This window comes from Paenibacillus sp. P2(2022), from assembly GCF_029522175.1.
GTDB classification, from domain to species: Bacteria; Bacillota; Bacilli; order Paenibacillales; family Paenibacillaceae; genus Paenibacillus; species Paenibacillus polymyxa.
Map to the genome: position 1 here is coordinate 173,015 of NZ_JAKWFI010000005.1, position 115,343 is coordinate 288,357.

The window sequence follows — 115,343 nt, forward strand, 5'->3', positions numbered from 1 at the left end:
GAGTAGTGTAACAATCGAGGGTAGGGAGTGAACACATGAGTAGGGAAAAAGCAATGATTCACATGTTGGACGCAGCCTCCAAGATGCAGCGGAATGTGTCTATGATCCTGGAGGCCAAGGCGGTCGAAGCAGAAAAAATGCGTAATTGGACGCTGAATCATCTGGCGCCTCACGCATTTGACACCGATGAAGAGCAGCTGGGGCGGCCTTTGGAAATTCACGAGCAGATGGTGGAAATGCTGGAGGGATTAACCCGGCTTCAGACTGGACTATGCAGCAATCTCAAAGCATTGCTTGACCAGGATGAGCAGCAGGGTGGCGGAATGGAAGGGATGATGGGAGGCATGGGCTCGGGGGATATGAACTAATGAGCATGAGGCGTGAACGTGAGATTAAGCTGGATATGATGGAGTCTATTGCTGCCAGCCAGCACGCCGTTGCCCGGATGCTGACCAGTCTTGCGGACTTGACGCCCCATGCGGATATGTCGGCTCCCCGTCTGGAAGAGACCATCCGTATACTCAGCAACTATCAGGGAGAAATCACGAAAATGTTGGCAGGTATTCCTTTAAGAAGACAGGTATATGGGAAACCGACGAAGCCGTGGCTCCATGTGCCTGTTCAAAAAAATGAAACCCAGACGAGAAAGCAAAGGAGGAATGAAAATGAGTACAAGGTGGGAACGCACTACTCGAGACAAAGCGCGCAAAAGACGTAAAGATGCCCGGCGTTCTAGCATTCGCAGGTTAAAACGGAGAAGAAGACGTCTGCTTGCTCTTAGACGCCGTAAAAGGGGGCTTCATTCAGTACGTAGAAGACGTTCTCTTCTGCGGCGGCGGAAAAAACCTCAAGCTAATCCAGCCGCAGCTCCTTCTGCGGAGAACCCACAGCCCGTTCCTGTTGTATTGGAGCATGACCCGCAGGCATTCCAGCAGGGATATGATGCTGCTTACAATGAGGGTTTCAATTCAGGCTTTGCCAAAGGTTATGAAGATGGCCACCAGGTCGCTTACAAGGCACAGTAAACTATGAAAATCATCTATTACGGTTAACCCCCCGAAGCCTAGCAGCTTCGGGGTTATTTGCGTTTCGGTAGTTGGACGGGCAAACGCCAATTTTGTCCGGGCAGTGGCAGTCGTCCATGATGCGTTTGACCCCTGTGCATATAGTTTAGGAGTGACAGAAGTTTATCCTACAACAGGACAGGGTGAAGGATGTGAATGATCAACGAAGCGGAAATGAACGCGAAGCACACCGATGCGGCTATCGGGAAGGGCGCAGAATGGGCGGTTGCACGGCTGCTCTGTCACAGGTCGTGGCAATACAACCTGCTGTTCGCCAGTTGAAAGTGTTGTATATTCCGCAAGGTTTCGCAGCTATAGACACAGGTGTGCAAGAAGCATTGAGCCAAATATGCAGCTCGTGCGCCATCGGTACTCCTGCCACGATGCTGGCTGACGCTGAGGCTCACCGTCCAGACCTCTTATTGGTCATGAACGGGCTGCATGTTTTTCCAGCGGATCATCTGGAACAGGTACAACAAATACGAGCCATGGGCATTCGGACGGCCATATGGTTTGTAGATGATCCCTACTTTACGGAGGATACGGCGTTGATCTGTCAATCCTACGATGTCGTTTTTACGCATGAAATTTCTTGTCTGCCGTTTTATCGGGATCAAGGAGTAACGAGGGTCCACTATATGCCGCTTGCTGTGTCAGCCCGTATCTTTTATCCACGTCGGGTAGAGCGTGAGCATCAGCATGATATTTGCTTCATTGGGAATGCCTTCTGGAACCGTGTGAAGCTGTTTGACTACCTTGCTCCCTTCTTGGCGGATAAAAGAGTGCTGATCGTAGGTGGGCACTGGGATCGGCTAACCCGGCGGGATGTGCTGGAACGCTTTATCCGTCCGGGTTTTATGGAACCGGAAGAGACCGCTCAATACTATAACGGCTCTAAAATTGTTATCAATATGCACCGCCCGACAGACCCCGGACTGGATAATCGGAATACACACCAGTTGTCAGCGGAGTCCATCAATCCTCGGACATACGAAATTTCTGCTTGCGGAACGCTTCAAATGACGGATGTGCGGAAGGATCTGAGCCGTTATTACCAACCAGGCTATGACATTGAGACCTTCTCGGGAGCAGAGGAACTGAAAGTGAAGCTGGACTACTATCTCAAGCATGACTGGGAACGCGAACGCATAGCCTGGCGCGCACTGCACACAACCATGCAAAAGCATAGGTACTCGAATCGTATGGAAGAATTGCTGGACAAGGCGATGGCCTAAAGTAAACACCATAAACAGTGAGGAGTGAAAGTGATGACGATATCTACGACAGGACCGTATGACCCAGCTGTTCACCAGACGGCGGCGGCCTCCTGGGAGAAGGGGAGAGCTGCGGGAATCCATGACGGATACGACGAGGGATACCTGCGCGGACGTGCTAACGCGATTATGTCGCGAACCAAAGCAACGTTCCCTTCTCGACAGATCCATGTACTGTATGTCGTCTCGGGCAAAGGCCTTCCGTATTCTCCGCTGGATGAGGCGGTCATTACCACGTTGCAGAGCATGACGGCTCAGGTTACCGTAACAGACCCGCGCCAGCCGGTAGGAGATATTGCCGCTCAGCTTCGTCCAAATCTGATGCTGGCACTGGATGGGATGGATCTACCGTTAGAACAGGTGGCTGCAGTACGCCAGTTGGGCATTCCCACTGCCATCTGGCTGACGGACGATCCCTATTACACCGATACGACGACCAAAATTGTGACGAATTATGATTATGTGTTCACCTTAGAAATGAACTGTATAGAACTGTATCGTCAGTTGGGTTGCACGTCTGTGCACTATTTGCCCTTTGGAGCATTTTTGACTCACTATTTCCCACTCAGCTCGCCTGCTTCAGTCCGGCGTGAGATTGGATTTACAGGCTCAGCCTATTGGAATCGCATCTATTTCTTCAATCCGATTATGCCGCAGCTCATGGCTCGTAACATTAAAATCAACGGAATCTGGTGGGATCGTCTCCCGGATTATCAGTCGTATGGTGACAAAATTGAGCTGGGACGCTGGATGTCTCCGGCTGAGACAAATGATACGTATAACGGCAGCAAAATCGTAATTAATCTTCATCGTTCCCACCAGGATGATTCAGTGAACAACAACTCACTGAAAATTCCGGGGGTTTCGCCAAATCCTCGCACGTTTGAAATTTCCGCCAGTGGCACGTTGCAACTGACGGATACAAGAGACGATCTGGCTCGTTTTTACAAGCCAGGCGAAGAGATTGAAACTTACAGTTCTCAGCAGGAACTGCTGGAGAAGGTTGAGTTTTATTTAACGCATGAAAAGGAGCGCCGTGAGATTGCTCTGCGTGCGCTGGAACGAACCCTGCGGGAGCACACGTATGGTCACCGGATTGACCAACTGCTATCGGTCATATTCCCATAAGGCCATTCACACACGTCCGATGGTTGTTATTTTTAAAGGAGGTGAACTCCGATCAAGCCGAAAATGATGCTATTCAGCCATGTCAGCAACGTTCGCAGTATTACAGGGGCGGAAAAGCTGCTGCTGCAATTTTGCCTAGACGTTCGTACGTATTTCGATTGCATTCTGGTAACGCCTGGTGAAGGGCGGCTAACCTCAATGGCCCGCAAGCGTGGGATCACTGTCCAGATTCAGAATCTATTCATGCTGCATGGCATGTATACTCCGTACGAGGGATTGGCGCAGGATGCGGAGAATTTGCGAAATCATGTGGCGTACGCGCCGTTGCTCCAGATGCTTGGGCAAGCTCGGCCTGATGTGGTGCTGGTCAATACCTGTGTGAACGTCATGCCAGCTATGGCTGCCCAAGAGCTTAATATTCCGGTGATCTGGAAAATAACTGAGGTCATTAATCAAAATGCGCATACGCCAGTTTCTGTCTCCATTATTGAGCGTTATAGCCAATGGGTCATCGGCATTTCGCAAGCGGTTATGCGTCCTTTGTATGGCGGGGGATTGACACGTCAGCATACGGTGTTGTCTCCATGTCGGGATATGGAAATGCCGTCTCCCAAAGAGCATGTGCTGGAACGGAAGAGGAAACGTGAAAAGCTGGGACTGCGGGATTTTCATATCTGCATTGGTTATATTTCATCCTTTATCTACGAAGCCAAAGGGCTGTTGCCTTTTGTCCAAATGGCTCTAAAGCTGTGTGAAACCAATTCGCAGTGTCGTTTCTGGATCATCGGCAGCTCAGTGGACTCCGAGTATTACGTAAAATGTGTCTCTTTGATTCGCCAGTCCCGTTATAGCCGCCGCTTCCAGTTCAGTTCATTTGAGGAGTCCGTCTCCACAGCCTATAGCGCAATGGATATTGTTGTGATCCCTAGCATGGTGGAGGAAGGCTTTGGTATGACGGCCCTGGAGGGTCTGGTTTACGGCAAGCCTGTAGTAGCCTTTGCTCAGGGCGGGCTTGTGGAATTGATGGAGGCGACTGGAAATACAGATTTTTTGGTAGAGCCGGGAAACAGCGACATCCTGGCGCAAAAAGTAGGCTACCTGCTCGATCATCCCGAGGAAATGGAACGAATTGGTGTGCGCAACAACAGTGCGGCTACGCGTGTGTACGGACCCGATTCCTACCGAAGCAGTCTGCATGTCATGGTCAGTCAATGGGTATGTCATCATCCGCATTGGTTCCCATTGATTCAGCAGCCGGGTGGACCGGTATGGACGAGGGAAAGCGAAGGACTGCGTCAGGTCACTGCTATACCTGAGGCTTATGCCCACACTGTTCGAGAATTTCCCGAATCGGTGGTTAATCAACTGCCGGTGCTGGGCCTGCCGCCAATTGAATATGCAGCTATTCAGGGCTTGCCACAACCAGCTCCCCCTTTGCCTGAGGCATCATCTGAGTTGCCTCGCCGCAAGCGTAGTATTCGGGCAAGATGGCCAAAGGGACGCAAGCATACCAGACTGCGGAATCGAAGGTACAAGAGAAGCGCTGAAAGAAGCCGTCTCAAGAAAATTCACGGGTCCCCGTTATATCGAAGATCCAAGTCCAAACAGAAGCTCAAGCGGAAACTCAAACTCCTGTCACGGCGATCCAAAGCGCACAAGCAGAAGCGAGTCATACTCAAGGCCAGACAGCATTCCAAACAACGGTCCGGGTGAATATACACCGGACCGTTGAGATGAACGTTAAGCCGGAGCACAGCCAGTCTGCTGGATGGCTATTATTCATTGAACTCCACAGTTCTATGAAACAACGACAGCAAAGGTGGGTTCCAAAACCATGAAAATATTGACCGTGCTCGGCACAAGACCGGAGATTATACGGCTCAGCCTGATTATTCCGAAGCTGGACCATTATGCAGATGAACATGTGCTTGTGCATACGGGCCAAAATTATACGGAAAGCCTGAGCGGACAATTCTTCCGCGAGCTGGGTTTGCGCGCCCCGGATTATGTGCTTCAGGAGAAAGCGGGAACGCTGGGCAAACAACTGTCTGCCATGTACTCGCAGATGGAGGACATTTTAAACAAGGAACGCCCGGATCATGTACTTTTGCTAGGTGATACGAACAGCGCCTTATGTGCCCTGCTTGCGGAACGTATGGGTTACCCCGTTGTGCATATGGAGGCAGGGAACCGCTGCTATGATCTGGATGTGCCAGAGGAGAAGAATCGGCGCGTCATTGATGCGATTTCTACCATTAATATGCCTTATACAGAGCAAAGCAAGCAGCATCTACTACGCGAAGGCTTTCCAAGCCAACGAATTATACTGACTGGAAATCCGATCTATGAAGTAATGCAACACTATGAGAAAGAGGTATCCGGCAGCGAAATTCTGAAAAAGTTAGGACTGTCGCCCGGAGAATATTTCCTGGTCACTGCCCACAGAGCTGAAAATGTCGACCATCCGCCGCATTTGCTGGCTATTTTGGATGGTCTTAACCGAGTAGCCCGGCAGTTCGGGCAGCGTGTCATTTGCAGTATTCATCCCCGCACGGCCGCCCGGATCGCAAGCCACCCGCCGATCCAGCTTGATCCGCTGGTAGAATTCCACGAGCCGTTCGGTTTTTTTGACTTCGTTCTGCTGGAGCGACATGCCCGCTGCGCTTTGACGGACAGCGGTACCGTACAGGAAGAATGCTGTGTCATGGGGGTGCCGACGGTCACGATGCGTCGCACGACCGAAAGGCCGGAAACGGTAGATTGCGGTAGCAATATCGTGTCCGGTCTTGATGGCGAGGTTATAGCAAATGCGGTAGCCTTAATGACCGGGATAGCTCATAAGTGGCAATGTCCCGCAGGCTATCTGGCGGAAGATGTGTCGGATAAGGTAGTAAAATTTCTGCTTGGAGGGAAACGGCATGTTTGAAAACAAACGTATCTTGGTTACCGGCGGTACCGGCTCCTGGGGGCATGAGCTGGTTGCCCAGTTATTGCCGCGTAACCCCAAAGAAGTCATTATCTTTTCACGCGGAGAATCGAGTCAGGTTGCAATGAACAGGCAGTTTGAGGATGAACGACTCAGCTTCTGTATTGGGGATATTCGGGATAAGGATGCGCTGACTACCGCTTGCCAAGGAGTAGACTATGTATTCCACTTGGCGGCTCTCAAGCACGTACCTGTCTGTGAGGATCAGCCCTATGAGGCGCTCAAAACGAATGTCGTAGGCACCCAAAATGTAATCGAGGCCGCTGTCGCCAATCAGGTAAAGAAGGTCATATATATATCGACTGACAAGGCGGCCAACCCTTCCAATTTTTATGGTATGACGAAGGCGATTGGAGAAAAACTGATTGTTTACGCCAATTTGCTGAATAGTGATACACGTTTTGTGACGGTACGCGGCGGTAATGTTTTGGGTACAAACGGAAGCGTGGTGCATTTGTTCCAAAGCCAGATTCGCCAAAAGGGCAAGGTTTTCATCACAGATATGAACATGACCCGCTTCTTCCTGACCTTGCGTGATGCCATCAGTCTACTGTTCAAAGCTTCCGTAGAAAGCGTGGGCGGCGAAATTTTTATCATGACCATGCCAACCTGCCGTATTGTGGATTTGGCTGAGGTGCTCATTGAGGATTCAGGCGTGGAAAATGTAGAAATCATAGAAAAGGGCGTCCGTCCCGGTGAGAAAATACACGAGATTTTGATGAGCGACTTTGAAAGCCTGACAACGGTAGTATATGACGAGCAATATTTGGTCATTCTCCCGACACTGAATATTCCTCAATTAAAGGACCGTTATAATCAGTGCCCTCCGGTATCGTTCAGCAGCTTTAGTTCGGAATTCAATTTGATGTCAAAAGAGGAGATTCGAAGCATTCTCCAAAGCGGGGGGTTCATCAAATGAAGCTGCTTATTTTGGGCGGGAACGGCATGGCAGGCCATGTTCTGGTTAAGTATTTTCAAAACCAGAGCGGGTATAACGTGTTCTATACCACCCGTGATTTCGCAAATAAGGGCGGTCTCCTGCTGGATGTAAAGGACAGCTTTATGGTGGAGCAGCTGGTACGGAGTGTACAGCCAGACGTAATTATTAACGCGGTTGGCGTACTCAATCAATATGCCGGGAAAGATCAGATTGCGGCATACCAAATCAATGGATTGCTGCCGCATCTTCTCCGGCAGACGGCGGACAGTATCGGTGCCCGATTGATTCATATCAGCACGGATTGCGTATTCGAAGGAAAGCGGGTTCCTGGCTTATATGAGGAGACAGATCAACCTGATGGGACAAGTGCCTATGCTTTGACAAAAATACTCGGAGAAGTAAAGGCACCACGGCATCTGACCATCCGTACCTCTATTATCGGACCGGAGATTCGGTCAGGCGGGATTGGCTTGCTGCACTGGTTCTTGCAACAGAGCGGAGACGTTGACGGATACCGCCGGGTCTTTTGGAACGGAGTCACAACGCTGGAATTAGCAAAAGCGATACAAGTGTTGATGAATGAGCCGTTGGACGGACTCATTCATCTGGTTCACCCTGAACCGATCAGCAAGCATGATTTGCTGCTTCTGTTCAAAGATATCTGGAAGAGAGAGGATATTCGGATCGTGCCGAAGGATGAGCCGGTGCAGGACCGGACGCTTCGTTCTACCCGGGCCGATCTGCTCTACGATGTTCCTCACTACAGCATCATGCTGAAGGAGCTGCTGGAATGGACAGAAGCACAGCGGAACAACGTCGGCCAGTCATAGCCATTACCGGAGCGGCGGGCTATACCGGGATGCATGCCTGCCGCTATTTTGCAAAACTTGGCTGGGAGGTGGCAGCGCTGACTCGCACTGCCGCTTCTGCTACAAAATTGACCTCACAGACTGAAAATGATGGGGATTTCAGCCTGGAAGCGGGCACACGTGGCTGTATTACACCTTATGTGTGCGACTTACTCGACAAGAAACGTCTGGGCGAAGTGATTCGACACATTGCTCCGGATTATGTGCTTCACCTGGGTGGCAAAAATTCCGTACCTGAATCTTGGCAGAGTCCATTGCTATATATGGAATCCAATGTACTGTCCACCCTGTATCTGCTCGATGTACTGCGACCTTTCCCCCAAGCCAGAATTGTTGTTGCGGGTTCTCGGCTAAAGACGGCTTTACAGGCACCATACCATCCAACGCATCCATACAGCCTTAGCAAAAGCATTCAAGAGGCAATCGCGCTCTCGTGGGGCGCGCTGTTCGAGCAATCTGTCATGTTGGCAGAGCCTTGCAACCTGATTGGCCCGGGTCCATCCACCGGCTTTTGTGCATTACTCGCGGGGTATATCGTTCGGACAGAACGCATGAAAGAGCAATTCGTAACGGAGGCAGCCCCGTTTCGCGTGTCTTCCCGACATGCGCAGCGTGATTTTCTCGACGTTCGTGATGCAGTTCGCGCCTATGGCGTGCTATTGGAAAAGGGAGTGCCAGGCCGAATTTACTCGGTCTGCACAGGCCGCATTGTGGAACTGGGAGATATCGTGGAACGTATGGTTGCGCTGGCGAAAATATCTATTCCCATACAATGGGGAGATATAGCCGAGCCAGCGGCAACGGAGGCATATCGGGCGCAGGAGCTGGAGGAGATGGGCTGGAAGCCGACCATACAGCTGGGGCAATCGCTGGAGGATATGATTCAATACCGCCGAGCTGGAAAGGAAGGAACGATATGAGACCAAAAGTAACGATCGTCATTCCCTTTTATAACTGTGCATATGTGGATCAGGCTTTGCAAAGCGCATTGGAACAAACCTATGGGCCGCTTGAGATTATTGTCGTCGATGACGGGTCCACCACACATGTTAATATGCTTCAGCCCTATCTTCCCTATATACATTATTTGGGCAAGTCTAACGGTGGAACAGCCAGCGCTTTGAATCATGGTATCCGGCATGCCAGCGGTGAATATATTGCGTGGCTCAGCTCCGACGATACCTACCATAGGGACAAAATTAATAACCAGGTTTCTTTTATGATCGAACAGGGTGCATACATCTCTCATACTAATTTCAATTTCATCAATCAACACAGCCAAGTCACAGCCTATCAAGCAGCTGCTGTATTTCCGTCCCTGACGGAGTTTTACCGTTTTTTCCAGCAGGGGAATCCGGTCAATGGATGTACGGTGATGTTCAAAAAGGAGCTGTTTGCACATATCGGTTTGTTCGATGAACTGCTGCCGTACACCCATGATCTGGATATGTGGTACCGAGTAATGCTGGCAGGATATCCATTTCCTTTTCTGAACGAGTCCTTGGTTAACTACCGCTGGCATGATGAAATGGGAACCAAAAAATATTGGCCTGCTGTGGAACAGGAGTACAACATCACCCAAGCACGTTATCGAGATCGCTTCAGTCAGATGTTGGGCGGTTTATCCTCATGAAGCGAAAGTTTGTCAGGGGGGATTGATATGGTAGATACGGGGATTGTTATGCCGCTGTACAAACAGGATATTGGTTATCTGCAAGCTGCGATCTCATCCGTACTAGCCCAGAATTACAGGGCATTTCGCTTCATCATTGTGATTGACGGGGCGCCGGAAATGATAGAGCCGGCGCTTCATGCAGCAATGGGAGATCCGCGCGTTCAGTTGGTTACACTCCCTCAGAACCAAGGAGTATCCCATGCCCTTAACCGGGGATTCGATGAGTTGTTTAAAGATCCAGCGATCAAGTATGTGACCTGGGTATCCAGTGACAATGTGTATCATTCATCCTTTATCGAACGATTGCGGTGCGAGCTAGAGCAGGGACCCGATTCGCTCGGACTTGTGTTCTCCACCTTCCGTCAGATTGACGCTGCGGGTAATTCGTTGTATGACGAGCAGCATCAACAAGCATTAATTCGCTACCAAAGTCAGCCACATCATGAATTGTTGAACGCCAGCATTGTCGGGGTGTCATTTATGTACAAAAGCCAATATGCTCGTCTGATCGACGGCTATCGGCTGCAACCTGTAGAGGATTATGATTACTGGCTGCGGCTGACCGAGACATGCAGCATGAAATTCATTCCGGAGATCCTGATGGATTATCGGGTGGATTCTGCTTTTAGTGTATCGGCCAGCTTGCGCAGCCAAAAAGAACATCGACGCTGGCGGCATGCATTTCAAATTGCCAAGTATGAGGCTCGGGCCCGCCGGGGAGTCCCACTTGAAATGACCATTTTAATGCCTATTACGGATATGGCTCAAGCTGAGCCGTTGCTCGATAATCTGCTGGAGCAGCATTACAGTAATTGCGTGGTGCGGTTGCTTGATCTTACGCCGGAACAGAGCGCTGCTTCCTTTCTGACGATGATGCTTGACCCTCGGCTAATCGTAACGCCGAGACCGCATTATTCTGTTAAGGAGGCATTGGTTCAGGCGATTGGTGAAACGACAACTCGCTTTGTTGTATGCTTCGGTATCAAACCTTATATTGCTGTGACGGATTTGTTGTATCTTACGGATTTGCTGCGACCTTTGCAGGATACACATGCCTTTTCCTACTATACAGATGACCATTCGACCATTGGCAGCGGCCGAGGGGTTCAGTCCGTACCGCCGGAATGGAATTACGTGTATTATACCCACAGATTGCATCAGACACTGGAGCAGGGTGATGCTTTTAGCTAACAGGAGACAAAGCTGGGATCGTGGTCAACTCAGATTGAAGGACACGATGCTCCTGTACAACATTACCAAACTGATCCAATCCAAAGTTGGAAAGCACAACATTGGCTGGTGCAGCGGAGACTACGTTGTATTGTACCTCATAGGCAAGAACCCCTTGTATAAAGAAAGTACGACGCGCAATCGAGTTTGCAGGCAAATTAACCGATGTCACGTACAGTGGTGTCTTGGTATCCGGTACGAGTGAGAAAAAAATCTGGATGGTCACGGTTGCCGCGTTCACTGTGTCCTCATTGACCAAATTTACAACAACATTGGAGCAGGCAGTACCGAAATCCCTTGTGTTGGTCATATATCCAGTTGTAAAAGCCAATAGAATCATCCTCTCAAAACAGTATGATGGAATCCCTCAATAGGGATGCTTCTATACTATGAATCTATGGAGAGGAAAGCTTGTATGGTTGTCTGTAGGCTACACCGAAAAAAGTACATTTTGATAGAAACACTTCAGGCATATCTATATATAATGAAGGGAATGCTCGCGATGCCTTTGAATTTTCAAGTGACACCCAGCGGCCTGCCCAAATTTGAACCTAGTGTTGCTGTTAATTTACTGAATCCGAATATTGTTGTGGCTGTAGCTGTTGACTTTAGCAGCGGGCCCCCTTTAATTGGGCTGTATCGCTCACTGGATGCCGGGGCGAACTGGACCGATACTTTACTGCCACTTCCACCAGGATATACAGGAGCAGAGGCAGGAATGGTGGCCTATCTGTTCCCCAATATTTTTATCGTATCCGCACACGTGTTTCCGGGAAATGAGAACGGGGCTGTCGTGATCTATCGTTCTACGGATGATGGAGCCACTTTTGGCTCTCCCGTGGTCATTAACCCAGGCTATGGAGATTACATTAATAATGACTGGACCAATATTACGACAGATAACGCAGGGGCAAGTCCGTATCTAGGGCATGTCTACGTTACGTATAACCGCCAATACAACGTAGAGTTTAATGCTCGGTCTGCGGCCTTCTACCAGCGTTCTACGGATGGAGGATTGACCTGGGATCGACCGTTGTTGCTTTCCAATATCCAGTCCTCCACGGAGCGACCCGAGCCCGCGGTCGACAAATATGGCAGTGTATATGTCAGCTGGATTCGTACGGGGCCGCAAACCCCGGCTTTCTTTATCCGGCGGTCTTTTGATGGAGGGGCCACCTTTAGCGGTGATATTCTTGTGTCCAACATAACGCTGGTACCTAGTCCGTTGCCCGTCCCTGGATATGATTTTCGTGTATTGAATTCTCCCTGCTTGGCAGCAGACTGCTCGGGGGTACCTTCTACAACAAATACGCTATATGCCGTGTGGCAGGATTTTGGTCAGGGCTACAGCAATGTTTTGTTGTCCAAATCCAGTGATTTTGGCGGTACCTGGAGCGCCCCAGTCATTGTGACGGACAGCCCGCCCGGCTCACAAAATTTTTTTCCTGCGATTTCAGTGTCGCCTAAGACGGGACTGGTCGTTGTCGTGTACTATACCAATCGCTTGGACGGCTTTAATCTGGATGTGTTCGCCGCTCAATCATCGGATGGGGGCAATACCTTTACGAACAGTCGTCTCACAACGACTTCCTTTAACCCGAATGTGGGTGGAGGCGAATCAGAACTGATCGGCGACTATATTGATGTGGCTATTTCCCCGCCCAATAACTACATTGCCGTCTGGACGGATACGCGCACAGGCAGTTTGACGATTTTTGCCGGTGTACCGGGAGGTGAAGCCTGATGCCGAACGTACAGCTTACACCTAACGGAAGGCTGGCACAGGAGCCGAGTGTGGCTTTCAATCTGCTCGACGGTACCATAGTGGCTGCTGCCATTGATTTTACGACCGGACCGCCGTTGACAGCAGTATACCGTTCAGATAACGGCGGTGTCTCCTTCACACAGCAAATTCTACCGCTGCCAGCCGGCTATGTAGGGGCGGAATCCCATAGCGTCAGCTACGGTTTTCCCAACTTGTTCGTCATAGCTTGTCACGTATTTACCGCAGACGGCTTGAGCGGTACCATCGCTACCTATGTGTCCAGAGACAATGGGAATACATTTGATCCACCCGTGATTGCCCAACGAGGGTATGGGACGTTTGTCAATAATGTGGAAGTCAGCGTGAAATTCGATACTTCACAGGTCAGCTCCTATACCGGTAACATCTATTTATGTTATACGCATCAGTATAACCCCGACTTTTTCGGCGGCTCAGTCATGTTTTTTCAACGCTCGCAGGATGGAATCACATGGGATACACCTGTGATGCTCACTCCTGGTTCCAATCAGATCACGCGCGGAGAAATCACTGTGAGCATTACAGGGGTGATTTATGTCGGGTACATTGTGACGAATCCGGTTAACCAATATCAGGTCATTGTGTCCTTCAATGGGGGGACTTCGTTCAGTTCCTCGCTGCCAGTGTCCTCTGTCGTCCCGGTTCCAAGTCCGCTGCCTGTGGTCGGTTTTGGCTTTAATGTATTGCCGACGGCCAACATTGCCATAGATCGTTCCACCAGCCCGAATCAGGGGACGCTTTATGCGGTTTGGCAGGATAATCGGGCAGGGTATGCGGATGTGCTGCTTGCCCGGTCCGTGGATGGTGGATTAAGCTGGACTGCGCCGCAATCGGTGACAGGAGCCAGTGCAGGAGCACAGCATTTTTTCCCGGCCATTGATGTTTCGCCCGTGACCGGTGTGATTAAGATTGTGTACTACACCAATCAAATCACAGCCTCTTTATTAGATGTATTTGTTGCAGAATCATCTGACGGAGGGAATACATTTACGAACCTCAGAATAACAGACAGTTCCTTTAATCCTAACGGGATTAGTCCCGTTCCAGTGGTCACGATCGGCAATTTTATTGATGTAACGATCGTGCCGAATAACGGTTTTTTTGCGGTCTGGACAGACGCATTATCGGGTTTCCAGCAAATTTACGGAAGCAACGGAATGTAGCTTAACGTACGAGACAGAGGAGGTGGGGCTGTTTTGAAAATTTTGTTGGCTACGTACTGGCCGATTCCTCATTTGGGTGGTGTGTGGCCCTTTATGCTGCAAATTAAACGAAGACTTGAGCTACTGGGTCACACGGTAGACTTGATGGGGAACGGACCGGATACCCCTAAATACCATATTGTTTTTGAAGATAAGGAGTTGCTGAAGGATCAATTGCTGCCCTTGCTGCATACGAAGCTGAATGAATCGGCTGCCCCTGTATTACATTTGGATTCATGGGTGCAGACGGTGGAAAAGGATCGATACTGTATGGAACTGGCGGCAGCCTATTTCGGGGTTGAGCAGTATGATGTGATTCATACGCAAGATGTCATAGCCACTCGTGCTCTAAGTCGGGTCAAACGCAAAGACAGTGCGTTGGTAGCAAATATTCATGGCTCGCTGGCTCGTGAAGTCATGATGGCTTTGGAGCGGGATCATGAAGAGGGTTACCGCGAGACGCTGATGTGGAAATATTATTGGGCGCTGGAGCATTATGGCGCTATTTCCGCTGATATTACGATTACGTCTACAGAATGGATGAAGCAGACACTTGTGCGTGAGTTCGAAGTGCCTGAGCAGCAGATTGCCACTTTCCAATATGGCTTAGACACCGAACACTTCTGGGAAGTCCATGCCAGGGGAACAGACATGACACGACCTGAGGGGAAAAAAGTTATCATTTGTCCTTCTCGGCTGGTCTATATCAAAGGGCTACATTATTTAATGAGCGCTCTTGGCCTGTTGAAAGCAAGCCGTACGGATTGGGTTTGCTGGATTGTTGGGGAGGGAGATAAGAGGGAAGAGCTTCAGGCACAGGCGAAGGAGCTGGGGCTGGAAGAAGACGTGGTATTTCTCGGACATCGTGAAGATGTACCTGCCCTTTTACAACTGGCGGACCTTTTTGTACATCCGAGCATACAGGATAATCAGCCGTTTTCGGTCATGGAGGCACAGATTATGGGGCTTCCGGCAGTGGTATCGGATGCGGGTGGACTGCCGGAAATGGTGAAGCATGAACACACTGGACTGGTTTCCCCGGTTGGCGATGTGGAGGCACTTGCAGCTCATTTGCAGCATTTACTCGCTCAGGATGAAGTACGGATAGCTATGGGGAATCGTGCCAAGGCATGGGGAACCGCGCACTGGTCGCTGGATGTTATGATTGAACGGCTCGTCAATATTTATGGGCAAGCGCTTAATCAAGTGCGTTGATTCGATAGTTAGGAGGGAGAGCATGACTTTTCCTATCGTTGGAGACTTGTACAACCGTATTTTTGAAATCCAGCAGTCACATCCAGATCAGATGGTCGATTACGCAATCTGGAACCGAATTAACACCTCGTTGCCAGAGGATTATAAGCTGCCGGATGCTGACATTTTGGAACGGCTGAAACAATCCGCGCCATGAGCATACAGACCATATAAAAAGGCAGGTCGGGCTTACATTCCCACCTGCCTTTAGTTTATTTCAGCTCATTGTTCATCCGGGTTTTCATCTATTTGAACTACATAAACCGAGCCTCGGATCATAAGCGGTCCCGTAACAACAGCGCGGCGGTCAGCTGATTGTACGGTTAAACAGTATACATGAGGCTCTGCTTTTATTCCCGTTTCCTCATAGCTTAACTCGGCAAATCCCTCCTGATAACAGGAGTCCTGCAGCCAATCCAGCACGGGTCCCTGCTCATCGTTGCGGCGCAATCGAATATCCAGCTCCCCAATATCCCAGTTGAGCAGCGGATTCTCCCATGCCAAAGAGACTTCGATAACAATACGTCCTTCAGCTTCACTCGCAGGAATGATCAATGTAGAGAGCACGATCTCCTGTTCGGTAACCTGAAAAGGCAGTGCATATGTGCCTGCTTCAGCTTTGTTTTGAACTGTATATTTCAACAACATACAATTTTCCTCCTCTGCCTGTTCATTAAGGTGTCACGGTAAAATGACTGGCTGTCCGCTTAGCGACTACGTTCCCGTTCTCCACAAATTCCGCCAAGATAAACAGCGTTTCTGGATTGTAAATATTTGTGACCACTCGCAGATAAAATGGATTTTGGGCTGCCTCCATATCTTTGATTTCCAGTACAGAGCCAGCTTCGGGAGAAGGGCCCAGTCGAAGAAGTTGCCGCCTGAAAACGCCACTGTCATTCCCCATTTCCAGCAGTACATCGACGGATCTCTTTTCACGATTGAAAAAAGTTACATGGCAGCTTTGTATATGGGCGCTGTGGTAAGCGAGATGATGATCGACAGTTAAAAGAAACACAGACATATCATGATGCCTCCTTGAATTCCGTTAGGTTACCAGCCTTATATGATATGAAAAATGACCGCGAGTGGACTGGATAGTTGTACGCCTCTTTGACAAAAAGCGCGCCAGTGTCCAACCCTTTTTGCCATGCTGTGCATGTAATGTAGAGTGGAACAATCTGCGGCCTGAAGTCCCTTTTCGACTACAGAAAAAGCAAAGAGTAGATCGGGGGGAAGGGTCGCTTTAACAAAGGAGGCACGGCTATGAGACTCGCACAGCTGGCAGGGGAATATGACGCGGTCTTCAGTCTAGGGCAAAACTGTACACCTGCCATTCAATTGGAAAAGAACCGTTTGCGGCCGTTTGCCGGGGTGCTGGACTGGATGATGTCTGACACGCTCTCTGATGTGAACCGCTTGCTTGAGAATCGGTTTGCAGGTTTTATGGATTTGCCTAATTTAAGTGTCGTTGGTACGAGCCAACTGAATTATATGGTCAGAGATATTGCTTATAATGTGATCTCGGTACACGATTTTCCGCAGGAACGCAACACGTCCGCAGATCTGGTGACCTATCCCGAGTTCAGGGAAAAGATAGACCGTCGTATCGAACGTTTTTTTGCAAAAACACAGATGGCCAAGCGCAACTTGTTCGTCCGTATGCTGGGCACCTATGAAGAAGTAGAGGAACTGGAGCGGATCTTGTCGGGGATCGTAGCGAATGAATTTCGGTTGTTAGTGGTGAATTGTTCCGGTGTAACGGAGTTGACGGAGGTGGATTGGCAGCTTCCTCATGTATGCGCAGTGGAAATGCCTTTTGCCGATGTATGGAATTACAAGAGTGATCCACACTGGCGCACCCTTTTTGAGGGAATGTCCTTGTCGAAAAGGGGAGGTCGTCGTGCTTGAACGGTTGCAAGGGGAATATGACGCAGTGTTTAGCCTGGGAGGGCATTGCTTACCTTCGATTCAGCTGGATAAAAACGGACTGCGTCCGTATGCAGGTCCGCTGGATTGGATGATTTCTGGCAATTTGTCACAGATCAGTCGTTTACTGAATGAGCGATTTGCCCGTTTTATGGATGTTGAAAGCCTGCGTGTCACAGGGCATGATTACGGAGGTCATAACTTCCTGGTTGAGGATGCGTCCTATGAGGTTACAGCAGCACACCATTTTCCGGTTAGCCAGAATACATCAGAGCAGCTGGCGTCTTATCCTACATTCAAAACGACACTTGATCGCCGCATCGCACGTTTACTGGAGAAATTCGCATTGGCTTCCCGTCTGCTGCTGGTTCGTGTCGGTGGCAGCCGGGAGCAGGCGGTAGAACTGCATGATGTGTTGTCACAGAGAATTACCCATGATTTTCGCTTGTTATACGTGGATTATACAGGGACTGAAGGTGTGACGGAGCTGAATTGGGGACTGGAACGATTGGTTTCAGTAGCGCTGCCACCCGAGGATATATGGAACGGTCAGGATGAAATGTGGCGTTATATGCTGGACAACGTCAGACTTCATGTCTGAGGTGCGGAGACTATAGGAACACGTATAGATTGTCTTCCACCTGTGCTTGCGCCTGCGCCAAGCTGTAGAGCATCGCATAACATGATGCGAAGGGAAGATAGATGCTTCGGTTTAAAAGGAGGGTGCGCTAGTGAAGGCTTTGGTCACCGGAGGAGCCGGATTTATTGGTTCTCAGCTGGTACGTGCGCTTGCTGACTCGGGCGTCAGAGTGCTTGTGCTGGATAATCTGACGACCGGGAATGCTGCAAATGTAGACCCGCGCGCGGTCATGCATATTGCAGATATTCGCAGCCCTGAAGCCAGGACGCTGCTGATTCGGGAAAGCCCGGATATTGTGTTTCACTTGGCTGCACAGGCTGATGTGCAGCAATCCATCCATCACCCCGATGAGGATGCGGATGTGAATGTGCTGGGGACGATTCATTTGTTGCAGGCCTGTCGTGATGCGGGTGTGTCGAAAATCATATTTGCCTCCACATCCGGCGTATATGGAGAGCTGCAAAAGCAATGTATTCAGGAAGACGATCCCGTGGAGCCTATTTCAGGCTACGGACTGTCCAAGCTGACCGCAGAATCGTATATTCGGCTTTTTTATCGGTTGTACGGTTTGAACTACACGATTTTGCGTTACGGAAATGTGTATGGTCCCGGTCAGGCAGCGAAGGGAGAGGGCGGTGTCGTCGCTATTTTTATAGAGCGGCTGAAAAAAGGAAGCCCCTTGCTCATTCACGGCGACGGAACGCAAACCCGTGACTTTGTGTACGTCAAGGATATAGTTCGAGCCAATATGGCGGCTATACATGCAGCGGACCAACGCACGGTGCATGTAAGTACGGGACGAACGACGTCCATCAATCGGCTGGCCTATGATTTACTAAAGCTGCACGGTTCGTCTGTGCGCCCTGTGTATTCACCGGCGCGGGTGGGAGATATTCACCACAGCTGTCTGAGTAACGCAGTCGCCAGACATTGGCTTCGTTGGGAACCGCTATACGGTATCTCTGCCGGTCTAAAGGAAACGTACGTGAGCAGTATGGGCACAGGCAAAGAAGGCGTATAGGGCTAACGAGCGCGCGAATCAACCAAGAGACTGAGAAAACCTCTCAGCCTCTTTTTGGTTTGGACGAATTTATATGTTTTCGCCAGCCAGCTTGTCCATTTAACTACTTATACTCTTCATCCAGATCAGCAACAAATGAGCGCTCCTTGATAACAGCTTGATACCAGTAGCCCGATTTCTTCAAATGCCGACTTCGATCATTTTCCAGATTAATTTCCACCAGTCCATAACGATTTTTAAAAGCATTCATAGGAGAAACGTTGTCTGTGAAGGCCCACAGCATATAACCTGTACAGTTGGAGCCTGCGTCTACAGCTTGTAACGTGTAGTATAAATGCTCAGTTATAAAGTCAATCCGATAGTCGTCCTGAATGATGTGTTCCTCATTTTTGAAAGCAGCTTCATTCTCAATGCCCATGCCATTTTCCGCGACAAACCACTCGATATTGTTATATTCGTTCTTGATACGTATGCCCATATCGTAAATGATCTTGGGATAAATTTCCCAGCCCCGTGACTTGTTCATTCTTTTACCCGGAAGATCGAAATGCTCATAGTAGTAAGAGGGGTGAAAAGGATTGTTTTCGTTCCACGCTTTACTCTGCGCTTTGACCCGGTGAGGATAATAGAGATTGATCCCAACGTAGTCCACGGTATTTTCCTTAATCAAGGCTAGCTCTTCCGTTGTAGCCTCAAACGCAATATCATGCTTGCTCATGAGCTCGAACAATTCTTGCGGGTATTCGCCTTTAATAAGCGGGTCCAGAAATACCCGATTGTAAAATAAATCATACACATGTGCTGCGTACTGGTCATGAGGGGCGCTGGATCGGGCATAGGTAACTTCGGGATTCAAAATAGCACCTATTTTAGCCCCGTTCTGACTATAATTTTTGGCTTTGAAAAGCTGTACGCACTTTGCGGTAGCCAGCGTTTTGTTGTAGTTCCATTGCATCCACTTCCGTGTGTTTTGTTCATAGGGATAGCGAAGGGCATCCAGATAGACGCGAGTCTGTACAACAATGGGCTCATTAAACGTAAACCAGTGCTTGACCCGATCCCCGTACCGTTCAAACACCTTTTCCGCATATTTCACAAACAACTCTACCACATGCTTGGAAGACCAGCCTTCATATTTGTCGAGCAAATAAGCGGGCACCTCATAGTGTTCCAGACAAATCATCGGCTCGACTCCGCTTGCAATTAATTCGTCAATGACTTTGCCGATATAATCCGCATAGGTTTCATCCACCACCACATTCTCATAATCCGTTAAGAAGCGGGCCCAATTAATAGAGGTGCGATAATGAGTCAGTCCAATCTGCTTCATCAGCGCAATATCCTCGGTATAACGATTATAAAAATCGGTTGCACCCGCGGGTCCATATCCATTGTGCCAGACATAGCGGTCATTTTTGTACCATACGTCCAGATACGAGTCCTGACCTTCCTGTTTACCGCTCCAGCCCTCTGTCTGCCAGGCGGAAGCCGCTGCCCCCATCATGAAATTCGGTGGAATTTGTATTGTGTGTTTAGCCATGATATGTTTCTCCTTTTCATTCTATAGATTTCCCATAGCGATCCTCTGCGGGTGTATCTCTACATTAGCGCATTATTCAGTCGTTCGCTTGTTGGCAATTTCGAGGAACGAAAAATAGATGAGATGATGAGTTTATGAAATTAGTAGAGCTTGCTCAAACAAATCCAACGTAGAGGCTATGAACGCAATTTTTCAATATTTCGATCCAGAGTTCATCATACAAAAAATAAAGAGCCCTTGGCGATAAGCTGCTTCTGGTTACGCTACTGGAGGCAGCTTATTAATCTTTTGCTGGGGTTGATGTTGGAATATACTCCTCAACTCTTCTCACATCCTGTCTATAATTTCAAATTATATAGGGTAACCCAAATATTTATACAATAACTATTCTAGCTATAGGGGATATTCAAATTCAGCGAGGAATTTTCTTGATCTAGAATAAGTGTAGGGGATCATCGGGCAAAGTACATGAATTGGAAAAAAATATATATTCTCACCTTTTACACGATTTGGTTGTAATTCGCAGCCTTAAATCACCTACATAAGTGAGAGGGAATTGAAGACTAACATTAAAGAATGTGGAGCCATTTAGATGTTAGCGACTCTATCAAATCTACTCTCAACTAAACTAAATGGAGGCGTTTAACAATGGGTTATCACATTATTGCTAATTTTCCATCTAATCGAGATTACAAAGGAACACTGAAAGTTTATAACGATAGTGGTAGTTTGGTATTTGGACCTGTAGAAGCTTTAGGCCGTGGATCAAATGATCCGAAGAATGGTAACGACCATACGAACTGGAGACTTAAATATGCAGACATTCCTACGGGGGTTGCGAAAACAATTGTTTATGCGAAAGGTGACTCTGACTATTCTTATGGTCCTTATAAGCGTGTGTGGCTGAATCAAGCAGTAAGTGGGAACTTCCTGACTGCTACAAATAATGGCCGCGACGAAATTATGATTCATGGCGGAGACCCTGCTACAAGCACATCTCTGACTTGGTATCCTCTGCGTCCAACATACGGTTGCATCCGACTTTCTAACAGTGACCAAAGAGCACTAATTCAAGTGCTTGAGCAAAACGGAAGTTCCGGCAAAATCACAATAAACTAGAACAAAAAATTCAAAGGGCGGGATTTACTCCGCCCTATTTGGTATTAATTTGTACTGTATTTATCAAGTTTGAACCATTTTTGAAATTCGTTCTGGCTAATTTTTTTAACAGGTTTCACCTTTTTGCTGTCCATTGAGTATCTGTACAACTTCTTTTGGTCAGATGGATACTCACTTATATAGTCTAAACTTTTTCCATCTTTATGCCATAAAATCAGACTTGTGCTAATGTAATCCGTTTCCCTAGGAAGATATATAAAGGCATCCTTCTTGGTATTATAAATGGCTATGGAGCTGCTTGATGTATCACCATATGAAAAGGCAATTTGATCTTCTTTAGGTGACCAGTTATAAGCAGCAATGGATTCTACATTTTTTTTGCCTTTAGCTTTTAAAAGATCATTTACAATGGTAGATTTTCCGGTTTTAAGATTGATCAGTAATAACGTATCTCCTGCACTGCGCCGTGCCTGGATAGCCAACCATGTATTAGAAGGAGATAATACTGCGCTCGATATATTACGCAGTTTATCATTATATCCATCTGTTTTAATGGTGTAATTCTGTTCTCCTGTTTTGATCGTTATAGATGTAATAACACTCTTCTCAGAGCTTGGTGCATTTTCTAGCTCCATTTTTTTGGCCACTAACGAAACGTTTTTCTCCTTCCAAATCACCTGATTTGGGGTCTCGCTCTTTTTAAATTTGGTTACAGACTGGTAAACAGATGGATTTATAGTATTAACTGAACTTTGAACATGCGTATTAGGGCGTAAAGTGCTATTAGCATTGGCAATAGAAAAGCCACTTACACTTCCCACAAGCACTATACTAGACAGGAAAGCAGTAGCGTATTTTAGTCTTGGATTTTTCATTTTAATTGCTCCTTTGTAAAAAAATATTGGGCTTCAGGACTTGATCCAAGGTTTTCCTAAAATTAAATCTATATACATAGACGTGGAAATCGTGAATTTGTTTCTTGTTTATTGAAAAAAATTACATAACAATTGGAAAATATTAAGGAGCGAGTGATACTTTCGCCCGCTCTAGCAGGCCAGCCCAAGTCAAACATTCTGTTATAAGGTTGGATGTTATTGAGGTGAAGGCAACATGCAATTTTTCCCTTCGATTTTCTATACTTAACCTATAATCTTGACATTCCTGCAGATTCAGAGATATTATAGATACAATAAGTCTGTGAATGAGGTGTAGTTATGAAATTTACCAAAGCAACCAATTATGCACTGCACACCATGCTCATGCTCGTTGAGGATTCGTCGGTGAAGCCCGTAGGTGTCCAGCAATTGGCCGAATCCCAAAATGTCTCACCCACGTATCTTTCAAAAATTTTGACGAGGCTTGTGAAGGCGGGGATGATCGAATCGGTCTCTGGAGCCAATGGGGGCTATCGCTTATCCCGCAATAAAGACGATATTACCTTTTTGGATATTATCCATGCGATTGAAGGGACGAATTCTTTGTTTGAATGTGATTTTGTCCATGGATCAGAATGTCTGATTCAAGCTGTAATGAGGGAAGCGGAGGAAAAAATGGAGGGCCATCTTAAAAATACGAAATTGGTCGATTTAGCCCAAAAGCAAGCGCAAGTATAAAGGGGAGCGGCTATAAATAGAGAGAAGGTGATCGCCAGTTATGTGAAGTGTTTTTTTGTTTTAATTATAGATATAAAGAGTCTTTAATATCTTTGTAAAAGGAGCTGGATGTTATGCTGTACGATTGCGCTATTATTGGGGGGGGACCTGCTGGATTGAATGCAGCCCTTGTACTGGGCAGGGCAAGAAGAAGTGTGGCTTTGATCGATAATAACCGGCCCAGAAATGCGGTTACGCATGCGTCGCACGGTTTCATTACGAGAGATGGCGTAACGCCGGCCGAGTTCCGCCGCGTAGCTTATGAGGAAGTACTGCGGTATCCATATGTGCATCATCTGCAAACCGAGGTTATTTCAGTTACGAAAAATGAATCCGGATTCGAAGTATTTGATTCTTCAGGCCTTCGTGTTCAAGCGCGAAAATTGATACTGGCGATGGGTGTAAAGGAGATATTCCCTGAGATCGAAGGTTTTTACACGTTCTACGGAAGAAGTTTGTTTAATTGCCCTTATTGCGATGGCTGGGAGTTACGGGATCAACCGCTTGTCCTCGTCTCTGAGTCGCCAGCTATATATCACACAGCCAAACTGCTCCTGAACTGGAGTAAGGATTTGCTTGTCTGCACGAACGGTCAGGCATTCTTGTCGGACGAGCAAAAAGAACGACTTCAATCTAAAGGAGTCGCGGTAATGGAGCAGCCTGTTGCCGCGTTCATTGGTCACCATGGACAGCTGGAGTATGTGTCCTTTACGGACGGTACTCAAGTCCCAAGGGCCGGCGGCTTTGTGACCCCCCAATTTGTGCAAAGTGCACCGTTTGGAGAACGTTTGGGCTGTGAAAGGACCGAGTCGGGCGGGATTCAAACAGATGGAGCGGGGAGAACCTCCATTCCTGGTGTATATGCTGCGGGTGATTCTTCATACTTCATGCCTTCTCAGTTGATTTTTGCTGCGGCCGACGGTAGCCGAACCGCTGCGAGTGTAAACCTGGATTTGACAGAGGAAGACTTTAACGAATGACGAGAAATTGAAGCTCTCATGATAGTTAAAGATAATGAGGAGAAGTGAGAATGAATCGTATTGCCATTTATTTATTAGCTTTAGGCGCTTTTGTATTAGGAACCGCAGAATTTATCGTTTCCGGTATCTTGGAAATGATTTCTCATGATTTGGATGTATCTATTTCATTGGCTGGACAATTAGTTACCATATATGCCTTATCGTATGCTTTTGGTGCACTTGTGCTGGTCATGCTAACTGCAAAGCTTGAAAGGAAAAGAGTGTTATTGTATTCCATGCTTTTCTTTATTTTAGGGACGGTCATTGCTTTCTTCAGCTTTAACTTTACGCTGCTCATGCTTTCCCGTATTGTACAGGCTATGAGTGGTGGATTGTATTTTGTGGTTGCTACCCATTACGCTGCTCAACTGGCTGAACCTGAAAAACGTGGTAGCGCCATCGCAACAGTCATTACAGGATTTACAATATCTTTAGTGCTGGGAGTTCCCCTTGGAACCTTAATTGCTGCAAATATAGATTGGCGTTATATCTATATTATTATTGCTGTCATTGCTCTGATCATTCTGGCACTACTCAATCGGTTTATTCCAAAATTACAGGGGAATGAACCGGTATCTTGGATACACCATGGTCTTTGCCTATATTGCTCCGCTTTTAAGCACCATAGCAGACTTTTCTATAAAAGAGATTAGTACAGCTCTTTTTGTACTAGGAGTGTTTGCTTTTATAGGGTCACGTATAGGCGGATATGCAGTGGATAAGTGGGGACCTGTCCGGACGATTTCCATTAGTTTAATAGTTCACGCAGCGGCTTTATTCGTATTAACAGTAACAGCAACTTCTACGATCGGTGTTCTTCTGACGATTATGTTGTGGGGGATGGCTGCTTGGACAACAACTCCTGCAAATCAATATTACTTAATTTCTTTAAAGCCACAATCTTCAGAAATGGTTCTAAGCTTCAATACTGCGCTAATGAATATCGGTATGACCTTAGGTGCAGGATTAGGGGGAGTCATAATTGAGTATACATCCATACAGAATTTGGGCTGGATTAGTGGGTTAGTCGTATTCATAGCACTTGTTGTTGCATCTTTTTCGTTTACATTGAGCAAAAAACAAGACGCTTAGATTCATTCGCTATAAAATCACAATTCAGAAGTATAAAAGCTGAAAGGCCGCCTATATGGCGGCCTTTTTCTATTCACTTGATTATAATTCTGCGTCTATACAAGACCTTCTTTCAATAACCTCTGTATTTACAAGAACCTGAGTATGGTGCTCCTGATTGTGATTAAGCCTTTCCATCAGCAAGTTTACAGCCGTTCGGGCCAAAATATCCTTTTTCACATGAATGGTTGTGAGTTCCGGGCTAATGACCTTAGCTTCATGAATATTATCAAACCCCATGACGGAAATTTGTTCAGGCACTCGAATGTTCATTTCCTGAAACGTTTTAATAGCACTGATCGCCATATAATCATTCTCACAAAATAGGGCCGAAGGCAGCTCATTCAGTTTATGAATAGCTGTTTTAAATGCGTCCTGTGACATGACAAGCATCGGGTGCATATCAAATGTAAGCCCATGATCTATGGCAAGATTGTGCTCCTCTAAAGCAGCCATGAACCCCTCTTTTCGTTTTGTAAAGTTAAGAATTCTGGTACTGGATTGTACGTATCCTATATTTCTGTGTCCGGACTGGATTAAATATTGGCCTGCCTGGTACCCCCCAAGATAGTTATTAATCGATACAAAACTGGCATCAACGTGTTCAAAGCAGGTATCCAAAATAACGATATTGGAATGAATGGATTGTAAGGAATGAATAGTCTCGGATGTTAAATTGGTGCCCAGCAGAAGTATACCTGAAGAAGGCTGGTCCTTCTCCAGAGCAGACAATTCTTCTTCAAGGCTATGGCTATCAAATGACGAGAAAATCAAAGTATTACCATGTTCTCTCACCTGATGGGTAATATGATGGATCAATTCATTGAAAAATGGAAGTGATTCATATTGCTCGGTCACGATGCCTGTATTTTTGCATGCAACAAAACGAATGACATGGTGATTCTTCGTAAATTCCTTATTTGACTTCATGGTACGTGGTCTATATCCATGCTCGTGGGCAATTCTTAATATATGCTCTTTGGTTTCTTCGCTAACACCGGGTTTGTTATTAAATGCTAAAGAGACGGCTGATTTTGAAACACCGGCAAGCTTCGCAATATCATCTATTTTCAACGTGGAACCTCCCATTGGACTAAACTATATAAATTATATCATGATTATATAATAAAGTTTAGTTTATAAATTAAACTAAACAAACAACAGATAAAATGAGTTGACCTTTTCGGATACATAGTGTTAATATTCAATTGTGAACGCTTTATTTAGTTTATTTTATTCAATATCGTATAAAATTATACATTAGTTTAGTTTTGTTTATGAGTGAAAGGGTGATTTGTTTGAGCTTAAGCATGGCTGAAAATCAAAGAAGTTTTGTGAAAAAGGGCAAGCCTTTCTTTTACTTGGCAGATACCGTCTGGAGCGTATTTACCAACGCCACTATTGAAGAGTGGAGCGATTACCTGGACTATCGAAAAATGCAGGGTTTCAACGTTTTACAGATCAATATGCTCCGACAATGGGATGCCAGCGAATCAGACCTGAATCTACAGCCATTTGCATTACTGGAAAATGGAGATTTTGACTACCATACCTTAAACGAAGCTTATTTTGAGCGGGCGGAAGTCATGATCCAGATGGCTGTCGAGCGCGGCTTTATTCCAGCACTGGTTCTGTTGTGGTGTAACTATGTACCGGATACATGGGCTGAAATGTTCCAGAAAGGCAATAAAATGCCGCTGGATTGCGTTGAAAGCTATGTAACTTATGTTGTAAACCGCTATTCTCGATTCGAGCCTGTTTATTTGATCAGCGGAGACACTGATTTTCCTACAGAACGTGCTAATGCGTACTATTTGAAGGCGCTGGAAACGGTACAACAATTAAGCCCGGCAAGCTTGACTACGCTGCATATCCAAGGGAGATTGAGGGAAATTCCTGAAGCTTTTGAGCAACACAAGGGTCTTGGATTTTATATGTATCAATCAGGACATAATTCGGAGTTTCAGCATGTCGCCCATGAGATTGCCCAGCATTTTTATCACAAGCCGGAGATACGTCCCGTCATCAATGGAGAACCTTGCTATGAACAGATCAGTTACAGCCGCAATGTGTATGGAAGATACACTGCACTAGATGCCAGAAAAGCAGCATGGCACAGTCTTCTGGCAGGCGGGGGAGCGGGAATTACCTATGGAGCGCATGGCATTTGGAGTTGGCATAAAAAAGGCAAGAAGTTCGGAATTGTAGAAGGAGAGGGCTTTGATAGTCCCTATGATTGGAGAACAGCACTGCGTTTTGAGGGCGCATGGGATTATTCCTTTATCAAATATTTGTTTGAAATGTACAACCTGATTGGCATAAAGCCGTTGGATATTGTTTTAAACAAGACAGAGGAGATCAGAGCTGCGGGGAACGAGAATACCCTCGTCTTGTATATCCCGGTTAACACGAAAGTGCGGCTAAATATCAACGTGCAGGACTACAAGTTTACAACCATTGATTTAGCGGAGAGACGATTTGCCCAAACGGAGGTGGATGTCCAGGCTGATCAATCCGTCATTGATATGCATGGTTTTGAAAGCGATGTTGTGATCATCGGAACGAAATAAAACCAGAGAAGAACAGGAGTAAGCTAGCAGGTGGAGTGGAGAAATAGAAAACGCATCCAGGAGTGATCATGATGGATTACCAAAAGACAGCTAGAGAAGTGCTTAGATCGGTGGGGGGAAACGAAAATGTGTATAGTGTCATTCACTGTGTCACTCGTTTGAGATTCAAATTGAAGGATAACCAATTGCCAGATAAAGAAAAAATTAAACAGATTGACGGTGTCATTACCGTCGTGGAAAGTGGCGGCCAATTCCAGGTGGTCATCGGGAATGAGGTTCCCAAAGTATACGAGGCTCTTTTGGATACGATGGGAGTAAAGCACGGAGACCAGACAGTTGAAGACGATCAAAAGAATGAAAAAGCGAGCCTGTTCAGCCGATTTGTCGATGTGATCTCAGGCGTGTTCATGCCCGTTGTGGGTGTGCTCGCTGCTGTGGGGATTCTAAAAGGACTGCTGGCCTTATGCACATCTCTGGGGTGGATGACTGATCAGATGGGCACATACAAAATTTTATATGCAACAGCAGACGCTATGTTTTATTTCTTTCCGGTTATTCTAGGGTTTTCAGCAGGTAAAAAATTCGGAGGAAACCCGTATCTATCTGCTGTTTTGGGGGCCGCCTTGGTGTATCCGACCATTACTTCGGCTTTTACGGATAAAACGGCGCTGTCCTTTTTGACCATACCTGTCGTTCTGATTAATTATACTTCTTCTGTTATACCCATCATTATTGGGGCGTTCTTGGCAGCTAAGGTTGAAAAATTTATTAGTAAGTATGCACCTGCATCCATTAAAATGTTCATTGTGCCTTTTCTGACCTTGGTCATTATATCACCGATTGTTTTTCTGGTTGTCGGGCCGATAGCAACTATAATCAGTGATGGATTAGCCAAAGGCTCCATGTGGATTTACCAGTTAAGTCCGGCTATAGCTGGTCTCGTTCTGGCTGGGTTCTGGCAAGGGATTATTATCTTTGGCTTGCATTGGGCGTTCATTCCGATTCTCCTGAATAATGTAGTTACGAACGGGTTTGATCCGATTAACGGTATGCTGTTCTGTACTACGTTTGCGCAAACAGGTGCGGCTTTTGCCATTGCTTTGAAATCACGCGATCCTAAATTAAAACCTATTGCGACTTCTGCTACCATCGCGGGTTTGATGGGGGTTACTGAACCAGCTATTTACGGGGTTACGCTACCCACCAAAAAACCGTTTATTTTAGCCTCGATCGCTGGGGGTGTAGGAGGAGCTGCAGCGGGCTTACTCGGCTCAACAGCATATGGATTTGCCTCAGGCGGGATTTTTGGTATCCCTTTATTCATTAATCCAAAGGGGATAGATGCAGGCTTCATTGGCTTTATTATCTCTTTGGTTGTCGCTTTTGTAGTCGGATTTATTCTGACCTATCTTTTCGGCTATAAGAATGCTAAACCCGCACCTGAAATTAAGGTTGCAGTTGAAAACAAAGCGGAAGAAAAAACGGTATTTAGTCCTTTAAACGGTGAATTGATTCGTTTGGCCGCAGTGAAAGATGAGGCTTTCTCCAGTGGTGCGATGGGTCAGGGAGCCGCGATTATCCCCCAAGAAGGGGGAGCTTACGCACCGTTTAACGGAACTGTTGTTACCGTTTTCAAAACAAAACATGCGATTGGACTGATCTCTGAGGATGGAGTTGAACTGCTCATTCACATTGGAATTAATACGGTCAGCTTGAAAGGAAAACATTTCACTTCTTTTGTGTCTGAAGGAGATACGATTCAAAAAGGGGACAAGCTGGTTGAATTTGATCCAAAAGCTATAGTGGATGAAGGATATGATCTCACCACCTCTGTTATAGTAACCAATACTGCGGTGTACACAGATATCTTAGCTGAAAACTCGAAGGATATTCATGCAGGAGAACGTTTATTGAAGATCAGATAGTTCCCTAATATTCAGTAATGCACAGCAAACGCATCAAGCTGACGATGGCCCGTGTGTAAAAATAGGGTTGTCGTCAGCTTTTTTGGATCATGAAACAGACTTTTGCGGCATGTACTACAATAGCAGGTTACCGTACACCCAACGAGCTCATCATCTGCCGGAAGGAGCGCACATATTTATCTGGCGCCAACAGGTTAACGATCCGTGTACGCCCCTTCTGGCGGATAGATTCGCGATGAGGGACGTTGTTCATAAGGTCTAGTCCTTGCAGTACCGCCTGTAAAATGTCTCCCTGCTGATAAAACTTGCCGGTTTCGTTATGGTCAATGAATGCTCGTACTCCGTCTGAATCAGAGCTTAAGACCGGGCAACGACAGGCCATGGCCTCAGCTACCGCGTAACCGAATCCCTCCACCAGTGAAGTCGAGAGCAGATACCCACCCGAGTCGCCAATCATGGAATAATACAAAGGCATTTTCGCATGAGGCACGCTTTTAAAACGCTCAATGATCGTGGACATGCCAAGCTGAGCAAGCATGTTCTCGAATTGTATTTTATCCTCCGTCTGCGACAAGGTGTCATCATAGAACATCCAAATCCGAAGATCGGCACGATTTTGCAGCATCCAGTAAGATATGTCTATAAAATGCCGCCAATTCTTATTGGGCTCAAGCCGCCCAACCCATGCAATGACCGGATTAACCGGGGGAGTGTTAGGTACATAATTAAATACGCTAGTATCCAATACGTTTGGGAATACATAACGATCAAGCCATGGACACATGCTGGAAAATAGCTGCACGAGGTGAGTTGTATCGGGGAGGAGCACCGCGTCAGCATAATTTTGAAGATACGGAGATGCATCTGCAACAACCCAAGCAGCTTCTTCGTGAGTGCCAAAGCCTTGTGATTCATAGATTAATATCCCTTGATAGCCCAACATTCGCAGTCTAGGGAGCATAGGATAGTCCGAAGAGACGATAATTGCATCGTAGCGATGAGTCTCCACCAGTTTTCGAATTTCTTCTTCAGAGGAAGTCATGAACACCGGAATATCGCCTTGCAGGTTTTGCATCCCTGTACCCTGCTGATAATAGAGAAGATGACATTCAATCCCGTCCTGAATGAGCGCTTTACAGCGTTGGCGGTTCAAGGTTTCCACGCCACCGCTGGGTATATAAAAAGTAAATAGAACTTTGATCTCAATAACCTCCTTTGCCAACCACAAGTTCTTATACCAAGTTATTCAACCTACAGGACGGGGTGTGGGTTTCTATGGAAGCCTGGATTGAATTAGCGCATAATTATGGCGAAGGCGAGAATCTTCCGGAGAGCGTTCTGTTGCTTCTTTCGCAAATTCACAGGCTTTGTGTATTAGGCCCAACTCATAGCAAGCGAGGGCTCCAAGATCATACAAAGTAGCATCCCAGCAAAAATCCTCTTGCATATACGTATCTGGTCGTGTCGAAATGCGCAGCGCTTCTTCGACCATATGATAGACGGCGGGCCAGTTCCGTGTATGATAGGCAAGTTGAGCCATTTCCGTGTAAGGTTCACGTAAATAGGGCGCTTCCGCAATAGCACGGTATAACCAACGTGCAGCCTCATGCCATTGTTCAGTTGCCTTATATGCTCTAGCGATAAAACGCATCGAAGCGCTGCGTTCATCGGCCCAGCGCGCCTGTGGCATGGCAAGATGTTGTTGCAGTGTAGTGATGCATTCGTCCCAACGGGCATGATACATATATTCTCGCCCCAAGTAATGCATATTGCGATCATCTTCGGGAAATTCACGTACAGACTGCTCTAGCAGTGGAAGGTATTGGCTGCGTGACTTGTGCGGATCGGGATCATGATACAAGCGGAGCTGGCACGATCGGATGCTGTGTTCTTCGCCTTCCCCGATATATTCAAGCACTTCATGAACCGGGCGTACCCAGTGGTAGCCATGACGAGTGTGTATTTTTTCTTTCCAGAACCATGTATAAGCGGTATTCCTTCCAGGCTGTCCATGTGTAAAGGCATACAGCATTCGAGTCGTTCCATCCTTCCAGTTGCCTTCCAGGCGCGACCGCCATCCCTCCTCCCAGACTTCATCCAGATCTGTACAGACACAAATATCTACATCATCAGGGACCAGCCGCAGGGACTCATTGCGAGCCTTGTCAAAACGCCAAGGGACTACCTGAATAGGATGTACCTCTGCACCCGCCTCGCGCAGTAGAGCAACGGTGTCGTCTGTAGAACCGGTGTCGGCTACAATGACAACATCAGCTTCCCGCATGGAGTTCATCCAGCGCTTGGCGAATCGGGCTTCATTTTTGCTGATGGCATAGACCGCTATCTTGTACCGTTTCTGTGGTTGCATTGGTTTGCTCCTCCTTTGATTGACTTAAAGAATGATGGCTGGCTATGGGAGGCATCTCTATTGGGAAGGGTTCAGGATTGAGCTGAAATATTGTCGATTATGCTGGACATGCGGGTCATTGGGAACGTACGTGGCTGCTTGCTCATTGTGCCAGTTCGCACGTGTATAGTCTTTTAGCCGAAAATGGCAAATGCATAGCTGGATATGAGGAAACCATGTTTGGTATGCGTCTTGTACCGGGCCTAGCGTGTTAGGAGGATTCAGAGTGGTAGCCATGTCGTACCAGTAAACGGCTTTGGGAATCTCATTTTTATGCAAAAAATAATGACCCATCCGACAACAAAGCTCCGCTCTAGGCGTATCGAAGGTCAGGCTACGGAGAGCCGCGGTAATACTTTCCTCCAGCTTGCCGAGTTGTTGCAGACAGTCAGCCATTTTGCCACATGCACTAATTGCGTCCTCTACCCAGCCTTGTTCGGTGTTTAGAAAGTCTCGGTAAGCCTGCACGGCCTGCTCATATCTTCCATTGTCTCTAAGCTCGTTAGCGTAATAGTAGCGGTCGCGGGGAGAGAAGTCATGGCCTTGGGCGAGCTGCTTCTCATAAATTCGCAGATTTCGGCCCGGGGTATGGGTATGTGTTCTGGTGTGAGTTATGGCAATATCCGCATGTAGAATATTTCCGTCTACGGCGAGATACTCATGCACGGCTCCATGCCAACGGAATCCGGCCGACCGTCTGACCAAGCGATTCCGACGAAAATGCAGGGTGACATTGCCATGATCATCGAAGGCATAATGATACTTCATGGACACTGCATCTACGGTTGATATAGCTGAGGAATCAAGAGTATGCTTTAGCTCAAGCAGCTTGATAGCATCCTGCTCCTTCAAAATGTCATCGGCATCCAGCCAGAGAATGTACTCCTGCGTAGCTTGCTCAAATGAATAGTTACGTGCAAGGGCAAAATGATCTACCCATTCAAACGGAAAAATCCGATCTGTAAAGCTGCGACATATGTCAATGGTCCGATCCTGTGAACCTGTGTCCACGATGTTGATTTCATCTACAATATGATGGACCGATTCAAGGCAAGGACCAATGGTATGTTGGTCATTTTTGACGATCATGCACAGGCTGATACTGATCAATTGAGTATCACTCCTTTGGGAACCATTTAAGGATTCAGGTCAAACCTAAAATTGGAATTAATAGAGACCTGATTATAGAAGCCCTGCCGCAATTGCGGCAGGGCAAGGATGGCAAAGCCATAACTTGCTAAGAGGCTTTGGCGGTAGGATATGATACGTCGTTTAAGTCCATGATGTGGTAATAATAGAAGATTAGAGTCCGGTCGGCCCAGTGGGTCCAGTAGGACCAGTTGGCCCCGTAGGTCCGATAGGTCCTGTAGGTCCAGTCGGTCCAATTGGACCGGTAAAGCCAAGACCAAATGGCCCGGTCGGTCCAGTTGGTCCAATCGGTCCCGTGTCGCCCGTAGGTCCGACAGGTCCAGTGTCGCCAATAGGCCCGATAGGTCCGATAGGTCCGGCAGGCCCCGTAGCACCAACGTCGCCCGTGGCACCCGTAGGTCCGGCAGGTCCGGTAGCGCCAACGTCGCCTGTGGCACCCGTAGGTCCGGCAGGCCCCGTAGCGCCTGTGTCGCCTGTGGCACCTGTAGGTCCGGCAGGCCCCGTAGCGCCAATGTCGCCCGTAGCACCTGTAGGTCCGGCAGGCCCCGTAGCGCCAATGTCGCCCGTGGCACCCGTAGGTCCGGCAGGCCCCGTAGCGCCAATGTCGCCCGTGGCACCCGTAGGTCCGGCAGGCCCCGTAGCGCCAACGTCGCCCGTAGCACCTGTAGGTCCAGCAGGTCCCGTAGCGCCAACGTCGCCCGTAGCACCTGTAGGTCCGGCAGGCCCCGTAGCGCCAACGTCGCCTGTGGCACCCGTAGGTCCGGCAGGTCCGGTAGCGCCAACGTCGCCCGTAGCACCCGTAGGTCCGGCAGGTCCAGTAGCGCCAACGTCGCCCGTAGCACCTGTAGGTCCGGTAGCGCCCGCAGGCCCCGTAGCACCTGCATCGCCGCTAGCGCCTGTAGCACCAGTTGGCCCCGCAGGTCCGGTTGGTCCCACAGCTCCAGTTGCACTTGCTTTAACAAGGGCAACGGAATCAATGGCTACATTAGCGGTGTTAGCTAAGGCATTTTTGCTAATAACCAAAAAGGCAAAGGCTGCGTTAGCTGGAACAGGAGCTGTTACTTCATACAGGGTTTGCCATGTCCCATTAACAGCATCAGGTAATGTGCCTGCGCTCAGATAGGTAGTTAGCCCAGTACCGAGGAAACTAAAGGTTGCGTCATAGTAGTACAGAAAAATGTTGATTTGAGGATTAATCAAGTTTCCTATTTTTGCAGCTGACAGGCTCAACGTATAACTTTCGCCTGGTGTGGCAAAAACGACCTGGGAAAGAGATGCATCTACCGCGCCTCCTGCTAGGATCGCACTATAAAAGTTTGTCTTTTTTACGGATAAGTTAGTGACGGTTACATTTGCGGCGTTCCAAAAAAGGGTAGATCCGGTCTCGAAGTCGCCGTTATTAACAAGATTGGTAAATAATACGGTCATCGCTTTTTATACACTCCCTTCACACGTTGTAATGATAGTAGATGCGAATCCACGCCGTGGCGAACCGTACAAGTTGACGAGGGCAGGTGTGTATTTCCATGTTCACATTTTAGACACATTATTTTAAGCTTCTATTTAAGTGACGTTAAGCTGAAGCTATATGTGGGGGATTATCATTAGAATTTAAAAGTGTAGCATGAAGTGCGAGGAGACCGCTTCGCGAAGGCTTTGAGCTTCCGAGCGCTGGCGCTTTTCCGGCTCCAAATTCTCCGCTCGCTGCTACCTGCTACTCATGCAACATTTTGGGGTAGGGGAGTAGCAGGGAGAAGATCACGAACAAAGAAAGGGTGAAACATGTGCTCAAAGTACAACAGGTGAGCAAGTGGTATGAGGGCAACCGGGGCGTACATAAATTGGATTTTGAAATGCAGCGCGGTGAAATTGTTGGTTTCCTGGGGCCAAATGGTGCGGGTAAAACGACGACAATGCGTATGATTACAGGGTATCTTCAGCCAAACGAGGGAGTAATTACGATCGACGGTATCCCGATTCAGGATAAAGGCAGACAGGCTCGTTCCAAAATTGGTTATCTGCCGGAGACGCCTCCTTTGTATGGGGATATGTCTGTAAGATCCTACTTAAAGTTTGTAGCTAGTATTCGGGACGTGCCTGCGAGAGAGCAGAAGCTGCGTATTTCGGAGATGATTTCCCGACTGGGACTGAATGGACGTGAAAAACAATTGGTCCGCAGCTTGTCCAAAGGGTACAAACAGCGCTTAGGACTGGCAGGTGCGATTATTCATAACCCGGATTTACTGGTGCTGGATGAACCGACCTCGGGTTTGGACCCCAATCAGATTTTGGAGATTCGTCAGCTCATTCAGGAGATTGGTGAAAATCATACGGTATTGCTCAGCACGCATATTTTGCCTGAGGTGGATGCTTTGTGCAATCGGGTTCTGATCATCCACGAAGGCAAACTGGTCATGGACGGGCGTCCTGACGCGCTCGGCGGTTCGATGGAAGACGGATTCAAGGTGAAGGTGGAGGTCAAAGGCAAGCGTGAGCAGGTAATGGATGTCCTACGAGCTTGGGGAAAAGTACAAGTTGAATCTTTGGCGCCTACTCTGCCTTCAGCGAATACGAAGCTGACTGTCACAGAGCAGGATTTGACTGGATTGTTGCTTACAGGAGCTTCTGATGAGGATTTTCGCGAAGAACTGTTTTTTGTGCTGTCGGATGCGAAGCTTCCGATTTTGGAAATGAAAAAAGAAAACATAAGCTTGGAAAACATCTTCCAGCAGTTAACGACCCGCGAGACGGAAGAAGGTGGGGGCAGCGATCCAGCGGTTCATGTTCTACATACCTCTAAGAATGAAGCAACGGTCAACACGGTGGATCATGGAGAAGCCTTGGCCAGCGATAACAAGGTCGATGAAGACAAGGATACAGGAGGTAAACAGTCATGAGGCGTTTGTTCGCAGTTTGTCAAAAGGAGCTGCAAGCCTATCTATGGACCCCAACGACGTATTTTGCGCTTGCGGTGTACATGTTGCTGACGGGGTTACTATTTTACACGAACTTTGTGATGTATCAGCCTAGTATTTTGGACTATCGGCTGGTACTCGGTGACACATTGTCCATGCTGGTGTTTGTTGTCCCCCTACTCACGATGCGGCTGGTTGCAGAGGAATTCAGGCAAGGTACAGATGAGCTCCTGCTTACCTCACCTGTGAGTGTAACGGAAATCATGATAGGTAAATTTTTGGCATCGCTAGGCATGTTGCTCATACTGGTGCTGTGCAGTCTGGCGTATCCGGTCGTGATGTCCTTTTATGGGTCGCTGGATTGGACGCTCGTATTTACATCCGTGATCGGCCTGTTTATGCTTGGCGCAGCCATGATGGCGATCGGCTTATTCGCATCGACGCTTTCACAGCATCAGATGATGTCCGCGGTCGTCAGTTTTATTCTCTTGCTCGTGTTCTGGATGCTGGATTCGTTTGGTGGACAAACGGGCGCATCTGCGGCGCTGCAGCAGTGGCTGGAACCTTTTTCACTAACCGCACGGTTTGACAGTTTCACCAAAGGATTGCTGAATGGAGCCGATGTGATGTACTACGTGACGGTGGCGGCGCTCTTTTTGCTATTTAGTATCCAAGTGGTTGAACGGAAACGGTGGAGGTAATGAATATGAAAAAATGGCTGGGTCATACCAATAGTATGGTACTATCGATTGCTGCTGTAGGTATTTTTATTTTATTGACGTTATTTCTGCGTTCGCTGGGAGGCTTTCAATTGGATCTGACGGCAGGCAAGCAGTATACGCTGTCTGATCAGACGTTAACGACCATTCAGGGTGTGAAGGAAAACGTACGATTGATTGCCTTTACTGTCTCCACTTCGCAGAATCAGAAGCTGAACCGGGATGTTACGGATATGCTGAATGAGTATGCCAAGCGTAACAACAAGCTTAAGGTCGAGCAATATGATTTGAATCAGGAACCGATACTGGCCAAGCAATATGGGATTACTGCAGCATCCATCGTGTTGGTGCAGGGAGAGAAGAAGCGGGTTATAGATATTGGAAGCCTATTTACACAGGCTCAGGGGAGTAGTGAAGGAGCATACCAATTTACCGGGGAAGAAAAGCTGACTAGTGGACTGCTGGCATTATCGTCTACCCGCCAAGGGAAAGTGGTTTTTCTGACAGGGCATGAGGAAATTCCTTTGTCCCAAATGACCGAATTAAGCAGCTCGCTGGCGCAAGATAATGTGAAAGCAGAGGAAGTTCAGCTCAATCAAGCGGGTAGTGTGCCCAAAGATGCGTCTGTATTGGCTATTGTCGGACCCGAACGGGATATTAGCGTGACGGAACTGAAGAGTATTCGTACGTATCTGAATGACGGTGGAAAGCTTTTTATGGCGTTAGGATTTCACCCGAACATGGGGTCTAGCTGGGAAAACCTTGACGCATTAGCGGCTGATTATGGTGTGAAAGATACTCATGCTATCGTGGTGGATCAGGAACAGACGAATACGCTTGGTCCTCTGTGGACGGTTCCCACCTTTGGCAGTCATGCGATCACCGATAAATTGGCGGCCTCTAATCTGTATCCTGTTCTTTCGCTATCTATTGCTTTGCAGGCAGGAGAACAGAAGGATTGGAAGACGACGCTATTGCTAAAATCTTCTGCAGCTAGCTATGGTGAAACGAATATTCAGGGACTGCTGAACAACGAAACGCAGAAGGATGACAAGGACCCACAGGGGCCGCTTGATCTCGGTTACGCGGTAGAAGGAAAAGACGGCAAGCCCAAAGCGGTTATTCTCGGAACGTCAGCCCTCCTAAGCGACACGGAGATTAGCACAGGAGGGAATCGAGACTTTGTGCTGAATAGTCTGAATTATGTACAGGAACACTCTGATGGACTCACTATTCGTCCTCGTCAGGAGCAGGATTTTAAGGTAGCTTATTTGACTGCTGCACAAGCGAAAACGGTATTAGCCATATCTGTCGTCGGATTGCCGCTGCTGCTTGCGGTTGTCGGAATCTTATTATGGTGGAGGCGAAGAAGTGCATGAGAAAATGGATACCCACAGTGCTGCTGTTAGTCGTATTGGGAGCGGGTATAATCTATGCCAAGAGCCAAAACTTCTTTCGTGAACAAGCTCCGGCCGCTCGCCAGCTCGTTCAGCTTACGCAAGGAGATATTACGTCTTTTGCGATCACTGGAAAGGACGGCAAGTCGGTGGAACTTGATCAACATGATGGCAAATGGAGCATGAGTAAGCCGCGATCTTACCCGTTAAATCAATATACATTAGACAATTGGCTAGCCGCGATTCAAAATGTAAAGTTGGGTGATGTCGTGGAATCATCTCCCAAAGACGTAGCCAAATATGGAATCAGCGCTACCCATGACCAGGTTGAGATTAAGACCAAGAATGGTGACGTTCGCACCTTTGCCTTCGGTGATACGCTGCCTTCCGGAGACGCTGTTTATGTACTATCAGACCAAAAAGAGATAGCTTCCGTACCTATAGATACACTTTCGGGTTTGCTGCTGGATGCTGATGATTTTACAGACACAACGCCGTTTGATTGGGATGATACCAAGCTGAGCGGGATAGAGTGGGAAGGCCAGAATGCCTCATGGATGCTCCGATCCTCCGGTAACAGTGGAACTGGGGATAGTGCTTCCGCATCTTGGACGCTAAACGGAAAGTCGGTAGCGGGTGACACGGCGACTTCCCTCTCACAGCAAATCAAAAACCTGGCCAGCAATCAGGCTTTGCGCAAAGCCTCCGAGCTGAACAAGCCTGTTCACCGCTTTACGCTGAGCATATCGTTGGGAAAGGATGATCCCGAGCTGGTTTATCAGGGCTGGACACTTAAAGATGATCCAGATACCGTGTGGGTTGTACCGCCACAAAGCAACTGGGCTTATGGCCTGTCAGCATCTGACGTGAACCATGCTGAACAGAATGGTCATGACCAGGCTAAGGCTAGCCAATAATCATTACATTTATAATAGCTGAACAAAGAGGCTCCAACGGCGAATAATCGCCGCGTGGAGCTTTTTTGTGTGCGTTATTCATCAGGCTTGCTGCTTTTGGAAGAAGGGCTGTTATTGACATTTAAATCTTGGATGACCTGAATCAGCTCATGAAGTGAGAGATCCAGCTTATCCAACTTTTCCTCCATCGTGTGCAGGATGTGCCGCAATAAAATAAAACAAAGTCCAGCCGGAAAGCCTACGTTGGTAACCAGAGAAAGAGCATCATCCATCTGCAATGTATTTCCCTCCTTTTTAGCCATATATAAAGGAAGGTAAATTAAAAGAACCATATACAACTGATTGTAAAAATAGTATAATAAATAAGAACAAGTGTTCTGTTTTGGTTGTAAAACAGGATTGCAAATTACCCTATAATATGAGGATTTAGAAAAAGTCAAATCCAAAGAGAAAGGGTGATTTATATTGGAGAAATCTCAGCTAACATTGGTTGAACAATACCGCAAGAAGTTGTACCGCATTGCTTGGAGAATCCAGTATCGTGCTCGGGTACAAACCAATCATGAATTTGTAATGGAAAAGAACGAAACTGTCAGCGCCCCATCTTTTGCAGAATCTGTAAACTCTAATATGTACACACTACAGCTTATCAACTCTCTATCTTCTGAGATCGGAAAAATGATCATCTTTGACCTTTACATACTAGATAAAACCGAAGCGCAGATTGCAAAAGAGTTAAAGCTATCCCAACAGGCGGTGAATAAATGGAAAAAGAAAATGCTCAAAGAGTTATTTCGGATGCTGAGTTCGTCCAATGGCTCAAATTAGCACAACGTGGGGACCAGGAGGCCATGAGCAGGATACTTTATTTGTTCGAGGAAGACATTCAGAGGACGAGTCGGTATATACGTATGTCCCGTGAAGATGCTGTTCAAAGTATCATGGTTGATTTTATTGAAGAATTGCGGCAAGAGCTGAAGACAGAGATCTAGAAAAGTGGACATTGGATATAGTCTTGTCTATCCTTATCGGTAGGTTTAACTTATGTGACGGAGGGCTTGTATGTTTATGAGTGATAGCAGGGCTTTATTTGAAAAAAATATGAAGTTGTATCCAGTTAACCGTATTCGTTCCAATGTTATCATTCTTGTTTTATTACTGTTTGATCTGTTTTTGACTATTCCCTTAATGGGAGACCCCTACATTGCAGTTTATGTTTATGTGCTGATGCCACTGATTGTTGTGATTAATATCTGGGCTCTTGTACTGGTCATCATGCCACGCAAATTGCAGTTGAATTATGTTTTATTCCGTGGTGTATTTGGTTTGGTATGCTCTATTGGCTTCATGATCATGACACAAAAGTTTGCTTATGGTATGTTGGGTCTGGATACTCCATGGTATTTTATAAGTTCTTTTGCCGCTTATGGAATCGCTTTATACTGCTATATAAAATATCATCTGGCAAAATTCAAAGATCCTTCAACTTATAAGAAAGAACCCAAAGTGAAGAAAAAACACAAGCGAGAAGCTGTAGTAACAATGACCACATTTACCGGGGCTGGTTATTTGATAGCCAATCTTTCTCTTGGTTTTGCTACACAACAATTCGTTGCTACAGTATTGATGTGTGTTTATTCCATGCTTGCATTTGTTCTTTTTCATTTTATTATGGAGCTACATCGCTACTATTGGCTGAATAAACTGAAGAATCAGACAACGGATTGAACAGAACACAATGCATAGATTACATCGTATTATCTCTATTAAAGATGTTTGGAATGATAAATAAGCCTGCGAACGCCCATACTATAATAGGTGTTTGCAGGCTTATTAAATTGTAGTTTTATTTAGTCAACATACTTGTTACCGTCAGCATCAATATAGATGGATTGAACTGCTGTGCGGCGGTAAGGATATCCTGCTGCTGTGGTACCGTTAATTTCATACGTTACGGAATAGATGCCCGGCTTGTCCGCTTTGGAAAGCTCAATTTGCCCAGTAGGGTTAACGGTTTTTTGCTGCAACGTCAGACCTTTGGACGCTGTAGTGATTCCTTGTTGCGGATCACCATAGTATTGAACTTGGTAAGTGACTTGTGTGACGCTGGCCGGGGAATCCTGGGACTTCAGGTTTAGCCTTGGACCCACTGCATTTAGATTGTATTTAAGCTCAGGGACTTGAACGGCATGATAGCGTGCAATCAGGAGATACGCACCATGATCAGGAATAACGGCGTTCAACTTATAGATGCCTGGTTGGGGATTGGTAACTACTGCACTATGATGCCAGGCACCAGCAAAGATTTCTTCATCACGACCTGCTTTCACTTGAAGCAATTCGCTAGTACCGTCAGGTTTGGTCAGCTCAAGCTGGCTTACACGTTTATCACTGATCCAGTCCAGATCAATGGATTGGACACCATTTTCAACAGTAAGGGTTTCGGAGGCTTTTCCATTATAATCGCCACCTCGAATAAAATATGAATTATCGATCTCGTTATAGGTGGATTGTACAGCAGAAGCGGTCAGGGAAGATGCTGCTGAAAATGCCTCAGTTTCCTGATTCAATGCTGGAGTGTTCGCTTGGAGGTAAGGTAGGATCAGGGAGAAGACGTAAGAACCGGTACGAACCTTGGCATGATCCCAGGAACCGACTTTAACTACACGTCCGCCGGGAAGTTTAGCATTGTCGACTGTGACCACTCCATCATTTTTGCCGAAGGATGAGAGATAAAGTCCACCCAGTATGTAGGAAGCAGTGCCACCAGACCAGTTATCACCAGCAAACGTGAAGAACGGAATTGTAGTCGCGTTGCTGAGTGCATCGGTTTTAGTTCGGAAATACTTCATATAAGATGTTTGTAAAGTAGAGGTGCCGGGATTTTGTGAGCCGACGATATCTGCCAGCCATCCGGCCCAGCTGCTGTAGGCGAGATCTGCAAGTTGTGAGCCATGATGGGGACTGCTGAGGGTGATGACACGTTGTACATAAGGAGCTGCTCCGTTATACACGAGAGCGGTTTGAGTATCCACTCCACCTTTGCTGTGGGCGATGATGATGAGTTTTTTTCCAAAATGATTACTAATGACTTTGATTTTGTCGGCTAGAAGCTTGCCATTGTCCCACATATCCTGGGATGTGCCATTCGCATCGTACAGATTAATGCTGGCCGTCTGGTATCCAGCGTCACGGGCTTTCTGAAGCATATCGTTATTATTCTTGGTCCACACTTCGGCGCTACTGTTCAAACCATGTACAAACAATAATGCAGGCTTGGCAGGATCAACGCGATTAGGTGCTGGGCCTTCTGTCCAGCTTCCGGCGGGAGCTTTCGGTGCTTCAGGTGTAGTGGAGCCTGCAAAAGCACCGGCGGGGATAAGAGTGACGGATAACAAAAAAATGAGCATCAAAACGGTGAGCTTCTTCAAACTGTAAATCCTCCTTTTTGTAAAATTAAGTATTTCAAACTTATTATACATGCCATCTTGTGGTAAATCATCAATTGTATTTCATATTTACATTAAAATTTTATTTTTTTAGTCATTTTTTAGTCAGGATATCCCTAAGATTGATGGCGCATGCTAATCTCGTCACACATTTTATATGTATGGAGGATGAGTTCATGCCAGGAACTAAGAAGGTCATCAGTTTGACGATTTCTGCTGCTTTACTTGCCAGCATGGCTGCTTTGACAGGATGTGGGACTGCAAATCATAACGTCCGTACGAACGCTACCCGCTATAATGCGCAAAGCACGCCTAATATGGATGGTGTGAATCGTTATGGTTTAGACGGTGTAAACCGTATGGACGGTGTAAATCGTTATGGGGTAAAATCCAATGGTATGGACGGAATGTCACTGAATGAAAATGGCAACAGAACCGGACACCCAATCCGTAATCTGCAAGTCGATCGCAATTTGTCCAAACGTATATCCGAGATGCCGGATGTAAAGTCTGCGACAGTGCTGGTCGGTGAACGACATGCCTATGTAGCCGTTTCCTTGAAAGACCAAGCCAACGGAACGGGTGTCAATGCTCCAAGCATTGACGGTACTCCAAGTGCTAATAGTATTGGGGGTAACGGAAATGTACCGAGTGTGAATGGCGTGAATGGCACTAGAGGGAACCGTACTACAGGTACTACAACGCCTGGAATGACAGATAATGGAGTTACCGGGATTGGAACACCTGCACGTCGTGACGACGGTTTGTACGGAACAATGGGTACAGGCTCGTATGGTATGTTGCGTGGCTTGACGAACAACAACAATCGCACAGATAACGGCAACAACACCATCGAGGGAGCAAGAACTGCATATGAACCAAGTGATGCAGTCAAGAGTCGTATTGCTAACAAGATTAAGCAATTTGCTCCTTCCATTGAACAGGTGCATGTATCGGCTAACCCGGACTTTGTTAAACAAACCTCTGACTTTACACGCAGTGTACAAAATGGTCATCCGATCAGAGGCTTGAGCAATGAAATGGTGGATGTGATTGAACGTGTATTCCCGACTTCGGCGGCAGATACAAACCGTCCAATGCAAAATACACCAACACGTCCACAAAATAATACGCCCGCACCAATGAATCATCGCTAATTCAAACCCTTAAATGTGAATATCCAAAGAAGAGCTATCCCATCTCGGCAATTACGCTGATGGAATAGCTCTTTCTTTTGCGGGGATTATATAACTATAATGATTTGCGAACTCCTTTAATCCATATCCCTTGCAGATTTAAGTCAGCATCCAGCAACAAGACATCTGCTTGTTTACCTGCTTCAAGTGAACCTGTCCGATCAGCTATGTTCAGGGATCGAGCTGGATTCAGGCTGGCCATTTGTGATGCCTCGGGAATACTCAAGCCTACATGTTGAACGAGATAGCGGAAGCCCTCAATCATCGTTAGGGTGCTTCCTGCCAAAGTGACGCCATCCTCCAATCGTGCGACACCGTCCTGTACAATCACTGGCAAATCGCCGAGTGTATAATGACCGTCTTCCAGTCCAGTAGCAGACATGGCATCGGTGATGAGGATGAGATTATGGTCCTGCTTTAATTTGGCAAGCAGGGAAATGGCGGCAGGATGCACATGAATGCCATCTGCGATGATCTCTGCTTCAATGCGCGGATCAGCGAGTACAGCTCCCGTAGCTCCCGGCTTGCGGTGATGCAGCGGAGTCATGGCATTAAAGGTGTGGACTGCATGGTTCAGGCCCGCCGATGCTGCCTGTTCAATCTCCTCATACGTAGCATTCGTATGACCGAGCGCCGCGGTGATGCCGTGGCTACGCAACCATGTGATGAGCTCAAGGGCGCCTTTTCGTTCAGGCGCAAGTGTGACCTGGCGAACAAGGCCCGGATAGCACTGCTCCCATTCTGCCACCCAAGCGAGGTTCGGAGGCACGATATGTTCCGGGTTTTGTGCTCCTGCCCAGTTCGGACTAATGAACGGTCCTTCCAGATGCACCCCCTCCAACTGAGCATGGGGCATGGGAAGTGCCATGTATGTGTGAACTTCTCTTAATACCTGATCAATTCGTTCCTTGGGCGCGGTCATCGTGGTAGCCAGCATAGCCGTCGTTCCTTGCGAACTGTGAAAGGAGGTGATGACATCCAGCACCCTCGAATCTGAGTCCATAAAGTCCTCACCGTTGCCGCCGTGAACATGAATATCGATAAAGCCTGGTAGCAGGTAACCCCCTTCCAGACGAACAATATTCGCCGCTTGTGTGGCACCTTCTTCCGGATTGCCCAAGACCACTGAGGTCCAATCCACGGGCAAATCCTCCTCAGAACCAATGTATACGATGGATTGCCCCTCAATGATGACAACTCCGTTGTCGATGATGTCTTTCCCAACGACGACTTGACCATACAATAGCTGCGGTATGTTACCGTTCAGTTCATCTGACTTCATTTGAACCATCCTCCTGCTTCCTGATCCAATAAAATAAGCACATCGGGGTGACATTGCAGCAGGGAAGCCGGACACTCCGTTGTGACGGGGCCAGTTAAAGCCTGCCTTATAATGTCGGCCTTCTCTGCGCCAAAGGCCACCAGCATAATTTGCTTCGCCTTCAGAATGGTGCCAACTCCCATCGTCACTGCTTGTCTGGGGACTGCATCTATATCACCAAAAAATCGGGCGTTCGCTGAGCGCGTTCTTTCTTTCAAATCTACAACATGTGTGGCTCCGGTCAAGCTGTGACCGGGTTCGTTAAAGCCGATATGACCGTTATGACCAATGCCAAGCAATTGGAGATCCACAGGTCCATGATCCAAAATGGCCTGCTCGTGTGCTGCACATTCTGCTGTGAGATCTAGTGCATCCCCGTTAGGGACGCGTGTATGAGATATGGGAATGTCGATATGCTGAAACAAGTGCTCATTCATAAAGCTGCGATAGCTCTGCGGATGTTCTGGGGTAAGGCCAACGTATTCATCAAGATTGACGGAATAGGCGTGTGCAAAGCTCACCTGTCCCTTGCGGTACATATCTGCAAGATGTCGGTAAATGCCTATCGGCGTACTACCGGTGGCCAAGCCCAGCATAGCTTGTGGTTTGGACAGCAGCAAGCTGGCGATCACAGTGGCAGCAGTAGCGTTCAGGTCTTCACGGCTGTTCAAAATGCGAATGTTCATCTTTAGTGACCCCCTGGTTGTTTTTTGAGCTTACTCACTTGTTGATATGAACCTTCCAATCTCGGAATATATTTGTCAAAATTAGCGCTCACCATACCTGTAAACAGGATATCTATAATATGAAGCTGGGCGATGCGGGAGGCCATGTCTCCACGTCGCATTCCTTCCTCCAACGAAGAGGAAAATAGCGCAATATCCGCAAGGCTTGCCAGCGTATTGTTTCCGAAGGAGGTCAGGGATAATGTTTTAGCACCTTGTTCCTTTGCACAGCGGAGAGCCGCAATCGTCTCCTGGGTTTCTCCTGAATAAGAGACGGCAAAGGCTACATCCTCCGCTCCGAGCGAGGAGGCAGAGGTGATCTGCATGTGAAAATCCGCGAAGGCAGTGCTATTCTTGCCAATACGGATTAGCTTCTGGTAAAAATCCTGCGCCACAATCGAGGATGTCGCCATCCCATAGAGATCAATACGGCTTGTGGCTGACAGCCATGCAATGGCCTGCTCCAGCTTGTCGAAATCCAGCAGCCGGGTCGTGTCCGCGATGGAGGCCGTATGGTTTGCCTGAATAGCTTGCACGATGCGGGAAAGTGAATTTCCAGCCACAATGTCCTGGTAGGATTCTTCACCTGTAAGGTTGGAATGGGACAACTCGGCGGCCAGCTTCATTTTGAAATCGGGATACCCTTTAAAATGGAGTGATTTACAAAACCGTGTAACGGTTGCGGCACTCACACCACAACGCTCTGACAGTTCCCGAATACCCAGGTGCAGCACATTCTCCGGGGCTTGCAGGATAGATTCCGCCAGCTTACGCTCTTGTACGGGCAACTGCTCCAGTCGATGGGATAATGTATGAAGAATGGGGGACATGGGCTGTGCTCCTTTAGCTATATAATGCTTTTATGAAAAAAAGTATCGTTTAATTCAATAAAATAAAGAAAAATATTTTCGTGTATATTGTAAAATAATTACGCTCTTCATACAAGAGGAGAGAGGCTGATCGCTTTCAAGTGTAGCTTCTATAAAATGAATAATGAATGCAGAAAAATTTGTAGAAGTAATCATACATTAATTTACATCTTGCGACTTTTACTTACAAAACAACCTATTGACTTGTCTCTTCAATGGAGGAGTATAATTGAATATAGTTCCAAGCAAGGAAATTTTCTAGGAGCTTTTTAGACGGCATCGTTGGACGGAAGAGTAGTATCTCATTCACAAGGAGGAGTTTGCTATGCAAAGCCAAGTGATTGAAATGATCAGCGCGGTCAAGGAAGATCCTGAATTGGTCGCTAAGCTGGATGGACATTCGGACATTATTCATGATGCAGGACTAGATTCGTTGCAATTGGTTCATTTCATGCTGCAAGTGGAGGATGCATTTGATGTGGAGATTGATTTTGACTCCTTTGAGTTGGAACATCTCCGTTCAGTAGATGCGTTTTGCAGTTACATTCAAGAAATGAGCGATGCGGAGCAAGTGCCGCACCCGGAAGGTATGGAGACAGTCTGAACGCAGGGTAGACTTTGCCTGAAAATCCATTAAACGAGGTGTTAGCATGCAGCCCAAAAGCAATGTGCTGATTGATGAGAAGGCTTTCAAGCTCATCAAGCGTAACCTGAAAAACGCTTCCGTGTCTTATCGTAACGCAACACAGGACCCTGCTTTCAAAACGGACATGCCCCAGACGATCGGTATTAAGCTGACCAACCGTTGCAACTTAAGATGCACGCACTGCTTTGAATGGAACGAGGAAGGCTATCATCACCAGATGGATAAAGAAGAACAGAATATGGATCTTGCCCCGGACATGCTCCGGCAGATATTGAGCGAAACGAAGGAGGTTAAGTCCCGACTGTACATGTGGGGTGGTGAACCGATGTTTCACCGGCGCTTTGATGAAATTTTGGACGTGCTGGCGGAAGATCGGCGTGAAATGACCTTTTGTACAAATGGACTACTCATTGATAAATATTTGGACCGGATTTTGGACTTGTCTGAAAATCTGGAATTGTTAATAGCGATTGAAGGTTTTGAAAGAGAACACGATTTAATACGCGGTAAAGGCACCTTTCAAAAAACAATGCGGCAGATGGATAAGCTGATTGAACTTCGCGATCAGGGATTGTACAAGGGACGGGTAACTGTCCATGCGGTCATTAACGATAACATGATCGGACGGATGTACGAATTTCTGCAAATGTTGGAGGACAAGAGGCTGGATCTGGTGCTGCTGACGTTCCCCTGGTACATTTCCAAAGAAACCTCCTTTAAAATGGATGAATATTTTACACGTAATTTCTCCTGGCTCCGACAACTTGAAGAAAAAAATATTAGTAGCTGGCATGCTTTCAAATATAAAATCAACCCGGCTAACATTGACCCTCTGATGCAGGAATTACAGCGGATCAATGAGCGGGTATGGAACATTCGCGTGCGCTATCAGCCCGGCTTGGATTATGAGGAAATTGATAAATTTATACATGGCGAGGAAATGGTCAGCCGTTGTTCCAATCATTGCTTGGCGCTCACCTCCAGAACAGATATTTTACCAGACGGAAAGGTTATGCCTTGCAAATTTTTCAGTGAGTTCACAATTGGAAGTTTGCGTGAGCACAGTCTGAAGGAAATATGGAATTCGGATGCGTATGAAAAAACCCGTCAAAAGATTAACCATGAAGGATTGACGCCGGTGTGCTCCAAATGCAGTGTACTGTATCTGCACGGGGCAGGCTCTCTGAAATACATTTAGTTTCCTATGGATCTCCTATGGATATTGTTTGCTACTAGATGGAAGAGAGAGGGATGATGACAAGACGTGACGACTAAAACGATTAACCTTGTGGAAGCACTTGCTCATGAACGGGATCATGGGGTCCTGATTTGGCTGTTTAATATCGGCGCAGAGCAAGTGTGGCATCCATCCCCCCGGAAGGGGGGCATGGTAGACCGGGATGAACAGCAGGTTGTAAACCGGATGGAGGAAATGAATCTCCTGCTATGCCGAAGTCAGGATGTCATTGTACTCCGTGAACAGCCGGATGAGGCATTTCTGGACATGCTTCAGCGGTTAGGCTTCAGCCTGCCGCGTATTGAGGTACCAGAGCCCTCTGATCCGCTAACGCCGATTTCAGAGCTGGTACTGGCGGATGACGCGCTTTTGGCACGATTACGCGCGGTTGCGGATGCAGGCCATAGCAGCGGTGGTACCAAAGCATGGCTCGTACCCTATGCGGTCACACCGCAGGAGGAAGCGATTGCGGAGCGTTGCGGGCTGGAGCTGATCGGCGCTCCATCTGCGGTGTGCGCCCAGGTGAATGATAAAATATTTAGCCGTCTGACCGCACAAAAGCTTGGTTTTGCTGTCAGCGAAGGCGCTGTGTGTGCAGATGAAGCGGCAATTCGCAGAGAATGTGAGAGATTGGCTGGCTTATCGGACGAGCCCGTGAAGCTGATTATTAAGCAGCCGCACGGTGCCTCGGGACAAGGCATGTATATGCTGGACGAGCTGTCCAAGCTGGATACACTGCTGAGTGTGATGAGACGCTTCGGCGGCTCGTCATCGTCTTCTGGCGGCTGGCTGGTGGAGCGCTGGCACAATAAGCAAATGGATCTGAACTACCAGCTCTGCATTGACGAGGGCGGTGGGGTGACGATGTTTTCACTAAAAAGGCAAAACGTAGACGGCACAGTCTATATCGGGTCCCAGGTTCCCGCTGATATTGGCGAAACGCTGGAGGAAGAAGTGAGACGATGCGCCTATCAGTTGGGAACGTATCTCTATTCCATCGGGTATACGGGAATGGCTTCCATTGACGGTTTTGTTGACGAAGATGGTTTGCTGGTTCCAGTGATCGAGATTAACGGCAGATTTACCCTGTCTACTTACATCTCGTTCCTGTCCTCTGTCTTGGGAGAACAGCATAAGACCTTGTCCCGTTATTATCGCAACGTGACCACTACACCTCTCACCTACAGCCGTTTGTGCGGGTTGCTGGCGGAGGAAGGCTTGTTATATACACCCGAGCGACCTGAAGGGGTGTTTGTTTATACGGCGGGCACTTTGTCTGGTATTCCTGTGAAACGGGGCTATGTGAACCGGATTTTTACACTTATTTTGGCAGACAGTTGGCAGGAAGCTGATGCTTATGCGCACAAATTGGAAGGTATCATTGCTGGATTAGGATGCTCATAAATTAGGAGGGAATCGAGAATGAAAACAGACGTATACCATGTAGTACCTTTACTGGAAAAGGTTTTGAAGCTGGCTCCCGGCGAGCTGGAACAGCTCACTCCGGATCAGGATCTGCGAACCTTGGGGCTGAATTCCTTATCTGCTGTTGAATTAATTGTTGAATTAGAAAATGAGCTTGATATTACGATGGAGGACGACGATTTGGTGCTGGAGCATCTGTCTACATTGCAAGGCATTGAGCGTCTGCTGGGCAAATATGCATAAGGGCGCTGAACAGACAAGACCTAGGCCGCAATCCGATATGGGGACTCATCATGATTCCATAGTTGACCATAGTGCAGAAGAAATCGCAAACGCTCTCCCAGGGAAACATTGCGTATATTCTTCCCTGCGTACTTCATTGCGGAGGTATGGGGTGAACATGGCGGAAGCTGAGCTGTTCATGCTGTGTGGGAGTATGTGCGCAGAGTATGGTGGAGATTTGAAGCGCTTCGGGCCGGAGAAATATCCGGAGCAGCTTCAAGAAATGGCCGCCAGTGGCGGACCGGTTATTCGGGTAGAACCGTGGATCGAAGGAGTCAGCAATGAAACCGACCTGTTGCAGGTGCTCACATCCGGCTATGGTACGATGCTGCATACGTCCAGCACCGCTTTAACCTATCACGACGTATATGTGAAAAATTACCCAAGGGGCCATGTGATTGAGTTGTGCGGATTGGACTTGCAAGAACGGACGGCACAGGTGAATGATAGCTTCCTGCTCGATTCCTCGGGACATGCGATGACTTATGTGGGCTCAGCCCGGCTCGACGACCTCATGCAGGGCATTATTGAGTATGCATGGCTAGTGGAGCAGCCTGTCCCGCTTTCGCCAAGGGAGCTGCATGCTGCGTGTGCTTACCATATTCGTCAGTATGTGACGGGTGAGAAAGTTGCAACAGACCAACTGGTCAAGCGGGGAGATGCAGGTTACCGGGCATTTGTCGATGACTTCCATCTGTTAGAAGACATGGAGGATCAGGAGTTTCGGACGTACTGTCATGAAATCTATTACAATCTGCGATTGGGCAGCGCTCTTCATTTGACAGATTATACAGCTGATTATTGCCGGCTGCATCAAGATACGCTTGGGCCGCAAACCCAGCATGTCATTGAATTGGCGCAGGAACTTCACAGGGATTGGCACAAGCTTAATCTGCATATTTACAAAACAGGACTCCAACTGCGCAAGCATCGGATGCCTGAGATTACAGAGCGGGCTCTGCAATTGATTGAAAGACAGCGCCATATGCTGGAGGAATTGATGATTTTAGCTGAGCAAGCAGCCGAGTAGTCTAAGCATTCGGCTATATCAGGCATGTTCATCCAGGTATCACGCACAGAGGAAAGAGGAGGGGAATTCATTGCCGTCCATTACATTAAACCAATTGTCGAAAACGTTTACGTACTACAAAAAGGAGCCGGGCGTGCGCAAATCGTTACAAAATTTGTTTAAGCGTGAACAGCTGACCAAAAAGGCTGTGCAGGATGTTAGCTTTAGCATTGAGGAAGGTGAGATTGTCGGATTTCTTGGCCCAAACGGGGCGGGCAAAACAACGACGCTCAAAATGCTGTCCGGCATTCTCCATCCCACAGACGGGGAGGCATCGGTACTCGGCTTTACCCCGTGGAAGCGCCAAAAGGAGTTTAAACGTCAGTTTTCCATCGTAATGGGACAGAAAAACCAGCTCTGGTGGGATTTGCCTGCAAGCGAGTCGTTCGAGCTGAACAAGCTTATCTACGAAATCGATGATAACCGTTATAAAGAGGCGCTGGATGAGCTGGTCACTCTGCTTGGGGTGGAGGAGCAGCTTCATGTGCAGGTGCGGCGACTATCGCTCGGCGAGCGTATGAAAATGGAACTAATCGCCGCGCTGCTGCATCGCCCACGCGTCATTTTACTGGATGAGCCGACCATCGGATTGGACCTTGTTTCTCAGCGGCGGATTCGGGAGTTTTTCAAAGCTTATAATCGCACACACCGGACGACCATTTTGCTGACAAGCCACTACATGAAGGACATTGAGGATTTATGCACTAGGTCCATCATTATCAGTGGGGGCAGATTGGTGTATGACGGAGACTTGCACAAGGTGAATGAGGTCATGGGTGCTCGTAAACTGCTCAAGGTTCGACTGGAGACCCCTGTATCCAACCTGACGTTGGCGGGGCTCGGCAAGCTTCGCTCCAACTCGGAGCTGGAGGCGGTATTTGAGCTGGACGCAGAAGATACGTTGACTTGGTCCAAAAAGATTTTGGATGCACTGCCTGTCGTTGATTTTACGATTGAGGACGTCCCGCTGGAAGAGGGGATAGCCAATTTGTATGATGGGGGCAGGCTGGCCGATGCGAAATAACAAATATGTGAAGGTGCTCCAGCTTGGTATGCAAAACGAAATGGAGTATCGAGCCAATTATTGGCTACAAATGGCGGGATTTATGCTACCGATCATGACACAAATTTTTCTCTGGCTTGCGGTATTCGGTTCTTCAGGACAAGCAAGAGTGGTGGACTATTCTCTGCCGGAAATGCTGGTGTATGTGGTTATGGCGGGAGTAACTGGAAAACTGATTGCTACAGGCTTTGAATACGAAATTGCTACAGATATCAAGGAAGGTGGACTGGCAAAATTCATGGTACAGCCTGTACATTATTTTGCCTACCGTTTTTGCCGGTTTATTGGAGGCAAAGTCATACAGTCCGCAGTTGTGCTGCTGGCGGCTGCTATTTTGCTGTTATGCCTTAGCCTGGAAGGACAAATTAGCTTCGAGCTATCGTACATCCTGCTTTACATATTGGCGTTGCCGGGAGCACTTGTGCTTAATTTTGTGGTCTATTATGCGCTGAGTGGCATAGCTTTTTGGATGACAGAATCGGCGGGACTTTTTTATACGGTGTCGCTTGTCATTTATGTAGCTAGCGGTACTGTGTTTCCGCTGACGATTTTTGGAGATGCGTTGGCCCGTTTGTTCAGTCTGCTGCCGTTCAGCTATACCGTATTTTTTCCGGTGAATGCGTTGACGGGCAAGCTGACTGTGCTGGAAGCCGCTGAAGGCATTGGCGTGCAATGGATCTGGATTGCAGTGCTGGCGGCCGTATCGCGCTGGGTGTGGCAAGCCGGAGTCAAACGCTTTGTCTCGGTGGGAGGTTAACATGAAAAATGTTTTTCGAAACGTTGGACGTTACCTCAGACTGTACTGGAAATTTGTCCAGTTTTCCGTCATGTCGCAAATGGAATACCGCACTAATTTTATAAGTGCATGCCTGGTTGAAACCGCTTATTTGTTTATCAAGTTGCTATACGCATCGCTTCCATATCGCGCTGGGACGGACATTAACGGCTGGTCTCCCGATGCCATGCTCTTATATATCGGCGTGTTTACGATGATGAGCGGATTTTATAGTGGATTATTTTACAGTAATTTTACAAGCCTGCCTGACAAAATTCGCACTGGCTCACTGGACGTGCTCATGACCAAACCAGTATCGCTGCAATTTATGGTGACACTGCGTCAATTTGAACTGGGCTATACTGTGCCGAATGTCGTGGGCGGTGGAATCATGACAGGCATTGGCTGGTATCATCTGGGGTTGCCATTTGATGTAGAAACCGTGGGAGGATTTGCTGTGCTGCTCGGATGTGGAGTGCTTACGGCATACTCCGTGTTTTTGCTGCCCCAATTGCTGGCCTTCTGGATTATCCGCACGAACGGTGTTACAGAGCTGTCCAACAGCATTTTCGAGACAAACTACGTGCCGATGGCCGTATACAGTAACCTGATTCAGCGTATTGGCTTGTTTGTGCTTCCGGTGTTTGTCATATGTAATTTTCCGCCCATGTTCATTCTCGGTAAAATGCAACCCGGTTTGATGCTATGGGCCTTTCTCGCACCTCTCTGGCTGCTGGCGATTATCCGCTTGATATGGCAGTTTGCTCTACGTGATTATACGAGCGCGAGCCAGTAGCGCTACCGTGTAGTAGGTTCATAATGAAGCAGGAAAGGAAGCGAATCATATGAATGCGATACCGAACCAGCGTCATTTATATATGGGCACGTTCGAAGCGGAGGCTTACTGGCGAGATACCGAGCTAGCTTCCCTACCCGCCCTGCCTGACCGGGCTTCTTCGGCCATAGTAGCAGCTATGGATGAATTGCTTTTTAGCTTTTGCCAGCCGGGAGACGCCTTATTGACACGTTATGCCATTTCACCTGTGCACCGTCAGTATATCGCGCAGCTAGGCTTTCATCCGGCTGTAAACGAACGGGATTTGACTGACGGAATGGAACAGGCGGGCAATGTGTCGGCCGCATCCGTTTTTGAGCTGCTGAGCAGTCGCAAGACGGATGCCGATGAAGGTTTTCCTCAGTTGGAGGGCTGTGTGCTTAGTCCATTTGCGGGGTTGCCGCATGTGGAGGAGGCCGCACGTGCTTGGGGAATTACATTGCATCAGCCACCGCTGGAAACGATTCGCAAGGTAAATGCCAAAACCTATTCCTCTGAGCTAAAACGCAATCTAGGTCTGCGCAATCCAGGCCATATTGTGACTTCGTTTGCGGATGTCGCTGAAGCAGGACGTAAACTGCTGCGGGATGGAAGCTTTTTAATCAAGGATGATTTTGGCGTATCGGGCAAAGGCAATCTACACATTACCTCGACACAAATGCTGGACCGGGTCGTATCGTATTTGCGTGGACAGGAGCGTAAAGGCAAACGGGTACTGTTCCTGTTGGAGCCTTTTCTGGAGAAAGAGCAGGATTTTTCATGCCAATTCACGATTAGCGATGATGGACGTGTCGACATTATATCTGTGCAATGGCTGGCTAATACTCAATTCGCCTATCGGGAATCCCTATCGCCAGACAAGGCTTTTATGGAACGTTTGGAGCGCGACGGCTATTTTAGCTTGATGCAGGACGTGGGGCAGCAATTGTATCGGGATGGATATTATGGCGATGTTTGTATTGACTCCATGACACTTCGCGGCGGGAAGCTGGAGCCCATTATCGAAATTAATGCCAGAAAGTCGATGAGTTTGATCAAGCATCAGCTCGATACCTATCTGGCCGGGAAAAATATGCATGGCACGTTGACGAATTATTCGCTGTCCCATGATGGGAGTCTATCCTATGAAGAACTGCTGGAAGGGCTGAAAGGCGAGGGATTGCTATTCACAGGTGAGCGTGAGGAAGGTGTCATGCCTCTGGGAGCCAATACGTTATATGTAAACACAGGTGGACGAGACGGTGAGAACAAGACTGCAGGTCATACAACCACGCCAAGCAGAAACACAACCGGGCGCGGAGGCAGATCATCTGCCAAGCAGGTTCGCGTAAGTGGAATTGGAGCCAGCGATGGCGGACCAGAAGGGAACGGCATGAGTCAGCCTGATTTGAATGGTAAACAAGAAGCTGACGGAAATGAACGGGCACGAGGCAAAGGCCGGCTTTATTTGGAACTGGTTGCTGCGAGCGATGAGGAAAAAATGCGATTGACTACCAAGCTGGAGCGTTTTTTGGCAGAGCGACATTTTACAGTGCTGAATTAAACGGGAGGCGTATAAGCATGCGTAAGAGTACGGAGAAGCTTATGAAGGTAACGATTTTGTGTTCCGGTTTCGGATTGGGCTTTTATACCCCTGGCTTGCTGCTGCAAGCAGGTCTTCGCAAGCTGGGCATGGATACGGCGATCCATGTATTTGAAAATGTACTGCCAGAATCGGCCCGTCTCAAGGTCGACAAAAGTCGGAAAGCTTACCATGACAATTTTGCAGTGGCCTTAATGTCGCAAAAGGTTCCGCAGGATATGCGTCATTCACTGGACCCCGCAGCGATGGAAGTACTGCTGAACCAATGGATAGAAGAGGATCGGCGGTATTTTATATGCTTATCCGGTCATTGGATGTATGTACTGGAGGAGTATCGCAGGCGCAGAGAGCCGGAGTCGGTGTATGTGGACATCGTGTATATGGATTCGACACCTTCTCCTTCTTGGAAAAATCTAGCCAAGCATCATCCGCATTTTGCTGATGGCTGTGGAGAAACGACCCTGTTTGAAAATGATAAAAATAGAGTCAGCCACTATATTGACATCCCAGCAGTGGAGCATATCCCTTTTGAAGCACGGCAATCCCGCTTATTCGTACATGGCGGCGGTTGGGGGATGGGCACCTACCGTGAGAAGGTTGGACGGTTGGCAGAAGCGGGCTGGGAACTGGATCTGCTGCTGTATGATCAGGATCAGCCAGATGAACAGCGGGACAGTATACGCTATTTTCGGATGGACCCGCAATGGAGAACATGGCAACGAAATGAAGCCGGGGAGCATACATTTCCACCTTTCGGAGAGGTGAAAATGGGTGAGGAAACGGTGTATCAGGTCGGACCGGATTACCATTGCATGCTGGACCGAGCATGTCATGCCCAGGCCATTGTCAGCAAGCCCGGTGGCGGCAGCCTGACCGATTCGTTCGCTACAGCTACTCCGTTGATTATGCTGGAGCCGTTTGGTGTGCATGAGAAGCATAATGCGGATCTATGGGAACGTCTGGGGTTAGGCATGCGCTACGAGACGTGGATTGGAACCTATGGCGCCAGTGCTCAGATTCTGGAGGAAATGCATCGGAGGATCGTAGAGCTGCGCAGTCGGACGCCGCGTTATATAGAGTCCTATGTGAAGAGCATTCAAGTGCCATCAGGAATGGAGCAGGGATCATGAACGCGGCCGCGGCTGCGCAAGAACCTGCGATGCCAGATATTCGCTTTGGGATCATTGGCTGTTCTGCCATTGCCCCTCGTGCGTTGCTGGAACCGATCCGACATGTTGCAGGAGCACGCGTGACCGCGCTTGCGAACCGTACGGTTGCCAAGGCGGAAGAAATGGCAGAGCGTTATGGAGTCAATGTCGTTTATCAACATGCTGAGGATATGTTAAAAGACCCAGACATCGACGCTGTATATATTGCGCTCAGCAACGATTTACATGCTGAGTGGATTGGCAGAGCCTTACAAGCTCATAAGCACGTGCTGGTGGAAAAACCGTTATGCCTGAATACGGCTGATCTGGCTCCTTTGGCAGCTATCGTCGACCAGTGCAACGCTTATCTGCTGGAGGGAGTCATGGTGCAGCATCATCCCTGGCAACGTGAGCTGCGCAGAATCGTAGAATCGGGTCGCTATGGTCGCTTATGCTCCATAGAGACGAGTCTATGCATTCCGGCAAAAGAAGGGCATGCGGACAATTACCGATCCCGACCGGAGCAAGGCGGGGGCTGCTTTTGGGATCTGGGTGTGTACTGGCTCCAATTGCTTCAGGCCGTCGTTGGATTGGAGCAGGCGGAATTCCACAGTCAATCGGATTTCGATGGCCCCCATGGCTGTGACTGGACATTTCGTGCACAAGCCCGTTACCCAAGCGGACTAGAGGCATCTGCCCTCTTCTCATTTGAGCGACCTTATCGCTGTGCTCATGTACTGACCTTTGATTCGGCAGTAGTCACCTTAAAGGATTGCTTTCGGGCGAATTTAGGCTTTTATAAAATGACACTCAAGACGGAAATAAAGAAGGATATCGCGGTGAATATAACAGATACGGCAGCACAGTCCTTGTTATCACAGACATCCTCGCATAGCAAAACGGTTTTTGAGCCCATGAACTATTATGTCAATCAGTTGGATGCCTTCTGCAGCATCATCCGGGGTGAAACGGAGCCCATTCCATTTCATGAGGCTGCTGAACGCGTCAGACTGCTGGCAGCTATTCATCAAGCAGCACGCTCAGGCGAGGCGATCTATGCCATATGAGTATGATTGTGGTTTTCAATCGGTGAAATTCGAGTAATACCAAATACAGAGTATCCAAGCAAAGAAAGGAGGGATTCGGCAGATGGATCAAAAGGATCAAGTCTTACTGGAGCGATTCGGCGAGCATCCGACACCCTTTTATTATTATGATGGGGACGCGCTGCATGCTCACGTCAGCTCGTTGCTGGCCCGGTTACATCCGGCCGTGCGTGTACATTACGCGCTCAAGGCTAATGGTAACGTAGCCTTGGCTGGGTTGCTGCGCTCGTTAGGTTGCGGTGTGGAAATTGCCTCGGCTGGAGAAATGTTCGTCGCCATGGAGGCCGGGTATGCTGCGGAGGATGTGCTGTACGCTGGGCCGGGGAAAACGGTAGCCGAGCTGCGCGAGGCGATAGCCTGTGGGATCGGCTGCATCCATGTTGAATCGGTGAGAGAGCTACGTCTACTGGAGGACATTGCTGCCCAAACAGGCGTGTTTGTCAGAGCTGCGGTTCGAATTAATCCCGATAATGACCTGTCGGGAGCAACGATTAAAATGGGCGGTGTTCCGCGCCCTTTTGGAGTCGATGAAGGGCAGCTGGATCACTTTTTTAAGGTGCTGGAAGATTGCCCGCACGTATATTTTCAAGGCATTCAAGTGTATACAGGTACGCAAATGCTGAAAGCGGATCAGATTTTAGCTTCATTTGCGAATACCTTGCAGTTGGCAGAACGGGTGCAGGCTCAGTATGGTGTGGCGATGCATACGGTCAATTTGGGCGGTGGGTTTGGTGTACCTTATTTTGCTCATGAACAGCCGCTCGATATGGATCACGTCATTGACGGACTCAATGCACTCGCGGAACAGACTCGATCCAGTATGCCCGGGGTTAGGCTGATCATTGAAAGCGGCAGGTATTTGGTCGCTCAATCAGGCATGTATGTCTGCCGGGCGTTGTATACCAAGGAATCCAAGGGAGAGAAGTTTGTCGTGGCTGATGGCGGCATGAATCACTACGTCTCAGCTACCTTTCGGGGACGCCGCTTAAGGGACAATTACCCGGTGCGAATTATGCGCAGACAAGTGGGAGAAGAGGTTTCCACGGCGCTGGAGACGGTAAGCATTGTCGGTCCGCTTTGTACACCCGAGGATTGTATTGTGAAAAAAGCGGAGCTGCCCCCGATTCGCGAAGGCGATTATATTGCTTTTCCGAACGCAGGAGCCTATGGATTAAGCTACAGCCCATTATATTTTTTGGGACATGCTACTCCAGCGGAACTGCTCGATTATCGCGGGGAAGTGCATGTCATTCGTGAACACGGTGATCGCACGGACCTGCTGCACCATCAGCGTATGATTGCGTTGCCTGAGGATGTGATGTAAGTATGTAAAAACGCCAAAATCATAGGAGCCGATATCCATCGGACCTGTGATTTGGCGTTTTTTACATTTTCAGCATTGTAGTATTGACTTAACGTGCTTTGGAGCTGCGTATTTCCTGACGGACAAGCTGCCATACCATAAAGATCAGCACAAGGGCTTGTGGGACAAATGTTTCCCAAGTTGGATACATTCCCAACCAGCTAATAGAAGGAAGCGAGGACGCAGTGTGTCCCGGCAGCTTGCCTGCCACCTGAAGGGAATGAATACTTTCGCCCAGAAATCGGAATACGAGATAGTAGATCAGTATAGTGGCGGTCAGGAAAAAGGCGCGAATTGGCAACCTTACACTGAACTTGATGATCGCTAAAGCAAGGACGACCAGTATAACCGTTGCTGAGCCAATACCAATCAGCAATTGCGAGGTTTTAATGGCCGGAGCCATACCGATATAAAAAATAGCTGTCTCGGCTCCTTCACGTAGAATCGCGAGCGCAGAAACCGCAAAGAGTGACCATAGGCTGCCCCGTGCCAGCGCATTGCCCACGCTGTTTTCCACAAAGCGGTTCCACGCAGCAGCATTGGATTTGCTATGCAGCCAGTTACCGACCGTTAGCATCAGTACAACTGCTACCAGCCCGGTGACACCTTCCAACAGCTCACGCATGCTGCCCGATGCAGCAGCTGTCACCAACGAGGTGAACAGCACCGCCAGTATTCCGCTTAGCACCAGTCCTGTACCAGCTCCTGCCCATATCCATCGTCCAGCCACAGCTTCGCCGCTTTTTTTGGCATACGCGAGCAGAGCTGCGAGCACGAGAATGGCCTCCATGCCCTCGCGCAGCAAAATCAGTGCGGCATCCCATGCAGTATAAGAACGTTCCTCGGTCAACGGACGGAGCCTGTCCAGCATCTGATCAAGAGTCTGCAAGGCTTTATCCATATTCGGTGGGGAAGACAGCAGATATCCAGAAGTCTCGGTCATTTGATTTTCAATCGCAGTGTAAGACGCCGGATCGGAAATTTGTACATGTCCTTCGACAGAAGGCCATGTAGCGATAAACTGACCTACCTTGTCTGCGGCCTGCTCTGGCTGATTAGCTACAACATCTTGGCGTGCGGATTCGAGCAGGGTGACTGCATCGCCGAGGGAAGCTGTTGAACCATTCGCTGCTCCGGCAGCGGCATTGCCTGCATCTGCCCCTTGATCTGTGTTCACAAGTTTGCCCTGACTATAATCAGACAGCAGCGTCGTTAACTCCTGCATTTCCTTGAGAGCCTGTGCTTGACGTATGGGCTCTGCTTGCATAGAGATGCGAATAAGGCTGATTTTTGTTTCAAGCGAACTGTATACCGAAAAATGGTCCAGACGAATCGGGGTCTCCACCTGATACCAGGCTTTAACGATTCGGTCGTAATCCACCCGCGCAGCAGCCCAATCGCCTTTTTGCATGGCAGCCAGACTGCCCTTCGCCATAGGAAGCAGTTTTTCCGCTGCTTTAGCTCCGGCGGGAGCCGGTTGATCTCCTTCGGCAGCAGTCACAAACTCATTGACCGAGCGCGCCAGCACGGATAACGCAGCTTTCGCTGAATCCCCGCCGCCATGGGCAAGCGCCTCTTCTGCATCGGTCAGAGCTTGATCTACAGCCGCGATGTGAGCTGAATCCCCGCCATTTGCTTTGGCGGCTTCCCATAAACCACGGAATTCCTTTAGGTCCTTGGAGGCTTCCGTCCATTGGTCTTGTCCCGCCTCCACCAGTGCTCCGCCGACCACAGGCATCAGCTGATCATTAGAGACAGCTTTAGCATTTGATTGTGCGAAAGCAGCGGACCTGGAGCCGGATATGAAGGGAGTTACTGTCAGCAGCAGAGCCGCCACCAGCACAAACACCCACCCCAAGCTTTTATTGCGCCGATTCATATAAATCCCCTTCCTTGCCTGCTGCTAAAATAACGTATCCCCGATGTAGCCGCCTTGCGACACACCTGGGAAGCAGGCGAACACTGCGCTGCCTTTGTGTACAATGTATTCGTTCAGCTTGTCATTACGTGCAAGCTTCTCCTGAATGTGAACGAACTGCTTGAACAGATCACGCTGGTAGCTGATGAACAGCAGTCCGGCATCGAGCTGTCCTGTTTGTTTGTCTAATCCGCTTGAATAGGAATAAGATCTCCGCAAAATATTAATGCTCCCGTTCCCATGAGCCAATGCCACATGAGAGGTAGGGGGCGTAAGCGGCTTGCCTTCAGGGCTTGTAGCCGCCAGATCCAGCTTGTCAAACTCTTTGCTTTTGCCCAGTGGGGCACCGCTGCTGCGATGGCGTCCAAAGGTATCCTCCTGGTCACCTAATGTTGAACGATCCCATACCTCTACTCGCATACGAATACGGCGTACAGCCATATAGCTGCCGTCGCCCATCCATGCTGGTCCGTCATTGGTCTGTGTCCACACCAGCCGATTCATCTCGTCTGCCTTGGACGTGTCCGGGTTTCCCGTGCCATCTTTGAAGCCGAGCAAATTGCGCGGTGTGCTGCCCGCAGGATCAGCTTGTGCCGTCCGCTGGAAACCTTCCTGCGTCCAACGGAGTACCGCCGTTCCTCTGGCGATACGCGCCAAATTACGCAGGGCATGGAAAGCTACCTGCAAGTCATTGGCACATACCTGCACTCCGATATCACCGCCGCACCATTGCTCATCCAGGGCGTCTCCCTGAAAACGAGGCAACTCACGGAACCCGGCAGGCTTGAGCCCTGCCAGGCCATACCGTCCATCAAAAAAGGAGGGGCCCACCCCAAAAGTGATCGTCGTCCGGGACGGAGATAATCCCGCTGCCTCGCCCGTATCGGAAGGAGGGAGGTTGATATTTTCATTATCGGTGCCAAGCAGCACACCAGAAGTCATTGTAGCACTTGCTTCCGTCCAGGCCTTGAAGAGATTCCGCACCTGTTCCTTGTCGGGGGTTGTTAGATCGAAAGCGGCGAAACAGATAAAATCTTGTGCCGGAGTTACAATTCCCGCCTGATGTTTGCCGTAAAAAGGAACTACATCTTTGGTATCTGCCTCCGTCATCATGCTTTCGAGGCGTTGACTGGCTGACAGCACAGCGCCCACGCCCCCGCCGCCAAGCAGTAGACCTAATCCGCCTACCCCGGCCAGCTTCAATAGATCACGGCGTGATACAGATTTGCCTTTTCCTGATCGCTCATCATCCGCTGGCTGAGCATCCTTTTCTGTCAGATCAGACTGTTCATTACGGGATTCCGCATACTGCGACTTTTCTTGTCCTTTTTGCCGCTTAAAGCCTTTCATATCATTACACTCCTAACAATTTCCCCATTTGGGACAACGGTTCTGCCAAAGCATCAAGGTTCTGGCTTAGCTTTTTAATTTCTTCCGGTTTCAGTTTGGTATACGATACATAGCCTTCGCCGTCTTTGAAAGGAGCCAGCTCCTGCTGTAAGGCTGTAAAGCGCTCACCAATTTGTTTTTCCAACGCCGCGTCTTTTTGGTTCAGATCTGTTTTCAAAATGTCATAAATCTTTTGAGCACCTTCTACATTGGCCGCAAAGTCGTACAAGTCCGTATGAGAATAACGCTCCTCTTCACCCGTTACCTTCGAGGTAGATACTTCGTTCAGCAACTCGACTGCACCTGTTACCATCAAGCTGGCATCAATGTTAACTGTTTCTACTTTGGCACGCAGCAGCTTGGCATCACTCAGCAGGCGGTCGGAAAACTCGTCCAATCCTTTGGTGGTGTTTTCTTCCCATAATGTTTTCTCAATACGGTGAAATCCGCGCCAATCCGCTGCATCCACGTCACCGTCACGAGCGTCAATATTCGGGTCCAGATCGCCTAGTGCTTCCGCAATCGGTTCAATTCGTTCATAGTACATACGCGCTGGAGCATACAAAGCCTTGGCTTTATCCAGCTCGCCAGCTTTGACTGCGTTCGTGAATTCTTCTGTCTTTTTCACAAACGTATCACATTGCTCGGTTGCATAGGTACGGTAAGCCGCAACCGCTTGATCAAAATTGGGAGCAGTCGCCGCAGGAGTCGTGGTCTGTGTTGTTGCTCCTGTATCTTTGGATGTTGCAGCAGGCTGCTGATCCGCAGTTCCGGCTTGTCCGCAACCTGCAAACAGAATAGAAGAGACCAGCACTCCGGCCGGTACGGCATAACGTAGTTTCATAATCAATGAACACCCTTTCTGGCCAAACTGGCCCTGAACCATAGTCTGTAGCGCGATCTCTATAACGAATTATCATTTTTGATAATGATTATCAGTCGCATTTTTTCTTATCATAAGGCTGGCCTAAATGCCTGTCAATACATATTTTAGACACAAAGTTCAACTCGTCATTAAAGCTACAAGTAAGGTGCCTATGCCCATTTTTATCCGCACATTGAACCATACCTGAGCACATGACATAAAATGTGTTGACTGTATCCCTTAACCTTGTTACACCACACAAAACCCGAGCAAGGAGGGGTGAAATTGACGAAGGGTAACGACCAGAAAAACAAGTTTTTGTTAACTCACCGTGAACGTGAAGTATTTGAACTGCTCGTGCAGGACAAAACAACGCGTGACATCGCCGGACAACTATTTATTAGTGAGAAGACGGTGCGTAACCATATTTCCAACGTAATGCAGAAACTGAACGTAAAAGGTCGTTCACAGGCGGTCGTAGAATTAATCAGGCTTGGCGAATTAAAAATCTGACCTCTCGTTCCTTGCGGGGTACAAAGTCTTCTCGATGATCCTTCAACAATGAAGGGTGGTCGGGAAGGCTTTTGTTTTGATCATGCTGAGGATATGACGAAAAAAACGATTAAACCGCTGAAATATGTGGGAATTTGTGTATAAGTGGTGTACTATATAGATAAGGAAGAAAATACCATGCGTTTTCCAATAAGTTATATGAATAATTGAGGTGGAAGCTGTACCACAAAGTTGTATTTAGATAGAAATGCATCTGGTGATAGTCTAAGAATGAAATACAAATTAGCATGACGACAGGATGGAAGTTGAATCGGGTTTTTGCTTAGGACTACCTGTGGTATATTCTTGATCGGAGGTGAACGATAAGACATATGACACCCAACCAACACTCAATGACTTACACGCTGAACAGCGGTATAAAGGGAACAGTCGACCTATCCAGTAAACAGGTGCAGGAATGGATTAAAGCATATCGAATCGGCAGCAAATTTGTAACAGTTGTGGGCAAACAATATTTTGGTTTAAACCCTGAGTTGGTAGCAGATTTCAAGGTACATAATGAATACTCGGAGCAGAGAGAACACATATCCATGATACAGCCTGTAATGGAACGTAAAGCTGTAGATCTGGACCCACTGGTAGAAGCGTATAGTCAGTATAAAACATTAATTCAGGTAGAATGTAAATGTGGTGCTTCCTACATAGAAGAATCACCTCATAAGAGAACCAAGTGGTCATGCAAGGAATGCAACAATATTGTGTTCCTGGATCGTAAAAAGGGCATGGTGGATACGAATACAGGCAAGGCCTGGTACATGACCAACAAATACTATGTAGAAAGACAAAGCAACTGACAGATTGTCAGTTGCTTTTCTAACAGACTCGCACGCGTCTTTATATGCTTTTCACCATATATTAAATCCATACTTGGAAATGCTACTATATCTTTTGCCAAATAATAAAATTGATGTTTTGTACGCTTTGTAGTACATTATCAAGTGTATTATAAGGAGGCTTCTCATGTACGGACATAGACAAGATGATACTTTATACATCATGACTTACACATTAAATAGTGGTATCAAGGGCACGGTGCCTTTGTCTAATCAACAGATACAGGAATGGCTTGAGTGTTACAGAATCGGCAAGAAATTTGTAACCGAGATTGGCAAAGAGTACTTTGGACTGCATGCGGAACTGGTGGCTGACTTTAAAGTGCACAATCAGTATTCAAGCTATCAGGAGGTCATTATCCCGATTCAACAGCCGGATACTGGCTTAAGAGAGCTGTCTCAAGCTTACAAATCAACAGAAACCTTAATTAAAGTAGATTGCAAATGTGGTACATCGTATGTAACAGAATCCCCCTTCAAGCGGACCAAGTGGTACTGCACCAAATGCCGGGAGATTGTTTTTCTCGACAACAAAAAGGGAATGGTTGATACTTCTAGAGGCAAGGCTCATTATATGACCAATAAGTATTTTGTGGAACGGGAAACAACTGGCGTATAAGCCGGTTGTTTTTTTGTTCATAAGGTTTGTATACGTTCTGATTTTTTAAAACCGATTGCGCTACAGTGAAAAAGGGGAAAGATAAACCTTAAAATAAACGATAGTCAGGTGGTGAACGTCATCCGGGAAAATCGTACGAATGGTGCAAGAAACCGCATCAGCACGAACAATGTGTACATAAACGAAACGCTTCATTTGGAACAAATCATAAGTGACCTGCGTGTGATGGGCTATGTTGCCTTTCATCATCAGCCGCAAATTGCAGGTGAGCCTTATGAGCTGGATGAGTTAAAAAAGCAATTACTGTTGTTTTTTCAACAGCACCATGTATTGTGGATTGAGCTTGATCCGCTAACGCAATATGTGGTGGTGAATAACATGGGGAAGGCCACCGTGCTGAAACTCATTGGCCGGAAAATAAATCCGCTACGTGATCGGAGAGCGAACGCTGCTTTGGCGGGGCAGCCACTGCATGAGCTGGATCGGGAGATAGAACGGCTGAATCGGCTGGTTCACCTGTTGCGCTACACTCGTTTTCCTTAAGCGACGGCATTAACGAAAAAAAGCATTCACGAGCATGCGTAATCACATGCTGTGAATGCTTTTTGGTATGTTATTTTTTACCGCATAAGATGAGTAAATCTACGGTGACATACGGTAAATCTATTTCCTGCATTCGCTGCCAGTCTGCTTCCGTAGCTCCCCACGATAAGGGAGTCATATGGAGCAAAGGCTCCACAAGGTCGGCATTTAGCATAAAGCGATAGGTTACTCGTTCGGCGGATAGAAGATTAAAGCTATCTTTAAACCGGCTTAATATATTGTCATTTGAATAAGTTGGCTTTTTCTGTTCATACAAGCATCTCAATTCCTGAAGATAATATGGTTCGGGAATGACCTTTAGAATGCAGCCATCCTCCGAAAGAATCCTTTTAAATTCAGCATAATTGGAAGGGGATAAAATATTGAGTATACCGTCAAATTGTTGATTTGCAAATGGGCAATGAGCCAAATCGGCAACACACCAGAGGGCATGAGGATATGCTTTGGCTGCGGCCACAATACCTTCTTTAGACAGGTCCATACCTACGCTTGTAAGCTCGGTGATTCCCTTCCAGGTAAGCTTATCCTGAATGTGGCTCGAAGGGGAACCTTCCCCGCAACCTGCATCCAGCAAGTACAGATGTGATTTTTGATCGTACAGGGGTTTCATAAACTTCATCATCGTGCAGCTTATGGCTTCATTTAAAGGATCAAAAAATCCGCTATTGCACATCATTCTTCTGGAGTTAAATAGTTGTTTATCATATTTGGTTTTATGGGATCGGGCGGATAAATGTAAATACCCGTGTTTTGAAAGATCATAGCAATGCTGATTCATACATAGGAGGCTTTTACCTTCCACCATACGCATGGGTTGAGAACATACAGGACAACTAAAAAGATGTTGATGCTTCCTGATCAGGCTAGCCTTCATCTCGTGTTTATTCCATTTGGACATAGAAAAGCACCTCGTTCATTCGTATTGGGTGAATGAAAAAAGGCACAGCCAAATAAACCCAACCCATTTTTCGAAAAAATGATTGAGTTTTCATGAACTGTACCTCACATTACCGTAAACGAATGAACTGAATAATCATATTGTGCAGCGCTCCTCTAAAAAAATAGAAAGGGCTTTCGCCCTCTCTATTGTAACTTAGCCATTAGAAGTTGTCATATGCTTACACAGATTTCAAAAACTCCACAATCGTCAGCAGACCCTTGTCGAAATTCTCCAAATTAAAATGCTCGTTTGGTGCATGCAGGTTTTCATCTGGCAAGCCGAAGCCCATCAATACAACTGGAGCACTCAGCACACGGGAGAAGGTTTCCACGATCGGAATGGAGCCTCCATCCTTGGTAAAGAGGGCACGTACACCGTATACCTTCTCAAAGGCATCCGCTGCTGCTTGTAAAAACGCATGTGACGGGTCGATGTTAAAGGCGTTCGCTTTCTCACCTTGTTGAATATCCAGAGTAGCTCCTGTCTGAACGTGTGCGCGTAAATGGCGCTCAATTTTGTCCAGAATATCTTGCGGATTCTGATTAGCTACCAAGCGGCATGTGATTTTAGCGTGAGCTTCCTTCGGAATGACCGTTTTCGTACCTTCACCCTGGAAGCCGCCATATACGCCGTTCAGTTCCAGTGTAGGACGAGCCCCAACACGCTCGACGAAGCTAAACCCTTCTTCGCCATAGAGCGAATCAAGTGCAAGATCTTGTTGCAGCTTGCTCTCATTGAAGCCTTGCTTCGCGAATTCTTCTCTCATCTCTGCCGATAATGGAGCAACATCGTTGTAAAATCCTTCGACGCTAACGCGGCCTTTGTCATCATGCAGGGTTGCCAACAGGGACACCAAAGCATGCAGGGCATTCGGCACACCGCCACCGAAGGAGCCGGAATGCAGATCCGTGTTCGCCGTGTGAATGGCGACTTCTAGTGAGCACAGTCCGCGCAAACCTGTGCAAATCGCAGGCTTCCCTTTTTCGATCAGAGAGGTGTCAGACACCAGTACAGCATCGGCTGCTAGGCGTTCAGCGCCGGTGTGCAAAAACTCAAGCAGGTTCGGACTGGACACTTCTTCCTCGCCTTCAATGCAAAACTTGATGTTCAGCGGCAATTTGCCTTCCTGCTTCAAAATGGCCTCAACCGCCTTAATGTGCAAGAAAACTTGCCCCTTATCGTCTGTCGCTCCGCGCGCATACAATTTTCCATCGCGAATGGATGGCTCAAACGGTGGCGTTTCCCACAGGTGAAGCGGGTCCACAGGTTGCACATCATAGTGTCCATACACAAGGATGGTTGGTTTGCCAGGTGCATGCAAATGGTCTGCGTACACTAACGGATGGCCTTTGGTTGGAATAATTTCAACGTTTTCCAAGCCTGCAGCAGTCAGTTTGGCCGCCAGCCATTCGGCTGCTTGATTAATGTCTTTTTTGTGCTCCGATAATGCGGAGATACTCGGAATGGACAGCCATTCCTGTAGCTCGCCCAGTTGTTGTTCTCTGGCTTTTTCAAAATATTCAGTATAACTCATAAACTATGTATCCTCCTTTTAAATGTAAATCGTTTTTATATTGCGCTATCCTCCGAACCGAGGTTGTGGACGATATGTCTAGTTTACTACGTTTTATGCTGAACGAAAAATAGGGAGAAAAAAAACGATTCTGCCCGGGTCTGTACAGACCTGAGTAGAATCGCCTTTCATCATGAATAGGATGTACTTATGCCCGGATGTCCAGATGACCCCCAAGATGCGGTTGTACGCTTTTTTCCATCATCTGTACCAAAGCCTGTCCTTGTTCACTGGCCTGATCCTTAGCCATACCCAATACCTTCACACTTACGGCTTGAGCCAAGCTGGCCTGACTCATACCTGTGGATAATGCTGCGATATCCATGTTCCATCCTCCTTCATTTTGAAAATTCGCTTTCTCTGTATTTATCGGTAGGAATGGTTATTTTGTTTCATCCAATTGGAATTGTGTCAGTAAATCTTGAAGCTGCTCTGCCAGACGGGTCAAATCTGCGGCAGACGAACCGATCTCTTCCATGGAGGCGAGCTGTTCCTCTGCGGCTGCGGACACGGTCTCTGTATGAGATGCTGCTTCTTCAGCGATGCGTGTAATTTCCTCCATGCTGCTAACGACTGCATTCGTTCCATTGGCTACTCCCGCGGTAGAAGCAGCCACGTTATCGAGCTGCTTCGCTGATTTGGCTACTGCTCTACGGATGCGCGAGAAGGAGCGACCGGATAGATCAATGGAATTGATCCCTTCCGTTACGCGTTCCTTGGCAGATTCCATAGCGACCAGGGCTTCAGATACACCGCTCTGTATCCCTTGAATCTGTTCACGAATTTGCTGTGCGGAATAAGCTGAGTTTTCAGCCAGCTTGCGGACCTCTGTTGCTACGACAGCAAAACCTTTGCCATGCTCCCCAGCTCGTGCTGCTTCAATAGAAGCGTTCAGTGCAAGCAGATTCGTCTGGCTAGCAATTTCCGTAATGACGGTGACGATCGTCCCGATTCGTCCGGAACGGTCACTCAAAGCGCTGACAATCGTATCGAGCTCTTCCACGGTAGTGCGAATTCCATCGATGGAGATGACACTGTTGCCGATATGCTCACTGCCTGCATCCGACGCCTGAATAGCTTGGGCGGAATAAGTGGTCATTTCTGCCATGGTGTCGGTCATAGCTGTAATGTCAGCAGACATGCCGCTAACTCGTTTCTGATTATCTTTAGCACTGTCCACCTGACGTTCGCTGCCGGCAGCGACATCTTGAATGGCTATGGTCACATGCTCGATGGCACGGGTCGTTTGTTCTGCACCTGCGGCAAGTTCTTGCGAGGATGCTGACAAATTACCTGTCATTGCTTGAATTTCTCTAATCATGTTACGCAGGTTATCCACCATTTGTTGGAAATATCTTGATAACTCGCCAATTTCATCTGTGCTGTTCGTAGCCACATTAATCGATAGATTACCTTGGCTGATAGCATCCATAGAATTACGCAATCTATGGATGGGTTTAAGGATACTGTTGATCAGCCACATTGCGAGCACACCAATGATGATGGCTGCAATGACCAACACTACGATTGTCGTGAGAAGAATAGGTTGGGCGGAGGCACGGGTTTCTGATTTGTCCATCGTTCCGGCAATTTTCCAGCCTGTCAGCTCATTGGTTTTGAAAATCAGATGTTTAGCTACACCAGCGGCATTGAAATCGAAGCTACCCTCCTTGGAGGTAAACAATTCAGGCGTTTTTTCTCCCATTTCGGTACTCCCGCTGACTGCTGTCGGGTGGGTAACGATGCGTTTGGTACTATCAAATATCACAATATAGCCATTTTGTCCGATTCTTAGCTTTGTGATTTCTTTTAAATTATTCAAATTCAGAGAAAGACCGAGAACACCGCTGTTGTCGGGAAGTGTACGTGAAATATACACAACGGGGACCTTGGCCGTATTGAGCCCGACAGGGCTGATTACGGTTTGACCGGGTTTCTCCATGGCCTGCTTATACCACGGACGTTCCCGAGGATCGTTTGTGGAGCCTACGGCTTTGCCAATAATAAGTTTACCTTCGGGAGTTCCTACAAACATATCAACAACTTCCGCATGCATTTTCAAATACACTTGTAATCTTTTTAGAATGGCATCATCTGCTTCAGCGCTGTTATCACTAGCCGTCAACGTTGTGGAGTAATATTCAAGATCAGCTAGTTTGGCTTGAATCGTTTGAGTAACTGCGCGATCAGCTGCAGTCACGCTAGATGTTGCACTGTCCAGTAATTGGCGATCTGTCTGGTTATACGCTGCCTGATATGAGAAAGAGCCCACAATAATACTAGGAACAAGCATGACCAGCAGGAAAGCTGCTGTCAATTTCTTGCGTAGTGTTAATGTTTTCAGTCGTTTCAGTTGTTTCATCTAACCCCTGCTTTCTAACTATATATTCATTTCAAAAGCTTATACCATATGTATTTACTATCGGTTTTTTGGAGCTGAATTGATAGATTTATTGCTAATTTGTCCAATACGTCAAAGAATTGCTTGCATAGCATGGAGTATCTTGCAATTTGGAGGGATAAGGTATGGGTTTTTTTCTGGATATGAGAAGCTCCACCAATTCATCAAAAACAGGTGAGGGCCCCGATATTCAATTGGGGCCTGTACCAGAGCGATTCGGTATGATTACGCTGCGAACTTATCTTGTGCCGAGTCCGATTGTGACTTTTAGTGGTTCGATTGGTCTGATCGGTGAGTTTGGTGATACGTATGCGGTTGAGATTGTACGTGGAGCTAACTATGATCCGAACGAGGTAGTCTACCGCGCTGAGGGGGTATTGGGCGTGAATGGAGCTAATGAAACGCAAGCTTTTAATGCACAGGATTTGTCCGCTCCCTGGGCCATACAAACGGTATATTCTTCTTATATTTCCGGTGTTTCGACTACTGTCCGCAATGGTCCGGAAGTATTCACGGGTATCGCTTCAACTCCGTTTTTGTAAAATATATCAGACAAGTATTCTCCGGTTCAGAGCTCGCTGCCTGTTCATGGTTTTCCTATGATTAGGCAGCTGCGCTTTAAGCCTAGCAGCCACAGCCTGGGGTAGACATTTGCCGCAGGCTTGTGGCTGTCTGTACTCCTTACAACACCGAGAACATAAATGATATGGTTGTTGTGATTACTTCATGGTGTGTACAACAGAGTTGATTTGCTTTTACGGGCTGCTAATTCTTTAAAATTTCTTGCAAATACTGAGTCAACTCGTCTGCCGCTTTGGTATGGGCGAGGAGTCCGGGATGGCTGCGAGATCCTATCGTTTCTTCTGTCGTGTTGGGCAGTTGGAATACGGACACACTGCGATCCCTCGTTTTTTTCTTGTACGCATCGACCGCCCGATAGATCGCTGACATCATCGGAGTACCAAGCATCCCATAGGCCCATACAATATGGGCAGTAGGATTGCAATTCCGAAGCTTGACAAGAAAGCGTTCGGTAGCGTTTTCAAAAGCTTGTACGTCTTCTTCATTAAATGTGCCATCCTCATTCAAACGTTGCTTATACACTTTCCCACTTACTGGGTCTGTCCATGCTGGAGAATAAAAGGCTCCACCGTCATTAGTCCCTAAGTTCACTACGACCACGTCCGGTTGCCAAGAGGTAAAATCATGATCGGCAAATGCTCCTAATGCTTCATTTCTCTCTCCGATGAGCACACCGCATATTTGCTCATAATATGCCGGTATGTTCCCATGTGGATTGTTATCCCAGCTTGTTAGCACACCCCATCCGCTTTGTGAGAATACTCGGTAATCCGCATTCAGTGCCTCGGCTGTTATGGCTGTATAATTGCGTAGAGCCGTGAACAGCATAGGAACCCAGTCGGTCTCCTCCTTCGCTCCAATCGTTCCTTCTCCCGAAGTAATGCTGTCCCCGACAAACTCTACTTTGAGGGGCTTATTAGGGACCGGCAGCAATTCTCCGTCAACCTTTAGGGCATGAATTTGCAACAAGCAGCGCGGGTCCGAGCTCATAGGCTGGGCATCCTTGACGAGACGGACATTTTTGACCGTGTCAGAGTTCAATCCTCTCAAAAGACAGATCCAATGCCGACCAGCGGTCACCATCAGACGACTCATCGGGACACCATTGATGACAATACTGATCCAGGGCTCATACACCTGATAATCGGCTTCTATTTCAATCCATAGCTCTGAGCCTTTCATATTTAATTCAATGCCGCTGCCTGTCCAAAATAGAGTAAGAGGTGTAAGTGTTGGCGTAGTTCGGCCATGAACCTTTACATGCTTTGCTTTTGCAAGTGGAAATGTCTTCAATCTCTTGTTATGCGACATATTCAACATCCTCCTCATAATCTCGAATGAATGCTAGTTTCTGTAATATTGTAAAAGAAGTGACAGGTAATCTCAAATCTATTTTTAAGTAAGTTTAGAACAGCAATGGATAGCAAAAAGCACCAGCAGGTTTCATTTTGCTGATGCTTTTTTTGATATACGGAGCCCCAATAACGAAGTTGATTCTTTTCAGACTATTACTTTCATTCTTTAATTAGCTTTGCCGAACATGACGATATTAATCGCCTTGCCGAAGTCTATACCTACTTTGCCAGTTAATTCTGCTGTTTTTTGCGCCAATACCACTGCATTGACACCACAAGAGAACAGCGCAATATCAAAGTCATCTTTGTGTGCTGCGATCCACCCGAGTGTTTCCGGCATCTGTTCATATTGATGAAATGCGATCGTGTGCGCGATATGCAGCCCGTACGGCTCGGCTTCAAGAACAGGCTTTACTTCAGCGGCTGTCCGGGTTACCAGTAAAATGCGTCGATTTTTCAGGATGTTCCAGAAAGCGGGTGTCTCCGCCAAATATCGATTCAGGCAGGCATGGCAAGTCAGCGCGGGAGAAAGATCATAGTGAGCAAAAACCTGATCGGTCAGCTCCCGCTTCATATAGGATGGTGCTTTAATAGATTCGTCAGCATAAGGCAAAATGCCAGCTATGCTGGCTTTGCTCACTGCCTCTGCCACTGCGTCTCGTAGTTCCGTATTCGGCAGAAATAGTCCCTTTTGGCCGAGATTGGCTTTGACTGCCCAGCGTTCCTGTAACACCTTTTCCATCGGCCAGACGGTATCTTGAGCCAATACCAAATTTTCGCCATCTCCAATACGTATGAGTGAGAAGGGCTGGTGCTGATCGAGTGCTAGCTTCAAACGTTTTAATACCTCGTCAATCTCCAGATATTTTGGATATGTCATATCTTGTTTCCTCCCTGTCAGTCCTGCTTGTTCGACTTTTCAAATAGAGTAAAAAACTTCGTATTCTATCATATGTCGAAAGTAAAAAGGTTTTTGTATGAACGGCTATTCTTTTTCGATTCTACCTATTTTTGCAAGAGTTGTTGCATCTGTACGTGCCGTTTCAGGAGCGTCTTCATAACTTGAGAGAAGACGGATGAAAGGGAGGAAGTTCAATGAATCGCAAGATTGTGATTGAAATTAACTTTAATAACTATGGGATGAATCCCAACCGCCTGACACGTGAGTGGATTAGCGAGCGATTGGATATATTCAGAGCCTTTACACTGCGGAGTCTGCTCAATCAGACAAATACGGATTTTTTATCTGTCGTCAAGCTGGCGGGTGGATGCAGCGACATTGTGGAAGAGGAACTGGCCCAACGGGAGCCCATTCCTGAGCACATCCGTTTTGGTACGAGCATCGAAAGTAAACGTCGTATCAATGCGTACATCGAAGGAGCGGACGAACTGCTTATTGCTCGAATAGATTCCGACGATTTGTATCACCAATCCTTTGTACAACAGTTGCATGATTACAAGTTTCAACCGGATACGGTTGCGCTGGTAAATCAAATGGGTTACTTGTGGGATGCGGTTGAGGGGCAGATGGCACCTGTGTTTCACCACTCGCCTTCCTTTTATGTGTTCCGCTATCAAGTAGAGGAATTTCTGAATGATTACCGTGTCGTTATTCCTGGGAAAGGCACACACGGATATGTAACGGAGCTGCCGCATGAGGTGATTCCGCTTCGCAACTATGTGAATGTCATTCATGCCGCCAATACATCGGTGAAAAAGGTGCCGGCAAAGGATCGACTCTCAGAAAATGAAATGAACGCGGTGCTGGCTGAATTTTTGGGCACAGGCATTGCCAATTCGTAACCGTCAGGAGGAGATTATATTGTTCAAAGGAAAAAAACTGCTGGTGACCGGAGGAACGGGATCTTGGGGGCAACGCCTGACGGCTGAATTGCTGAAGGAGGAGCCGACAGAAATTCGTATTTTCTCACGCGGTGAATTTGCACAGATTGCCATGGAGCGGCAATTTCAGTCTGATCCCCGGCTAAATTTCATGATTGGAGATATTCGGGACCTTCAGGCATTACGGGAGGCTTGTCGCGGGGTAGATTATGTGTTCCATTTGGCAGCATTAAAACATGTCCCTGTGTGTGAGAAACAGCCGGAAGAGGCTTTCAAGACGAACGTACATGGTACGGAAAATGTGATTCGGGCCAGCATAGAGCAGGGAGTCGCCAAGGTCATTGATGTCTCTACAGACAAGGCGGTAGACCCGGTGAATGTATATGGGATGACGAAGGCGATTGGCGAAAGATTGATGATCCGCGCCAACGCCTTAAGTGAACGTACTCGCTTTGTGTGTATTCGCGGCGGCAACGTGCTCGGAACGAGTGGAAGTGTCGTGCCTCTGTTCAAGCGCCAGATCGCGGAAGGACAGGATTTAACGCTGACGAGCCCAGATATGACACGTTTCTTCCTCACGCTCGGAGAGGCGATTGGCTTACTGCTGAAGGCTTCTGTTACGGCGATTGGTGGAGAGATACTAGTCATGAAAATGAAGGGTTGCAATATTGCGGATTTGGCAGAAGTGATGAAAGAACAGGCGGGGCAGCCTAAGTTAAAAGTGAAGGAAATTGGTATACGTGGTGGGGAAAAGCTACATGAGGTGCTGATTTCGCCCTATGAGGTGCCGCACACGTATCGCTATGATGATCGTTATTTTGTTATTCTTCCCCAGCAAGCAGACAAGCGTTTGTTGAGTCAATATGGTGGATTGGAGCGGGTGAACTTCGAACAATATCGCTCGGACGATGAGTTAATGGATCGCGCTGGAATTGCTGAGTTACTGCAAGGTATGGAGTAACGATGAAAGAGGTGGGTATTTTGCAGCTTATGGAAAGAATCACAAAAGGAACGGTAAAGGTGGCAGTGATCGGCCTCGGTTATGTAGGGCTGCCCATGGCAGTGGAAATGGCAAAGGCCGGTTATGATGTATATGGCGTGGATTCCGACCCCGTCAAAGTAGCCAAGCTACTTCAAGGAAAGTCGTACATCATAGACATTGGCGATGATGCATTGAAAGGTCTGATCGGGCAGCAATTGCATCCAGTTACGGATATCAAGGTGCTGGAGCATGCGGATATCGTCGTGATTTGTGTGCCTACGCCGCTAACGGACGGACATCAACCAGATACGTCCTATATTGAGACAGCCATTGATCAGGCCATACCTCATTTGCGTAGACAAACGCTGTTGATTTTGGAAAGTACCACCTATCCGGGAACGACCGAAGAACTGATTCGGCCAGTAATAGAGCAGCGCAGGGGATGGACAGTGGGTCAGGATTTTTATGTGTGCTTTTCACCGGAACGTGTCGACCCGGGCAGCGTCCATTTTAACATTCGCAACACCCCTAAGGTGATCGGCGGTTGCACACCGGATTGTCTGGCAGCAGGAGCAGGTTTTTACGGGTCTTTTTTGGATCAGATTGTTCCGGTTAGCTCGACAACTGTGGCTGAAGCCGCCAAGCTGTTTGAGAATACGTTTCGCAGTGTCAACATTGGAATGGTCAATGAGCTGACAGCAGCTTGTGAGAAAATTGGCATCAATATATGGGAGGTACTGGATGCAGCGGCAACCAAGCCGTTCGGCTACATGCCTTTCTATCCAGGACCAGGCATTGGGGGACACTGTATCCCGGTTGATCCGCTATATTTGTCGTGGAAATCGGAGCAGCATGGTTTTCCGCTGGAATTCGTAGATCTGGCAGACCGCATGAATCGGCGTATGCCGCTGTATATCGCGGAGCGAATCGAATCCATGCTCGCTCAGGAAGGGAAAGCCATAAACAAGGCCAATATTATTCTGGCAGGTGTGGCCTACAAAAAGGACATTGATGATGTTCGCGAATCCCCGGCGCTTGTCTTGTTCGAGCATCTAACTAAAATGGGCGCTTCGGTTAGCTTCACCGACCCGTATGTATCGAGTTTTAAGCTGAACGGTGAAGAAATTCCATCTCGGACGGCAAATGCCCAGCTGTGGGAAAGTGCAGATATCGTAGTCATCACGACAGACCATTCTGTGGTGAACTATCAACAGTTGGTTGACCATGCTCCGCTGGTCTTCGACACACGTAATGCGACTGCACACTGCACAGGTGGACATGTCGTGATCTTGGGGCAACCCGGTGACGGAGGGGGCGCCGCTGTTGGCTAACCGTGATCAGGTAAACGAACGTTATTACGGGCAGATCAATTCGGAGGAATCCCATGAAGCCACCCGCAATCGAATTCATTGGATTTGCCGCCATGTACAGGGACGTACCGTGCTAGATGTTGGATGCAGTCAGGGCATCACGTCCATTTTGCTCGCGCGGGAAGGCTTTGAGGTAACGGCCATTGATTTGGAAGAGGGCAGCATTTCGTATGCAAAAAAAGAGCTTCGACAGGAATCTGCACCCGTCAGGAGACGAGTCCACTTTCAGTTAAAGGACATTTCACAATTTGAACGTCCTCCCGGCGGATTTGACACTATTATTTTAGGAGAGATTTTGGAACATTTTGCGCATCCCGACACTCTGCTGGCTCATGCTTACCGCCTGTTGAATAAAAAGGGGACGCTCGTCCTGTCTGTACCTTATGGATATCATCCGTTTCACGATCACAAACGGACTTACTATGCCGGAAGTCTCTCCCGTGTGCTGTACCCTTACTTTATAGAACAAACGCTGGAGGTACACCATAAATATTTGTGCTTTGCAGGTCGCAAGAAGCCGAAAGAGCTGCGTGAGGCCAAGCCAGGGACAGAGCAACTGAATGAATGGATGAAGCTGGATGAGGAGCAGTTTCAACGGGTAGAGCAGCAGCATGTTCGCAAAATGAATCAGCGAAAGGCCGCACTCGACAAGGCGGTACAGCGAATCCGGCATATGGAGGAACAACTTTTGCCGTTGGAAAGGGTTACGCATGTCGAATAGATAGACAAGGCGCAGGCTGAGAGGAGAGGTGCATATACTGATGGCAAGTCTACCGGAAAAACAACGGAAGAGTCAGCCAACGGTAAAGGGGATGACGTGAAGTGATGACTGAGCATCCAATGACCCTCAGCTTGTGCATGATCGTAAAAAATGAGGCGTTAACACTGTCCCGGTGTCTGGATTCGGTCGCAGACCTGATGAATGAAATCATCATTGTGGACACAGGATCAACGGATGAGACGAAGACGATAGCAGCCCGCTATACGGATCGGATATATACGTTTGAATGGAAGGACGATTTTGCCGCCGCTCGTAATGAATCGTTTGACAAGGCAACGTGTTCCTATATCATGTGGCTGGATGCGGATGATGTGCTGCTGGAACCCGATCGTGAACGTCTTCGTTCCTTAAAACAGCGTTTGTCCGAAAATATCGACGCGGTGGTGATGCCACTTCACTTGGCAGAGGGTGAGCGGGGTGAACCGTTGTTCAGCTCACGCCGTATTCGCCTTGTGAAGCGGGAGCGACAATACCGCTGGGAAGGGCGTCTGCATGAGGATCTGGTGATACCTCAGGGGCAAATCGTGCATGCGGATGTGGCAGTGACACATCGCCGAATGCAAGACCATACGCTCCGTAACCAGCGTATTCTCGCCCGGTGGATCAGCGAAAGCGGCAAGCTGGAAGGGCGTCTGCTGTATTTTCACGCCAATGAATGCTTTGACCGTAAGGAATATGCCGAGGCCGCAGAGGGCTTCGACCATCTGCTGGAGGAGCCGAGCGGCTACCAGGAGGATCGCATTACTGCTTGTGCGCGAGCGGCTGAATGCTATCTCCATCTCGGGAAGCCCGAACAACAGCTGGATCGTTTGTTACGCTCTTTTCGATACGGGGTACCGCAAGCAGACCTGTGCTGCATGATCGGGGACTGGTTTTTCACAAGAAATGAATGGAGTACTGCCGCATACTGGTATGAAAGAGCATTGGAGCAACAGCATCACCTTCCTGGTATGAGACCTGTCCCACTGCCATGCTACTCTTGGTTACCTCATGTACGACTCAGTCATTGCTACGCCCATGTAGGTAAGCTGGAAGCTTCATATGAGCACAACCAAGTCGCTTTACGTTATTTGCCAGATGACCCGCATTTGCTGGATAACGAACGCAAGCTCAGAGAGGCTATGCCCAAACTTTCACCCACAGCCCGGCCGTCAAAATAGCTCAAGCTGTTCCGGCCCTTGATCCGCTTCAGGTGGCTTGCGAGGTGGAAAAGGTCTAGGCTCCATGCCCAGCATGGTCATGAGTTGCTTGGCATTGGCAGCGGCGTCTCCACCTGAGTTGTTGTTGAATATAACGCATACCTCACGGCTTTGCTGCTCCAGTTCCAGCAATCTGTCTTTCCATTCGGTCAATTCTTGTTCATTGTACCGATACAGATAACGAACCTCCCGCCAATTAGGTGCCGAGCTTTGATTCCAGCCTGATATGTTCCGTCCGTGGAGACGTACGATGGTCAGGTTGCTGTCTGTAGCCAGCGGTACAATGGGAACTGACCCGGGGCCTGCCTGCGGCTCGTCGCATACGCTATGTATCCAGCCTTCTTCACGCATAAATGCCAGCGTTTGCTTCCGAAATTCTGGTGTGAACCAGCTTTGATGTCTGAATTCAAGTACGGATGGGACCTCTCCCATCCTATTTTTCGTGTCTCGCAATATGGCGACATTCTCACGTGTACAGTCGAACCAGGGTGGGTACTGAAACAGCACAGCTTTGAGCTTGCCCGCTTCGCGAAGAGGCAGTATGGATGCATGCAACGCTTCATACATCGCATCAATGGTTTTGAAGTAAGGCTGTTTGCCGCGGGTATGGCCGGTCATGCCTTGATAGGCCTTGACGAGAAATGAAAAGGAGTCTGGAGTTTCCGTCGCCCAGCGTGCCATACGATCCGTAGGCTGTACCGCATAAAAAGAACTATCCATCTCTACTACGGGAAAATGGCTTCCATAGACACTTAGTTTTTGGTTAGCTTTAGTGCCCGTTGGATACAAGTCATCGTGATCGCCCCAACCCGTCAGTCCAATTTGAATCATACTTTGCCGCTCCTTTCCTGCATGAAACCTCTGTAAAGGCATTCCCATGATTCATTTTAATGATAAAATGGAATAAATCACATGAAGTGGGTATGAAGTTCCTATGATTATTTAAGCTCAAATACGGTTATTGTAACATGCTCTCATGTCAGGAAGCTTGGTGCTTTTGCAAAATGCTTATTCGTAATGTTTTTGAGTTTCCAGTTTGAAAAAGCTAATATAGTATGTAATAGAGCGAAATGAGTTCATGGAGGAGAAACGATATGGCAGAATGGTACGAGCAGAGCTTTGGGGAAGATTATTTATTGGTATACAAGCATCGCGACTTTCAGGGAGCCTATCAGGAAGTGCAAAAAATGATCTCCTGGCTCAAATTACCGCAAGGTTCCAGCGTATTGGATTTATGCTGCGGGATGGGACGTCATTCGCTTGCGCTCGCCGATGCAGGGTATAAGGTGACGGGTGTGGACCTGTCCAATGTATTGCTGAGAGAGGCGCATGCGGCGGATTCCGAAGGGCGGGTAAGCTGGCATCAAGGGGATATGAGAGCGGTGCCGCTGGATGAAAGCTTTGATGCGGTGGTCAATTTGTTTACCTCCTTTGGTTATTTTGAGAAGGATGAGGAGCAGCTTAAGGTATTAAAGGAAATTTATCGGCTGTTGAAACCGGGAGGTCGTTTTATTATAGATTATTTGAACCCTTCCTACGTAGCTGCACATTTGGTACCGCATTCGTCCCGGGAGGATGAGGGATCTTGGATTGAGGAGCATCGGGTCATTGAAGATGGATTTGTGAAAAAGCAAATTGCCATCCGGTCAGCCGCATCTGTGACGACCACAGAAGCAGCCTCTGAGCTGGATGCCACTCATGCTGACGCACAACCTGCGCGTGTGTACTATGAGCGAGTAAAGCTATATCCGTATGAAAAGTTCCGTGGATTGCTAGAACAAGCCGGGCTATCCGTAGAGCAGGTGCACGGAAGTTATGATGAAGATCAATATATAGAAGATGCTTCGCCCCGAATGATTTTTGTCGGTGTGCGGGCTTGAAACAGAAGGCCGGAGGGGAAGCCATGAAATTGCCAGAGCTTACGCCGTGTGAGCGAATAGACGGAGGCTTTCAGGTCAAAATATCCATGTCCTTTCCGCTGCGCTGGGTGAATAGCTATGTGCTCAAGGGACAGCACGGTTTTACAATTGTAGACCCAGGTCCGCGCAATCTGGATACAGAGGCGGAATGGGCATATGTCTTCCAACAGCTGGGAATGTCCTTTGAGGATATTTCAGACATTGTGGTGACTCATCATCACCCCGATCATTATGGACTGGCGGGGTGGATGCAGCAGCAAGGTCAGGCTCGCGTACATATGTCAGCTCGCAGCCATCAGGAAGCGAGGATGATGTGGGACGCTCCAGAATCGACGACCGCTATGGAGAAAAGGCTGCCCAGCTTTTTTGTCCAGCATGGCTTTCCTTTGGAAAAGGTATCAGCCTTGGAATTACATATGCGGCAGGCTTATTTGCAAGTGAATCCGCAGCCTGAGATTACCTTCATTCCTACCGGAATAGACGCTCGTCTGGAATTAGACGGACGCAGCTGGATGCCCGTAGAGACTGGAGGGCATGCGCCTGGACATGTGTCCTTATATGAGCCGAATAGCGGCGTTATTCTGTGCGGTGACGCAGTGCTGCCGCAGATTTCCCCTAATATCAGCCTGCTGCCGGGCAGTGACGCCCAGCCGCTGAAGTCTTATATAGATGGCTTGCAGTGCCTAGGTGAGCTAGAGGTGGCATGGACATATCCCGGGCATCGCAATCCGTTTGGATATTTTCGCGAACGGACGCAAGCATTGCTGGCGCATCATGAAGAACGGCTGGACAAATTCTTGCAGCTCGTCCAACCGGAAGGCAGCACAGCTTATGAGCTGTGCATTGCCGTGTTCGGCGACAAGCTGGGGATTCACCAGCTAAGGTTTGCCATGTCTGAGACACTGGCCCACCTGGTGGAGCTGGTGCGCCGTGAACGAGCCTCTATGAGCGAGACGAGTCCCATCACTCGCTTTTATCCTCTTTGCTATCAATAATGGCGTGGAGTTAACGAGCGAGTATAGTGATATGACAATGCAACATGACAGAACAACATGAACGGCATGTATGCCGGGGAAGAGGCTTTTATGAATTTGCTGCTGCTGGGAGCTACCGGACGTGTGGGCCGTTTTATATTAGAATATGCGTTAGCGGATGGTCATACCGTAACCGTCCTAGTTCGTTCACCGGACAAGTTGGAGGATTTCGCATCCCAATACGGGACACAGCTGCAAATTGTACAAGGTAATGCCACCAACGCGGAGGACGTAGCACAAGCGCTGAAAGGCGGGCCAACAGTTGTGATCAGTGCGCTGAATACAGATGGAACCACCACCTTATCCGTTAGTGCAGGTCTGCTGATCCGGCTGATGCAGGAGCAGTCCATTCACCGACTCATAACGGTAGGAACGGCAGGGATTTTGCAAAGCCGGACCGAACCGAGTCTGTATCGGTACGAGTCCTCCGATACCCGGCGACGCAGCACCCGCGCGGCCGAGGAGCATCGGCGAGTGTACGAATTGCTGCGTGAATCGGCACTAGATTGGACAGTCGTATGTCCAACCTATTTGCCAGATGGCGGACGTACAGGTGTATATCGCGTGGAAAAAGATTTTCTGCCTGAAGACGGCTCACAAATTTCCACTGCGGATACAGCTGATTTTACCTATCGTCAATGGACAAGTTGCGATTTTATCCGCACAAGGGTGGGCATTGCCTATTGATCGTGGAACGCAAAACATAGCTTCATTTTTAACATCCAACCAGAGCGCAGTAAGTGTATCTACTTATGTTGCGCTCTTTTTTATTTGACAAACATTTAGGGATGGAATACTATGATTCTATAAGGAAACAGTGTTTCTGAGATGAATAAAGGAAGTGCATTGAACGATGTCTGAGCCATCGCAACCTTATAAAACCTATTCTGAGGTGAAGCTACAGCAGCAACAATTGCTCCGTAAAAATGTGATTGATGCGGCATGCATCCTTCTTGCAGAAGAAGGGCCTGAGGCAGTGACTGTACGGCGAGTTGCACAGAAATTAAGCTGTTCCACCAAGATCATTTACAGTATTTTTGGCAGTAAGGACGGTCTTGCCAATGAAATGTATCTGGATGGATGCCGGCTATTGGCTGAAACCTTTGAACAAGTACCTGTTACGAAAAACGTACTCGCTGATCTGGAAGCTTTATGCTGGGCATATTGGAAATTTGCGCGGCTTCATTCAGCCTATTACAAAATGATGTTTGGCGGGGCATTATCTGATTTTAAGCCGGATGAACAGAGCTTGGAGGGTACCACAACGGCATTATCGCGAATCTTACAAACCGTCATACATGCTATGGAGCAGGGAGCACTGAAAGAACAGGACCCACTGCTGGTTGTCCGAATGCTGTGGTCAGCTTTACACGGGGTGATACATCTACAATTTGCAGGTCATTTTTTGACTGTGGACATGGCCCAAGAGGTGTATGCATTTACACTGAAGAATACGCTCGATGTATGTAAACCCTCTTCATCTCCAGCGTAAATATGAAGTGTACTGAGGTCGTCATCGTGATGGCTTCAGTTCATTATAGAGTAGTGGTAACAGTGTTTCTTAAATAAAACGACGATACTATGGAGGTCATCATCATGTTTAGGTATGCAAACAAAACAGCACTCATCACAGGGGCTTCATCCGGGATTGGTGAGGCATTTGCCTATTCGCTCGCGGCTAAGCAATGTAATCTCATTTTGGTAGCGCGCAATGAAAAAAAGCTAAAAGCACTGGCGAAAGAACTCTCCGCTAAATATAACGTAAAAGCTACGGTGATTGCGCTCGATCTATCCTCATCGGGAGCTCCCCAAACATTGCATCAGGAGGTTCAAAATCAACAACTCAAGGTAGATCTTCTGATTAACAACGCCGGTTTTGCCACCTACGGGTACTTTGAGCAGGTTTCAGGAGAAAGACAGCATGAGGAAGTGATGCTCAATGTGGCTGCTTTAGTCGATATCACACATGCATTTATGCCTGATTTGTTGCGTAACCGGGATGGGGGACTCATCAATGTTTCATCCACCGCTGCATTTCAGCCTGATCCCTATATGGCCGTATATGGAGCAACCAAAGCATTCGTACTTTCGTTTAGCGAGGCGCTGTGGGCCGAAAATCGAAAACGGGGACTCAAAGTGCTCGCCCTCTGTCCAGGTGCAACCGAAACCTCATTTTTTGATGTGGTAGGCTCCAGTGAAGCCTCTGTAGGTTCCAGAGAAACACCCCAGACTGTCGTCAATAATGCCTTGAGAGCATTTGAAAAAGGGCGCAGTCATATGATATCGGGTCGACAAAACTATTGGGTAGCCCAAGTATCCCGATTTTTCTCTCGTCAATCCACACTTAACATTGTGGAACGTACACTACGACCTCAAAATTGATTGCAATTTAAGAATCAAGATAGCCTATACTTTAATCAGGATTACCGCTCAATAAGCTGAGATTTCTTATATGCCGGGTCTGATTGCTTCTAATTCAATAGAATCAGCAGCCCCGGCGTTCCTAATTTACATAGATCAAGCGTTCAGATGCTATCCCAGATCTCGCGAATATAATAAAATCCCATCTCGCTTCTCCCAGCCGTTAGCTGACCAGAAGCGTTGACCTCCTATGTTATGCTCCATCACAAACAGATGGCATTTATCAATACCTTCTTTAAGCAAAGCAGATAACGCTTTATCCACCAGTCTGGGCGCAATCCCATGACCACGATGTTCTGTGGCTACACCCAGATGATACAGAAACCCTCTGCGACTATCATGGCCTGCTAAAATCGTGCCTATGATGTTTCCAGCGTACTCACAGACAAAGCTAAGTCCTTCATTCTGCTGCAAAAATCGTGCAATCCGCTCCGGTGAATCGGCCTCACTTAATCCCAATCCGTCTAAGCCATTCCACAGCTCAATGGCCTGATCGTAATCATCAGCCTGCATCGTACGGAATGTATATCCTGCAATTACGTCTGCCATGTCTAGTTCTCCTCTTACCCTGTATATATCTATTGTAATCCAACGCATTGTTTGCAACTGGCATGTCATTGTTACCGTGTTGTATTCGGTGCGCTTTCTTCTCCAAGCTCCTGCTCGCGCTCTGCCTGCTTGCGATGGGCGATACGACTGCTGGCCGAGGCTGCAATCGCACCCACAATGTCGTCCAGAAACGTATGAATCGGCCCAAGGCTTTTATCGTTCAGGCGTTCCAGCACACCCGGTTTGAGCTTATCGACATAACCGTAATTGGTAAATCCAATACTGCCGTACACATTGACGATGGAAAAGGCTAGAATTTCATCCACTCCGTATAATCCCTCATCATTCTCAATCATATCCTGCAATGGGGGAAGAAGAGCCCCCTGTTCCGCGAGAATATCTAGCTGGATGCCCGTAAGCACGGCATTTTGAACCTCGCGCTTCATTAACACCTTGTCCACATTGTCCATACATTCTTCCATCGTTAGGTTCGGGTAATATTTTTTCTGTAGAAGCATAACCAGTTCTGCGATTTCAGTCATACTTACACCACGCTTGTGCAGCCACTCACGGGTGGCATCGGCTACCTTTTTACTATTCAGGCTGTAAGGTACTTTTTTCTTGTCCATAAAGTTGAAGTTACCCTCCTCGTGTAGATCCTAATTTTCTACTGCAATTATGACCAGTGTGTCCAGTCTGCTAAAAAAGTAGTTATTTTTTACGCGGGGCTCGTATACATATTAGTACAATCTGTACAAAATTGTTAGGGAGGAACTTCATTTATGAACATAAAACACCCATGGCGTATGACCTCTGTAGCCGGGCTGCTATCCCTGCCCCTGTTGTTGTCCGGATGCAGCCTTTTCGGCAACGAAGCCACGTCCATTGACCCTCCGCCGTCCACGACAGAGCAGTCCATGATTAAGGCTGTAACCGGAAAAGCACCTGCCACTACCGGGCAGTTGAGGGCTGTTTTTTTGCAAGATCATAATGGTTTGCTGGCTCCTGTATCTTTACCGATTGCTTCAGGTGATGTACAGGCAGATGCCAAGTCGGCGCTGGAAACACTGGTTGAGGGCGGGCCTTATGCTGGCTTATTACCAGAAGGATTTAAAGGTGTACTGCCTCAGGGTACAGAAGTGAAAAGTGTGACAGTGGACAAGGATAACAAGCTGGCTGTTGTCGAATTTAACAAATCTTTCGCCAACTATAAGCCACAGGAAGAACGCAAATTAATGGAAAGCTTGACTTGGACCTTGACCGACCGTCCCGATATTAAAAGCGTGCAGATTTGGGTGGATGGTAAAAAGCTGAACGAAATGCCTGTTGGCGGCACACCACTGGACCATCCGCTCACGCGCGCAGTAGGGATTAATTTGGAGGTCGGTCATGGTGTGACCCCTCTGGATTCCAGTCCAGTCACCGTATATTTCTCTTCATCTTCGCCTGCTGGAGTACAATATTATGTACCTGTAACACGACTGGTCAGTCCGGAAAAAGATCGTGTCCAGTCCGCTCTACATCAATTAATTCAAGGTCCACAGACCAAGGATGGATTGCAGGAAGTGATGACAGGGGAGACGGCGCTGAAATCGGTAGAACGCTCCAAAGATAACGTCATTACGGTATCACTCTCGGATGATATGTTTGCCAAAGGGGAGGCCGTACCTGCTGAATTTTTGGAATCGGTCGTACTGACAGCAGCGGACAATTCGGATGATGCGGTCAAAACGAAGATTCGCATTGAACTGAATGGTGAGAAAAGCGTGATTGGACAAAATAATCAAAATTATGGAGAGCCTGTAGCCAAGCCGCAGCACATTAACGAAATTCCTCTTTAAGGACAGGGAATCGTCATTGGGGTGCTTTTGCCTGCACACTTTGGTAAAATAAACATATAAGAACAGGTTGCATACGACGTAGGAGGAAAAAGCATGAGTAGATCTAACGGACGAAACGGTGATGAGCTGCGCCCGATGAAATTGACAGCAGGAGTAAATAAATACGCGGAGGGCTCTGTTTTTATAGAGGTTGGCGAGACGAAAGTCATCTGTACGGCTACAGTGGAAGAGCGCGTTCCTCCCTTTATGAAGGGCCAAGGAAAAGGCTGGGTGACCGCCGAATATTCCATGCTTCCGCGGGCGACACATAGCCGCAATCAGCGTGAAGCTGCGCGTGGCAAGCTGACAGGCCGTACTATGGAAATTCAGCGTCTGATCGGAAGAGCGTTGCGTTCGGTTGTCAATTTGCAGGCGCTTGGTGAACGGACGATTACGTTGGACTGTGACGTCATTCAGGCGGACGGTGGGACACGTACAACCTCCATTACCGGTTCTTTCGTAGCGTTGGCGATTGCAGTAAATAAAATTGCAATCCAGCACAAGTTGCCTGTTTTCCCTATTACGGATTTTCTGGCTTCCGTCAGCGTAGGGGTTGTTGGTGACAAGGCGCTGCTGGATCTGAATTATGAAGAGGATTCCAAGGCTAAGGTGGACATGAATCTCGTCATGACTGGCAGTGGAAAATACGTCGAGCTGCAAGGTACGGGGGAAGAAAGCCCATTCGACCGTCAGGAATTGGATCAGCTGCTTAGCTTGGGTGAACAAGGGATTTTGCAAATGATCGAGCGCCAAAAAGAAGTACTCGGACCGATTGCCGATAAGATCGGTGCTGGACGTACAGGAGCTGGGGCCTAATGCGACTGGATGGTCCGGTTGTCATTGTCGCTACAAAGAATAAAGGGAAGGTGCGGGAATTTGCACATGCTTTTGCGCCGTTTGGCAAGGAAGTCAGAAGTATGTACGATTATCCAGACATTCCTGATGTCGTTGAGGATGGCACAACCTTTGCCGAAAATGCGCTGAAAAAAGCCAAAGCGGTGGGAGATGTGCTCGGATTGCCTGTGCTGGCCGATGATTCCGGCCTGTGCGTGGACTTGCTGGACGGTGCGCCAGGCGTATATTCGGCCCGTTATGCGGGAGAAGGCGCCAGCGATCACGAAAACAATATCAAGCTGCTTGATGTTCTGGAATCAAAGCAGCTTGGTGATGATACCGGACAGCCTTTGCTAAGCCCGGCTCAATTCGTCTGTACCTTGATTCTGTATAATCCACAGACTGGGGAGACGTTGGAATCGACGGGCTCCGTGGAAGGCTGGATTACGACTGAAACCGCGGGCAGCGGTGGGTTTGGGTATGATCCGCTGTTCTATTTGCCAGAGTTTGAAAAGACAATGGCGGAGCTGACGTTGGAACAAAAGCAGGCTATCAGTCACCGAGGCATAGCCCTGCGTAATTTGGCAACAAAGCTGGGAAATCCACAGGCATAGTTTGGCAGCAGGTTGAATATATACCTGTCATATACGAAAAAAAGGCTATCCGTCAGTCATAGGCGCGGATAGCCTTTTTGGTACTTTCTGTTCCACGTATAGCATGCATCGAGAAAAACAGGCGGTTACCACCTCGTAATTTACGGCTTAAGCAGTTAGCACATTTTATCGAATAGCCACCTTGTAAGTGCGCAGCCAGTTATCCACTTGCGTCAAGTAAGCAAACAACTGAGGACCCGACATTAGCTGGCCAAACCAAGGCAGATTGGAGGATGCCTCCGGTGAGCTGGCAATATCCCGTATCTTTTTCGTATCGATCAGCTTGAGCAGTGGGGAAGAGGAATCATCCAGCAGTTGCAGCGCCTGCTTTTTCACAGCGGCAAGATAGGAGGGATTATGCGTTTTGGGATACGGGCTTTTTTTGCGATATAGCACATCATCCGGCAATACGCCCTCCAGCGCCTTGCGCAAAATACCTTTTTCACGTCCGCCTGTCATCTTAATGCTCCACGGAATGTTCCATACATATTGCACCAACCGGTGATCGCAATACGGCACCCGTACTTCGAGTCCGACCCCCATACTCATTCGATCTTTGCGATCCAGCAGGGTAGGCATAAAGCGGGTGATGTTCAAATAGGACATGACGCGCATTTGCGCAGCTTTTCCTGTTTCCCCCGGTAGCTTTGGTACTTCTCCGACTGCTTCTGAGTAACGGTCGTTCAAATACTCCAGCGGCTTGATCCAGTCCCGCACTTCGGGGGATAGCAGACTCGCTCTCATATCGGGAGCAACCGCCCACGGGAATGTGCCTGAGTTCAGCATATCCTCCCGATGGAACCACGGATATCCGCCAAACACTTCATCCGCTGCTTCACCAGAAATGGCAACAGTAGCGCCCTTTTTAATCTCCCGGCAAAAGAGATACAGTGACGAGTCCACGTCCGCCATGCCGGGTAAATCCCGCGTTAGCGTGGAGTTGTTCAGAGCGGCTACAACTTCTGGTGTATCGAATTCAATCCAGTGATGATTTGTCCCTAATTCATCGACCATCCGCTGTATCCAGGGAGCATCGGCTCCGGGCTGGAACGCATGGGCTTTAAAATGCTTGTCGTTGTCCACATAATCGACCGAATACGTATGAACTTGTCCCTGCCCGGTACGTTTGTAATAATCAACTGCTAATGCGGACAGAGCACTTGAATCCAGCCCGCCAGACAATAAGGTACATACCGGTACATCCGAGATAAGCTGCCGTTCAACGGTATCCATCAACAGTTCTCGTACCTTGAGTGCCGTTTCTTCGGTGTTATCCTCATGCGCAATGCTTTCCAGTTTCCAATAGGCTTGAATGCGTACGCCGTCGCGGCTGTAGGTGAGGGTATGCCCGGGACGGAGCTCCTTCATCGACGAATAGACGCCGTGTCCGGGGGTGCGTGCAGGCCCAATGATAAAAATTTCTGCCAATCCCTCGGCGTCTACTGCCGCCTCTACCGCTGGATGCTGGAGTAGGGCTTTGGGTTCGGAGCCAAATACAAATACATCTTCAGTTTGGCTATAAAATAGCGGCTTCACTCCCAGTCGATCTCGTGCCAGAAATACCTGCTCCCGCTCACTATCCCAGACCGCAAACGCAAAAATGCCGTTCAACCGATCTACACAATCCGGGCCCCATTCGATATAAGATTCGAGCAGTACCTCTGTGTCGCATTGTGTACGGAAAAAATGCCCACGTTGTTGCAACTCTTTTTTCAGCTCAGGCGCGTTATATATTTCCCCGTTATATACAATCGTATAAGTGATATCCTCAAGCTGCCGGATCATGGGCTGAGCGCCGTTTTCCGGGTCCATTACGCTTAGTCTTCGGTGTCCGAAGGCACACGGATTGGATATCCAGGTACCCGCAGCATCCGGTCCGCGATCGGAGAGCGTTTGCGTCATATTCAGCAGCAGCTCAGATTGATGCATTAAATCTCCGTTCCACTGTATGAAACCTGTAATTCCGCACATGTCTATTCATCCTCTCTTTGTCGTGTTCATCCAGTGTTGGAATGAATCAAAAACTAAATCCCCAGTTCATCAGTATATATGCCGAAAAGAAGCATAAAATGTCTGTCCGTTCCGAAAACTACAGATGGGGCAACCCGCCTACACGTAAGGAAGGAGGGAGACAATGTACTACATCAAGGATGCCAAAATACGCCGCTTCACTGAACTTGACGGAGTGCGCTGTGCCGAGGTAGAAGTGCGTCCCGGTGCCGCAGATGACCCGGAGCTGCTGGTTTATATCACAGCTACGAATCAGAAGGATGGTCAGCCTGATTATGACATGGTACGGATCATCCGCAATGATGCCGATCTGGAGCTGGATTGGTATGACAATAATCTGCATTCGGCATTTGAAGAAGTGACCGACAAGGCTTTTACGGACTCTACGCACATTACCGCTGGTGAGGAACGGGAAAAGTTCAAAAGGGAATTGCTCTCCTATGGGCAGCTTAGCACAGAGTTTGCCAAGGAGTTCGGGGCATGAGGATATGGTGTGCACTACCTCGGCTTTTGTTAATTTGGACACCGGCGCCATCGCCAGATCAGCGTGAAAGGAGGGGGAAATCATAGACGGCAAAGCGAAGTATAAGAAAAACAAAGGCAGCAGTTATATTCATAACAATGAGTTCGCGGAAGAAGTGATGGAGAAAAATGTAAGACATGAGGTGCGAAGAAGTCCTAGACGCTTCGGTAATAAATAAACAGTCATAAACTGAGAAACGCTCATTTATAAATGACCCTGAAGAAGCCTCTGTATTCGTCAAAATTGCGAATGCGAGAGGCTTCTTTTGAATTAGGCCGCTTCACGCAGCGTCATGATCCCTTTGTAGATGTTATAGACAAAAACGCCGAGATAGACCACTACGAATAGCAGTACAAACCCGATAACCGAGCCTGCATGATTGGCAGTGATAATAAAATAAACTAGCGGAATCGCCGCAATAATGGGGAAAATGTGCGATAAAATGGCTTTTTTCGCGTGTCCCTGAACATATTCGTCCCGGACTGCAATCCACACAATGACCGGCACCAGAAAAGGTGCGAAAAAAATGCTAAAATAACAAAGTGAAGACAAAAGGCCTCTCACGGATTAACCCCTCCTTTTTGGCATCGTTCTTTGTACATAATACCCCGTTAGCGTCCAAATGATTCCTTTTGCAGCCTGCTTTCCTGTATAATGAAAAAATGCTTTTGACAGTTGCCCAAAATGTGATATAATCATTAATGCACTGAATACATAAGGTTTTATTGATTGTTATCTTGTCCCAGTAGCTCAGCTGGATAGAGCAACGGCCTTCTAAGCCGTCGGTCGGGGGTTCGAATCCCTCCTGGGACGTATAGCAAAAACTTCCTAATTCAATATTGGGAAGTTTTTTTTGTGTTCCAGTTTGGGATGAGAACCCCTTGGGGGGACGTCGGAGCTAAGCATCGTTAGCATAAACTTCGCAGTCTCGACCGTAGGGAGAGTATCCCTCCTGGGACGTATAGCAAAAACTTCCTAATTCAATATTAGGAAGTTTTTTTGTGTTCCGGCAGTATCATTGATTCTGGCTTTATACTGTCGCCTTCTCTTTATGAGCAAAAAATTGCGGCAGATGCTCTTTGTGTGCTTCCAGCAATTCATCCAGCACAGTTTGGGCGATATCGCCGCTTGGAACGAGCGGATTCAAGGTGAAGGCTTGCAGTGCTGTCGCATAGTCACCAGTGACCGCCGCTTCAATGGTCAGCTCTTCCATCGCCTTCATGACTTGCAGCAGTCCCCGTTGTGCTGGAGGGAATTTACCAAAGTTGACAGGCTCCGCACCATGCGCGCGAATGACACTAGTTACTTCGATGGCGCTATCATAAGGGACATCATCAATCGCACCGTTGTTACGCGTACTAACTACCATCAATGTGCCTTTGTTGTTATAAATAGAGTTGATGATTTCACAGGCAGCATCGCTGTAATGCGCACCGCCGCGTTTGGATAATTCCTCTGGTTTGTAATCCAGATTCGGATCTTTGTACAATTCAAACAGACTTTCTTCCAGACGTTTGACGACTTGGCCCCGAGTTCCTTCGTTTTTGGCCTCCTCTAATTCTTCCTTGAGCATGTTATCGGTCATATAGTAATACCGATGGTAAGGACAAGGTAGCATTTTCAATTGACGAACCTGATCATACAGGAAGCGCATGTTCTTAATATTTTCAACGACCTTCTCCGGTTGTGCGCCAGGCGCATAAAGTCCTTCGATAACTTGTTCTGTTAATTCTTCTCCAGTTTTATCATAAACTTTGTGCCAATGAAGGTGGTTAATTCCTGCAAATTTAAAGAACAGCTCTTCTTCCGGTTTGTCCAGCACAGCCGATGCACTCTTGATCGCGCCGATTGGAACATTACATAATCCGATGACTTTATCCCACTGACCATAACGAAGCACCGCTTCGGTGACCATGCCCGCAGGGTTGGTGAAGTTAATCAACCATGCATTCGGACACAGTTCTTTCATATCTTCTACGATACTGAGGATAACGGGTATGGTACGAAAAGCTTTGAACATCCCACCAGCCCCATTGGTTTCCTGACCGATCATACCGTGTTTCAAAGGAATACTTTCATCTTTAATCCGGGCTTCCAATAAGCCTACCCGAAATTGGGTCGTTACAAAATCGGCATCCTTCAAGGCTTCCCGACGATCCAGTGTCAAATGTACTTCACAATCAATGCCGGCGGCTTTCACCATCCGTTGGGCCATGGCCCCTACGATCTCCAGTTTCTCGCGTCCTGCTTCAATATCTACCAGCCATAATTCCCGAATGGGAAGCTCTGCATAACGTTTGATAAAACCTTCTACTAATTCTGGTGTATAGCTGGAGCCTCCGCCAATAGTTGCGATCTTTATGCCTTTTTTCATGGTTAGTGCCTCCTGAGTATGTTTTTTAAAACCGCTTTCTTAAGCTCAAATTCACTGTAATCCCTGTAATGCATTACAGGTCAAGCGCTTTTAAAAAACTTATTTGGGGAAGGTGACAATTATAGGACGGGGCCACAAAACATGCTAAACACGAACATGCTAAAATAGAAAGAACGAGGTGAGAAATGTGGCAAATATTCATGAAATTGCAAAGCTGGCGGGTGTATCCTCGGCAACGGTGTCTCGTGTCATTAATAACCATCCGTACGTAAGTGAACCGACAAGGCAGCGTGTACAGGGGGTCATAGACCGACTGGATTATGTACCTAATTTGAATGCGGTTTCATTAAAAAAGGGCATGACCAAGCTCATAGGAATTATTTCAATTTCTTTTAATGATTCATTGGGTTCATTTGTGCGTGGATTTACAACCTATGCCCAGGAGCATGGTTTTAATATGGCACTATTTATTACGAATGGAGAGAAGGAGCGGGAGCTTGAAGCACTGGAAATGTTGCGGAGAAAGCAACTGGACGCCTTGGTCTGTATGATTCGCGTCAATGAGTGGAGTGTGATTGAGCACTACACCAAATATGGTCCAATTGTGACATGGCAGCGTGTAAACATTGAGGCAATCCCGTCTGTATTTATGGACCAGTATCAGGGGTACATGCTTGCGCTGGAGCATCTGTATGCCAGAGGCTATCGCAGCATTGTGAATGTATATGGGAATATGAGGGGATTGAATACGAAGGAGCGCATACGGGCTTATCATGATTTTTGCAAAAAATATGATTTGAACGCTGATGCTTTCCCGCATTTTTATGGCTTAAATTCAATAGAAGCGGGTGAACAAATTGCTCACTGGTGGGGCGAACAATCCAACAAGCCTGATGCCTTCGCTTGTTCTACCGATTATTTGGCTGCAGGGCTGTTGACCGAAGCACGTAGGCTCGGTGTTTCTATCCCGAGTAATGTTGCAGTGGTGGGCTTTGATAACACCGAAATTTCGCATTTGCTTGATTTAACCACCATTCATTACCCGATTGACAAGCAAGCGGAAAATGCATTCATTATGATTCGAAATGCCCTAGAGGGGCTTCAGGAAGAATTACATCCCTTGGAATTCAAATTAGTAGAGCGAGCGACTACTTGATCTCCTGAGTATTCCTTTTTATCCGGTGCTGAGCTATTCAAGTCACATAATTGAGGTGTTATTTTATGCAATATAGGTTAACTGATACTCACTTATATATACTTGAGAATTCTAGGGTTCTCTGCTTTGCACGTCCAACAAATGCTTATAAGGATTTAGGAGAATTAATGGAAAATGGCACGCTCTATCATATTTCGGTACCAGAAGATTTCGAATCTTTTGATCATAATAAAGCACTAACTCCGGGTGAGGGAGGCGACTTCTTTTTTGAAGAGTTCCTTAATCCAGTACTAAAATTAATAAATGAAAATAAAAAGTAAAAAATAAAAAAGGACTCCATAACAGCATAAATCCCCAGGAGTCCTTTCTTTACACAATACTCTAATTCAAACGAATTTCTAATAATTCCATTTCGAAAATTAAGTCAAAAAAACATGTATAGATCGTAAGTAGAATTAATGATTCAAAATAGGTATTTCCCCAAGCAGATTCTTTAAGTTAATGGAATCCCACGGCATATGTTCGGTTATACCTAACCCAACTACATCGGTTTCTTCAGATAGTTCTTTAATCAGATGAAGTAGTTGAGGTATTTGCATTGTTCCCGCAGGAGAAAGATTATAGGGAGCTTCAGGGTTGGCGAATAATAAAGAACGAAATGCTTTTGGATCAAGTACATCTAAATCAAGGTGAATCGCCAGGTGCTTGATGCCGCTTTCTTTAATCCACTCTTTTATTGATTCGGTACTGGTCGTTAACTCTTGGGTCCCAGCAGTTCGAATCCCTAATCTTTGAATTACTTCAGTATCTGTTTCTGTAGTGGTAACACCTAACCTTTGAAATGTCTCTGAAAATGCTTTTGTTTCTTCTTCTGTAGGAGCTGCTAATCCAGCGATAAAGACATTTTCAGGCTTAAGAGGAACTTTCACATGTTTTGCAAACTCCTCATCTCCTTCTCCCAACAGATTCCCAAGTGGTAATGTATGTCCGTTATCATAGCCCACATATCTAACTAAATCACTGTGAGCATCGATCCAAATTAGCCCTAATTCTCCACCGTATCGTTCGTTCAAATAGGCAAACGGGGCTTGCTCGACTAAACAGTCACCACCAAACATTACTATGCGATCTGGCTTATGAGCGTCAATGATATGTTGAGCAGCCTCTAATTGTTCAAGTAGCTGTTTTCTCCCATACATACCGTTCTCGTTATCAAGCGGAGTTCCATCATAAGCTTGAACTGGAACATGAATAAGGGGTTGATCATTGTCTGGGGCTAGCCAAGCCAGCAGTTCAGCTCCAAAAGAGTAGTTAGGATTGTTTCCTCCTTGCCATTGCGGCATTAACAGGCGTATTGTTTTAGTCATATTTTCTCTCCTTTACTTCAAATTACGGTTAGTATAAACTGAACGCAAATAAAAACGTAGTACGCACTAATTTGATAGGTACTACCCGAAAGGATAGTGTGAATATGAGTATGGCTGAATTTAAAGGTAAAGTTAAAAATATTGAAGATACACCTTTTGGTTATACAGTGTCAGTCATTGGTGGTAAATGGAAAATGGTTATTATTTATCTTCTGGCCGAAAACCAAGTGGTTCGCTTTAATGATCTGAAAAGACAAATCGGAGCTATTACATACAAAACATTGAGTTCACAGCTAAAGGAATTGGAAGCGGATGGATTGGTGAACCGGAAAGAGTATCCTCAAGTTCCGCCTAAAGTCGAGTACAGTCTCACAGAAAAAGCGGAAACACTATTGCCTGTTTTGGAAGGGTTATGTGAGTGGGGAACCAAAAACCAATATAATTAAATATCGTTTTCTAATTGTTCTCGAATGCTATACGAATATTAGAAAAGACGATTGACATATATTTATAGTTAATCAGGTATTCAACGAGCTCAAGTGCACTGGGGATAGGAACGCTTAAAAATCAGTATCATTTGGGGGATGTGATATTTTGACTATGGCAATTATTTTATTTGTAGCGAATATTCTACTTATTCTTGTTTCAATCGTTGGTATTGTTCTGTTCATGGGGATATTGTACAGGGGGTACATTTTGCTAGGATTACTTATTGCTGAGAAAAAGAACACAAGAAATCAAGCTGTAAAAGATTAATTTTATGACAACACAGAGCCTCATTTCTACTTTATTAGTGGAAATGAGGCTCTTGCGTAAACAATAAAAGTGACATAATGGGGTAAAGGAAGGGACATAGCATTTTATAGCTTTTGGGACATCCCCGGATGTTTGATGCTTAGCACTACCTTTTTCTTTAGTTCCTCTGCAGCAGCTCGAATCTGTTTTGCCTGCGTCACAGCCGAAATCACCGCTACACCATCGGCACCCGCACCTACCACTTCCTCCACACGGTCTATCGTAATGCCACCGATCCCGACGATGGGCAGATCAATTCCCGCTTTGCGCATCTCATGTAAAATGGCTGGACCCTGCACCGCATGAGCATCATCCTTTGAGATGGTGGGATAGATGGGTCCGACGCCGAGATAGTCCGCACCTTGCAGAATGGCTCGACGTGCTTCCTCAATCGTATGGGCGGAGACGCCAAGGATTCGGTTTCCGATCCGCGTACGCACAGAAACAGCCGATTCATCGTCCTGACCGATGTGAACACCGTCGGCGTTGAGCTCAAGAGCCAGCTCCACATCGTCATTGACGATAAAGGGGATACCAGCGTGGTGGCACAGATCTTGTAGCTGACGCGCAAGTTCAAACATAGGAACCCCTGTTAACGCGCTACGGCCCTTTTCCCGGAACTGGATCATGGTTGTGCCGCCAGCAAGAGCCTCCTGCACGACCCGATTTGGTTCCGCGAGGCAGTTCACGCTTCCAACAACCAGATACATCTGTAAATGCCGGCGCATGATCTCAGGTAATATTCGACCGCTCATTGGAGTATCTCCTGACGACGGCGGTAGGCCCAATGATTGGTTGGACCGTGTCCCTGGCCCAGATACAACGTATCTTCAATCGCCGCCTGAATGAAGGCTCTTCCATTCAAAATAGCTTCTGGTACAGACACGTCTTTCCCTAATTCAGCGGTAATCGCTGCTGAGAACGTACATCCTGTTCCGTGTGTGTGGACAGTTCGCACCCGCTTGCCGCCCAGCTCTGTGAAGGTTGTTCCGTCAAAGAGCAGGTCAATGACCTGACCGCTGTTTTCGCTCTCCTCATCGTGGCCGCCCTTGATCACAACGAATTTGGGACCCCGGCTGCTAATATGTCTCGCAGCTTCACGGCGTCCTTCCATCGTACGAATGCTTATCCCGGTTAAGGCCTCCGCTTCCGGGATATTTGGTGTGACGACCAGGGCCAAGGGGAGCAGGTCGTCGTTCAAAGCTTGCACCGCTTCTGGTTGCAGCAGCTTTGCGCCCCCTTTGGCAATCATTACAGGATCGACGACAACCTTTTCCCAGCCGAACTTTCGGATCTGCTCGGCTACCAGGCGGATGATGCCTGCATCAAACAGCATGCCAGTCTTTAGGGCGTCGACTCCAAGATCTGATCCTACAGCTTCGATCTGTTGCGCTGTTGCTTCCTGTGGCAGCGGATATACACCGTGAACTCCCAAAGTATTTTGTACCGTTATGGCCGTAATAGCTGACATGCCGTATACGCCAAGCTCCTGAAAGGTTTTGAGATCGGCTTGAATTCCAGCCCCGCCGCCACTGTCTGAACCGGCAATCGTCAGCGCTCTCGGTACATGCACGTCTCTCATCGCGCACCACCTGTTGTAGTTGTTCCAGCTTCACGGATCGTGACATGCCCCTCTAGCGAACCAGTATGTAGTTTGGCAAGCTCGTCGAGAAAGGCAATCTGGAAGCTGCCCGGCCCCAGCTTTGCGGTATGCGCTGCGGCTCGAGAAGCTGCTGCACCGTAAAATGCCAAACCTGCTGTGCCTGCGAGCAGCAGGTTGGGTTCAATTGCTGCAAAGGCACCCAACACAGAGGTCAGCAGGCAGCCTGTTCCGGTTACCTTCGTAAGCAGCGCGTCTCCGCCACTAATCAATCGTACTTCAACCCCATCCGTGATGACGTCCTCTTTTCCAGTGATGACAACCATGGTATGGAGCGTTTGCGCAGCCCGAACTGCCAGATCGACATTACTGCTGTCAGCACTGTCGCCTGCATCTACCCCTTTAATTTCTCGGGCTTCTCCGATCAGATGAGCGACTTCGGCTGCATTGCCTCGTACTAGTGAGATGTTAACCTCGTTTAGAATTCGTAGTGCTGACTCGGTTCTAAAGCTAGTCGCTCCTGCACCGACCGGATCTAACAGAACTGGAACACCGTGAGCATTCGCCGATTGTCCAGCAAGGATCATGGCATCCACCAGCTCACGGTTTAGCGTACCGATATTTAACACGACGGCGCCCGCTATTTTGGCCATATCTGCTACTTCCTCGGGTGCATAAGCCATCACCGGGGAAGCCCCTAGTGCATATAGGCCGTTGGCTGTAAAGTTGGTGACCACCACATTGGTTATATTATGAACGAGGGGGTTGCTGTTTTGTACCTTTGTCAGGAGCGCCGAATAACTTTGTTCCCATATATTCATCATGTTTATCCTCTCTCATCTATACTGATTATTCCAAGACCGTAGCGCGCATCTGGACGGGCCATTGTTCCTGCTTATAAGCCATATCCCAGAACATATATTCCAGCTGGCAGCTTAGCATAAAATGCTCAATCATCCGCTCTCGCTCGGCAGCCGTGGCGACTTTCGCCCAAGCATCCACACGCTCTCGATATTTGAAGGTTACATCTTCAATTTGGTTGCCATAGAAGCAAATCCACTCATAGAACGGATGAGACTCGTCTGGTCTTACCTCATCCATTAGCCTGCGTCCAATTTCAAGATATGTCCATGGACATGGTAGCAGCACGGCCATGATTTCCCCAAGACTACCCTCATGTGCGACGGTCAGCATATGGCGGATATAATGATGAGCGGACGGAGCGAGTGGATATCCCTGCATCTCTTCATAGGTGACACCTGCGATAGCACAAAAATTTTGATGCGGATGAACCTCGCTGTTGAGAATAAAAGAGATCTGTTCGTTAAATACAGCCATATCCTCCCGGCTCGTGCTTTTGGAGATTGCGATGCCGTAAATCCGCATGTAGGCGTTCAAATATTCAAAGTCTTGTTTTACATAGTGAATCAGCTGTTCCCTTGTTAAATTTCCTTCAGCAATACCTCTCACAAAGGGATGCTCATAAATGGCTTGAAAAATGCCATCCGCCTGCTGACGGAGCTCTTGCGAAAAACTCATTTCCCCACCTCCAACAAAAATGGAGAATAAGAAGTCCCGTAAGATACAATTCTCGGAACAATGCCAAAAAGCCGCCCCGAAAACTGGAGCGGCTTCAACATAGGTTCAATGCGCAAAAACGCCTGAAACCCTATATAGAAGGCTCCACTTTCCTACGCTAGTACGAACTAGATCAGGTTCAAAGGGTCCAAGATTCATTCTTGTCTCAGCCATAATGGCTCCCCTAGTGGACTTTCCTATTCTTTTGACTAATACTGTACATTCGTTCCTATGTTATGTCAAACTGCTTATGCCTAGTGAAGGATTAGTGAGGGTGTTGGATTACACTTTCCACGGCTTTGACCCTCACATATTCCGGTTTCCACATTGCATCCCGAATGGCTTGCTCAATATTTGGAAGGTGTGCCTGAGCTACCTGATCCTGAATTGCGGCCTTTGCTACCGCAACCGCAACCGCAAACGAAACATCACGTAATTTTCGAATATGGGGCAGCAGTGCGCCGCCAAGTTCATTCGAATCTACGGCGTTGGCAACGGCATCAGCTGCTGCGGTAAACATGGAAGGAGTGATTCGTTTGGCCTTGACCACAATTGCGCCTAGACCCAGTCCCGGGAAAACAAAGGCATTGTTCGCCTGACCAATTTCAAATTTCGTACCGTTATAGGTGACGGGCTCAAAGGGACTTCCCGTAGCAATCAATGCTTTGCCATCAGTCCATCGTATCAAATCCTCGGGTACCGCTTCAGCCAGATTGGTAGGATTGGACATGGGCATAATGATCGGGCGTTCCACATGCTTTGCCATTTCCTTGATAATCTCTTCAGAAAAGGCACCCGCTACACCGGAAGTCCCAATTAAGATTGTAGGTTTTACCTGACGGATGACCTCCAGCAACGGTATTTTGCCGTCTTCCGATCGGGACCATGAGCTGATTTCTTCCTTTTTACGCACATATGGTTTCTGATAATCGAGTACATCTTCCATATCGTCCGTTAATAATCCGCGATAATCAAAGGCCCAAAATGACTTGAATGAATCTTCTTCAGGAAGCCCGTCCTCGATCATAGCTCCTCGTATTTGGTCGGCGTTGCCGATTCCTGCTGCCCCCGGACCAAAGACAAGTATTTTTTGTTCACGTAGCGGAGTTTTGGTGACACCTACCGCCGAAACAATCGCAGCTAATGTGACTGCTCCTGTGCCCTGGATGTCATCATTGAAGGTGAGAATGTTTTGACCGTATTTCCCTATAATGTGGCGTGCGTTCACGCTGCCCACATCCTCCCAATGCAAAAGCGCTTTCGGGAATTGTGTTAACGTTTTGCTGATAAAGGTATCAATAAATTGATGATAGGCTTCTCCGCGAACTCGTTTATGACGGTTTCCGATGTATAGCGGATCATTCAGCAGCTTTTCATTATTCGTGCCCACATCCAGTACAATGGGCAGCACCCGCCCGGGATGAATACCTGCCGCAGCTGTATATACAGCAAGTTTGCCAATAGCAATGTTAATTCCCCCGACCCCCCAGTCACCAATTCCCAAAATACTTTCTGAATCCGTGACCACGATCAGGTCAACATCCTCACTACGCAATCCGGAATTATAGAACGCCTGTCCGATACCGTTCGGATGATCTATTGATAAATATACGCCCCCAGGGCGGTTGTACTCATGGCTGTATTCTTGAATGGCGGTTCCTACAGTCGGTGTGTAGACTACGGGCAGCATTTCACTCAAATGGTCGGTTAGCAGCCGATAGTAAAGCACGACATTCCGGTTATGAAGGTCGTTAAGTGAAGCATTTTTACGCAGCATGGTGGGTTGTGCCAGGAATTGCTGATATGCCCGAACGCTCTGTTTTTCCAATGAAAGGACAGTGGGAGGAAGAATTCCTTCCAAGCCCAGTTCTTTGCGTTCTTCTTCTGTAAATGCCACCCCTTTGTTCAAAAGAGGGTTTGCTAGCACGTCCTTTCCTCGTAAGGGAGTAGATAATGACCCATCACGATTGACATGAAATGCTTCCATAAAAATACCTTCTTTCCCTATATTTTAATAATTATTCATGATGGAAAATGACATGTTGTCCATAGTATGGACGTACGAATTGGTTTTATTCGCCTATCAATCTATGACAAAATGACCATATGTGTATCTTTTTATTAATCCCATAGAACTAATTTTGTTTTCGGATTCACCTTGTAATTCGTATAGTAGTAGTCCTGATGAATCAGGTCTAAATGCTCTGTTTTTATCAAATATGAAAAATAGTTTTTCTTCTCTTGAATGCTTATATATCAAGGGATGTGAGCTATTTTGTTAAGAAAATATGAAGTATTTGGACATTAATTTAATCTTACTAAGCAAACATTTTTAATTCTTTTTCAACAAAATAGAACTATTCGGAGGAAAAGGAGAGGTTTGTGTGCAGGGACCTATAGCCATTTTTAGCGATAATAACAGGGCTATTGATTATCCCAATGTGATTTGTTTTTACCAATATATACAGTGCGAGGACACGGAGGAAGCTTCAGTCTACGAGGGCGCAAGTTGCTGCCTGATAGATTATAGGGAGCCGGGGCAAGCCGTGCGGAAAGCTAATCAGATCCGTAGCCAGTTTCCACAAATGCCATTGCTATTGGTGACGGATGTAACCTTTCCGTTCAGTGATCTGCATATGGTGCAAATTATCGGAGTAGGCCGATTGCGTCTGCTATTTTGGCAAGCCAATGATACCGAAGAAATACTTTCTGAAATACAAAGCTTGCTCTATCCCGAGTATTCGACTAAAAGCCAACATGTTGCATTCATCTTGTCTGTGTATAACGAAGAGAAACGTTTTGTTCATGTCAAAACCTTTGCTGAGCGACTGCAAGCCTTTATCCGCAGCCATATTATAGAGGGTTCGATTTATCTCATTGATGATGGTAGCCACGATGGCACGAATGCCTTGATTAAAGCGCTGGAGGCAGCAACGGACTTGTCCGTAAACCGGATTAACCAGAACTTGAGTCCACTGCTTCAAACAAGGGAATTGGGACGCAATACGCGCAAGGCAGGGACGTATCTGGAAGGAATGCGGACCATCGGTGCGGATTACTACGTATTTGTGGACGCGGACGATTCCTTTTTTATTGAGGATATTGCCAGAATGATCAATGTTGTTCAACAGGGCTACTATGATGTTGTGATTGGAACCAAAGATATGACCGCCGAGAATCGTTCTTTATTGCGATCTATCGTTAGCTTTGGCAAACGGGTCGTCTCTCGCCCCTTTTTACCAACCGGTGTAGTAGATTCCCAGACGGGTCTTAAAGTGATGAGCTCGGTTGCCGTGAAGCGGATGTTTCCACATTTGAAGGAACAACTCGGACTAGCGCTGGATCTGGAGATGATGTTCATTGCCAAGCGACTTCAGCTCCGTGTGCTGCAACTACCCGTCAAATGCATTGACCGAGATGGCTCGCACATTCATGTCTGGAAGGATTCCATTCGTTTTTTGCGCTCTATCATTGAGATTTGGCGACTGGATCGGCGGGTGAGATAACCACGTGAACAACCGATTGCGTTCGTTGATGTTCCCCCTCTTTAATGTGCTGCTTAACGGATTCAATTTTTTCTTCCACATTGCAGCGAGCTGGTATCTTACCGGACAAGCCTATGGTCAGGCGAACGCGCTGTTGGCCCTCTTTGCACTGTTGTCCGTATTGGGCTTATCCATCCAGCTGTTAACCGCCAAGCTGGTATCCAAGGCTGACCAGAAGCTTCTGCTACGCAGCTTACCGCTCGGTTCTCTATTACTAAAAGCACCTCTAGTGCTAACTCTGCTTGCCATGATCATTTCACTTTCCTTTCATCCGTTGCTGCGTTCGCTATTGGGCGTTGAGTCCGGCCCGCTGTTCATGCTGTATGCCTTGATCGGATTGCATATTCTGGTGAGTTCGTGCCGTGGAGATTTACAGGGGAGGGAACGCATGCTGGCGCTCAATGTGAACTATTACATTGAGGTATTAGGGAAGCTATGCCTGTTTTTTGTCCTGGCTGCCCTGGGGTTAAGGCTGGAAGCCTTACTATTAGCGAGCTGTGGGGGAATGCTGCTGTCGTTGCTTCACGGCTGGATCGTTTCGGCCCAAGGCTTGTCCCTATTGACATATAGAGGAGAACATATCCCTGCTGGGTTATGGAAGTCACTAGGTCAGGATTTCACCGACAGCCTTATGACGAATTTATTCATTCTGTTTTGTATATCCATCGACATGTTGTATGTACAGCATTATTTTCCTGAGCAGGCCAGCAGCTATGCCATTGCGCTGAAGTACAGCCAGTTGGTCTATTACGTTTCGTACAGCTTGATTGCTGCCTTTATTCCAAAGATCGGTGCGCAGGGGCATGACCGCCAGGCTTTGGGCAAGTTAATTGTAATCTATGCTGGATTAATGGCTGTAGCCGCGCTGTGTGTATATGTGGGCACAACTTATATATTCCCACCCTCTATTCCCATATTATTTGGAGCCTCTTACCAGGCGGCTGAGGCCTATATTCCATGGGGAGGCTGGGTGTATTGGCTTTTTTCCATCGTGCTATTTTTTGTGCATGTGCACGTATTAGTGGGCAGACGCACCTTTATGTTCAGTCTGATGGCGGGAGCCGCAGCTTTATTAGTAGCCTTTCATATGGCTCACACAGACCCGATCGATTTTTTGTTGTCAGAGTTCATTGTGTACGGAGCTATGTCTCTCTACTTTGTGATAGATGCCTATATGTATTTGTTCAAAATAAAGATAAGGGGAGGAATCACCCCATGAATACCATACTAGAGCAGGACGATAAGACCGTAGTTCTATTGCTTTCCTGGCGTGACATTCGTTCTCCGAAAAGCGGGGGAGCAGAAATTTTCACCCATGAAATGCTGAAACGCTCACAGCAAGGCCGGTTTCAGTTCATTCATTTCTCACCCCAATTTGAGGGGATGCCTGAGCATGAAGTCATCGACGGAATTACGTATATTCGAAAAGGAAACATATACAGTGTTATTTATTATGCGATGCGCTATTACCGTCGTCATCGGCAGCAGATTGACTATGTAATTAATCAAGCGAATACGCATCAGTTCTTTACCCGATTTTGGGTGGAGGCATCCAAGCGAATTTTTTTCATACATCAGCTAACAAGGGAAATATGGTATGAAAATGCCAGGTTCCCGCTAAATATGATTGGATTTCATATGGAGCCCCTCATGCTTAAGCTGGCACGGAAGGATCGGACGCTCACCGTATCCCCGTCTACCCGGTATGATCTGCTTAAGCTGGGCTTTCATCCAGATCGCGTTCATCTTTTACCGGAAGGCATTGAGTTTGATCATTGGCCGCGTGAACAATTTTTGACGAAGGAGTCTAACCCAACCTTCATGTATGCCGGACGCTTTGTTAAATATAAGGGCATTGATCTGGTCGTTGAAGCCTTTGGGCGGCTCAAGGAAAAGTTCCCCCAGGCTATGTTATGGATTGCCGGAAAAACCGATAAAACCTATGTGACAGAACAATTATTGCCGATTATAGAACGGTATGGATTGACATACGGAGAACCGGATGAACAGGGACAATCACAAGCCGATATTACCTTTTATGGATTTGTTTCAGCAGAGTATAAGCTGGAGCTGATGAGCCGTGCCCATGCGCTCGTATTCCCTTCCCTGCGTGAAGGCTGGGGATTGACGATTACCGAAGCGGCAGCGGTTGGAACTCCCAGCATTGTGAGCAATTCTCCCGGTCTGGTGGATGCGACGGATTTCGGAAAAAGCGGATATTTATGCTTTCACGGCGATATTCGAGGATTATCTGAACAAATGGAAAGAGCGGCAGAGGGTGGCGAAGATTACATGGCCATCCGTGAGCGAGCGTACCAATATGCGCTAAGATTTCATTTTGATCATACAGCTGCCGCGTTTGAGCAGTTGATGGAGAATTGGACAGAGGAGGCGGAACAGAGTGGACAAAGTGGTCATTCTCTTCTCCACGTACAACAATGAACGTACAATAGAGCCTTGTTTGCGAAGCTGTATGGGGCAAAATTACAGGGATCTGCATATTGTAATTGCCGATGATGGCTCCAGTGATCGGACGGTTGAGACGATTCGTATGCTGTCCGCAGGGAGCTCAGTACCCGTTACCGTATTGGAGCTTCCTCATGGAGAGCGGGGAGTTGCTAGAGTCAAAGCGGTTGAGGAAGCGAAGCGCTTGGGTGCCGAATACATATTTGTATTGGATTCCGATATGATTTTAGCCGAACATCTAATTCAGCAAAGCATCGACTTTTTTGACGATCATCAAGATATTGGTGCCTTGGTTATTCCAGAGGAGGCATATTCGGAAGCAAATAATTTTTTCTCCAAAGTAAAGGTTTTCGAGCGGAATGTAATTAACAACGCAGGAGAGACCTTGGGAAAACGCTCCATTGAAGCTGCACGCTTCTGGCGAATGAGCGCTTACGAATCAACAGGCGGATTTAATGCGGAGCAAATTGCTTTTGAAGAAATACAGCCAACCTTACGCTATATAGAGTCTGGCGGAGTCATTCGCCGGGCGGTTTTTACACGGGTATATCATGATGAAAAACAGGTATATTTGCAGGATGTATTACGTAAAAAAGCCTACTACTTCTCGGTGATGGATCGTACGATGTCATCTGAGGAGGGCGGATTGCGAAAGGCACTGGAACGTTGGTACTTCTTCCGTCCGGTGTTGTATACATGGGGGAATGTGAAAAACTACATCCGCCATCCGCTGCTAACGGGGGGGATGTTGTGGATGTACACCTGCCTGACTGTGATTGGGGTAGCCGCCGTGTTAAAGGGCGGCACCCGTCACTCAGGCGATCTCGCTAAGGCGGATAAGGCGTAACGATGAATGACCGAGGGTCAGCGTATCCAGCGAGTACAGGTCGGGATCGGAAGATTCTGGCTCCTCATACGGTATATATAATGAATGCGGAGTTAACTGAATACCTTCGCCAGCAGGATGACGCAGTGAGCAGCCGACAGGATACAGCTCAGCAAGTGCAATATGTACGGCGGTTACGATATCTTGTTCATTCAGCAGGACATACGGTCGGTACGGAGCATTCAAAATGCTGTTTATAAATATCGACAAGTCAGTTGCCACGTTCTGGTCTGCATACAGGCTGTTTCGATTGAGCCTAGCCTGATCAAGCGCCTCATACAGTATCTTTTTAAGCGTATCATCATCCAGCTCCAGCGGTTTCGTCAAAAAACGGAACACGCCGACTTGATTAATGGCCGATAAAATGGACTGCGTATGCAGGTGACCAGACAAAATGATGCGTACGATATGTGGATAATCTTTCTTAATCATACGAAGGAACGTAATTCCGTCCAAACCAGGCATAAGCAGATCGGAGACGACAACATCAATCGGGTACTTTTCCAGCACTTGCAGAGCTTCTTTAGGCGTGTGAGCGGTATGTAAGGTGAATGTTTCTTGCATCAATGTCCGTTCAAGCAGGGACAGCACCATAGGACTGTCGTCAACAAATAGAATGTTTTGGGGTGTCATAAGAACTGCGCAACTCCAATCAGGAAGTAAGAAATGAGGAACTACATGTATAATATCAGCGTTTTGGCATTTTTAAAAGATGTCAGTACAGAACGGGCGTTGCGTCTTTTTTGTGAACGATTTGATTCGGTTGAACACGCGCTCTGGGAAAAAGGAATGCGTCTTCTTCACCAGTATCATGCTGCGCGACATACAGGGGTGACTCTGGCCGTCTCCAGTGCACTTCAGCATATGGACGATCGTCATGATATTTACGTTGTTGATCTGCGAGCATACAGCGAGGAAGATTTGGATCGTCTATATATAGCCAAAACATGCGAGTTGATCCTGCTGACAGACGGGGCAACGGAAACCGCTGCGAGGTTTGCCGCACTCCAGCGCCGCACTCCCCGGTTGCTGTGCGCACGGCTACCGCTGGTCAGCTACGAGCTGGAATGCCTGATGCAAGCGATTTTGAGCCGTCTTGAACAAAATGGAGGGGCCAGGTCATGAAGCAATGGGCTTTGTTGAAACCAAGTTGGCAAAAGCTGATCCTGTACCTGATGGTTTTGTGTGTGACAGTGTTCTTGGCCGCTGTGCTACAATGGTTCGTCATGCGGCAATTCAGCGGTCACTTGGCGGAAATTCAGAACGAGCAGCTCCAGGATGAGGTACAGGAACTGTCTGGCAGCATAACGGAGCATTATGCCGCATGGCAAGCTGAGCTAAAAGAGCTGTCGTCCAGTCTGGGCAGAGAGATGCTGAATCAGGGAACACGTCAATATACTGAGGGGTTTAAGCGTGAGAGCGGGTCTTTTTATGTGCTGGATGAACAGTATCATGTGATGGTCGGACGTGATAATCGTGAGATGAGGAATGCGGTCCAGCAGATTAAATGGCTGCAAAATGGTTGTGCGGTCAGCTCTTTTGTGACTGAGGATCATCAGCCTGCCCAGTACATAGCGTGCAGGATTCAAGGGGCGCAGACGGGCGGTTTTATGGTGCGTACAGTTGACGCTGAAATGCTTAGTGGAATTGTTAAAAGTAAGCCGGTGAATCAGCATGAGACTTTATTTTATAACGGTCAATTCAAGATCGTAGCTTCCCGAAGTACTTCGGATATCAACCGGACGGACATCACGAGTGTAACCCGTAGGCTGCTGGAGGGCAATACGGGTATCGTTGAAGATCGTGGAGAGAAATACGGAATAGGATTCAGCCGCATTGGGGAAGAGGCCCTTTACATATCGGTTAAGGATATCAGTCAGGATACTGCCCAGCGAATTAGCTCCTTTCGCAAACAGTTGTGGATGGTGATGGCTCTAATACTCATTATTTTGTGGGCCATGCTCATACAGTTCCGCAAACGGATTGTGAAAGATGCCATCGTGAACAATCAAGTGCGTGACCAGCGGCGGGATGAAGATATGCGACAACAGCAGGACACGTATTATTTGCCGTTAATGCAGACGATTGAGCAACAGCTGCAAGAGCTACAAGAACAGACTAGCCGTCTCACAGGCGGCGATGATTTAAAGCTGTTGGGATTTTATCAAGATCTAGCCAACCGCTTTGAAGTGTCTTCCAGTCAGGGAAAAGGAGCATCTCATGAGGAACTGGAGTATTTCCGCGAGCTGAATGAAAATTTCATTCAGGGTCGTCTCAGACAGGAATCCTCACTAGGAGAATTACTGACAGGCGTCCGTAGTTTGCGTGATGAGCTGGAAGAGAAAATGCATGATAATAGCGGAATTAGCTTCACCGATATGAATGAGGTATTGTCCGAATCGCTGAAATGGGCGAACCGTTCGCTGAATATGAAGCACATTCAAGTGATCTTGCGGCAAGAGCCAGTTCCATCCATTGCAGCACAAGCACCCATGCTGTACAAAACGATACAGGGGCTGCTGGAAAATGCAGTGCAGGCCATGAACCAAGATGGAGAGCAACTGGAGGATCAGGAACGGGGCCGAACGGGTCTGCGGTCCAAGCGGCAATCTCATATGCTTAAGGTTAGCTCACGGCTGGAAGAAGCTGAAATTATGATTATCATTGAAGACACAGGCGGCGGGATTGATGACAAGATGCGTTGGAGCTATTTCCAGCCGGACTATTCCCAAAACGCACAGGAGCATACGTTCAGCCTGTATCACATGGATGCATATCTGAAGACTATAGGTGGTCGCTTAAAGCTGCGTAACACCGATCAGGGATTGCAGGCCATCGTTCATTTGAGAAGATAGATAGGCCCAAGATAACCAACAGATACAAGAGGTTCAAGAGAGGGGGACAAGCATGAAAAAGTGGATATTTCGCTACCGCTACGATATGGCGGCAATCCTATTGATGCTGGCTGCGATTGTGGCATATCTTGCCCCCATCTATGGATTAGGACAAATCGTATTCAGTGACATTGCCTTTGGAGCCACCTCTCATCGGTATCTGGAGGAAATAACCGGGGTATGGAACGAACGATGGTCTACCTCGACCTTGTTCAATGCTCCACGTATCCTGTACATCTTGCCCTTCTATGGACTTTCACTATTATTTGACGAAAGCGGCCCGGTCTTGCTCAAGTCGTTTATCACAGGCTTGTTATTTGTCTCGGCATTTTCGATGTATGCCTTTGCCAAGCGACTGGTCAGCGTGTATTATTCACCAAGTTTTACGAAAACCCGTATTTTTGCCATCATGGTTGGTTCGTTGTTTTACGCACTGAATCCGTGGGTTATTTTTCGCATCCAGCATATTTATTTGCTCTGTGGGTATAGTTTGTTTCCGTTAATGCTGCGATTCTTTTTCAGTGCGGTGGACCCCAAGTTTCAAATTCAACAAATTAAAAACTATCATCCCCATAAGTTGTATCAGCGGAACTGGATTGACCTGTTCCTGCTGGCTGCAGTATTCACTGTTAGTGCTGCGGCCATTCATTATTTTTTCTTCGGGATGATTTATTTGGGATTGTTCACCATGCTGCTCCTGCTCAAACTGACCTGGACTCATCGTAAGGCCGGGCGCGCCTATTTACAGCCCTTATACAGTAATTTTTTGCGTAAAGGCATGATTTTTGGTGTGTTTTTCGGACTGCTTAGTTTTTACTGGTTGTCCCTGTATGTAGGTAGCATGTTGATGGACGCTCAAGCGTCTCAGCATAATATCAACGTCGTGGATACGTTGTCTCTGTTCAGCCGTAATAGCAGTTTATATAATGTGGGTTATTTACTGAGCTATTGGTGGCCAATGTTCTCCTTTTCCTCACTGCCTGCGATGTTTTATGTAGGTGGGGGATTCTTATTGCTATTGATCGGATACGCGATGGTGACACGTTCACATAAAAATCCGATCATTCTGATCTTCTCGCTCCTTACGCTGTTATTTATGGTTGCAGCGACTGGAACGACATTTCCGTCCATTGCCAAGTGGTTTGTTATTTTGGTTACGAAAACCCCTGTGATTGGTTCGGTTTTCCGTGATCCTAACAAATTTATTGGACTGCTTTCCCTTAATTTCGGAGTGTTACTGACCTTTGGCATAATTCAATGTATGGAATGGTTTGGATCATCGCCGCTACAGCGTGTGTATAAAAAGCTGGCGGTTGTTATCGTCGTTTTGTGTCTGGGCGTATATTTTGCTCCCTTGCGTACCCAGTTCATTGAGGGGTACTACAAGCCGGTACAAGTGCCGAAGGCTTATAGTCAAATGGCTGAAAAGCTGACTGACCCAGATCGTTTTGACAGCAAGGCACTGTATTTTCCGATTGCCGATAATATGATTCAAAGCTATAACGGAGTAGCGACGCCCAAATGGAATAAAGGAAAAACGGCAACCGAGAAGGCGACCGGGGATTTTCAGGTATACTCTTCTCCTAAAAATACGATCTTTCATCATGAAGGCAATGATCCCGGTATCACATACTATATGAATTTTCTACAGTATGTTATGGACAACGGACTAAGCTCGCGATTAGGCTGGCTGTTCTCTACCTTTGGGGTCAACCAACTGGTCTACCATGATGAATATGAAGGACAGGAGAAGCGGCAGGATTTCCACCTGTCTCAGCTGGAAGGTCAGACCGGGTTGAAACGTACGTATAAGAACGATTTGTTTTCCATATTCAATCTTGATCAGACACCGCCCTATATGAATATTCTTGCAAGTAAAATTGTGACACCTTACGGATTTAGCCGACTGGAGAGCTACAGTCATCTGCCTGGTTTTGATTTCAGCCGTTTTGGCGTGCTGTTCAGCGCGTTGAAGCCTGAGTTAAACACCATTCAGACGGTCAACAAGGGGGATTATGTGGAGGCAGCCTCCTTTAATGACTTGCTGTTGTCCCAGCTCCCGGCAGAGGACTACTTGCGGCCTTTTGATGCCATTGAGGATGGTAATGCATTTTTAAAATGGTCCAAAACTTTTGCATCAACCAACGATTGGTTGTGGTATTTATCCTCCCAAAATATACGGAACTTCCCGTTTGATATGGAGATGGATGCAGGGATTGCGGTCACCTTCGCCAGTAAGAAACTGGATGTGGCACCCTATCAGATGAGCAGTATTGAAGGCAAAACGGTGCTTGATTTTGACTCTATGCTGAGAACGGAAACCTTTTTCAAGCCTGATAATCCACAGTTGTTCAGTGTGCAGGCTAACCCCCGAGAGGAATCGAACGACGTGCCGACTCTGCATGGTGAGATTATGAAGGGAGATCCGAGTAATATATGGCAGGTTGCTAGATCGGGATTGCTAGAAGCCAAGGAAAATAACCCATATCAGTTCCACATCACCGTTTCTGGTCGTGGGACGAACAAAATGCATGTAAAAATGAGGTTTTATGATAAGCAAATGCGTGAGCTCGGGGTTAGCTATGTTGTGGCGCCTTCAGAGGGATATAATTTTGACAGTGTAAAATTTTACGGGGAATACGTCTCGCCGCCTGGCAGCTATTGGATGCGAATGGATTTGTTAACCCTCCAGCGTCCGCAGCAAAAAAATTACTGGTGGATTCACGATATTCAGCTGCGTGACTTGGGGAAATACAGCAAGCCCAACACGTTTACGATGCATAAAAAGATGGACCAGCCTCAAACCTCGCATGTATATGCAAGAGTGTTCATGAATAAGGCAGGCGGGAAAATACAAGTCACACTGCCCGATGGAGTGGCTAACATCAAGACCCGTGATGAGGGATTAAACCAATTTCAATGGGTTGATTTGGGAGAACATGTTTTTCCAAAGGGAGATAACCCAATCACGGTTAATAACCTGCAAGGCTTTAATGCGGTCAATCAATTTGCGATTGTTCCTGTGGATCAACTGGATCGGTTATCTTTTCCGGTGGAGCAGGCATTGAAGCGGGGCAAGCTCTTTTTCACCTTGGAGGCAGAGAACGATTTTAATGCTCAAGGGAATGTGCAGACGGAACGTGCTTTACCTAGACTTAGTATGGGTCGGGGAATCAGTTACCAAAAAGGGACGTTAAGCAGAGAAGTGGAAGTCGCCAAAACGGGAACCTATGCCACAGCTATTTTGGCTAATTTACCTGCCGGATATGAAGGATCGTTAACTATGAAATGGAAGAATGAAGAGACTGGAGAGGTGCTGACCAGAACGCTTCGTACGGAGGACTCTTATAAGCGATTACCCGCTACCTCTTTATCCGAAAAGCAGGTTATTGAAACGGTGCCCAACCAAGATAGCTTTGCCAAGAAAAGCATACAAATTCCCGGTCTGCTGAACGACTATGGCCGAGTCGAATTTAAAAATCTGTTCTTAACCAAGGGAAAATATCGCTTAACCCTTGTACTGGACAGTCAGGTGCCGTCATTGAGCCATTTTGCAGATATTCATCGAATGGGCGGGCAGGAAGTGATCGTGATGCCTGGGCAGGACACGAAGGAATCATTGAGCACGGATGTTGGTTGTGTAGCAGATATTCGACCTGGCCAGACGGATCTATCCATCAAGGACACAGAACTGTCCATCCGTTACGCACCTAGCTATTCCTGTGATTGGAATATTTATGCGTCCAAAAAAATGAAGGCGGAACCGCTGCAAGAGTATGCCGTGCAGTTGGATGCACGGTCAGAACAAATTGGAAGTCGGCACATGAAGGTCATTTTCTTAAATAAAGCGTCCCAGGTTCTTCAAACCTCCTATATTGATGAGGTGGAGGAGAGAGATAAGGAGCAATGGAATCATTATGACCAGATTGTAAAGGCTCCGGCAGGAACCACCATGATGCAGTTTCAGATTTTAGCGCATGCGCACAAGAAGCAGACGGGCTTATTTCAAATGAAGCAATATTCCATCATCCCTTATCAAGCGATGATTACAGTGGATCAATTTACGCTGTTTGAGGGAACGGATATGGATACCTTTTTTATGGCACCACACGCTGCGGAAAGCATTCAGGCTACTCGTGAAAATTCCATGGAACGTAGTTTTACGCTATATAATCCAATGCATCAGCAGGTGCTGATCCGGGAGACGGAATCACCCAATCCACTATGGGAGTTCAGGCTGGGTAACGAAAATCAGCGAGCGCGTCTGTCTGTGAATGGAGTAACTACCGGATTCATAACGAATGGCAGCGGAAACGGTAAGGTTGTCGTTATTCTGGCTTCAGCCTACCGTTTTGGCTGGGTATTGTTTGTCATAGGGATCCTGGGCGGAGCAGCTTGTTTTCTTCCATATCGGCGATGGACAAAACGGAAGATTCCATAAAAAGGAAGCTGCCCAGAAGGAAACAGGCAGCCGCTATTACGACTACATCTCGTATTTGTAGCCTCTGCCCCAAACGGTACGGATATGCTGAGGATTTTTAGGATCACGTTCAATTTTTTTGCGGAGGCTGGAGATATGTACGTCGATGGTACGGTCCAGATAAGCGCCATCTCCGCCTTTGACCCGATCCATCAGCTCGCTACGGGTAAAGACTTTCCCTGGATTGCTGGACATCTCTTTTATAATAGAAAATTCGATGTGAGTAACTTCGATTTCCTGGTCATCGACCAACAGGCTATGACGGTAATCATTCACCCAAACTCTTACCTTTTTAAGCTTTTGGGTTATCGTTCGTGATTCAGTGAGCATGTTGCTACCACTGCGGCGCAGCAAGGCTTTGATGCGGGCATTTAGCTCCCTCAGACTGAAAGGTTTGCATAAAAAGTCATCCGCTCCGTCATCCAAAGCCTTTATTCTTATATTCAGCAGGGTGTTATTAGAGATGACGAGCATAGGAACCGTGGTGAATTGACGGATGTGACTGATCAGCTCAGATTCGACTTTACCGGAAAACATTAGAGCGGTCACAATAATGTCCGGCTTAAAGTGCATTAATGTAGGAATTGCGAGTTTACAATCATAGATTAGTTCGGTATGATAGCCTTCCTCCTGAAGATGAAGAGCAATCATATCAGCCAAACTTTTTTGATCTTCAAGGATGAGTATTTTTATAGGCATGACTGACATCTCCTGTACGGACAAAGATACCATTAACATGGCATAACTATGTATGTTCTACGATGATACATACTTATGTATTCGGCAAAAGCACGAAAAGCAAACAGTCCAATAATGTAAGAAAATATGAATTTAGAGGAAGAAGGTTGCATCTTTGCGAATGATTTTATTATCCGGAGGCTCGGGTAAACGTCTATGGCCCTTATCCAATGTGAACCGTCCGAAGCAGTTTCTTTCCATCCTACGTCATGACGAGCGGCCGGAAAGCATGCTGCAACGGATATGGAGGCA

General features: G+C 47.4%; 112 protein-coding genes, 1 tRNA gene, 3 pseudogenes and 1 riboswitch (2 of these 117 running past the window's edge). Of the genes and pseudogenes, 77 read left to right on the forward strand and 39 right to left on the reverse strand.

What is annotated here, in order from left to right; genetic code table 11:
- The 13 genes from MMB75_RS17750 to MMB75_RS17810 form a co-directional block, all read left to right on the forward strand.
- On the forward strand, positions 1 to 6 hold the 3' portion of the coding sequence (locus MMB75_RS17750; RefSeq protein WP_016820069.1) for a hypothetical protein. The gene continues 282 nt to the left of window position 1, outside the view; only the last 6 of its 288 coding nucleotides appear in the window; its start codon lies off the left edge, out of view; it ends in the stop codon at positions 4 to 6.
- A gap of 29 nt (positions 7 to 35) precedes the next feature.
- The gene (locus tag MMB75_RS17755) at positions 36 to 368 is read left to right on the forward strand and encodes an alpha-helical endospore appendage domain-containing protein (RefSeq protein WP_013372833.1); all 333 of its coding nucleotides are present in this window, start codon (positions 36 to 38) and stop codon (positions 366 to 368) included.
- On the forward strand, positions 368 to 718 hold the full coding sequence (locus MMB75_RS17760; RefSeq protein ID WP_016820070.1) for a hypothetical protein: 351 nt from the start codon (positions 368 to 370) through the stop codon (positions 716 to 718). The genes MMB75_RS17755 and MMB75_RS17760 overlap by 1 nt, the downstream gene beginning before the upstream one ends.
- On the forward strand, positions 666 to 1,025 hold the full coding sequence (locus MMB75_RS17765; protein WP_031462145.1) for a FliH/SctL family protein: 360 nt from the start codon (positions 666 to 668) through the stop codon (positions 1,023 to 1,025). The genes MMB75_RS17760 and MMB75_RS17765 overlap by 53 nt, the downstream gene beginning before the upstream one ends.
- Before the next feature lie 182 nt (positions 1,026 to 1,207).
- Positions 1,208 to 2,299, forward strand: coding sequence for a CgeB family protein (locus tag MMB75_RS17770; RefSeq protein ID WP_019688496.1), 1,092 nt, complete (start codon positions 1,208 to 1,210; stop codon positions 2,297 to 2,299).
- A gap of 33 nt (positions 2,300 to 2,332) precedes the next feature.
- Positions 2,333 to 3,466 (forward strand): CgeB family protein, encoded by a 1,134-nt coding sequence (locus MMB75_RS17775; RefSeq protein WP_016820073.1) that lies wholly within the window; start codon positions 2,333 to 2,335, stop codon positions 3,464 to 3,466.
- A gap of 63 nt (positions 3,467 to 3,529) precedes the next feature.
- Positions 3,530 to 5,179, forward strand: coding sequence for a glycosyltransferase (locus MMB75_RS17780; protein WP_045244878.1), 1,650 nt, complete (start codon positions 3,530 to 3,532; stop codon positions 5,177 to 5,179).
- A gap of 121 nt (positions 5,180 to 5,300) precedes the next feature.
- The gene (wecB, locus tag MMB75_RS17785; RefSeq protein WP_016820075.1) at positions 5,301 to 6,392 is read left to right on the forward strand and encodes a non-hydrolyzing UDP-N-acetylglucosamine 2-epimerase; all 1,092 of its coding nucleotides are present in this window, start codon (positions 5,301 to 5,303) and stop codon (positions 6,390 to 6,392) included.
- Positions 6,385 to 7,371 carry a polysaccharide biosynthesis protein gene (locus tag MMB75_RS17790; RefSeq protein WP_016820076.1) on the forward strand — a complete coding sequence of 329 codons (987 nt, stop codon included), beginning with the start codon at positions 6,385 to 6,387 and terminating at the stop codon, positions 7,369 to 7,371. The genes wecB and MMB75_RS17790 overlap by 8 nt, the downstream gene beginning before the upstream one ends.
- A complete protein-coding gene (locus MMB75_RS17795) occupies positions 7,368 to 8,222 on the forward strand; it encodes a dTDP-4-dehydrorhamnose reductase family protein (protein ID WP_031462144.1) in 855 nt (284 codons plus the stop codon). Before MMB75_RS17790 ends, MMB75_RS17795 begins: the two co-directional genes overlap by 4 nt.
- Complete coding sequence (locus MMB75_RS17800; protein ID WP_031462143.1) at positions 8,183 to 9,181, forward strand: NAD-dependent epimerase/dehydratase family protein; 999 nt, start codon at positions 8,183 to 8,185, stop codon at positions 9,179 to 9,181. The genes MMB75_RS17795 and MMB75_RS17800 overlap by 40 nt, the downstream gene beginning before the upstream one ends.
- The gene (locus MMB75_RS17805) at positions 9,178 to 9,894 is read left to right on the forward strand and encodes a glycosyltransferase (protein WP_017427324.1); all 717 of its coding nucleotides are present in this window, start codon (positions 9,178 to 9,180) and stop codon (positions 9,892 to 9,894) included. Before MMB75_RS17800 ends, MMB75_RS17805 begins: the two co-directional genes overlap by 4 nt.
- 27 nt (positions 9,895 to 9,921) lie before the next feature.
- On the forward strand, positions 9,922 to 11,127 hold the full coding sequence (locus MMB75_RS17810) for a glycosyltransferase family 2 protein (RefSeq protein ID WP_045244877.1): 1,206 nt from the start codon (positions 9,922 to 9,924) through the stop codon (positions 11,125 to 11,127).
- Here MMB75_RS17810 and MMB75_RS17815 read toward each other — a convergent pair.
- Entirely contained in the window at positions 11,120 to 11,497 is a 378-nt protein-coding gene (locus MMB75_RS17815; protein ID WP_031462141.1) for a hypothetical protein, read from the reverse strand. The genes MMB75_RS17810 and MMB75_RS17815 overlap by 8 nt on opposite strands.
- A gap of 84 nt (positions 11,498 to 11,581) precedes the next feature.
- Between MMB75_RS17815 and MMB75_RS17820 the strand changes: the two genes are divergently transcribed.
- From MMB75_RS17820 to MMB75_RS17835, 4 genes are read left to right on the forward strand one after another with little or no spacing between them, the layout of a single operon-like run.
- Positions 11,582 to 12,910 (forward strand): sialidase family protein, encoded by a 1,329-nt coding sequence (locus MMB75_RS17820; protein WP_080942700.1) that lies wholly within the window; start codon positions 11,582 to 11,584, stop codon positions 12,908 to 12,910.
- Positions 12,910 to 14,133 (forward strand): sialidase family protein, encoded by a 1,224-nt coding sequence (locus MMB75_RS17825; protein WP_045244875.1) that lies wholly within the window; start codon positions 12,910 to 12,912, stop codon positions 14,131 to 14,133. Before MMB75_RS17820 ends, MMB75_RS17825 begins: the two co-directional genes overlap by 1 nt.
- A 33-nt stretch (positions 14,134 to 14,166) precedes the next feature.
- Positions 14,167 to 15,387 carry a glycosyltransferase family 4 protein gene (locus tag MMB75_RS17830; RefSeq protein ID WP_016820084.1) on the forward strand — a complete coding sequence of 407 codons (1,221 nt, stop codon included), beginning with the start codon at positions 14,167 to 14,169 and terminating at the stop codon, positions 15,385 to 15,387.
- Between the two features lie 22 nt (positions 15,388 to 15,409).
- Positions 15,410 to 15,583 (forward strand): hypothetical protein, encoded by a 174-nt coding sequence (locus MMB75_RS17835; RefSeq protein WP_016820085.1) that lies wholly within the window; start codon positions 15,410 to 15,412, stop codon positions 15,581 to 15,583.
- A 65-nt stretch (positions 15,584 to 15,648) separates the two neighbouring features.
- Here MMB75_RS17835 and MMB75_RS17840 read toward each other — a convergent pair whose 3' ends face one another.
- Together MMB75_RS17840 and MMB75_RS17845 are read right to left on the reverse strand one after the other, a co-directional pair.
- Entirely contained in the window at positions 15,649 to 16,074 is a 426-nt protein-coding gene (locus MMB75_RS17840) for a hypothetical protein (RefSeq protein WP_045244874.1), read from the reverse strand.
- A 25-nt stretch (positions 16,075 to 16,099) separates the two neighbouring features.
- On the reverse strand, positions 16,100 to 16,447 hold the full coding sequence (locus MMB75_RS17845; protein WP_016820087.1) for a hypothetical protein: 348 nt from the start codon (positions 16,445 to 16,447) through the stop codon (positions 16,100 to 16,102).
- Between the two features lie 242 nt (positions 16,448 to 16,689).
- Between MMB75_RS17845 and MMB75_RS17850 the strand changes: the two genes are divergently transcribed.
- The 3 genes from MMB75_RS17850 to MMB75_RS17860 all read left to right on the forward strand — a co-directional run bounded on the left by MMB75_RS17850 (position 16,690) and on the right by MMB75_RS17860 (position 19,013).
- Positions 16,690 to 17,334, forward strand: a complete 645-nt coding sequence (locus tag MMB75_RS17850) for a DUF1796 family putative cysteine peptidase (protein WP_016820088.1) — start codon at positions 16,690 to 16,692, stop codon at positions 17,332 to 17,334.
- The gene (locus tag MMB75_RS17855; RefSeq protein WP_045244873.1) at positions 17,327 to 17,953 is read left to right on the forward strand and encodes a DUF1796 family putative cysteine peptidase; all 627 of its coding nucleotides are present in this window, start codon (positions 17,327 to 17,329) and stop codon (positions 17,951 to 17,953) included. The genes MMB75_RS17850 and MMB75_RS17855 overlap by 8 nt, the downstream gene beginning before the upstream one ends.
- Positions 17,954 to 18,083: 130 nt before the next feature.
- Positions 18,084 to 19,013, forward strand: coding sequence for an NAD-dependent epimerase/dehydratase family protein (locus MMB75_RS17860; RefSeq protein ID WP_045244872.1), 930 nt, complete (start codon positions 18,084 to 18,086; stop codon positions 19,011 to 19,013).
- 103 nt (positions 19,014 to 19,116) lie between these two features.
- On the opposite strand, the gene MMB75_RS17865 is transcribed toward MMB75_RS17860, so the two are convergent.
- Entirely contained in the window at positions 19,117 to 20,553 is a 1,437-nt protein-coding gene (locus MMB75_RS17865) for a glycoside hydrolase family 1 protein (protein ID WP_045244871.1), read from the reverse strand.
- Between the two features lie 648 nt (positions 20,554 to 21,201).
- Here MMB75_RS17865 and MMB75_RS17870 point away from each other — a divergent pair.
- Positions 21,202 to 21,672: a L,D-transpeptidase gene (locus MMB75_RS17870; RefSeq protein ID WP_016820092.1), complete on the forward strand. Its 471-nt coding sequence runs from the start codon at positions 21,202 to 21,204 to the stop codon at positions 21,670 to 21,672.
- A 44-nt stretch (positions 21,673 to 21,716) separates the two neighbouring features.
- On the opposite strand, the gene MMB75_RS17875 is transcribed toward MMB75_RS17870, so the two are convergent.
- The gene (locus tag MMB75_RS17875) at positions 21,717 to 22,547 is read right to left on the reverse strand and encodes a TolB-like translocation protein (protein ID WP_016820093.1); all 831 of its coding nucleotides are present in this window, start codon (positions 22,545 to 22,547) and stop codon (positions 21,717 to 21,719) included.
- Positions 22,548 to 22,886: 339 nt separating this feature from the next.
- Between MMB75_RS17875 and MMB75_RS17880 the strand changes: the two genes are divergently transcribed.
- The 3 genes and pseudogenes from MMB75_RS17880 (at position 22,887) to MMB75_RS17890 (ending at position 25,435) form a co-directional block, all read left to right on the forward strand.
- Positions 22,887 to 23,285 (forward strand): Rrf2 family transcriptional regulator, encoded by a 399-nt coding sequence (locus MMB75_RS17880; protein ID WP_016820094.1) that lies wholly within the window; start codon positions 22,887 to 22,889, stop codon positions 23,283 to 23,285.
- Between the two features lie 113 nt (positions 23,286 to 23,398).
- The gene (locus MMB75_RS17885) at positions 23,399 to 24,304 is read left to right on the forward strand and encodes an NAD(P)/FAD-dependent oxidoreductase (RefSeq protein ID WP_016820095.1); all 906 of its coding nucleotides are present in this window, start codon (positions 23,399 to 23,401) and stop codon (positions 24,302 to 24,304) included.
- A 50-nt stretch (positions 24,305 to 24,354) separates the two neighbouring features.
- Positions 24,355 to 25,435: pseudogene (locus tag MMB75_RS17890) on the forward strand (MFS transporter).
- An 81-nt stretch (positions 25,436 to 25,516) separates the two neighbouring features.
- Here MMB75_RS17890 and MMB75_RS17895 read toward each other — a convergent pair.
- Positions 25,517 to 26,548: a LacI family DNA-binding transcriptional regulator gene (locus tag MMB75_RS17895; protein WP_016820096.1), complete on the reverse strand. Its 1,032-nt coding sequence runs from the start codon at positions 26,546 to 26,548 to the stop codon at positions 25,517 to 25,519.
- 215 nt (positions 26,549 to 26,763) lie between these two features.
- Between MMB75_RS17895 and MMB75_RS17900 the strand changes: the two genes are divergently transcribed.
- Both MMB75_RS17900 and MMB75_RS17905 read left to right on the forward strand, forming a co-directional pair.
- On the forward strand, positions 26,764 to 28,044 hold the full coding sequence (locus tag MMB75_RS17900; protein WP_016820097.1) for a glycoside hydrolase family 140 protein: 1,281 nt from the start codon (positions 26,764 to 26,766) through the stop codon (positions 28,042 to 28,044).
- A 71-nt stretch (positions 28,045 to 28,115) separates the two neighbouring features.
- Positions 28,116 to 29,969, forward strand: coding sequence for a beta-glucoside-specific PTS transporter subunit IIABC (locus MMB75_RS17905; RefSeq protein ID WP_277509682.1), 1,854 nt, complete (start codon positions 28,116 to 28,118; stop codon positions 29,967 to 29,969).
- Between the two features lie 127 nt (positions 29,970 to 30,096).
- Here the strand turns inward: MMB75_RS17905 and MMB75_RS17910 are convergent, their stop codons facing one another.
- The 4 genes from MMB75_RS17910 to MMB75_RS17925 form a co-directional block, all read right to left on the reverse strand.
- Entirely contained in the window at positions 30,097 to 31,191 is a 1,095-nt protein-coding gene (locus tag MMB75_RS17910) for a glycosyltransferase family 4 protein (RefSeq protein ID WP_016820099.1), read from the reverse strand.
- A 51-nt stretch (positions 31,192 to 31,242) separates the two neighbouring features.
- Positions 31,243 to 32,337 carry a tetratricopeptide repeat-containing glycosyltransferase gene (locus MMB75_RS17915; RefSeq protein ID WP_031462138.1) on the reverse strand — a complete coding sequence of 365 codons (1,095 nt, stop codon included), beginning with the start codon at positions 32,335 to 32,337 and terminating at the stop codon, positions 31,243 to 31,245.
- Positions 32,338 to 32,394: 57 nt separating this feature from the next.
- A complete protein-coding gene (locus MMB75_RS17920; RefSeq protein WP_019688479.1) occupies positions 32,395 to 33,486 on the reverse strand; it encodes a glycosyltransferase family 2 protein in 1,092 nt (363 codons plus the stop codon).
- A gap of 192 nt (positions 33,487 to 33,678) precedes the next feature.
- Positions 33,679 to 34,953 (reverse strand): NTTRR-F1 domain, encoded by a 1,275-nt coding sequence (locus tag MMB75_RS17925; RefSeq protein ID WP_277509483.1) that lies wholly within the window; start codon positions 34,951 to 34,953, stop codon positions 33,679 to 33,681.
- A 356-nt stretch (positions 34,954 to 35,309) separates the two neighbouring features.
- Between MMB75_RS17925 and MMB75_RS17930 the strand changes: the two genes are divergently transcribed.
- The 4 genes from MMB75_RS17930 to MMB75_RS17945 are packed head-to-tail and all read left to right on the forward strand — an operon-like array spanning position 35,310 to position 39,473.
- A complete protein-coding gene (locus tag MMB75_RS17930) occupies positions 35,310 to 36,422 on the forward strand; it encodes an ABC transporter ATP-binding protein (protein WP_230681900.1) in 1,113 nt (370 codons plus the stop codon).
- The gene (locus MMB75_RS17935) at positions 36,419 to 37,141 is read left to right on the forward strand and encodes an ABC transporter permease (protein WP_016818483.1); all 723 of its coding nucleotides are present in this window, start codon (positions 36,419 to 36,421) and stop codon (positions 37,139 to 37,141) included. Before MMB75_RS17930 ends, MMB75_RS17935 begins: the two co-directional genes overlap by 4 nt.
- A gap of 5 nt (positions 37,142 to 37,146) precedes the next feature.
- Positions 37,147 to 38,538, forward strand: coding sequence for a GldG family protein (locus tag MMB75_RS17940; RefSeq protein ID WP_045244863.1), 1,392 nt, complete (start codon positions 37,147 to 37,149; stop codon positions 38,536 to 38,538).
- Positions 38,535 to 39,473: a DUF4340 domain-containing protein gene (locus MMB75_RS17945; RefSeq protein ID WP_045244862.1), complete on the forward strand. Its 939-nt coding sequence runs from the start codon at positions 38,535 to 38,537 to the stop codon at positions 39,471 to 39,473. The genes MMB75_RS17940 and MMB75_RS17945 overlap by 4 nt, the downstream gene beginning before the upstream one ends.
- Before the next feature lie 74 nt (positions 39,474 to 39,547).
- On the opposite strand, the gene MMB75_RS17950 is transcribed toward MMB75_RS17945, so the two are convergent.
- Entirely contained in the window at positions 39,548 to 39,751 is a 204-nt protein-coding gene (locus MMB75_RS17950; protein ID WP_016818486.1) for a hypothetical protein, read from the reverse strand.
- Positions 39,752 to 39,938: 187 nt separating this feature from the next.
- On the opposite strand from MMB75_RS17950, the gene MMB75_RS17955 reads away from it, so the two are divergent.
- The 3 genes from MMB75_RS17955 (at position 39,939) to MMB75_RS17965 (ending at position 41,201) form a co-directional block, all read left to right on the forward strand.
- Positions 39,939 to 40,301 (forward strand): hypothetical protein, encoded by a 363-nt coding sequence (locus MMB75_RS17955; RefSeq protein ID WP_016818487.1) that lies wholly within the window; start codon positions 39,939 to 39,941, stop codon positions 40,299 to 40,301.
- Between the two features lie 23 nt (positions 40,302 to 40,324).
- Positions 40,325 to 40,465, forward strand: coding sequence for a hypothetical protein (locus MMB75_RS17960; protein ID WP_016818488.1), 141 nt, complete (start codon positions 40,325 to 40,327; stop codon positions 40,463 to 40,465).
- Between the two features lie 70 nt (positions 40,466 to 40,535).
- Positions 40,536 to 41,201 (forward strand): hypothetical protein, encoded by a 666-nt coding sequence (locus MMB75_RS17965; protein WP_045244861.1) that lies wholly within the window; start codon positions 40,536 to 40,538, stop codon positions 41,199 to 41,201.
- Positions 41,202 to 41,323: 122 nt separating this feature from the next.
- Here MMB75_RS17965 and MMB75_RS17970 read toward each other — a convergent pair whose 3' ends face one another.
- Entirely contained in the window at positions 41,324 to 42,904 is a 1,581-nt protein-coding gene (locus MMB75_RS17970) for an esterase/lipase family protein (RefSeq protein WP_045244860.1), read from the reverse strand.
- A 194-nt stretch (positions 42,905 to 43,098) separates the two neighbouring features.
- Between MMB75_RS17970 and MMB75_RS17975 the strand changes: the two genes are divergently transcribed.
- Positions 43,099 to 44,079 (forward strand): YhcN/YlaJ family sporulation lipoprotein, encoded by a 981-nt coding sequence (locus tag MMB75_RS17975; protein WP_017427348.1) that lies wholly within the window; start codon positions 43,099 to 43,101, stop codon positions 44,077 to 44,079.
- A 94-nt stretch (positions 44,080 to 44,173) separates the two neighbouring features.
- Here MMB75_RS17975 and nagA read toward each other — a convergent pair whose 3' ends face one another.
- From nagA to MMB75_RS17990, 3 genes are read right to left on the reverse strand one after another with little or no spacing between them, the layout of a single operon-like run.
- The gene (nagA, locus tag MMB75_RS17980) at positions 44,174 to 45,400 is read right to left on the reverse strand and encodes an N-acetylglucosamine-6-phosphate deacetylase (RefSeq protein WP_017427349.1); all 1,227 of its coding nucleotides are present in this window, start codon (positions 45,398 to 45,400) and stop codon (positions 44,174 to 44,176) included.
- Complete coding sequence (gene nagB, locus MMB75_RS17985) at positions 45,397 to 46,125, reverse strand: glucosamine-6-phosphate deaminase (protein ID WP_017427350.1); 729 nt, start codon at positions 46,123 to 46,125, stop codon at positions 45,397 to 45,399. The genes nagA and nagB overlap by 4 nt, the downstream gene beginning before the upstream one ends.
- A gap of 2 nt (positions 46,126 to 46,127) precedes the next feature.
- Entirely contained in the window at positions 46,128 to 46,994 is an 867-nt protein-coding gene (locus MMB75_RS17990) for a MurR/RpiR family transcriptional regulator (RefSeq protein ID WP_017427351.1), read from the reverse strand.
- Between the two features lie 364 nt (positions 46,995 to 47,358).
- Between MMB75_RS17990 and MMB75_RS17995 the strand changes: the two genes are divergently transcribed.
- The 12 genes from MMB75_RS17995 to MMB75_RS18050 all read left to right on the forward strand — a co-directional run bounded on the left by MMB75_RS17995 (position 47,359) and on the right by MMB75_RS18050 (position 59,525).
- Positions 47,359 to 47,637: an acyl carrier protein gene (locus MMB75_RS17995; RefSeq protein ID WP_016818495.1), complete on the forward strand. Its 279-nt coding sequence runs from the start codon at positions 47,359 to 47,361 to the stop codon at positions 47,635 to 47,637.
- Between the two features lie 46 nt (positions 47,638 to 47,683).
- Positions 47,684 to 48,877, forward strand: coding sequence for a radical SAM/SPASM domain-containing protein (locus MMB75_RS18000; protein ID WP_016818496.1), 1,194 nt, complete (start codon positions 47,684 to 47,686; stop codon positions 48,875 to 48,877).
- Between the two features lie 66 nt (positions 48,878 to 48,943).
- Positions 48,944 to 50,320 carry a preATP grasp domain-containing protein gene (locus MMB75_RS18005; RefSeq protein WP_016818497.1) on the forward strand — a complete coding sequence of 459 codons (1,377 nt, stop codon included), beginning with the start codon at positions 48,944 to 48,946 and terminating at the stop codon, positions 50,318 to 50,320.
- 18 nt (positions 50,321 to 50,338) lie between these two features.
- Positions 50,339 to 50,584 (forward strand): acyl carrier protein, encoded by a 246-nt coding sequence (locus MMB75_RS18010; RefSeq protein ID WP_016818498.1) that lies wholly within the window; start codon positions 50,339 to 50,341, stop codon positions 50,582 to 50,584.
- Positions 50,577 to 51,653, forward strand: a complete 1,077-nt coding sequence (locus MMB75_RS18015) for a hypothetical protein (protein ID WP_045244859.1) — start codon at positions 50,577 to 50,579, stop codon at positions 51,651 to 51,653. The genes MMB75_RS18010 and MMB75_RS18015 overlap by 8 nt, the downstream gene beginning before the upstream one ends.
- Positions 51,654 to 51,723: 70 nt before the next feature.
- Positions 51,724 to 52,716 carry an ABC transporter ATP-binding protein gene (locus MMB75_RS18020; protein WP_016818500.1) on the forward strand — a complete coding sequence of 331 codons (993 nt, stop codon included), beginning with the start codon at positions 51,724 to 51,726 and terminating at the stop codon, positions 52,714 to 52,716.
- On the forward strand, positions 52,706 to 53,512 hold the full coding sequence (locus MMB75_RS18025) for an ABC transporter permease (protein WP_016818501.1): 807 nt from the start codon (positions 52,706 to 52,708) through the stop codon (positions 53,510 to 53,512). Before MMB75_RS18020 ends, MMB75_RS18025 begins: the two co-directional genes overlap by 11 nt.
- A gap of 1 nt (position 53,513) precedes the next feature.
- Positions 53,514 to 54,326, forward strand: a complete 813-nt coding sequence (locus MMB75_RS18030; protein ID WP_016818502.1) for an ABC transporter permease — start codon at positions 53,514 to 53,516, stop codon at positions 54,324 to 54,326.
- A 49-nt stretch (positions 54,327 to 54,375) separates the two neighbouring features.
- Positions 54,376 to 55,908, forward strand: coding sequence for an ATP-grasp domain-containing protein (locus tag MMB75_RS18035; RefSeq protein ID WP_016818503.1), 1,533 nt, complete (start codon positions 54,376 to 54,378; stop codon positions 55,906 to 55,908).
- A gap of 17 nt (positions 55,909 to 55,925) precedes the next feature.
- Entirely contained in the window at positions 55,926 to 57,077 is a 1,152-nt protein-coding gene (locus MMB75_RS18040) for a hypothetical protein (RefSeq protein WP_016818504.1), read from the forward strand.
- A complete protein-coding gene (locus tag MMB75_RS18045; RefSeq protein WP_016818505.1) occupies positions 57,074 to 58,162 on the forward strand; it encodes a Gfo/Idh/MocA family protein in 1,089 nt (362 codons plus the stop codon). Before MMB75_RS18040 ends, MMB75_RS18045 begins: the two co-directional genes overlap by 4 nt.
- An 82-nt stretch (positions 58,163 to 58,244) precedes the next feature.
- Positions 58,245 to 59,525 (forward strand): type III PLP-dependent enzyme, encoded by a 1,281-nt coding sequence (locus MMB75_RS18050; protein WP_016818506.1) that lies wholly within the window; start codon positions 58,245 to 58,247, stop codon positions 59,523 to 59,525.
- Positions 59,526 to 59,613: 88 nt separating this feature from the next.
- On the opposite strand, the gene MMB75_RS18055 is transcribed toward MMB75_RS18050, so the two are convergent.
- The 3 genes from MMB75_RS18055 to efeO are packed head-to-tail and all read right to left on the reverse strand — an operon-like array spanning position 59,614 to position 63,715.
- Entirely contained in the window at positions 59,614 to 61,443 is a 1,830-nt protein-coding gene (locus MMB75_RS18055; protein ID WP_045244858.1) for an FTR1 family iron permease, read from the reverse strand.
- Positions 61,444 to 61,467: 24 nt separating this feature from the next.
- Positions 61,468 to 62,832 carry an iron uptake transporter deferrochelatase/peroxidase subunit gene (gene efeB, locus MMB75_RS18060; protein WP_016818508.1) on the reverse strand — a complete coding sequence of 455 codons (1,365 nt, stop codon included), beginning with the start codon at positions 62,830 to 62,832 and terminating at the stop codon, positions 61,468 to 61,470.
- A gap of 4 nt (positions 62,833 to 62,836) precedes the next feature.
- Entirely contained in the window at positions 62,837 to 63,715 is an 879-nt protein-coding gene (efeO, locus tag MMB75_RS18065) for an iron uptake system protein EfeO (protein WP_016818509.1), read from the reverse strand.
- A 306-nt stretch (positions 63,716 to 64,021) separates the two neighbouring features.
- On the opposite strand from efeO, the gene MMB75_RS18070 reads away from it, so the two are divergent.
- The 4 genes from MMB75_RS18070 to MMB75_RS18085 all read left to right on the forward strand — a co-directional run bounded on the left by MMB75_RS18070 (position 64,022) and on the right by MMB75_RS18085 (position 66,304).
- Positions 64,022 to 64,249, forward strand: a complete 228-nt coding sequence (locus MMB75_RS18070; RefSeq protein WP_013372773.1) for a helix-turn-helix domain-containing protein — start codon at positions 64,022 to 64,024, stop codon at positions 64,247 to 64,249.
- A gap of 371 nt (positions 64,250 to 64,620) precedes the next feature.
- Positions 64,621 to 65,103 carry a hypothetical protein gene (locus MMB75_RS18075; protein ID WP_016818510.1) on the forward strand — a complete coding sequence of 161 codons (483 nt, stop codon included), beginning with the start codon at positions 64,621 to 64,623 and terminating at the stop codon, positions 65,101 to 65,103.
- 166 nt (positions 65,104 to 65,269) lie between these two features.
- Positions 65,270 to 65,761, forward strand: coding sequence for a hypothetical protein (locus MMB75_RS18080; protein ID WP_013372771.1), 492 nt, complete (start codon positions 65,270 to 65,272; stop codon positions 65,759 to 65,761).
- Positions 65,762 to 65,869: 108 nt separating this feature from the next.
- Complete coding sequence (locus MMB75_RS18085; RefSeq protein WP_016818511.1) at positions 65,870 to 66,304, forward strand: hypothetical protein; 435 nt, start codon at positions 65,870 to 65,872, stop codon at positions 66,302 to 66,304.
- 70 nt (positions 66,305 to 66,374) lie between these two features.
- Here MMB75_RS18085 and MMB75_RS18090 read toward each other — a convergent pair whose 3' ends face one another.
- The 5 genes and pseudogenes from MMB75_RS18090 to MMB75_RS18105 form a co-directional block, all read right to left on the reverse strand.
- The gene (locus MMB75_RS18090; RefSeq protein ID WP_225164801.1) at positions 66,375 to 66,974 is read right to left on the reverse strand and encodes a methyltransferase domain-containing protein; all 600 of its coding nucleotides are present in this window, start codon (positions 66,972 to 66,974) and stop codon (positions 66,375 to 66,377) included.
- 132 nt (positions 66,975 to 67,106) lie between these two features.
- Positions 67,107 to 67,262, reverse strand: a pseudogene (locus MMB75_RS26150) (putative RNA methyltransferase); the annotation flags it as partial.
- Positions 67,263 to 67,482: 220 nt separating this feature from the next.
- Complete coding sequence (locus tag MMB75_RS18095) at positions 67,483 to 68,838, reverse strand: dipeptidase (RefSeq protein ID WP_016818513.1); 1,356 nt, start codon at positions 68,836 to 68,838, stop codon at positions 67,483 to 67,485.
- A 187-nt stretch (positions 68,839 to 69,025) separates the two neighbouring features.
- Positions 69,026 to 69,202 (reverse strand): YjfB family protein, encoded by a 177-nt coding sequence (locus MMB75_RS18100; RefSeq protein WP_016818514.1) that lies wholly within the window; start codon positions 69,200 to 69,202, stop codon positions 69,026 to 69,028.
- Positions 69,203 to 69,259: 57 nt separating this feature from the next.
- A complete protein-coding gene (locus MMB75_RS18105; protein WP_016818515.1) occupies positions 69,260 to 71,239 on the reverse strand; it encodes a methyl-accepting chemotaxis protein in 1,980 nt (659 codons plus the stop codon).
- Between the two features lie 164 nt (positions 71,240 to 71,403).
- Between MMB75_RS18105 and MMB75_RS18110 the strand changes: the two genes are divergently transcribed.
- The gene (locus tag MMB75_RS18110; protein ID WP_016818516.1) at positions 71,404 to 71,820 is read left to right on the forward strand and encodes a hypothetical protein; all 417 of its coding nucleotides are present in this window, start codon (positions 71,404 to 71,406) and stop codon (positions 71,818 to 71,820) included.
- Between the two features lie 223 nt (positions 71,821 to 72,043).
- Here MMB75_RS18110 and MMB75_RS18115 read toward each other — a convergent pair whose 3' ends face one another.
- Together MMB75_RS18115 and MMB75_RS18120 are read right to left on the reverse strand one after the other, a co-directional pair.
- On the reverse strand, positions 72,044 to 73,171 hold the full coding sequence (locus MMB75_RS18115) for an SGNH/GDSL hydrolase family protein (RefSeq protein ID WP_019688457.1): 1,128 nt from the start codon (positions 73,169 to 73,171) through the stop codon (positions 72,044 to 72,046).
- A gap of 210 nt (positions 73,172 to 73,381) precedes the next feature.
- Positions 73,382 to 74,095: a GT-D fold domain-containing glycosyltransferase gene (locus tag MMB75_RS18120; protein ID WP_040103003.1), complete on the reverse strand. Its 714-nt coding sequence runs from the start codon at positions 74,093 to 74,095 to the stop codon at positions 73,382 to 73,384.
- Positions 74,096 to 74,310: 215 nt separating this feature from the next.
- On the opposite strand from MMB75_RS18120, the gene MMB75_RS18125 reads away from it, so the two are divergent.
- The 5 genes and pseudogenes from MMB75_RS18125 (at position 74,311) to MMB75_RS18145 (ending at position 79,350) form a co-directional block, all read left to right on the forward strand.
- Positions 74,311 to 75,018: a glycosyltransferase family A protein gene (locus MMB75_RS18125; protein ID WP_277509534.1), complete on the forward strand. Its 708-nt coding sequence runs from the start codon at positions 74,311 to 74,313 to the stop codon at positions 75,016 to 75,018.
- 19 nt (positions 75,019 to 75,037) lie between these two features.
- Positions 75,038 to 76,018: a polysaccharide biosynthesis protein gene (locus tag MMB75_RS18130; protein ID WP_016818520.1), complete on the forward strand. Its 981-nt coding sequence runs from the start codon at positions 75,038 to 75,040 to the stop codon at positions 76,016 to 76,018.
- 2 nt (positions 76,019 to 76,020) lie between these two features.
- Positions 76,021 to 77,370, forward strand: coding sequence for a nucleotide sugar dehydrogenase (locus tag MMB75_RS18135; RefSeq protein ID WP_016818521.1), 1,350 nt, complete (start codon positions 76,021 to 76,023; stop codon positions 77,368 to 77,370).
- Positions 77,363 to 78,235: pseudogene (locus tag MMB75_RS18140) on the forward strand (class I SAM-dependent methyltransferase). Before MMB75_RS18135 ends, MMB75_RS18140 begins: the two are co-directional and overlap by 8 nt.
- Positions 78,235 to 79,350 carry a tetratricopeptide repeat-containing glycosyltransferase family 2 protein gene (locus MMB75_RS18145; protein WP_016818523.1) on the forward strand — a complete coding sequence of 372 codons (1,116 nt, stop codon included), beginning with the start codon at positions 78,235 to 78,237 and terminating at the stop codon, positions 79,348 to 79,350. Before MMB75_RS18140 ends, MMB75_RS18145 begins: the two are co-directional and overlap by 1 nt.
- Here MMB75_RS18145 and MMB75_RS18150 read toward each other — a convergent pair.
- Positions 79,342 to 80,220: a DUF72 domain-containing protein gene (locus MMB75_RS18150; protein WP_016818524.1), complete on the reverse strand. Its 879-nt coding sequence runs from the start codon at positions 80,218 to 80,220 to the stop codon at positions 79,342 to 79,344. The genes MMB75_RS18145 and MMB75_RS18150 overlap by 9 nt on opposite strands.
- A 263-nt stretch (positions 80,221 to 80,483) precedes the next feature.
- On the opposite strand from MMB75_RS18150, the gene MMB75_RS18155 reads away from it, so the two are divergent.
- From MMB75_RS18155 to MMB75_RS18175, 5 genes are all read left to right on the forward strand, one after another.
- Positions 80,484 to 81,269 carry a class I SAM-dependent methyltransferase gene (locus tag MMB75_RS18155; protein ID WP_016818525.1) on the forward strand — a complete coding sequence of 262 codons (786 nt, stop codon included), beginning with the start codon at positions 80,484 to 80,486 and terminating at the stop codon, positions 81,267 to 81,269.
- A gap of 23 nt (positions 81,270 to 81,292) precedes the next feature.
- The gene (locus tag MMB75_RS18160; RefSeq protein ID WP_016818526.1) at positions 81,293 to 82,303 is read left to right on the forward strand and encodes an MBL fold metallo-hydrolase; all 1,011 of its coding nucleotides are present in this window, start codon (positions 81,293 to 81,295) and stop codon (positions 82,301 to 82,303) included.
- Positions 82,304 to 82,393: 90 nt separating this feature from the next.
- Positions 82,394 to 83,029 (forward strand): NAD(P)-dependent oxidoreductase, encoded by a 636-nt coding sequence (locus MMB75_RS18165; RefSeq protein WP_016818527.1) that lies wholly within the window; start codon positions 82,394 to 82,396, stop codon positions 83,027 to 83,029.
- Between the two features lie 166 nt (positions 83,030 to 83,195).
- Entirely contained in the window at positions 83,196 to 83,834 is a 639-nt protein-coding gene (locus MMB75_RS18170) for a TetR/AcrR family transcriptional regulator (RefSeq protein ID WP_016818528.1), read from the forward strand.
- 104 nt (positions 83,835 to 83,938) lie between these two features.
- A complete protein-coding gene (locus tag MMB75_RS18175) occupies positions 83,939 to 84,724 on the forward strand; it encodes an SDR family NAD(P)-dependent oxidoreductase (RefSeq protein WP_016818529.1) in 786 nt (261 codons plus the stop codon).
- 150 nt (positions 84,725 to 84,874) lie between these two features.
- On the opposite strand, the gene MMB75_RS18180 is transcribed toward MMB75_RS18175, so the two are convergent.
- Entirely contained in the window at positions 84,875 to 85,312 is a 438-nt protein-coding gene (locus MMB75_RS18180) for a GNAT family N-acetyltransferase (protein ID WP_045244856.1), read from the reverse strand.
- 71 nt (positions 85,313 to 85,383) lie between these two features.
- On the reverse strand, positions 85,384 to 85,941 hold the full coding sequence (locus MMB75_RS18185; RefSeq protein ID WP_016818531.1) for a phosphatidylglycerophosphatase A family protein: 558 nt from the start codon (positions 85,939 to 85,941) through the stop codon (positions 85,384 to 85,386).
- A gap of 153 nt (positions 85,942 to 86,094) precedes the next feature.
- Here MMB75_RS18185 and MMB75_RS18190 point away from each other — a divergent pair, with 153 nt between their 5' ends.
- From MMB75_RS18190 to MMB75_RS18200, 3 genes are all read left to right on the forward strand, one after another.
- Positions 86,095 to 87,153: a GerMN domain-containing protein gene (locus tag MMB75_RS18190; RefSeq protein ID WP_045244855.1), complete on the forward strand. Its 1,059-nt coding sequence runs from the start codon at positions 86,095 to 86,097 to the stop codon at positions 87,151 to 87,153.
- 93 nt (positions 87,154 to 87,246) lie between these two features.
- Positions 87,247 to 88,008 carry a ribonuclease PH gene (rph, locus tag MMB75_RS18195; protein ID WP_013372747.1) on the forward strand — a complete coding sequence of 254 codons (762 nt, stop codon included), beginning with the start codon at positions 87,247 to 87,249 and terminating at the stop codon, positions 88,006 to 88,008.
- Positions 88,008 to 88,640 carry an XTP/dITP diphosphatase gene (locus MMB75_RS18200; protein ID WP_013372746.1) on the forward strand — a complete coding sequence of 211 codons (633 nt, stop codon included), beginning with the start codon at positions 88,008 to 88,010 and terminating at the stop codon, positions 88,638 to 88,640. Before rph ends, MMB75_RS18200 begins: the two co-directional genes overlap by 1 nt.
- Positions 88,641 to 88,805: 165 nt before the next feature.
- Here MMB75_RS18200 and asnB read toward each other — a convergent pair whose 3' ends face one another.
- Positions 88,806 to 90,650, reverse strand: a complete 1,845-nt coding sequence (asnB, locus tag MMB75_RS18205; protein WP_044787370.1) for an asparagine synthase (glutamine-hydrolyzing) — start codon at positions 90,648 to 90,650, stop codon at positions 88,806 to 88,808.
- 163 nt (positions 90,651 to 90,813) lie between these two features.
- On the opposite strand from asnB, the gene MMB75_RS18210 reads away from it, so the two are divergent.
- A complete protein-coding gene (locus tag MMB75_RS18210; RefSeq protein ID WP_031462108.1) occupies positions 90,814 to 91,173 on the forward strand; it encodes a hypothetical protein in 360 nt (119 codons plus the stop codon).
- Positions 91,174 to 91,482: 309 nt separating this feature from the next.
- Here MMB75_RS18210 and MMB75_RS18215 read toward each other — a convergent pair whose 3' ends face one another.
- A complete protein-coding gene (locus tag MMB75_RS18215; protein WP_016324668.1) occupies positions 91,483 to 91,776 on the reverse strand; it encodes a magnetosome magnetite crystal formation protein family in 294 nt (97 codons plus the stop codon).
- A gap of 175 nt (positions 91,777 to 91,951) precedes the next feature.
- On the opposite strand from MMB75_RS18215, the gene MMB75_RS18220 reads away from it, so the two are divergent.
- Positions 91,952 to 92,025, forward strand: a tRNA-Arg gene (locus MMB75_RS18220).
- A 217-nt stretch (positions 92,026 to 92,242) separates the two neighbouring features.
- Here MMB75_RS18220 and MMB75_RS18225 read toward each other — a convergent pair.
- A complete protein-coding gene (locus MMB75_RS18225) occupies positions 92,243 to 93,586 on the reverse strand; it encodes a 6-phospho-beta-glucosidase (RefSeq protein ID WP_045244854.1) in 1,344 nt (447 codons plus the stop codon).
- A 187-nt stretch (positions 93,587 to 93,773) separates the two neighbouring features.
- On the opposite strand from MMB75_RS18225, the gene MMB75_RS18230 reads away from it, so the two are divergent.
- Positions 93,774 to 94,742 (forward strand): LacI family DNA-binding transcriptional regulator, encoded by a 969-nt coding sequence (locus tag MMB75_RS18230; RefSeq protein ID WP_045244853.1) that lies wholly within the window; start codon positions 93,774 to 93,776, stop codon positions 94,740 to 94,742.
- A 65-nt stretch (positions 94,743 to 94,807) separates the two neighbouring features.
- A complete protein-coding gene (locus tag MMB75_RS18235) occupies positions 94,808 to 95,062 on the forward strand; it encodes a hypothetical protein (RefSeq protein WP_143069147.1) in 255 nt (84 codons plus the stop codon).
- A 135-nt stretch (positions 95,063 to 95,197) separates the two neighbouring features.
- Here the strand turns inward: MMB75_RS18235 and MMB75_RS18240 are convergent, their stop codons facing one another.
- The gene (locus MMB75_RS18240) at positions 95,198 to 96,109 is read right to left on the reverse strand and encodes an arginase family protein (RefSeq protein WP_045244852.1); all 912 of its coding nucleotides are present in this window, start codon (positions 96,107 to 96,109) and stop codon (positions 95,198 to 95,200) included.
- Between the two features lie 104 nt (positions 96,110 to 96,213).
- Between MMB75_RS18240 and MMB75_RS18245 the strand changes: the two genes are divergently transcribed.
- On the forward strand, positions 96,214 to 96,555 hold the full coding sequence (locus MMB75_RS18245) for a winged helix-turn-helix transcriptional regulator (RefSeq protein ID WP_013372737.1): 342 nt from the start codon (positions 96,214 to 96,216) through the stop codon (positions 96,553 to 96,555).
- 414 nt (positions 96,556 to 96,969) lie between these two features.
- Here the strand turns inward: MMB75_RS18245 and thiE are convergent, their stop codons facing one another.
- The 5 genes from thiE to MMB75_RS18270 form a co-directional block, all read right to left on the reverse strand.
- Positions 96,970 to 97,659 (reverse strand): thiamine phosphate synthase, encoded by a 690-nt coding sequence (thiE, locus tag MMB75_RS18250; RefSeq protein WP_045244851.1) that lies wholly within the window; start codon positions 97,657 to 97,659, stop codon positions 96,970 to 96,972.
- Complete coding sequence (gene thiD, locus MMB75_RS18255) at positions 97,656 to 98,486, reverse strand: bifunctional hydroxymethylpyrimidine kinase/phosphomethylpyrimidine kinase (protein WP_277509563.1); 831 nt, start codon at positions 98,484 to 98,486, stop codon at positions 97,656 to 97,658. The genes thiE and thiD overlap by 4 nt, the downstream gene beginning before the upstream one ends.
- A complete protein-coding gene (thiM, locus tag MMB75_RS18260) occupies positions 98,483 to 99,328 on the reverse strand; it encodes a hydroxyethylthiazole kinase (RefSeq protein WP_045244849.1) in 846 nt (281 codons plus the stop codon). Before thiM ends, thiD begins: the two co-directional genes overlap by 4 nt.
- Positions 99,329 to 99,353: 25 nt before the next feature.
- Positions 99,354 to 100,043, reverse strand: coding sequence for a thiaminase II (tenA, locus tag MMB75_RS18265; protein ID WP_025365674.1), 690 nt, complete (start codon positions 100,041 to 100,043; stop codon positions 99,354 to 99,356).
- A gap of 132 nt (positions 100,044 to 100,175) precedes the next feature.
- A riboswitch (TPP riboswitch) is annotated at positions 100,176 to 100,278 on the reverse strand.
- Positions 100,279 to 100,347: 69 nt separating this feature from the next.
- Entirely contained in the window at positions 100,348 to 102,069 is a 1,722-nt protein-coding gene (locus tag MMB75_RS18270) for an NAD-dependent malic enzyme (protein ID WP_045244848.1), read from the reverse strand.
- A 397-nt stretch (positions 102,070 to 102,466) separates the two neighbouring features.
- Between MMB75_RS18270 and MMB75_RS18275 the strand changes: the two genes are divergently transcribed.
- The 4 genes from MMB75_RS18275 to MMB75_RS18290 are packed head-to-tail and all read left to right on the forward strand — an operon-like array spanning position 102,467 to position 106,940.
- Positions 102,467 to 103,588: a glycosyltransferase gene (locus MMB75_RS18275; RefSeq protein WP_045244847.1), complete on the forward strand. Its 1,122-nt coding sequence runs from the start codon at positions 102,467 to 102,469 to the stop codon at positions 103,586 to 103,588.
- Between the two features lie 4 nt (positions 103,589 to 103,592).
- Positions 103,593 to 104,846, forward strand: coding sequence for a polysaccharide biosynthesis protein (locus MMB75_RS18280; RefSeq protein ID WP_103042564.1), 1,254 nt, complete (start codon positions 103,593 to 103,595; stop codon positions 104,844 to 104,846).
- On the forward strand, positions 104,843 to 106,069 hold the full coding sequence (locus MMB75_RS18285) for a glycosyltransferase family 4 protein (protein WP_045244846.1): 1,227 nt from the start codon (positions 104,843 to 104,845) through the stop codon (positions 106,067 to 106,069). The genes MMB75_RS18280 and MMB75_RS18285 overlap by 4 nt, the downstream gene beginning before the upstream one ends.
- Complete coding sequence (locus MMB75_RS18290; RefSeq protein WP_044787385.1) at positions 106,029 to 106,940, forward strand: glycosyltransferase family 2 protein; 912 nt, start codon at positions 106,029 to 106,031, stop codon at positions 106,938 to 106,940. The genes MMB75_RS18285 and MMB75_RS18290 overlap by 41 nt, the downstream gene beginning before the upstream one ends.
- On the opposite strand, the gene MMB75_RS18295 is transcribed toward MMB75_RS18290, so the two are convergent.
- Complete coding sequence (locus tag MMB75_RS18295; RefSeq protein ID WP_016818598.1) at positions 106,908 to 107,612, reverse strand: response regulator; 705 nt, start codon at positions 107,610 to 107,612, stop codon at positions 106,908 to 106,910. The two genes, MMB75_RS18290 and MMB75_RS18295, sit on opposite strands and share 33 nt — an antisense overlap.
- A gap of 45 nt (positions 107,613 to 107,657) precedes the next feature.
- Between MMB75_RS18295 and MMB75_RS18300 the strand changes: the two genes are divergently transcribed.
- Genes MMB75_RS18300 through MMB75_RS18310 form a run of 3 tightly spaced genes read left to right on the forward strand, consistent with a single transcriptional unit; the run spans position 107,658 to position 114,314 of the window.
- Positions 107,658 to 108,104: a hypothetical protein gene (locus tag MMB75_RS18300; protein ID WP_016818599.1), complete on the forward strand. Its 447-nt coding sequence runs from the start codon at positions 107,658 to 107,660 to the stop codon at positions 108,102 to 108,104.
- On the forward strand, positions 108,101 to 109,834 hold the full coding sequence (locus MMB75_RS18305) for an ATP-binding protein (RefSeq protein ID WP_016818600.1): 1,734 nt from the start codon (positions 108,101 to 108,103) through the stop codon (positions 109,832 to 109,834). Before MMB75_RS18300 ends, MMB75_RS18305 begins: the two co-directional genes overlap by 4 nt.
- Positions 109,835 to 109,886: 52 nt before the next feature.
- Positions 109,887 to 114,314, forward strand: coding sequence for a hypothetical protein (locus MMB75_RS18310; protein ID WP_016818601.1), 4,428 nt, complete (start codon positions 109,887 to 109,889; stop codon positions 114,312 to 114,314).
- 42 nt (positions 114,315 to 114,356) lie between these two features.
- On the opposite strand, the gene MMB75_RS18315 is transcribed toward MMB75_RS18310, so the two are convergent.
- Positions 114,357 to 115,052 carry a response regulator transcription factor gene (locus MMB75_RS18315; protein WP_016818602.1) on the reverse strand — a complete coding sequence of 232 codons (696 nt, stop codon included), beginning with the start codon at positions 115,050 to 115,052 and terminating at the stop codon, positions 114,357 to 114,359.
- Positions 115,053 to 115,212: 160 nt separating this feature from the next.
- On the opposite strand from MMB75_RS18315, the gene MMB75_RS18320 reads away from it, so the two are divergent.
- Positions 115,213 to 115,343, forward strand: the beginning of a protein-coding gene (locus MMB75_RS18320) for a sugar phosphate nucleotidyltransferase (protein WP_045244931.1). Its footprint extends 1,225 nt past the window's final position; the window shows 131 of its 1,356 coding nt (coding positions 1–131); its start codon is at positions 115,213 to 115,215; its stop codon lies off the right edge, out of view.

Bases quoted from the DNA above. Each gene is read 5' to 3' on its own strand.
- MMB75_RS17755 (WP_013372833.1), top strand. From the start codon at position 36: ATGAGTAGGGAAAAAGCAATGATTCACATGTTGGACGCAGCCTCCAAG.
- MMB75_RS17760 (WP_016820070.1), top strand. From the start codon at position 368: ATGAGCATGAGGCGTGAACGTGAGATTAAGCTGGATATGATGGAGTCT.
- MMB75_RS17765 (WP_031462145.1), top strand. From the start codon at position 666: ATGAGTACAAGGTGGGAACGCACTACTCGAGACAAAGCGCGCAAAAGA.
- MMB75_RS17775 (WP_016820073.1), top strand. From the start codon at position 2,333: ATGACGATATCTACGACAGGACCGTATGACCCAGCTGTTCACCAGACG.
- MMB75_RS17780 (WP_045244878.1), top strand. From the start codon at position 3,530: ATGATGCTATTCAGCCATGTCAGCAACGTTCGCAGTATTACAGGGGCG.
- wecB (WP_016820075.1), top strand. From the start codon at position 5,301: ATGAAAATATTGACCGTGCTCGGCACAAGACCGGAGATTATACGGCTC.
- MMB75_RS17790 (WP_016820076.1), top strand. From the start codon at position 6,385: ATGTTTGAAAACAAACGTATCTTGGTTACCGGCGGTACCGGCTCCTGG.
- MMB75_RS17795 (WP_031462144.1), top strand. From the start codon at position 7,368: ATGAAGCTGCTTATTTTGGGCGGGAACGGCATGGCAGGCCATGTTCTG.
- MMB75_RS17800 (WP_031462143.1), top strand. From the start codon at position 8,183: ATGGACAGAAGCACAGCGGAACAACGTCGGCCAGTCATAGCCATTACC.
- MMB75_RS17805 (WP_017427324.1), top strand. From the start codon at position 9,178: ATGAGACCAAAAGTAACGATCGTCATTCCCTTTTATAACTGTGCATAT.
- MMB75_RS17810 (WP_045244877.1), top strand. From the start codon at position 9,922: ATGGTAGATACGGGGATTGTTATGCCGCTGTACAAACAGGATATTGGT.
- MMB75_RS17820 (WP_080942700.1), top strand. From the start codon at position 11,582: ATGGTTGTCTGTAGGCTACACCGAAAAAAGTACATTTTGATAGAAACA.
- MMB75_RS17825 (WP_045244875.1), top strand. From the start codon at position 12,910: ATGCCGAACGTACAGCTTACACCTAACGGAAGGCTGGCACAGGAGCCG.
- MMB75_RS17835 (WP_016820085.1), top strand. From the start codon at position 15,410: ATGACTTTTCCTATCGTTGGAGACTTGTACAACCGTATTTTTGAAATC.
- MMB75_RS17840 (WP_045244874.1), bottom strand. From the start codon at position 16,074: ATGTTGTTGAAATATACAGTTCAAAACAAAGCTGAAGCAGGCACATAT.
- MMB75_RS17845 (WP_016820087.1), bottom strand. From the start codon at position 16,447: ATGTCTGTGTTTCTTTTAACTGTCGATCATCATCTCGCTTACCACAGC.
- MMB75_RS17850 (WP_016820088.1), top strand. From the start codon at position 16,690: ATGAGACTCGCACAGCTGGCAGGGGAATATGACGCGGTCTTCAGTCTA.
- MMB75_RS17865 (WP_045244871.1), bottom strand. From the start codon at position 20,553: ATGGCTAAACACACAATACAAATTCCACCGAATTTCATGATGGGGGCA.
- MMB75_RS17870 (WP_016820092.1), top strand. From the start codon at position 21,202: ATGGGTTATCACATTATTGCTAATTTTCCATCTAATCGAGATTACAAA.
- MMB75_RS17875 (WP_016820093.1), bottom strand. From the start codon at position 22,547: ATGAAAAATCCAAGACTAAAATACGCTACTGCTTTCCTGTCTAGTATA.
- MMB75_RS17880 (WP_016820094.1), top strand. From the start codon at position 22,887: ATGAAATTTACCAAAGCAACCAATTATGCACTGCACACCATGCTCATG.
- MMB75_RS17885 (WP_016820095.1), top strand. From the start codon at position 23,399: ATGCTGTACGATTGCGCTATTATTGGGGGGGGACCTGCTGGATTGAAT.
- MMB75_RS17905 (WP_277509682.1), top strand. From the start codon at position 28,116: ATGGATTACCAAAAGACAGCTAGAGAAGTGCTTAGATCGGTGGGGGGA.
- MMB75_RS17915 (WP_031462138.1), bottom strand. From the start codon at position 32,337: ATGCAACCACAGAAACGGTACAAGATAGCGGTCTATGCCATCAGCAAA.
- MMB75_RS17925 (WP_277509483.1), bottom strand. From the start codon at position 34,953: ATGACCGTATTATTTACCAATCTTGTTAATAACGGCGACTTCGAGACC.
- MMB75_RS17935 (WP_016818483.1), top strand. From the start codon at position 36,419: ATGAGGCGTTTGTTCGCAGTTTGTCAAAAGGAGCTGCAAGCCTATCTA.
- MMB75_RS17940 (WP_045244863.1), top strand. From the start codon at position 37,147: ATGAAAAAATGGCTGGGTCATACCAATAGTATGGTACTATCGATTGCT.
- MMB75_RS17945 (WP_045244862.1), top strand. From the start codon at position 38,535: ATGAGAAAATGGATACCCACAGTGCTGCTGTTAGTCGTATTGGGAGCG.
- MMB75_RS17960 (WP_016818488.1), top strand. From the start codon at position 40,325: ATGAGCAGGATACTTTATTTGTTCGAGGAAGACATTCAGAGGACGAGT.
- MMB75_RS17965 (WP_045244861.1), top strand. From the start codon at position 40,536: ATGTTTATGAGTGATAGCAGGGCTTTATTTGAAAAAAATATGAAGTTG.
- MMB75_RS17975 (WP_017427348.1), top strand. From the start codon at position 43,099: ATGCCAGGAACTAAGAAGGTCATCAGTTTGACGATTTCTGCTGCTTTA.
- nagA (WP_017427349.1), bottom strand. From the start codon at position 45,400: ATGAAGTCAGATGAACTGAACGGTAACATACCGCAGCTATTGTATGGT.
- nagB (WP_017427350.1), bottom strand. From the start codon at position 46,125: ATGAACATTCGCATTTTGAACAGCCGTGAAGACCTGAACGCTACTGCT.
- MMB75_RS17990 (WP_017427351.1), bottom strand. From the start codon at position 46,994: ATGTCCCCCATTCTTCATACATTATCCCATCGACTGGAGCAGTTGCCC.
- MMB75_RS17995 (WP_016818495.1), top strand. From the start codon at position 47,359: ATGCAAAGCCAAGTGATTGAAATGATCAGCGCGGTCAAGGAAGATCCT.
- MMB75_RS18000 (WP_016818496.1), top strand. From the start codon at position 47,684: ATGCAGCCCAAAAGCAATGTGCTGATTGATGAGAAGGCTTTCAAGCTC.
- MMB75_RS18010 (WP_016818498.1), top strand. From the start codon at position 50,339: ATGAAAACAGACGTATACCATGTAGTACCTTTACTGGAAAAGGTTTTG.
- MMB75_RS18015 (WP_045244859.1), top strand. From the start codon at position 50,577: ATGCATAAGGGCGCTGAACAGACAAGACCTAGGCCGCAATCCGATATG.
- MMB75_RS18025 (WP_016818501.1), top strand. From the start codon at position 52,706: ATGCGAAATAACAAATATGTGAAGGTGCTCCAGCTTGGTATGCAAAAC.
- MMB75_RS18030 (WP_016818502.1), top strand. From the start codon at position 53,514: ATGAAAAATGTTTTTCGAAACGTTGGACGTTACCTCAGACTGTACTGG.
- MMB75_RS18035 (WP_016818503.1), top strand. From the start codon at position 54,376: ATGAATGCGATACCGAACCAGCGTCATTTATATATGGGCACGTTCGAA.
- MMB75_RS18040 (WP_016818504.1), top strand. From the start codon at position 55,926: ATGCGTAAGAGTACGGAGAAGCTTATGAAGGTAACGATTTTGTGTTCC.
- MMB75_RS18045 (WP_016818505.1), top strand. From the start codon at position 57,074: ATGAACGCGGCCGCGGCTGCGCAAGAACCTGCGATGCCAGATATTCGC.
- MMB75_RS18050 (WP_016818506.1), top strand. From the start codon at position 58,245: ATGGATCAAAAGGATCAAGTCTTACTGGAGCGATTCGGCGAGCATCCG.
- MMB75_RS18055 (WP_045244858.1), bottom strand. From the start codon at position 61,443: ATGAATCGGCGCAATAAAAGCTTGGGGTGGGTGTTTGTGCTGGTGGCG.
- efeB (WP_016818508.1), bottom strand. From the start codon at position 62,832: ATGAAAGGCTTTAAGCGGCAAAAAGGACAAGAAAAGTCGCAGTATGCG.
- efeO (WP_016818509.1), bottom strand. From the start codon at position 63,715: ATGAAACTACGTTATGCCGTACCGGCCGGAGTGCTGGTCTCTTCTATT.
- MMB75_RS18075 (WP_016818510.1), top strand. From the start codon at position 64,621: ATGACACCCAACCAACACTCAATGACTTACACGCTGAACAGCGGTATA.
- MMB75_RS18080 (WP_013372771.1), top strand. From the start codon at position 65,270: ATGTACGGACATAGACAAGATGATACTTTATACATCATGACTTACACA.
- MMB75_RS18090 (WP_225164801.1), bottom strand. From the start codon at position 66,974: ATGAAACCCCTGTACGATCAAAAATCACATCTGTACTTGCTGGATGCA.
- MMB75_RS18095 (WP_016818513.1), bottom strand. From the start codon at position 68,838: ATGAGTTATACTGAATATTTTGAAAAAGCCAGAGAACAACAACTGGGC.
- MMB75_RS18100 (WP_016818514.1), bottom strand. From the start codon at position 69,202: ATGGATATCGCAGCATTATCCACAGGTATGAGTCAGGCCAGCTTGGCT.
- MMB75_RS18105 (WP_016818515.1), bottom strand. From the start codon at position 71,239: ATGAAACAACTGAAACGACTGAAAACATTAACACTACGCAAGAAATTG.
- MMB75_RS18110 (WP_016818516.1), top strand. From the start codon at position 71,404: ATGGGTTTTTTTCTGGATATGAGAAGCTCCACCAATTCATCAAAAACA.
- MMB75_RS18115 (WP_019688457.1), bottom strand. From the start codon at position 73,171: ATGTCGCATAACAAGAGATTGAAGACATTTCCACTTGCAAAAGCAAAG.
- MMB75_RS18120 (WP_040103003.1), bottom strand. From the start codon at position 74,095: ATGACATATCCAAAATATCTGGAGATTGACGAGGTATTAAAACGTTTG.
- MMB75_RS18125 (WP_277509534.1), top strand. From the start codon at position 74,311: ATGAATCGCAAGATTGTGATTGAAATTAACTTTAATAACTATGGGATG.
- MMB75_RS18135 (WP_016818521.1), top strand. From the start codon at position 76,021: ATGAAAGAGGTGGGTATTTTGCAGCTTATGGAAAGAATCACAAAAGGA.
- MMB75_RS18145 (WP_016818523.1), top strand. From the start codon at position 78,235: ATGACTGAGCATCCAATGACCCTCAGCTTGTGCATGATCGTAAAAAAT.
- MMB75_RS18150 (WP_016818524.1), bottom strand. From the start codon at position 80,220: ATGATTCAAATTGGACTGACGGGTTGGGGCGATCACGATGACTTGTAT.
- MMB75_RS18155 (WP_016818525.1), top strand. From the start codon at position 80,484: ATGGCAGAATGGTACGAGCAGAGCTTTGGGGAAGATTATTTATTGGTA.
- MMB75_RS18160 (WP_016818526.1), top strand. From the start codon at position 81,293: ATGAAATTGCCAGAGCTTACGCCGTGTGAGCGAATAGACGGAGGCTTT.
- MMB75_RS18165 (WP_016818527.1), top strand. From the start codon at position 82,394: ATGAATTTGCTGCTGCTGGGAGCTACCGGACGTGTGGGCCGTTTTATA.
- MMB75_RS18170 (WP_016818528.1), top strand. From the start codon at position 83,196: ATGTCTGAGCCATCGCAACCTTATAAAACCTATTCTGAGGTGAAGCTA.
- MMB75_RS18175 (WP_016818529.1), top strand. From the start codon at position 83,939: ATGTTTAGGTATGCAAACAAAACAGCACTCATCACAGGGGCTTCATCC.
- MMB75_RS18180 (WP_045244856.1), bottom strand. From the start codon at position 85,312: ATGGCAGACGTAATTGCAGGATATACATTCCGTACGATGCAGGCTGAT.
- MMB75_RS18185 (WP_016818531.1), bottom strand. From the start codon at position 85,941: ATGGACAAGAAAAAAGTACCTTACAGCCTGAATAGTAAAAAGGTAGCC.
- MMB75_RS18190 (WP_045244855.1), top strand. From the start codon at position 86,095: ATGAACATAAAACACCCATGGCGTATGACCTCTGTAGCCGGGCTGCTA.
- rph (WP_013372747.1), top strand. From the start codon at position 87,247: ATGAGTAGATCTAACGGACGAAACGGTGATGAGCTGCGCCCGATGAAA.
- MMB75_RS18200 (WP_013372746.1), top strand. From the start codon at position 88,008: ATGCGACTGGATGGTCCGGTTGTCATTGTCGCTACAAAGAATAAAGGG.
- asnB (WP_044787370.1), bottom strand. From the start codon at position 90,650: ATGTGCGGAATTACAGGTTTCATACAGTGGAACGGAGATTTAATGCAT.
- MMB75_RS18210 (WP_031462108.1), top strand. From the start codon at position 90,814: ATGTACTACATCAAGGATGCCAAAATACGCCGCTTCACTGAACTTGAC.
- MMB75_RS18225 (WP_045244854.1), bottom strand. From the start codon at position 93,586: ATGAAAAAAGGCATAAAGATCGCAACTATTGGCGGAGGCTCCAGCTAT.
- MMB75_RS18235 (WP_143069147.1), top strand. From the start codon at position 94,808: ATGCAATATAGGTTAACTGATACTCACTTATATATACTTGAGAATTCT.
- MMB75_RS18240 (WP_045244852.1), bottom strand. From the start codon at position 96,109: ATGACTAAAACAATACGCCTGTTAATGCCGCAATGGCAAGGAGGAAAC.
- MMB75_RS18245 (WP_013372737.1), top strand. From the start codon at position 96,214: ATGAGTATGGCTGAATTTAAAGGTAAAGTTAAAAATATTGAAGATACA.
- thiE (WP_045244851.1), bottom strand. From the start codon at position 97,659: ATGAGCGGTCGAATATTACCTGAGATCATGCGCCGGCATTTACAGATG.
- thiD (WP_277509563.1), bottom strand. From the start codon at position 98,486: ATGAGAGACGTGCATGTACCGAGAGCGCTGACGATTGCCGGTTCAGAC.
- thiM (WP_045244849.1), bottom strand. From the start codon at position 99,328: ATGATGAATATATGGGAACAAAGTTATTCGGCGCTCCTGACAAAGGTA.
- tenA (WP_025365674.1), bottom strand. From the start codon at position 100,043: ATGAGTTTTTCGCAAGAGCTCCGTCAGCAGGCGGATGGCATTTTTCAA.
- MMB75_RS18270 (WP_045244848.1), bottom strand. From the start codon at position 102,069: ATGGAAGCATTTCATGTCAATCGTGATGGGTCATTATCTACTCCCTTA.
- MMB75_RS18285 (WP_045244846.1), top strand. From the start codon at position 104,843: ATGAATACCATACTAGAGCAGGACGATAAGACCGTAGTTCTATTGCTT.
- MMB75_RS18295 (WP_016818598.1), bottom strand. From the start codon at position 107,612: ATGACACCCCAAAACATTCTATTTGTTGACGACAGTCCTATGGTGCTG.
- MMB75_RS18300 (WP_016818599.1), top strand. From the start codon at position 107,658: ATGTATAATATCAGCGTTTTGGCATTTTTAAAAGATGTCAGTACAGAA.
- MMB75_RS18305 (WP_016818600.1), top strand. From the start codon at position 108,101: ATGAAGCAATGGGCTTTGTTGAAACCAAGTTGGCAAAAGCTGATCCTG.
- MMB75_RS18310 (WP_016818601.1), top strand. From the start codon at position 109,887: ATGAAAAAGTGGATATTTCGCTACCGCTACGATATGGCGGCAATCCTA.
- MMB75_RS18315 (WP_016818602.1), bottom strand. From the start codon at position 115,052: ATGCCTATAAAAATACTCATCCTTGAAGATCAAAAAAGTTTGGCTGAT.